The organism is Peptostreptococcus sp. (assembly GCF_036639115.1).
In the GTDB taxonomy this organism is placed as follows: domain Bacteria; phylum Bacillota; class Clostridia; order Peptostreptococcales; family Peptostreptococcaceae; genus Peptostreptococcus.
Window position 1 is genome coordinate 221,513 of the sequence record NZ_JAVWJH010000001.1, and the last position, 115,343, is coordinate 336,855.

At 30.5% G+C, this 115,343-nt stretch carries 98 protein-coding genes and 1 other RNA gene (1 of these 99 cut by a window edge); 86 read left to right on the top strand and 13 right to left on the bottom strand.

All coding sequences use genetic code 11. The annotated features are described in order from the left end of the window. Window positions 1-118 precede the first annotated feature (118 nt). Entirely contained in the window at window positions 119-1,882 is a 1,764-nt protein-coding gene (dhaK, locus tag RR561_RS00850; RefSeq protein ID WP_332505542.1) for a dihydroxyacetone kinase subunit DhaK, read from the bottom strand. 403 nt (window positions 1,883-2,285) lie between these two features. Continuing rightward, window positions 2,286-3,419, bottom strand: a complete 1,134-nt coding sequence (locus tag RR561_RS00855; RefSeq protein ID WP_332505543.1) for a glycerol dehydrogenase — start codon at window positions 3,417-3,419, stop codon at window positions 2,286-2,288. A 511-nt stretch (window positions 3,420-3,930) separates the two neighbouring features. On the opposite strand from RR561_RS00855, the gene RR561_RS00860 reads away from it, so the two are divergent. Further along, window positions 3,931-4,986 (top strand): PocR ligand-binding domain-containing protein, encoded by a 1,056-nt coding sequence (locus RR561_RS00860; protein ID WP_332505544.1) that lies wholly within the window; start codon window positions 3,931-3,933, stop codon window positions 4,984-4,986. Between the two features lie 186 nt (window positions 4,987-5,172). On the opposite strand, the gene aroF is transcribed toward RR561_RS00860, so the two are convergent. Next, the gene (aroF, locus tag RR561_RS00865; protein WP_332505545.1) at window positions 5,173-5,982 is read right to left on the bottom strand and encodes a 3-deoxy-7-phosphoheptulonate synthase; all 810 of its coding nucleotides are present in this window, start codon (window positions 5,980-5,982) and stop codon (window positions 5,173-5,175) included. Between the two features lie 370 nt (window positions 5,983-6,352). Between aroF and RR561_RS00870 the strand changes: the two genes are divergently transcribed. Together RR561_RS00870 and RR561_RS00875 are read left to right on the top strand one after the other, a co-directional pair. Then, the gene (locus tag RR561_RS00870) at window positions 6,353-7,195 is read left to right on the top strand and encodes a DUF5685 family protein (RefSeq protein ID WP_332505546.1); all 843 of its coding nucleotides are present in this window, start codon (window positions 6,353-6,355) and stop codon (window positions 7,193-7,195) included. Window positions 7,196-7,209: 14 nt separating this feature from the next. After that, window positions 7,210-8,589 (top strand): MATE family efflux transporter, encoded by a 1,380-nt coding sequence (locus RR561_RS00875; protein WP_332505547.1) that lies wholly within the window; start codon window positions 7,210-7,212, stop codon window positions 8,587-8,589. A gap of 298 nt (window positions 8,590-8,887) precedes the next feature. Here RR561_RS00875 and RR561_RS00880 read toward each other — a convergent pair whose 3' ends face one another. Next, window positions 8,888-10,435 (bottom strand): hypothetical protein, encoded by a 1,548-nt coding sequence (locus RR561_RS00880; protein WP_332505548.1) that lies wholly within the window; start codon window positions 10,433-10,435, stop codon window positions 8,888-8,890. A 275-nt stretch (window positions 10,436-10,710) separates the two neighbouring features. After that, a complete protein-coding gene (locus RR561_RS00885) occupies window positions 10,711-11,391 on the bottom strand; it encodes a class A sortase (protein WP_332505549.1) in 681 nt (226 codons plus the stop codon). A gap of 782 nt (window positions 11,392-12,173) precedes the next feature. Here RR561_RS00885 and RR561_RS00890 point away from each other — a divergent pair. From RR561_RS00890 to RR561_RS00925, 8 genes are all read left to right on the top strand, one after another. Then, on the top strand, window positions 12,174-13,514 hold the full coding sequence (locus RR561_RS00890; RefSeq protein ID WP_332505550.1) for a prealbumin-like fold domain-containing protein: 1,341 nt from the start codon (window positions 12,174-12,176) through the stop codon (window positions 13,512-13,514). A gap of 545 nt (window positions 13,515-14,059) precedes the next feature. Continuing rightward, a complete protein-coding gene (sufC, locus tag RR561_RS00895) occupies window positions 14,060-14,824 on the top strand; it encodes a Fe-S cluster assembly ATPase SufC (RefSeq protein WP_332505551.1) in 765 nt (254 codons plus the stop codon). Further along, window positions 14,814-16,235 carry a Fe-S cluster assembly protein SufB gene (gene sufB, locus RR561_RS00900; protein WP_332505552.1) on the top strand — a complete coding sequence of 474 codons (1,422 nt, stop codon included), beginning with the start codon at window positions 14,814-14,816 and terminating at the stop codon, window positions 16,233-16,235. Before sufC ends, sufB begins: the two co-directional genes overlap by 11 nt. Window positions 16,236-16,245: 10 nt before the next feature. Then, window positions 16,246-17,076 carry a SufB/SufD family protein gene (locus tag RR561_RS00905; RefSeq protein WP_332505553.1) on the top strand — a complete coding sequence of 277 codons (831 nt, stop codon included), beginning with the start codon at window positions 16,246-16,248 and terminating at the stop codon, window positions 17,074-17,076. A gap of 116 nt (window positions 17,077-17,192) precedes the next feature. Continuing rightward, window positions 17,193-18,428 carry an aminotransferase class V-fold PLP-dependent enzyme gene (locus RR561_RS00910; protein WP_332505554.1) on the top strand — a complete coding sequence of 412 codons (1,236 nt, stop codon included), beginning with the start codon at window positions 17,193-17,195 and terminating at the stop codon, window positions 18,426-18,428. Further along, on the top strand, window positions 18,418-18,861 hold the full coding sequence (sufU, locus tag RR561_RS00915; RefSeq protein ID WP_332505555.1) for a Fe-S cluster assembly sulfur transfer protein SufU: 444 nt from the start codon (window positions 18,418-18,420) through the stop codon (window positions 18,859-18,861). The genes RR561_RS00910 and sufU overlap by 11 nt, the downstream gene beginning before the upstream one ends. A 246-nt stretch (window positions 18,862-19,107) precedes the next feature. Continuing rightward, window positions 19,108-20,010 (top strand): hypothetical protein, encoded by a 903-nt coding sequence (locus tag RR561_RS00920; protein ID WP_332505556.1) that lies wholly within the window; start codon window positions 19,108-19,110, stop codon window positions 20,008-20,010. A 424-nt stretch (window positions 20,011-20,434) separates the two neighbouring features. Next, window positions 20,435-20,584: a hypothetical protein gene (locus RR561_RS00925; RefSeq protein ID WP_332505557.1), complete on the top strand. Its 150-nt coding sequence runs from the start codon at window positions 20,435-20,437 to the stop codon at window positions 20,582-20,584. Here the strand turns inward: RR561_RS00925 and RR561_RS00930 are convergent. Both RR561_RS00930 and RR561_RS00935 read right to left on the bottom strand, forming a co-directional pair. After that, on the bottom strand, window positions 20,568-20,969 hold the full coding sequence (locus RR561_RS00930) for a hypothetical protein (RefSeq protein WP_332505558.1): 402 nt from the start codon (window positions 20,967-20,969) through the stop codon (window positions 20,568-20,570). The two genes, RR561_RS00925 and RR561_RS00930, sit on opposite strands and share 17 nt — an antisense overlap. Window positions 20,970-21,115: 146 nt before the next feature. Beyond that, entirely contained in the window at window positions 21,116-21,853 is a 738-nt protein-coding gene (locus tag RR561_RS00935) for an HAD family hydrolase (protein ID WP_332505559.1), read from the bottom strand. A gap of 200 nt (window positions 21,854-22,053) precedes the next feature. On the opposite strand from RR561_RS00935, the gene RR561_RS00940 reads away from it, so the two are divergent. The 18 genes from RR561_RS00940 to fabZ all read left to right on the top strand — a co-directional run bounded on the left by RR561_RS00940 (window position 22,054) and on the right by fabZ (window position 39,671). Beyond that, a complete protein-coding gene (locus tag RR561_RS00940; RefSeq protein WP_332505560.1) occupies window positions 22,054-23,319 on the top strand; it encodes a hypothetical protein in 1,266 nt (421 codons plus the stop codon). Between the two features lie 471 nt (window positions 23,320-23,790). Beyond that, entirely contained in the window at window positions 23,791-25,578 is a 1,788-nt protein-coding gene (gene iorA / locus RR561_RS00945) for an indolepyruvate ferredoxin oxidoreductase subunit alpha (protein WP_332505561.1), read from the top strand. 1 nt (window position 25,579) lies between these two features. After that, complete coding sequence (locus RR561_RS00950) at window positions 25,580-26,152, top strand: indolepyruvate oxidoreductase subunit beta (protein ID WP_332505562.1); 573 nt, start codon at window positions 25,580-25,582, stop codon at window positions 26,150-26,152. Window positions 26,153-26,393: 241 nt separating this feature from the next. After that, complete coding sequence (locus RR561_RS00955) at window positions 26,394-27,290, top strand: bifunctional enoyl-CoA hydratase/phosphate acetyltransferase (RefSeq protein ID WP_332505563.1); 897 nt, start codon at window positions 26,394-26,396, stop codon at window positions 27,288-27,290. 174 nt (window positions 27,291-27,464) lie between these two features. Further along, window positions 27,465-28,520 (top strand): butyrate kinase, encoded by a 1,056-nt coding sequence (gene buk / locus RR561_RS00960; RefSeq protein ID WP_332505564.1) that lies wholly within the window; start codon window positions 27,465-27,467, stop codon window positions 28,518-28,520. Window positions 28,521-28,711: 191 nt separating this feature from the next. Next, window positions 28,712-29,440, top strand: a complete 729-nt coding sequence (locus RR561_RS00965; RefSeq protein ID WP_332505565.1) for a helix-turn-helix transcriptional regulator — start codon at window positions 28,712-28,714, stop codon at window positions 29,438-29,440. A 420-nt stretch (window positions 29,441-29,860) separates the two neighbouring features. Continuing rightward, the gene (locus RR561_RS00970) at window positions 29,861-30,409 is read left to right on the top strand and encodes an acetyl-CoA carboxylase biotin carboxyl carrier protein (protein WP_332505566.1); all 549 of its coding nucleotides are present in this window, start codon (window positions 29,861-29,863) and stop codon (window positions 30,407-30,409) included. After that, complete coding sequence (accC, locus tag RR561_RS00975) at window positions 30,402-31,772, top strand: acetyl-CoA carboxylase biotin carboxylase subunit (protein WP_332505567.1); 1,371 nt, start codon at window positions 30,402-30,404, stop codon at window positions 31,770-31,772. The genes RR561_RS00970 and accC overlap by 8 nt, the downstream gene beginning before the upstream one ends. Before the next feature lie 22 nt (window positions 31,773-31,794). Continuing rightward, window positions 31,795-32,640, top strand: a complete 846-nt coding sequence (accD, locus tag RR561_RS00980) for an acetyl-CoA carboxylase, carboxyltransferase subunit beta (protein ID WP_332505568.1) — start codon at window positions 31,795-31,797, stop codon at window positions 32,638-32,640. A gap of 4 nt (window positions 32,641-32,644) precedes the next feature. Beyond that, window positions 32,645-33,385 (top strand): carboxyl transferase domain-containing protein, encoded by a 741-nt coding sequence (locus RR561_RS00985; RefSeq protein WP_332505569.1) that lies wholly within the window; start codon window positions 32,645-32,647, stop codon window positions 33,383-33,385. A 27-nt stretch (window positions 33,386-33,412) separates the two neighbouring features. Further along, window positions 33,413-33,979, top strand: a complete 567-nt coding sequence (locus RR561_RS00990; protein ID WP_332505570.1) for a MarR family winged helix-turn-helix transcriptional regulator — start codon at window positions 33,413-33,415, stop codon at window positions 33,977-33,979. Continuing rightward, on the top strand, window positions 33,969-35,021 hold the full coding sequence (locus RR561_RS00995; RefSeq protein WP_332505571.1) for a beta-ketoacyl-ACP synthase III: 1,053 nt from the start codon (window positions 33,969-33,971) through the stop codon (window positions 35,019-35,021). The genes RR561_RS00990 and RR561_RS00995 overlap by 11 nt, the downstream gene beginning before the upstream one ends. A 31-nt stretch (window positions 35,022-35,052) precedes the next feature. Next, window positions 35,053-35,277, top strand: coding sequence for an acyl carrier protein (locus tag RR561_RS01000; RefSeq protein WP_332505572.1), 225 nt, complete (start codon window positions 35,053-35,055; stop codon window positions 35,275-35,277). 69 nt (window positions 35,278-35,346) lie between these two features. Further along, on the top strand, window positions 35,347-36,285 hold the full coding sequence (fabK, locus tag RR561_RS01005; RefSeq protein ID WP_332505573.1) for an enoyl-[acyl-carrier-protein] reductase FabK: 939 nt from the start codon (window positions 35,347-35,349) through the stop codon (window positions 36,283-36,285). Beyond that, entirely contained in the window at window positions 36,278-37,219 is a 942-nt protein-coding gene (locus tag RR561_RS01010) for an ACP S-malonyltransferase (protein WP_332505574.1), read from the top strand. The genes fabK and RR561_RS01010 overlap by 8 nt, the downstream gene beginning before the upstream one ends. A 3-nt stretch (window positions 37,220-37,222) precedes the next feature. Further along, on the top strand, window positions 37,223-37,969 hold the full coding sequence (gene fabG / locus RR561_RS01015) for a 3-oxoacyl-[acyl-carrier-protein] reductase (RefSeq protein WP_332505575.1): 747 nt from the start codon (window positions 37,223-37,225) through the stop codon (window positions 37,967-37,969). A 13-nt stretch (window positions 37,970-37,982) separates the two neighbouring features. Further along, window positions 37,983-39,218 (top strand): beta-ketoacyl-ACP synthase II, encoded by a 1,236-nt coding sequence (fabF, locus tag RR561_RS01020; RefSeq protein WP_332505576.1) that lies wholly within the window; start codon window positions 37,983-37,985, stop codon window positions 39,216-39,218. Between the two features lie 27 nt (window positions 39,219-39,245). Next, a complete protein-coding gene (gene fabZ / locus RR561_RS01025; RefSeq protein WP_332505577.1) occupies window positions 39,246-39,671 on the top strand; it encodes a 3-hydroxyacyl-ACP dehydratase FabZ in 426 nt (141 codons plus the stop codon). A gap of 170 nt (window positions 39,672-39,841) precedes the next feature. On the opposite strand, the gene RR561_RS01030 is transcribed toward fabZ, so the two are convergent. Further along, window positions 39,842-40,096, bottom strand: coding sequence for a hypothetical protein (locus RR561_RS01030; RefSeq protein WP_332505578.1), 255 nt, complete (start codon window positions 40,094-40,096; stop codon window positions 39,842-39,844). 232 nt (window positions 40,097-40,328) lie between these two features. Here RR561_RS01030 and RR561_RS01035 point away from each other — a divergent pair, with 232 nt between their 5' ends. The 8 genes from RR561_RS01035 to RR561_RS01070 all read left to right on the top strand — a co-directional run bounded on the left by RR561_RS01035 (window position 40,329) and on the right by RR561_RS01070 (window position 48,036). Further along, on the top strand, window positions 40,329-41,357 hold the full coding sequence (locus RR561_RS01035) for an MBL fold metallo-hydrolase (RefSeq protein WP_332505579.1): 1,029 nt from the start codon (window positions 40,329-40,331) through the stop codon (window positions 41,355-41,357). 257 nt (window positions 41,358-41,614) lie between these two features. Further along, window positions 41,615-42,430 (top strand): GTP pyrophosphokinase, encoded by an 816-nt coding sequence (locus RR561_RS01040; protein WP_332505580.1) that lies wholly within the window; start codon window positions 41,615-41,617, stop codon window positions 42,428-42,430. 22 nt (window positions 42,431-42,452) lie between these two features. Continuing rightward, a complete protein-coding gene (locus tag RR561_RS01045) occupies window positions 42,453-43,151 on the top strand; it encodes a metallophosphoesterase (RefSeq protein WP_332505581.1) in 699 nt (232 codons plus the stop codon). 114 nt (window positions 43,152-43,265) lie between these two features. After that, window positions 43,266-43,934, top strand: coding sequence for a 5' nucleotidase, NT5C type (locus tag RR561_RS01050; protein WP_332505582.1), 669 nt, complete (start codon window positions 43,266-43,268; stop codon window positions 43,932-43,934). A 170-nt stretch (window positions 43,935-44,104) separates the two neighbouring features. Next, window positions 44,105-45,217 carry a zinc ribbon domain-containing protein gene (locus tag RR561_RS01055; protein ID WP_332505583.1) on the top strand — a complete coding sequence of 371 codons (1,113 nt, stop codon included), beginning with the start codon at window positions 44,105-44,107 and terminating at the stop codon, window positions 45,215-45,217. A gap of 13 nt (window positions 45,218-45,230) precedes the next feature. Continuing rightward, window positions 45,231-46,412, top strand: a complete 1,182-nt coding sequence (locus RR561_RS01060; protein WP_332505584.1) for a hypothetical protein — start codon at window positions 45,231-45,233, stop codon at window positions 46,410-46,412. A 247-nt stretch (window positions 46,413-46,659) separates the two neighbouring features. Then, on the top strand, window positions 46,660-47,277 hold the full coding sequence (locus RR561_RS01065) for a hypothetical protein (protein ID WP_332505585.1): 618 nt from the start codon (window positions 46,660-46,662) through the stop codon (window positions 47,275-47,277). A 255-nt stretch (window positions 47,278-47,532) separates the two neighbouring features. Next, the gene (locus RR561_RS01070; protein ID WP_332505586.1) at window positions 47,533-48,036 is read left to right on the top strand and encodes a GNAT family N-acetyltransferase; all 504 of its coding nucleotides are present in this window, start codon (window positions 47,533-47,535) and stop codon (window positions 48,034-48,036) included. 142 nt (window positions 48,037-48,178) lie between these two features. Here RR561_RS01070 and fba read toward each other — a convergent pair whose 3' ends face one another. Beyond that, the gene (fba, locus tag RR561_RS01075) at window positions 48,179-49,102 is read right to left on the bottom strand and encodes a class II fructose-1,6-bisphosphate aldolase (protein ID WP_332505587.1); all 924 of its coding nucleotides are present in this window, start codon (window positions 49,100-49,102) and stop codon (window positions 48,179-48,181) included. Window positions 49,103-49,712: 610 nt separating this feature from the next. Here fba and RR561_RS01080 point away from each other — a divergent pair. The 22 genes from RR561_RS01080 to RR561_RS01185 all read left to right on the top strand — a co-directional run bounded on the left by RR561_RS01080 (window position 49,713) and on the right by RR561_RS01185 (window position 77,230). Next, window positions 49,713-50,261, top strand: coding sequence for an NfeD family protein (locus RR561_RS01080; protein WP_332505588.1), 549 nt, complete (start codon window positions 49,713-49,715; stop codon window positions 50,259-50,261). Between the two features lie 325 nt (window positions 50,262-50,586). After that, a complete protein-coding gene (locus RR561_RS01085) occupies window positions 50,587-52,593 on the top strand; it encodes a cell wall-binding repeat-containing protein (RefSeq protein WP_332505589.1) in 2,007 nt (668 codons plus the stop codon). A gap of 50 nt (window positions 52,594-52,643) precedes the next feature. Beyond that, complete coding sequence (locus tag RR561_RS01090; RefSeq protein WP_332505590.1) at window positions 52,644-53,507, top strand: CPBP family intramembrane glutamic endopeptidase; 864 nt, start codon at window positions 52,644-52,646, stop codon at window positions 53,505-53,507. A gap of 411 nt (window positions 53,508-53,918) precedes the next feature. Continuing rightward, on the top strand, window positions 53,919-55,073 hold the full coding sequence (locus tag RR561_RS01095) for an MGDG synthase family glycosyltransferase (protein WP_332505591.1): 1,155 nt from the start codon (window positions 53,919-53,921) through the stop codon (window positions 55,071-55,073). A gap of 281 nt (window positions 55,074-55,354) precedes the next feature. Continuing rightward, complete coding sequence (locus RR561_RS01100) at window positions 55,355-56,047, top strand: polysaccharide deacetylase family protein (protein ID WP_332505592.1); 693 nt, start codon at window positions 55,355-55,357, stop codon at window positions 56,045-56,047. Window positions 56,048-56,064: 17 nt separating this feature from the next. Continuing rightward, a complete protein-coding gene (locus RR561_RS01105) occupies window positions 56,065-57,081 on the top strand; it encodes a lysylphosphatidylglycerol synthase transmembrane domain-containing protein (RefSeq protein ID WP_332505593.1) in 1,017 nt (338 codons plus the stop codon). 574 nt (window positions 57,082-57,655) lie between these two features. After that, entirely contained in the window at window positions 57,656-58,999 is a 1,344-nt protein-coding gene (gene rpoN, locus RR561_RS01110; RefSeq protein WP_332505594.1) for an RNA polymerase factor sigma-54, read from the top strand. 337 nt (window positions 59,000-59,336) lie between these two features. Continuing rightward, window positions 59,337-60,386 (top strand): sugar-binding transcriptional regulator, encoded by a 1,050-nt coding sequence (locus RR561_RS01115; protein WP_332505595.1) that lies wholly within the window; start codon window positions 59,337-59,339, stop codon window positions 60,384-60,386. Window positions 60,387-60,442: 56 nt separating this feature from the next. Beyond that, complete coding sequence (gene gap, locus RR561_RS01120) at window positions 60,443-61,450, top strand: type I glyceraldehyde-3-phosphate dehydrogenase (protein ID WP_332505596.1); 1,008 nt, start codon at window positions 60,443-60,445, stop codon at window positions 61,448-61,450. Window positions 61,451-61,759: 309 nt separating this feature from the next. After that, on the top strand, window positions 61,760-62,959 hold the full coding sequence (locus RR561_RS01125) for a phosphoglycerate kinase (RefSeq protein WP_442952292.1): 1,200 nt from the start codon (window positions 61,760-61,762) through the stop codon (window positions 62,957-62,959). A 55-nt stretch (window positions 62,960-63,014) separates the two neighbouring features. Further along, on the top strand, window positions 63,015-63,755 hold the full coding sequence (tpiA, locus tag RR561_RS01130; RefSeq protein ID WP_332505597.1) for a triose-phosphate isomerase: 741 nt from the start codon (window positions 63,015-63,017) through the stop codon (window positions 63,753-63,755). Between the two features lie 23 nt (window positions 63,756-63,778). After that, complete coding sequence (gpmI, locus tag RR561_RS01135; protein WP_332505598.1) at window positions 63,779-65,305, top strand: 2,3-bisphosphoglycerate-independent phosphoglycerate mutase; 1,527 nt, start codon at window positions 63,779-63,781, stop codon at window positions 65,303-65,305. Between the two features lie 244 nt (window positions 65,306-65,549). Further along, window positions 65,550-66,842 (top strand): phosphopyruvate hydratase, encoded by a 1,293-nt coding sequence (gene eno / locus RR561_RS01140; RefSeq protein WP_332505599.1) that lies wholly within the window; start codon window positions 65,550-65,552, stop codon window positions 66,840-66,842. Between the two features lie 363 nt (window positions 66,843-67,205). Continuing rightward, the gene (locus RR561_RS01145; RefSeq protein ID WP_332505600.1) at window positions 67,206-67,427 is read left to right on the top strand and encodes a hypothetical protein; all 222 of its coding nucleotides are present in this window, start codon (window positions 67,206-67,208) and stop codon (window positions 67,425-67,427) included. Between the two features lie 290 nt (window positions 67,428-67,717). Beyond that, window positions 67,718-68,353 (top strand): DUF3841 domain-containing protein, encoded by a 636-nt coding sequence (locus RR561_RS01150; RefSeq protein ID WP_332505601.1) that lies wholly within the window; start codon window positions 67,718-67,720, stop codon window positions 68,351-68,353. 102 nt (window positions 68,354-68,455) lie between these two features. Continuing rightward, entirely contained in the window at window positions 68,456-68,686 is a 231-nt protein-coding gene (gene secG / locus RR561_RS01155) for a preprotein translocase subunit SecG (RefSeq protein ID WP_207654540.1), read from the top strand. A 174-nt stretch (window positions 68,687-68,860) separates the two neighbouring features. Next, window positions 68,861-71,014 (top strand): ribonuclease R, encoded by a 2,154-nt coding sequence (gene rnr / locus RR561_RS01160; protein ID WP_332505602.1) that lies wholly within the window; start codon window positions 68,861-68,863, stop codon window positions 71,012-71,014. Window positions 71,015-71,320: 306 nt separating this feature from the next. Next, the gene (locus RR561_RS01165; RefSeq protein ID WP_332505603.1) at window positions 71,321-73,978 is read left to right on the top strand and encodes a YfhO family protein; all 2,658 of its coding nucleotides are present in this window, start codon (window positions 71,321-71,323) and stop codon (window positions 73,976-73,978) included. Between the two features lie 106 nt (window positions 73,979-74,084). Beyond that, the gene (gene smpB / locus RR561_RS01170) at window positions 74,085-74,540 is read left to right on the top strand and encodes an SsrA-binding protein SmpB (protein WP_332505604.1); all 456 of its coding nucleotides are present in this window, start codon (window positions 74,085-74,087) and stop codon (window positions 74,538-74,540) included. Between the two features lie 78 nt (window positions 74,541-74,618). Continuing rightward, window positions 74,619-74,968: a transfer-messenger RNA gene (gene ssrA, locus RR561_RS01175) on the top strand. 301 nt (window positions 74,969-75,269) lie between these two features. Beyond that, the gene (locus tag RR561_RS01180) at window positions 75,270-76,421 is read left to right on the top strand and encodes an agmatine deiminase family protein (protein WP_332505605.1); all 1,152 of its coding nucleotides are present in this window, start codon (window positions 75,270-75,272) and stop codon (window positions 76,419-76,421) included. Between the two features lie 269 nt (window positions 76,422-76,690). After that, window positions 76,691-77,230 (top strand): hypothetical protein, encoded by a 540-nt coding sequence (locus tag RR561_RS01185; RefSeq protein ID WP_332505606.1) that lies wholly within the window; start codon window positions 76,691-76,693, stop codon window positions 77,228-77,230. Window positions 77,231-77,437: 207 nt separating this feature from the next. On the opposite strand, the gene RR561_RS01190 is transcribed toward RR561_RS01185, so the two are convergent. Further along, window positions 77,438-78,274 carry a hypothetical protein gene (locus tag RR561_RS01190; RefSeq protein WP_332505607.1) on the bottom strand — a complete coding sequence of 279 codons (837 nt, stop codon included), beginning with the start codon at window positions 78,272-78,274 and terminating at the stop codon, window positions 77,438-77,440. Between the two features lie 331 nt (window positions 78,275-78,605). Between RR561_RS01190 and RR561_RS01195 the strand changes: the two genes are divergently transcribed. The 12 genes from RR561_RS01195 (at window position 78,606) to nrdF (ending at window position 94,499) form a co-directional block, all read left to right on the top strand. After that, complete coding sequence (locus RR561_RS01195; protein WP_332505608.1) at window positions 78,606-79,022, top strand: GtrA family protein; 417 nt, start codon at window positions 78,606-78,608, stop codon at window positions 79,020-79,022. Between the two features lie 227 nt (window positions 79,023-79,249). After that, window positions 79,250-80,188, top strand: coding sequence for a glycosyltransferase family 2 protein (locus tag RR561_RS01200; protein WP_332505609.1), 939 nt, complete (start codon window positions 79,250-79,252; stop codon window positions 80,186-80,188). A gap of 143 nt (window positions 80,189-80,331) precedes the next feature. After that, window positions 80,332-80,889 (top strand): hypothetical protein, encoded by a 558-nt coding sequence (locus RR561_RS01205; RefSeq protein ID WP_332505610.1) that lies wholly within the window; start codon window positions 80,332-80,334, stop codon window positions 80,887-80,889. A gap of 100 nt (window positions 80,890-80,989) precedes the next feature. Then, on the top strand, window positions 80,990-81,295 hold the full coding sequence (locus RR561_RS01210; RefSeq protein ID WP_332505611.1) for an MTH1187 family thiamine-binding protein: 306 nt from the start codon (window positions 80,990-80,992) through the stop codon (window positions 81,293-81,295). Window positions 81,296-81,622: 327 nt separating this feature from the next. Further along, window positions 81,623-82,795 carry a class I SAM-dependent methyltransferase gene (locus tag RR561_RS01215; RefSeq protein ID WP_332505612.1) on the top strand — a complete coding sequence of 391 codons (1,173 nt, stop codon included), beginning with the start codon at window positions 81,623-81,625 and terminating at the stop codon, window positions 82,793-82,795. A 398-nt stretch (window positions 82,796-83,193) separates the two neighbouring features. Next, window positions 83,194-84,408 carry a D-alanyl-lipoteichoic acid biosynthesis protein DltD gene (gene dltD, locus RR561_RS01220; protein ID WP_332505613.1) on the top strand — a complete coding sequence of 405 codons (1,215 nt, stop codon included), beginning with the start codon at window positions 83,194-83,196 and terminating at the stop codon, window positions 84,406-84,408. A gap of 143 nt (window positions 84,409-84,551) precedes the next feature. Beyond that, window positions 84,552-86,156 (top strand): D-alanine--poly(phosphoribitol) ligase subunit DltA, encoded by a 1,605-nt coding sequence (gene dltA, locus RR561_RS01225; protein ID WP_332505614.1) that lies wholly within the window; start codon window positions 84,552-84,554, stop codon window positions 86,154-86,156. A gap of 13 nt (window positions 86,157-86,169) precedes the next feature. After that, window positions 86,170-87,336, top strand: coding sequence for a D-alanyl-lipoteichoic acid biosynthesis protein DltB (gene dltB, locus RR561_RS01230; RefSeq protein WP_332505615.1), 1,167 nt, complete (start codon window positions 86,170-86,172; stop codon window positions 87,334-87,336). A 334-nt stretch (window positions 87,337-87,670) separates the two neighbouring features. Beyond that, window positions 87,671-87,910, top strand: coding sequence for a D-alanine--poly(phosphoribitol) ligase subunit DltC (dltC, locus tag RR561_RS01235; RefSeq protein WP_332505616.1), 240 nt, complete (start codon window positions 87,671-87,673; stop codon window positions 87,908-87,910). 468 nt (window positions 87,911-88,378) lie between these two features. Further along, entirely contained in the window at window positions 88,379-90,922 is a 2,544-nt protein-coding gene (locus tag RR561_RS01240) for a L,D-transpeptidase family protein (RefSeq protein ID WP_332505617.1), read from the top strand. A gap of 236 nt (window positions 90,923-91,158) precedes the next feature. Further along, the gene (gene nrdE / locus RR561_RS01245) at window positions 91,159-93,273 is read left to right on the top strand and encodes a class 1b ribonucleoside-diphosphate reductase subunit alpha (RefSeq protein WP_332505618.1); all 2,115 of its coding nucleotides are present in this window, start codon (window positions 91,159-91,161) and stop codon (window positions 93,271-93,273) included. A 221-nt stretch (window positions 93,274-93,494) separates the two neighbouring features. Beyond that, window positions 93,495-94,499 (top strand): class 1b ribonucleoside-diphosphate reductase subunit beta, encoded by a 1,005-nt coding sequence (gene nrdF, locus RR561_RS01250; protein ID WP_332505619.1) that lies wholly within the window; start codon window positions 93,495-93,497, stop codon window positions 94,497-94,499. Window positions 94,500-94,800: 301 nt separating this feature from the next. Here the strand turns inward: nrdF and RR561_RS01255 are convergent, their stop codons facing one another. Then, the gene (locus RR561_RS01255; protein ID WP_332505620.1) at window positions 94,801-95,319 is read right to left on the bottom strand and encodes a Gx transporter family protein; all 519 of its coding nucleotides are present in this window, start codon (window positions 95,317-95,319) and stop codon (window positions 94,801-94,803) included. A gap of 413 nt (window positions 95,320-95,732) precedes the next feature. On the opposite strand from RR561_RS01255, the gene RR561_RS01260 reads away from it, so the two are divergent. The 5 genes from RR561_RS01260 (at window position 95,733) to RR561_RS01280 (ending at window position 102,405) form a co-directional block, all read left to right on the top strand. After that, entirely contained in the window at window positions 95,733-96,497 is a 765-nt protein-coding gene (locus RR561_RS01260; protein ID WP_332505621.1) for a MerR family transcriptional regulator, read from the top strand. 191 nt (window positions 96,498-96,688) lie between these two features. Next, a complete protein-coding gene (pepF, locus tag RR561_RS01265) occupies window positions 96,689-98,473 on the top strand; it encodes an oligoendopeptidase F (protein WP_332505622.1) in 1,785 nt (594 codons plus the stop codon). Window positions 98,474-98,602: 129 nt separating this feature from the next. Further along, a complete protein-coding gene (locus RR561_RS01270; protein WP_332505623.1) occupies window positions 98,603-98,773 on the top strand; it encodes a hypothetical protein in 171 nt (56 codons plus the stop codon). Window positions 98,774-98,824: 51 nt separating this feature from the next. Further along, complete coding sequence (locus tag RR561_RS01275) at window positions 98,825-100,822, top strand: sigma-54-dependent Fis family transcriptional regulator (RefSeq protein ID WP_332505624.1); 1,998 nt, start codon at window positions 98,825-98,827, stop codon at window positions 100,820-100,822. 275 nt (window positions 100,823-101,097) lie between these two features. Beyond that, a complete protein-coding gene (locus tag RR561_RS01280; RefSeq protein ID WP_332505625.1) occupies window positions 101,098-102,405 on the top strand; it encodes an L-cysteine desulfidase family protein in 1,308 nt (435 codons plus the stop codon). Window positions 102,406-102,622: 217 nt separating this feature from the next. On the opposite strand, the gene hpt is transcribed toward RR561_RS01280, so the two are convergent. After that, a complete protein-coding gene (gene hpt / locus RR561_RS01285; RefSeq protein WP_332505626.1) occupies window positions 102,623-103,168 on the bottom strand; it encodes a hypoxanthine phosphoribosyltransferase in 546 nt (181 codons plus the stop codon). Window positions 103,169-103,563: 395 nt separating this feature from the next. On the opposite strand from hpt, the gene RR561_RS01290 reads away from it, so the two are divergent. The 5 genes from RR561_RS01290 to RR561_RS01310 all read left to right on the top strand — a co-directional run bounded on the left by RR561_RS01290 (window position 103,564) and on the right by RR561_RS01310 (window position 108,834). Continuing rightward, window positions 103,564-103,887 carry an ArsR/SmtB family transcription factor gene (locus RR561_RS01290; RefSeq protein ID WP_332505627.1) on the top strand — a complete coding sequence of 108 codons (324 nt, stop codon included), beginning with the start codon at window positions 103,564-103,566 and terminating at the stop codon, window positions 103,885-103,887. 482 nt (window positions 103,888-104,369) lie between these two features. Continuing rightward, window positions 104,370-106,094, top strand: a complete 1,725-nt coding sequence (locus RR561_RS01295) for a CoA-disulfide reductase (protein ID WP_332505628.1) — start codon at window positions 104,370-104,372, stop codon at window positions 106,092-106,094. A gap of 122 nt (window positions 106,095-106,216) precedes the next feature. Further along, the gene (locus tag RR561_RS01300; protein ID WP_334309571.1) at window positions 106,217-106,909 is read left to right on the top strand and encodes a DsrE/DsrF/DrsH-like family protein; all 693 of its coding nucleotides are present in this window, start codon (window positions 106,217-106,219) and stop codon (window positions 106,907-106,909) included. 313 nt (window positions 106,910-107,222) lie between these two features. Beyond that, window positions 107,223-108,488, top strand: a complete 1,266-nt coding sequence (locus tag RR561_RS01305) for a cell wall-binding repeat-containing protein (RefSeq protein ID WP_332505629.1) — start codon at window positions 107,223-107,225, stop codon at window positions 108,486-108,488. A 124-nt stretch (window positions 108,489-108,612) separates the two neighbouring features. Next, on the top strand, window positions 108,613-108,834 hold the full coding sequence (locus RR561_RS01310) for a hypothetical protein (protein ID WP_332505630.1): 222 nt from the start codon (window positions 108,613-108,615) through the stop codon (window positions 108,832-108,834). A 160-nt stretch (window positions 108,835-108,994) separates the two neighbouring features. On the opposite strand, the gene dapA is transcribed toward RR561_RS01310, so the two are convergent. Next, window positions 108,995-109,879, bottom strand: a complete 885-nt coding sequence (gene dapA / locus RR561_RS01315; RefSeq protein WP_332505631.1) for a 4-hydroxy-tetrahydrodipicolinate synthase — start codon at window positions 109,877-109,879, stop codon at window positions 108,995-108,997. 580 nt (window positions 109,880-110,459) lie between these two features. Between dapA and RR561_RS01320 the strand changes: the two genes are divergently transcribed. The 5 genes from RR561_RS01320 to rlmD all read left to right on the top strand — a co-directional run. After that, entirely contained in the window at window positions 110,460-111,653 is a 1,194-nt protein-coding gene (locus RR561_RS01320) for an L-serine ammonia-lyase, iron-sulfur-dependent, subunit alpha (RefSeq protein WP_332505632.1), read from the top strand. A gap of 289 nt (window positions 111,654-111,942) precedes the next feature. Then, on the top strand, window positions 111,943-112,710 hold the full coding sequence (locus RR561_RS01325; protein ID WP_332505633.1) for a class I SAM-dependent DNA methyltransferase: 768 nt from the start codon (window positions 111,943-111,945) through the stop codon (window positions 112,708-112,710). A 134-nt stretch (window positions 112,711-112,844) separates the two neighbouring features. After that, complete coding sequence (gene hslO, locus RR561_RS01330; protein ID WP_332505634.1) at window positions 112,845-113,720, top strand: Hsp33 family molecular chaperone HslO; 876 nt, start codon at window positions 112,845-112,847, stop codon at window positions 113,718-113,720. A gap of 96 nt (window positions 113,721-113,816) precedes the next feature. Further along, window positions 113,817-114,599, top strand: coding sequence for a pseudouridine synthase (locus tag RR561_RS01335; RefSeq protein ID WP_332505635.1), 783 nt, complete (start codon window positions 113,817-113,819; stop codon window positions 114,597-114,599). A gap of 76 nt (window positions 114,600-114,675) precedes the next feature. Continuing rightward, window positions 114,676-115,343, top strand: partial view of a 23S rRNA (uracil(1939)-C(5))-methyltransferase RlmD gene (rlmD, locus tag RR561_RS01340; protein WP_332505636.1) — the beginning only. The gene runs 697 nt beyond the window's last position; 668 of the gene's 1,365 nt are visible here — the first part of the coding sequence; its start codon is at window positions 114,676-114,678; the stop codon falls past the right edge of the window.

Below are 115,343 nucleotides of genomic sequence, written 5' to 3' on the forward strand. Positions count from 1 at the left end.
TAAAAATATATTTAAAAAGCAAGCTAGTAACTAGCTTGCTTTTTTATTATGGTTAAATTAATTAATAATATGAAATGTCTTTTTAATAAATATTTATATCTAAACTATATAAGAGATATTACTTACTTAATGATTCTGAAACATCAGTAAATATTACTCCTAGTCCATAGGCACCTGCATCAGGATATCCTATACTTCTTTCTCCAACTGTTCCAGCTCTACCCATACGAGCAGCTATTTTTTCAGTTTCTTTTGCACCTGCAACAGCAGCCTTTGTACCTTCTTTTAGTGCATCTATTACATCTATAGATGCATCCTTGCTAGCAACTTCTATTATCTTATCAGCACATGGAGCTAAAGCATCTACTAGAGTCTTGTCTCCAACAACAGCACCTCTACCGAAAGAACGTTCACCAGTTTTTTGAACTCCTTCAAGAGCGGCCTTCATCATTTGACCGAACTCTAGAGCAGTTAGTTTATTCTTTGATTTTGTATTTTTTCCTGCTGCACGGAATGCTGATCCCCATATTGGACCAGAAGCACCACCACAGTATTCCATAATTACCATTGAGCATGCACCTAAAAATTCACCAATATCATTGCTTGAATGATCAAGTATTTCATTCCATTCACGCTTTAATTGCTTGAATCCCTTTGCAATACTCATACCAAAATCTCCATCTCCTGCATGAGCATCTAACTCACAGAAAGGAACTTCATTTTTGATTATAGATTCACTCATTTTGTCAACGATAAACTTCATGTTATCAAGAGTTATTTCGTTGTTTTTAATGATTGAATATGAGCTGTTTACAGTCATTTTATGGCTTACTTCTACATTTTGTTGATCGTTAAGTTTCATGTTTACATATGGGATGCTTTCAACAGGACCACTTACCTTAAATGCTGGAGTATCACTTTCAGAGTCTATCAAATCCTTCAACTGATCATCCATCTTAAGTAAAGATACAGATGCACCAGCCATGTCTATACTTGTCATGTAATTTCCTACAAAAGTACGATATACCTTTATATTCTTTTCTGCAAGTACACTATTAACTGAGTTGTTTAATAGATATAATTCTTGTAATGGAGTTGCGCCGAAACCATTTACAAGAAGAGTAGCTTCATCTCCTGATTTTAGGTTTAATTCTTCTATTAGAGAAGTAACCATTCTTTCTGCTAGTTCATCAGCAGGGATTACTTTTTCTCTCTTTATTCCTGGTTCACCATGTATTCCTACACCGTATTCCATTTCATCATCAGCTATTTCAAATGTTGGAGTACCCTTAGCTGGTACAGTACAAGAAGTAAAAGCAAATCCTATACTTCTTACATTTGCTATAGCATTTTCAGCTGCAGATTTTACTTCAGCAAGCTTCATTCCTTTTTCAGCTGCAGCACCTGCTACCTTGTGAACAAGAACAGTACCAGCCACACCACGGCGACCTACTGTATATAAGCTATCTTTTACAGCTATATCGTCATCTACTTTTACATAGTCTACCTTTATGCCATCTTCTTCTGCTAAGTGAGCAGCGTTTTTAAAATTCATTACGTCTCCACTGTAGTTTTTGATTATTAGTAGAGTTCCTTCATCACTTGCAGTTTCTCTGATTGACTTATAAATCTGTATCTGAGAAGGTGAAGCGAATACATCTCCACACACTGCAGCGTCAAGCATTCCTTTACCTACAAACCCTGCATGTGCTGGTTCATGACCACTTCCACCGCCACTGATTAGGCTTACCTTATTTTTGTTCATTTCTTTTCTCTTTATTATTTTGTATTTCTGTAAAAATTCTAATTCTGGATGAGCCATAGCCATTCCGTTACACATTTCTATTACTACCGTTTCAGGCTTGTTAATTATCTTCTTCATATATGTTACCTCCTTGCGAGATCAAGATCTCTTTACCTAAAATAAGATTTTATTAAAATTTATAATTGGTCTTAGATATAGATATTCTATACTTTAGAATACTCAATCAAAACTCTAAGCTATAGAATAACTTTGTCTACATATCAAAATAATACTATTTATTAAATAAAAGCATATTTTAAATAAAGTCATTTCATATAGTTTTGACAATAGCCACTACATTTATACCTAAAACTTGACCAAAAGTATTTATATTAGCCCAATCCGTATTGATTGAGTTGTCAATACAGATCGGGCAATATATTCTATTGCTAAATATATACTAAATTGTTTATGAGATTCTGAGTAAATCTCTTTAAATATTATGTTTTTTTATGTGATGTTTGTTCTATGTATTAATATCTTATAAAAGACCAGCCTTATACTTCTTACCGATTTCATCAGCTGCCTTTATTGAAGCTGCAACAGATTCCACTGTTATTGGGAATGGCATTGCATGTATAGATTCTTCTGGAATACAAGCCTTTTCAGCTACTTCTATAAGTTCTTCATCTGAAACTGTATCAACACCGATATCAGCTAAACACATTGGAAGTCCAACAGAGTCACAGAAGTCTAATACTTCTATTATTTCTTCCATAGGAGCATTTTCAAGAGCTAACTGGCAAAGAGTACCAAAAGCAACTTTTTCTCCGTGGAAATATCCGTGAGACCCTTCTAATATTGTAAGACCATCATGGATTGCATGTGCAGCAGCTAATCCGCCACTTTCAAATCCTAATCCTGATAGGAATATATTAGTTTCTATTATATTTTCAAGAGCTGGAGTAACAACGTTCATGTCACTTGCCATTTTAGCCTTAAGACCATCTTCCATTAATGATTCATAACAAGCCTTAGCTAAAACAAATGCTGCATTTGTTCCTCTTGCTTCTGGGCACTTACCTTCTCTAAATCCACAAGGAAGACCTGCATTTACCTTTGTAAATGATCTAACATTTGCTCTTGCTTCAAAATAAGTAGATAAAGCATCTCCCATACCTGATACTAAGAAACGAGTAGGTGCATTAGCAACAATCTTAGTGTCAATTAGTATAACACTAGGGCTTTGCTTAAAGTATGCATAATCATCAAATGCTCCATCTGGAGTATAAAGTACTGCAGAATGGCTAGTAGGAGCATCAGTAGCTGCTATTGTTGGAACTATTATAAGGTTATCACCTTCAGCAACACACTTAGCAGTGTCTATTGCCTTACCACCACCAAGACCGATTGTACAGTCACAACCCTTAGCCTTTGCTAGCTCTTGTAGACGAGCAACTTCTTCACGTGAACACTGTCCACCGAAACCACTTTCTACAAATGTTATATTAAAATTCTTTTCAGTTGCATCCAATTGTGCTTTAACACGCTTTACATCATCTGGATGTGCTATAAGTAATGCAGACTTTCCATAAGTCTGAACAAAGTAACCTAAGTTTAGTAATTCATCTTCACCCTGAACATATTTTGTTGGGCATATTAACGCTTTTCTCATCTTTCTACCTCCGAAATTTTCGAACCAATTTTATTAACTTTTTTTGAATAATTTTTATTAACGATTAACGATTTAAGGTTGTGTTTTAAGTTGTTCAAAACATTTTCCTTGACTACATAATAGCATAGGAGAAAACGTTAAGCATTAGAGTTAGATGTCATATAATTATACTTTGGTATCGTAATTTATTTCCTAAAACGTAAAAATTGTGTATTTATTACATAAAAATTGTAAAATGTTATTGATTTTACAAAGTTTTATGTATATAATGTAGACATCATAAATAATGAGTATATCTAGTCTATGAAAAACGTTTTTTATAGAGAATAATAGGTCAAAACACTATGACTCAAGGGCTTTAAAAGAAAACGCTTTAATTAAAAGTCCAGTTTTTATATGAGTAATGAGTGAATTATTTTATGCAGTCAGGACAAAATATAACGATAAATGTAGTATTTAAATAATATAAGATTGATATAATCTTATCAGCAGTAAATATGGAGGTAATTATATGTTTCAAATAGAAGATATTTTTGGAAATGAATCTTGGGAAAAATTACAGGATGCTCTTGTAGATGTAACTAAATTAGCTATTACTATAGCCAACTATAGTGGAGAACCTGTAACAAAGCATAGTGGGTGCAGTAGTTTTTGTAATAAAGTAAGGCATAATGAAAAATTAGGTAAATTTTGTGAGAAATGCGATGCAAGGGGAGGTTTTGAGGCCATGAGGATCAATCAACCATTTATTTATAAGTGCCATTTCTCAATTGTTGATATAGCAATACCTGTAGTAGTAGATAATAAATATATAGGTGCAATAATGGCAGGTCAGGTCAGGTTACCAGAAAGTGAGGATGACTTGCTAGAGGTAATCATGTCTCCATCTGGAAGAGAAAAACTAGATGAAGAAAAACAAAAATTAATAGATGATTACAATAAATTGCCCGTGCTGTCTATTACTCAAATACAGATGGTTGCTAATATGTTGTACTTTATGTGTAATTATATGTGCAATGAAAAGCAAAAATCTATAGAAAAAGTACAAGAAATTATAAATGATATGTTGCCTAACAATATAGTAAATGCCTATAAGGTAAAGTCATCAAATGAAAGTACCTTTGATGTAACAATAGAGAAGAGTAATCAAAATTTTTATGACTTAGACGAAATAAATAAGTATACTACAGGTGAGTATACATATTATAGTGAAGTGGTAAAAAAGGTATTTCAGTTTATATTTTCCGGCAAGGTAAATTATCCAAGCCTAAAAGAAGTTGCAGATAACTGTCATGTCAGTGTTGGTTATCTAAGTAGAATTTTCTCAAAGGAAGTTGGAGAAAGTTACTCAGAATTTATATCAAAACTAAAAATTGATAGAGCAAAAAGTATGTTAGAAACCAGTGACATAAGTATATTTGAGCTTGCTGATATGCTCGCATACAAAGACACAGGATACTTCATAAAAGTGTTTAAAAAGCACATAGGGGTAACCCCAGCTGTATATAGAAATTTTATTAGAAAAAAAGAGTTAAATAAAAAGTATTGTCCAGTTCCAGTAAAATAATAAAAAGGTAAAATAAAAAAAGAGACACGAGTATACTTGTGTCTCTTTTTTCTATTAGTCATCAGAGACCGTATTTAATACATACCCTATTGTTTCTGATTTACTACATGATATTTATTTTTAAATATATCAATAAGTTTAAATATACTGATTTATACTTTATACTTATTGCAAGCTTTTACAATATTATTTTAATGCATTTTTTATATTGTTTACTTTTTTTACAATATTATCAAACTCTTCTGGTGTTACAGCCTGCTCACCATCTGAAAGAGCATTTTCTGGTGAGTTATGAACCTCTATCATTAGACCATTTGCTCCACATGCAACAGAAGCCAAAGACATTGGTTCAACAAGAGAACTAATACCTGTTGCATGACTAGGATCAACTATAACGGGTAGGTGTGTTAGTTCCTTAAGTAGAGAAACTGCCGACAAATCAAGTGTATTTCTAGTCATCGGTTCAAAGGTTCTAATACCTCTTTCACATAATATCACCTTGTTATTTCCATTAGACATAATATATTCAGCACTTAATAAAAGTTCTTTAATCGTATTGGAAAAACCTCTTTTTAATAATATAGGTTTATCTGTTTTTCCGAGCTCTTTTAGTAGTTCAAAGTTTTGCATATTTCTAGCTCCCACCTGAAGTATATCTATATCGTCAAATAAATCTAAGTGATTTATGCCAACTATTTCAGATACTATTGGGAGGCCTGTCTCTCTCTTTGCAAGTGATAAAAGCTTTATTCCATCTGCTTTTTTTCCTTGAAAGTCATAAGGTGATGTTCTGGGTTTAAAGGCTCCACCTCTTAAAATATTAGCGCCAGATTCTTTGATTGATCTTGCAATTTGAATGATTTGCTCTTCAGATTCTACAGAGCAAGGGCCAGCTATAATTGTAAGATTATCTCCGCCTATAGTTAGATCTCCTACAGATATTATAGTATCTTCAGGATGAAATCGCCTATCTGACTTGTTTATGTTATCTATCATTATTTCCTCCAAATCTTAAATTCTAATTCAATAAAACTATTTCCATATATCTACATTATGAGATTACATATTAATAAAACTATATACTAGCTATCGAGCAAGAAGATAGATTTCTATAGCCTAGTAATAGGCATATCATACCAAGATTTTATAAGTTGTATTTTGATTTTTATCAAAAATAAGCTACTTTGGATAAAGTATAGAGTTATTATATCATATTTTAAAGATTAATAAAAAAGATTATTGGATTATAAGTAGTAGTAAAAAGTATACAGAATGTATTGAAAACAAAAGCGTAGTTTTGTTTACAAAATCAATAGCTATCATATATACTAGAAAGTATATAGTTAAAGAAAGTTTGAGGTGCTTTATGTTCGGTTACGTAAGAATCAATAAAATGGATTTGACATTTAGAGAGTATGAACACTACAAGGCATATTACTGTGGATTATGTAAAAGTTTAAAAAGAGATCATACAGAAATTTCTAGATTAAGTATTAATTATGACATAACTTTTCTGGTATTGATACTAACTAGCATATATCAACCTAAGTCAGAAATATACTATGAAAGGTGTATAGTAAATCCAATCAAGAAGAAAAAGCATATGTCGAATGAGTTTACGGAATATGCGGCTGCAATGAATATACTTCTTACATATTACAAGTTGGAAGATGATGTAGAGGATAGGGGGAATTTAGGCGATAAATTGGCTAGAGGAGTATTTAATAAAAGCTTTAAAAGTGCCTATGAAAAATACCCTCAAAAGGCCGAAGCTATAAAATCTCACTTAGAAGAACTTTCAAAGCTTGAAAGAAAAAATTCTAATAATATAGATAAAACTTCTAATACATTTGGGGAGTTGATGAAGGATATATTTATATATAGAGAAGATGAGTATTCTGTAAGATTAGGAGAACTTGGCTTTAATATAGGCAAATACATATACATAATGGATGCGTATGAAGATCTAGATAAAGACCTTGAGACAGGAGAGTATAATCCTTTTAAAGAATGTAAAGACGATAGGGAATTTCTCAAAAAAAGAGTAGATAGACTGATAATGATGTGTCTTTCTAGATTAGAAAATGCAATAGTATCTCTGGACATAAAAGTAAATAATGGTATTATCAATAATATTATTTATTCAGGGGTGTATTTGAGGTATAAGGGAGTCATGAATAAGAATACTAATGAAAAAAATATGAAATAATAAGGGGTGATTAATTGGGTATTAATGTTCAGGAAACTGAGAACAAAATGGAAAATATGCCTATAAACAAACTGATCATGAACGTATCAGCTCCGATAATGATTTCTATGTTGGTACAATCTCTATACAATTTAGTAGATAGTATATTTGTATCACAAATTAGTGAAGGAGCAATAACAGCTGTTGCCTTGGCCTTGCCTTTGCAACAGTTTATGATGGCAGTTGGCTTAGGAACTGCAGTAGGTGTCAACTCATATTTATCGAGAAGTTTGGGAGCAAAGGATTATGATGAAGCCAATAAAGCAGCAAACAATGGTATAGTATTAGCTTTTTTAAGTTTTATAGTGTTTTTCTTTGTGGGGGCATTTTTCTCGAAAACTATCATAGGTCTACAGACTACTGATGCGGAAATAATAGCTAGAGGCCCTATATATCAACAAATATGTTGTATGGGATCTTTGGGTATTTTTATGCACCTTATGTTTGAAAGAATATTACAATCTACTGGAAAGACTATGTACACAATGGTGGCACAGTGTATTGGTGCTGTTTTAAATATAATATTAGATCCAATATTGATATTTGGATGGTTTGGAATGCCAGAGATGGGTCTTGCAGGTGCTGCAGTTGCAACAGTTATATCTCAATGGGTAGGAGCCATGAGTGTTATATATTTCTGCCTAAAGTACAATAAAGAAGTTAAAATATCTCCTAAGTTTATGAAGTTAGAAAAGAAAATAGTAAAAAAAATATATGAAGTAGGAATTCCATCAATAGTAATGGTCTCTATAGCATCTGTAACAGTATTTTGTTACAATCGAATATTATCAAAATTTTCCACTACGGCAATTGCACTTTTAGGAATATATTTTAGGTTACAAGGATTTATATATATGCCAATATTTGGATTAAACAATGGTATGGTCGCGATAGTAGCATACAATTATGGAGCTAAGAAAACAGACAGGATGAAAGAGTGTATCTTCACTGGATTAAAGTATGGAACAGTTGTGATGGTCATAGGCACAATTATAATGCAGGTATTTCCGAGACCACTTTTAATGATGTTTAGTGCATCAGAAAATATGATGTCTATGGGAGTAGTATGTTTCAGGGTATTCAGTCTTTCATTTATATTAGCTGGAGTAAGTATTATATGTTCAGGTGTATTTCAGGCGGTTGGAAATGGAGTATTATCAATGGTGATCTCTATTACTAGACAGCTATTTATACTGATACCTTTGGCTTACATATTCTCTTTGTCAGGAAATATTGATATGGTCTGGTGGAGTATGCCAATTGCAGAGGCTTTGGCAGTAGTTCTAAGTATATATTATCTTAGAAAATTGCTTATGAATGTCGATAAAATTGAAGAACAAAATAAGGCCATATAAAAGCTAGATATTTTAGAAGCTATAAATTGGGATGTATGAATTGAAATTATAGAAATTATAAACACAAAGATATCTATCTTTAGTAGGAAAGCGTATTATTAAATCAAATTTAATAATAAAGTATATTTTAAAATCAAAAATGAGTTAAAAGTAAAAAATATATAAAAATATGACTATAAAAAAAGAACCGATAATTATCGGTTCTTTTTTTATGTTTTAGACTAAATTATTCTGTCAAAACCTTTTCATATTGGTCAGTAAATTTTAACGTAATGTTGACATATTATTAAAATAAAGATCAATATCCAGTTCCAGCTATTCTATAGCCTTTATTATCACCTAACTTTACCACGGTTACAATAGGAGAGTCTTGACCATTTAAAGTAGATATTTCCCTTTTGAATTTTACATCTATGTCGGTTATATAGCTTTCCATATGATCAGCAGGAGTAACCATTTCTAGGGAATCCACACCTATATCTGATTTTTTGATGTCACCGATTAATAGATAGTCTATGTTATCTTTGTACTCATCCACTTCTTGAACTATCTGCTGACTCACCTTTCCACTAACAGCAGAGAGCTTTGGCAACCATAATTTGTTGGCATTATTATCTCCAGAATCTAGCATAGTATAGTATTTTTTTATTAAATCCACACTAGATAATTTCGATAATTCCTGGGAGTTTTCATCATTTTTCATTACAGAAGAAATCCAATTTGAATAACTTTTATTTGTTAGCTCCATAAGATTTTTACCATCTAATCTTGTGATATCTTGTGGATATGAAATACTATACATGAATTTACCAATTAATTTATCATCGACTCTAATAGCTACAACTGCTGCAGGATCATTAATCTTATCATATGATTTCTTTTCATTATTATAATTAAAACTAGAAAAATCTGCTTTACTAACATAATATTTTTCTAGGGTAACCTTTTGATTTTTATATTTTTCTAGTCCATCTTTACTATCATTTTCTGTTTTTATGAGGTCATTAACATATGCCCAGAATAAATTATATCGATCTCCATATGTATCTTCTTTAAATTCCTTAGGAAGCTTTACCTCCACATTTTCTCCTCGAAAACTTATTTTTAACTTATTTTGTTTAGCCATTTTATAAATATCGCTAGAAAAATTTGTATTTATATCATCTTGGTCTATTAGATTTTCAAAATATGCTATGGCATCTCTTGACAGTGCCACGGAATTCTTGTCTATAATAACTATGGATTCAGTGCTATCTAATAAAAATGGAATATCAACTTTTTCACCATCTGAACTTTTAAGAGTAATAAGTGGTTCAAATTTTTTGGGTGTGATTTTTTTACTACCATTGTATATAGGATATCCTTGATATTTTTTAAGTTTCTCTTTATTAGGAAGCATATCTCCCTCTTCTATTTTTTTAAGATCAGAATTTAGCTTATTAATTTCTTCATTATATTTTTTATCACTTTCAACCTTGTGTGTATAGTTTAAATAATATAGAATTTGATTGATAACGTATGGATCATTAATTTTCAACTCCTTACCCCAGAGTATATAATCTGATATAGGTTTTGAATTTGTATTGTTGGAGCTTCCATTCGAGCCACCAACGGAAGCGTATCCTTGGTAGTCTATTTTGATAGATTTAACATCTTTTAATCCAAATGTTTTGGAAAGGCTGATTGTATCTCTAGTAAGTTTTGAATCATCTTTAAAGTTCACAGTTTCTATTTTTGAATTAGAAGTCTTGCCATTAGATTGTCCTGTTTTTAGGTTACAAGCAGACAATATTATACAAATTGATAGAAACAATGAAAAAAAACGAAATTTTTTGCGTAAATTCATATTATTACACCTCCGAGTATATATTTTTATAAAGACTTTTAAGCTTATGAATAAAACTTAATTATATAAAATGATTAGTACGCTTAAGAAAAAGTAATAAAAAATTTAATAAAGCAAACACTGCTTTTTTAAATATATTCATTATTGAAATTTAAAAATTCTAACTATTAAGATATAATTTATTATACCATTTATAAGATTTAATATCATCTTTAAATAAAAAAATAAAGAACAAAACTTTTTTTAAAAGTTTGTCCCCTATTTATTATAAGCAGTTATTCAGTTATACCTTCAAGCATCTTTGATTCACTATATGGATAAAGTTTTTTAAATTTACCCAGTACAAAATATCTATAGCCATCTTCATCACGGTAGCAAGTCATAAGAGAAACTATAGCTTTTCCATCGCCCTCATTAATCAAGCCATCATTTATAAGATCAACTCTTGAATCATCTACCTTCAAAGTCTTATAAGTTTCATATTCATAGATGTTTTTTTTGTTTGTAAGCTTTATAATGTCACCATTTTTGATATTGAAAAGTCCACCAAATAAAATTTTTTCATTTTTATGATAGTGTCCTGCAAGAGCATAATTACCAAGGCCCATTTTTTGATTTGCTTTCATAGTACATGCACCATACATAAGACTGTTGTTTTCTAGTCCGTCAAATATAGCAATATTTTTGTTTATAGATGGAATAACCAATTGTCCTACAAGCATGCTCATATCAGCCTTATCTCTGTTTAGAATTACTCCATTTACATCCATAGGTTCAATTTTTGATTGATCATATGATTTTTCACCACTGTCTGCATTTTTCTCTAGCTGTTGAGTTGGAATTTCTTCAACATTAACGGATTCATTGTTTCTTTTTAGAAGTAGTGAAGAAATAGCTGGTAAGGAAAAAATCAAAATACCAGCTAATATAAGTACAATAGCCAACTTTTTTTTCATATATTTTAGGCAGAATACTTATAAATAAATATTAGCCATATCCTCCTTTTTAATTATCATTTTAACTATCAATTTTATTATACCATTAGTCATTGAGAATTGACTATCAAATATTTTGGGAAAATATACTTTAAATAATGAATTGCTTTTATAATACTGGAAAATAATTTATGATTATTGAATTTTTGGATGCTTCTGTAAAACTATCAATAAAAAATAGAGCATGATTTGAATATTTTCGCTTTGATTATAAATTGATTAGATTTTAAATATATGTGACATATATTTATGTAATTATACTGAATGAAGCAACATAACTTTGCTTTTTTATAAATAAAAGATATGTATAGGATGTATTTTCTTGAAATTTTAATGGATAAAAGAAACTGTTAATAAGAATTTTTAATGTTAAGTAAAATAATATTAGTTAATTATAATTAATTAAATAAAGTAATTCCTTTGATTAAAAATACATTTAGCTTATAATAGCAGCTTTAAATAGGTAAATCAGATATAAACATCAAATATAATTCTATAATAATATATTTTAAAAATTCTAATTTTATGGTATTATGTTAGTAGGTAGAAGTATACATAGTTGGTGCTTTATCTGTATTTATATTTGAGCTTGTAACAAGGAAATTATATCATTGATGCTATAGAATAAGGCTCTCAAAATATTGATAAAACATTTACTAGTATCAATTTTATCATTAACACTAAATGATAAACTAAGGATTTATGATAGATTATTTTATTTGTTTTGGAAGGAGATGTAAGAAATGAAACACAAGAAAATTTTAAGTTTATTGGCGGCACTTGCCATTGCGATACCTATGACGATCCCAATGAATATGACAAGCTCAGTATTTGCGGAAAGCGTTGAGTTTGTAAAACAGGATGAGGAAAACTCTGGAAATGGAGTAAAAGGTGCGGTATATGATTTTTATGAGATAAAAAAAGATGGAACATCGAGTAGTAAGATTTTTACAGCCACTACTAATGAAAACGGGAAGTTGGACTCTAATACTGTAGTCGTAAAAAATAATAATTATTCAAAAAGTGTTGTTGATACAGATGGAAATCTGAATCTTCCAGCAGGATCATATTATTTAGTTGAGACAAAGGCTCCAGCTAATTTCATGATTAATACATCAACAGAGTCATTTACTGTTACTGAGGGTGGAATGTGGAGTATAAATACTTCTGATAGAAAGTTCCCAACAGGAAATGGACAATTAATCATTAGATCATCAGACAAGAGGACTGGATCAGCAGTACCAAATGTAAAAATACAGCTTTTAAAAAAAATAAATGGAAAATACACTAATATAGCAATTTTCTCAGCAGATAATGATGGGTATATGATGACTGACGATAATATTGAGATGTACAATGGAACAGTCGTACTTCCAGCTGGAGAATATATGGTTAAGGAAAATGAGGTTAGTGGAAACTATAAAAAAATAACAAAAGATTATTTTGTTAAAGTTCAAAAGGGAACAACATATAGAGTCGACTTTGTACATGGTGTAAAGGGAACAGGATCAGGAAGTGGTGGAACTCAAACTCCAGGTGTCGGTGATAACGATAACTCAACAATTAAAGATAAAAATACAGGCGTTAAAATAAGGGTAATAAATAAAAATACATCTAAACCAATCTCTAAAAGAGGTATCGCGGTATACTTAATTGGTTCAGATAAGCAGGTTTATAATGGTAAAACCAATAGTGACGGATATCTTAGTCCAAACGATGCAACAGTAGGTAAGGATATAACAGAAAGTGATATACTTTATTTAGCACCAGGGAAATATTACTATAAATTAAGTGAATACTCTGCAGCTAAACATCATGAATTTACAGTGGAAAAAGGTAAGATAGGAGATCAAGTGTTAAAGTTAGATATAAACTCAGATGGTTCTCTTGGAAAATCTTCTGTAGGGACTAAAGGTTCTGGCAGTAATGTAAAGAAGGGAACTGGAATTAGTAGTCCTTCATCATCATCTTCAAAGTTAGCTAAGACTGGATTTGTAAATACAAAGGTGTATGCTTTTGCAGGTATTGCTCTTGTATGTGCAGGTATAGCTATCGCAGCTAAGAAGAAAAAAGACAAGAAGTAATTAAATGAATTGACATTGTATAAATTAAAATTTGAAAGATATAAAAATACGGCATCTAACTAGGTGTCGTATTTTATTTAGATTAAAATTTTATTTGCTGCAAAACTATAAATATTTATTGAAAGTATTTAGGGAAATATATAAAAAATATTGTAGAAAATCTATAAAAATGGTTGGAGAAAATATATAAGGTTATAAAAAATATATTTCCATTTATTTTAATCTATATTTGAAGTTGTATTCTAAATTGTTCGCCTTTTTATTTTGTAAATATGTAAAACAATTTCTTGTTAATAAAAAATAGTATTATACATATGAAAATAAAAGTATTAAATAATAGTAGAATGAGTATTCAAAATATTTAGATAAAAAGGGTAAAAAAACGGTTTTTTTGCCCTTTTTTGCCCCTATTAAAAAAAAATAAAATAAATCCTAGTAAATTAGTCGAGATTAATTGATTTTTTTGGGTAATCATAGTAATATAGTCTTGTATAAAAATTAAATTAAAACAAATTTATAATATAAATGAAAGGGATGTGAATTTAGTGAGCGATATTTTATTAGAAATAAAAGACCTTAGCGTAAAGGTAGGGGAAAAAGATATATTAAAAAATGTAAACCTTGTAATAAGAAAAGGGGAGACTCACGTAATAATGGGACCAAATGGTTCTGGTAAGTCTACACTTGTAAATACAATAATGAGCAATCCAAAGTATAAAATAACATCAGGAAAGATAATATTTGAAGGAGAAGACGTAACAGCTCTTGCGGCTGATGAAAGAGCCAAAAGAGGTATCTTTATGTCATTCCAGTCTCCAATAGAAGTACCAGGTATAAGTGTTGAAAACTTTATAAGAACTGCAAAGTCTTCAGTTGATGGAAAGCCAGTATCTGTACTTAGATTTAATATGGATCTATCAAAGAGAATGAATGAGCTTCAGATGAAGCCAGAATATGCTGCTAGATATATGAACTACGGCTTCTCTGGTGGTGAAAAGAAAAAGACTGAAATACTTCAGATGCAGGTTCTTAATCCAAAGCTAGCTATGCTAGATGAAACAGATTCAGGTCTAGATGTAGACGCTGTTAGAGTTGTTTCAGAAGGAATTAAAAACTATAAGAGTGATCAAAATGCTGTACTTATAATCACTCACCATAAGGAAATAATAAGTAATGTCGTACCAGAGTTCGTTCATGTTATTATAGACGGCAAGATTGTGAAAGAAGGAGATGCATCTTTAATAAACAGAATCGAAGAAGAAGGTTATGGTTGGATTAGAGATGAGGTGAATTCATCTAATGGAAACTAAAGATTTAAAAAAGAGAACACAGATTGAGGAACAAGATCGTGGTGTTTATGATATAAAAAATGAATTTAAGTATAAGTCTAAGACAGAAAAGGGACTTACTGAAGAAATTGTTACTCAAATAAGTAAAGAAAAAGATGAGCCAGATTGGATGTTAGAAATTAGACTTGCTTCTCTAAAGAAGTTCTATGAACTATCAAACCCTACTTGGGGTCCAAATCTTGATGAAGTAAATATAGATGATATTACAACATATATTAGACCAGATGCTGAACTAGTTGAAGACTGGAAAGATGTTCCAGAGGACATCAAAAATACATTTGACATGCTAGGTATACCAGAGGCTGAAAGAGAGAAAAATCTATCAGGTGTTGGTGCTCAGTATGATTCAGAAGTTGTATATCATAATATACAGCAAAACCTACTAGACCAAGGTGTAATATATACAGACTTTGAGAGTGCTGTAAGATTATACCCAGAGATAGTGAAAGAGTATTTTATGAAATGTATATCAAATGCAGATCATAAGTATGCTGCACTTCACTATGCAGTATGGTCAGGTGGTTCATTTGTTTATGTTCCAAAGGGAGTCAATGTGGATGTTCCACTACAGTCTTACTTTAGACTAAATGCTCCAGGAGCAGGTCAGTTTGAACATACATTAATAATCGTAGAAGAAGGGGCATATTGCCACTTTATAGAAGGCTGTTCAGCTCCAAAGTACAATGTAGTCAATGTCCATGCAGGAGCAGTTGAGCTATTTGTCAAGGAAGGTGCAACTCTTAGATACTCTACAATAGAAAACTGGTCAAGAAATATGTACAACCTAAACACTAAGAGATGTATAGTAGAAAAAGATGGAAGTATAGAGTGGGTATCAGGATCATTTGGTTCAAAGGTATCTTGCCTATATCCAATGAGCATACTAAAAGGAGAAAATGCAAGATCTGAATTTACAGGAATTACGTTTGCAGGTGCAGGCCAGTATCTAGATACAGGTACAAAGGTTGTTCATGCGGCTCCTAACACATCATCAACAGTAAACTCTAAGTCTATATCAAAGGGTGATGGTGTGGCTATTTACAGAGGACTTGTGAAGGTTACAAAGGATGCTGTAGGATCTAAGTCAACAGTAAGTTGTGAATCATTGATGCTAGATCAGGAATCTAGATCAGATACTATACCAGTAATTGATATAGCAACACAGGACGTAGATCTAGGGCATGAAGCAAAGATTGGTAGAATAGATGATGAAGTGATATTCTATCTAATGAGTAGAGGTATCAGTGAGGCTGAAGCAAAATCAATGGTAGTTAGAGGGTTTGCAGAACCAATAGCTAAGGAATTACCACTAGAATATGCAGTAGAAATGAATAACTTAATAAATCTAGAACTTGAAGGTACAATAGGTTAGGAGGATCAAGATGATAGCAAATACATTACCACTTATTACTTGGAGATGGCTAAAGGTAAATGAATCCCTAATCGAATTACCTGAAGTAAAAGACCAAGTAAGTGAAATAATAGCAAAAGAAAATGATAAGGTATCTACTTTATTTGATATAAACGATGTGGAAGAGGGTTATTCTTCTAGACACACAATAATAAATGTAAAGGCAATGAAAAACTCAACAGTAGATCTATATTATGTAGCGAGATGCCATGAAGAAAAGTCAGCTCTTACAGACATTAATGTAGATGTAGAAGAGGGAGCAGTTGTAAACTTTATTCAGGTAGAGGCTGGAGCGAAGCGTTCAGTAACTAACTATAGAGCTAATCTTAATGGATACAAGGCACAAACTAATGTAGAATCAGTATATTTTGTAGATAATGACAATAACTTGGATATATTCTACCACGTTAACCATATTGGAAAAGAAACTGATTCAAATATACTAGTCAATGGAGCTTTGAAGGATAAGGCTAGAAAAACATTTAAGGGTACGATAGACTTTAAGAGAGGTTCTTCAAAGTCTACTGGAAGTGAAGAAGAATTTGCAACACTTTTAGATGAAGATGTAAGAGCAATTGCAGTGCCAGTACTTTTATGTCAGGAAGATGATGTAGAAGGTATTCATGCAGCAAGTGCTGGTAAGATAGATCAAGACAAGCTATTTTACATAATGAGTAGAGGTCTAGATGAAAATGAAGCTAAGAAGATGATAGTTGAAACTAAATTAGCCCCTACAATACATAAGCTTCCAGATAGTGAACTTAGTAAGGAAGTTTGGGACGATATAGAAAAGAGAATATAAGTTGATAATTTTACGAATTTCTAAGGCTTCTGGTCTTAGAAATTTGTACTAATTAAAAGTATTATATATCAAAAAGATTATATAGTACTTGGAATATTATATGTGAGGTGTAAAAAATGAACAAGGACACAATAATGGAAATAAGAAAAGAATTCCCTTATCTTGATGAAGAAAAGATAGGAAGAAAGATAATTTATTTTGATAATGGTGCAACTTCTCAAAAACCTCAGTGCGTAATAGATTCACTGGCTAACTACTATAGCTACCAGTGTGCTAATCCACATAGAGGAGCACACTATCTAGGAATGTTATCTACTGATCTGTATGAAGGTGCAAGAGAAAAAGTAAGAAAGTTTATGAATGCCAAATCAGTAAATGAAATAATATTCGTAAGAAATACTACAGAAGCTCTAAATCTTATAGCTTATTCATATGCAATAGAAAAGCTAAAAGAAGGAGATGAAATAGTTTTATCAATATATGAACACCATAGTAATCTTGTTACTTGGCAGTATGTTGCTGAAAAGACAGGTGCTGTATTGAGATATGTATATCTTGATGATAAAAATGAACTAGATATGAAACAGTACAAGGAAATTTTAAATGAAAAGACTAAGTTAGTAGCACTAGCAGGAGCGTCAAATACTGTTGGTGGAGTAATGGATGTTAAGGAAGTGACAAGACTAGCTCATGAAGTAGGTGCAGTGGTATCTATTGATGCAGCACAGTTATCACCTCATGTAAGAATGGATGTTCAGGATTGGAACGTTGACTTTATATCTTTCTCAGGACATAAGATGTATGCTCCAATGGGAATAGGTGTACTATATGGAAAGAAAGAACTTCTTGACTCTATGGTTCCATTTATGTACGGTGGAGATATGATAGAATATGTTTATGAGCAAACAACTACATTTGCACCAGCACCAGCAAAATTCGAAGCAGGTACTCAAAATGTCGGCGGTGCAATAGCTTTAGGTGCAGCCATAGACTTTATGGAAAGAGTAGGAATAGAAAATATTCATGAACACGAATTAGAATTAACAGACTATGCATACAAGAAGATGAGTGAGTTGGATTTTGTTGAGATATACTCTACTCCAAGCTATGTTAGATCACCATTGATAGATTTTAATGTGAAGGATATACATTCACATGATGTATCTACTGTACTTGATAGCTTCAACATTGCTATTAGAACAGGTCATCATTGTGCAATGCCTCTACATAGCTTTATACATCAAAACTCTACTTGTAGAGCTAGTTTTGCAATATATAATACATTTGAAGAAATTGACTTTTTTGTTGAAAAGTTAAAGGAAGTTAGAAAGGTGATGGGATATGGATCTTAAGAGTTTATATACAGATATGTTACTTCAGGAAAGTAACAATAAGTCTAATAGAAGAGAATTAGATGATCCAACATTCAAAGAGTTAGGACATAATCCAAGCTGTGGAGATGAAATTACACTTGAGATTGAAATGGATGGAGATATAATCAAAGATGCAAGTTATGTAGGAGAAGGCTGTGCTATATCAAGAGCCTCTGCATCTATGATGATTGACCTTATTAAAGGTAAGGATATACATGAAGCTAAAAAGCTAACTGAGAAGTTTATAGGTATGATTAAAAAAGAAGTCGATGTAGATGATAGCCTAATAGATGAACTAGGTGATGCAGTAGTCTTAGAAAATGTATCAAATATGCCTGCCAGAGTAAAATGTGCAGTGCTTGCTTGGCATACACTATCTAATATTATAGACGGCAACTTTGAAGGAAAATAATTATATCTTGATTATCAACTACTAATATTATAAAATAATAAACTGAAAATTTATTGTTTTTTGTTTTATGAAGTATAATTAGTAATTCGATAAGAAATATTTAGAAAAAATAGTAAAGAAAGCGGACATCAATTGTTTATATGGATGCCCGCTTTTCTATATTGTGGATTTTTTTTAGAAATTAGGGTATAATATACTTGAGATATTGTATGATGGAGGGGTTTATTATTTCTAAGAGGTGGTATTATGGTTTATAAAAAAGACAAAAGATTACTAGAATTTGATGAAGAAATAGATTCTGTTGACAAAAAAATAGAAGAAAATAATGATGAAGAGATAACTTATGATAGAAATGATTTAGAGCTACTTGATGAAGATAACGAAGACGGTGACTTGGAATTATTTGATGAAGCTAGCGAAGATGATGACTTAGATTTATTTACTGAGGATGAGAAGGATGATTTAGATTTAGACTCAGTAGATGAGAATAGTGATGAAGATGCTGGATTTGAGCTAGATGATTCAGGTATGATACCTATGCTAGAAGAGTTAAAGGCTCTAGGTAAGGATGAAGAAGATGAAGGAAAGTTTCTTGATGGCGAAGAGATATTTTTAGAAGAAAAACCTGCTTTGAATATAGCTTATGAAGACGAAGATTATGAAGTCACAAGAGAACTTGAGAAAATATCAGATGATAACAATGATGAACTATTAGAAGATGATGATGTTTTGATGGAAGATTTTAAAAGAAGTGAGATAATAGAAAAAGATAAGCTTGATGAAAAAAAGCTAGATGATTATGAGAGTATGTATGATTTTAATTATCTAGATCAGTTAGATGACAGCTCAGATATTGATAAACAAACAATTTTTGCTGAAGATGATTTTTTGACGGATACATCAGATGTCAAAGTTAAATTTTATGACGATGCAAATAGAAGTGACAGCACAAATCTTTTAGAAGCGTTGGACAAAATTGCTGATAAGTCTGAGTTATTAGATGAGTTAGAAAGATTGGCTGACAATACAGAGGTATTAGATGTAGTAGAAGAAGGAATGGATGATTTTCAGGACTATCTAAAGACAATGAAAAGAATAGCTGATTCTCTAGAAAGAATAGCTGATTCTCTGGAAAAAGAAGATAAGTAAATATTAAATATATAGAAAAAGTAGGAATGTATCTTCCTACTTTTTTATTATTCTATTTCTTATTTTTTGATTATAATATTTGATAAATAGCGTGAAAATATAATCGTAAAGAAAAAATCCAGCTATAAATAGTAATATATAAATTCCAAAGGCAAAATTATTAGGAAGTATTAGCTTGTAGTTTATAAAAACACTAGAAACGTAATACAACAAAAGTGATACGATGGCTGTATACAATAATTTAAAAAGCAATTGGATTGGTATTTTTTTAATGTATTTTTCTATTAGAGCCTTTACAAGTGGATAGGCTGAAAATAAAAAGAGATAACTTAAAAAATGTATTTTATTTGAAATTATAAAAAAACTCAAAAAAATTGATGACAGAGTATATATAGACGCATATCTTAAACCGAGCTCAATTACAATGATTGATGAAAATAATGATGCGATTGCTAGCAGAGAAATTGTATTTGTAGGTATAATATTGATTAAAACAAATACTAATGAATTAAAGGCAAGTACGACTCCAGAAAATGAAATCGCCCTTGCCTTGTTATTTAGCAACATGGAATAAGATCTCCACCCATACATTCGCAGCATGAGTCACAGCACCATAGTGTACAACAAGTGTTGCAGCAGTCACCACAGCAACAGCAACCACCATTATCTAGGTTATTTCTGCTTCTATTGTAATAATCTGCTCTATCATTATATCCGTTTCTATATTCTATGTAATTATTAAAAGCTCTTTCATACTCTTGGTTTTCAGGATCCATAAACTTAGCTCTTTTGATGAAGTCTTCTCCTTCTTCATAGTAACCAAGATTCATAGCTGATACACCTCTTAGGAAGTACCATTCTGCACCTCTATAGTCAAAACTATTTAGGTTATCATAACATCCTTTAAAGTTGCCCTTACTAAATAAATCTCTTGCGTAAGAATAGTCTGCATAGCTCATATTATCACTCCTTTAAACGTAATTATATGCATTTTATATAATATAGAAATTAATAGACCTTATTTGTATAAGATGTATTAAAGACTATATTAAAATTAAAAATTTATGTTTGTTTAATGTATAGATATATTATATTGTTTTTTATTTTATTTGCAACAATCTTCTATATGGTTGACCTTTGAAGAAAGCTGATATATAACATCTTTTCTTTCAACAACGACTTTTGCATTTTCTCTTAGGAAAGGATCACTATTCATGTAGGAAAGAAGCTCTCTTGTAGGATTAATTGCAACCGGATTTCCAACTCTTTTAAGCATTGAAATATCACCGTTTGTATCTCCATAGGCAAATGATTTTGTCATGTCTATGTCATATTTCTTGATAAAAATGTCCATGGCCATATCTTTGCTGTCAGAATCCCACATAGGGATTACTTCTCCTGTCATTTTTCCGTCTTCTACAATATACATACTACCCATATTATCATCTACATCATATTTTTCTGCCATTCTCTGAACTAAATAATCGGGTGATCCAGATATAAAAATTACTTTATGACCTTGTTCTTTGTGCCACTTAATTCTAGAGCGAGTATATTTATAGACTCTATCAGCCTTTAGTTTAATAACCTGTCTACTAGCAAAATCTATATCAGATTTTTTGAGACCTATAATTGCGCCTACATATTGATCTGAGATTTCATACATATAATCATCATAGTTTCCCTGTCTTTTATCCCAGTTATTATATGTAGTTTGAAGGTGTTCTGACCATTCTCTTTCATCAATTAATTCATATTTAATTAACTTTCTAAAATGTTCTATTAATAATGAATCTCTATAAAGAGTTCCATCAATATCAAAAAATGCTGCTGTATTGTTCATATTTCACCGCCTTTTGTAATATTAGATTCATTATATCAGAAAAAAGAGTCATATTCATTAACTTTAAGTAAAAAAATAAGATAATTAACCTAAATTAATACGGATTTATATATTTACGTGACAAGATATGAAACTATGGTATAATAATATGTTGAGAAAATAAATTCCAATTAATAGTTGGTTTAAATTAAGGAGGGTATATGAATTTTAAAAAATCTTTTTGTACTAATACTAGATTAATGGGTACTATGATGCTTTTAATAGAGTGGGTAATAGACAATAAGATAATTTCACATATTTTTATGTTAGACGCGGAAGGTCTTGGAATATCAGACTTTTATAGAATGGAAGATGCATCTGAGCACGAAAGAGAAAGCTTTTATAGACAGAAATATGGCGGTTTAGGTGGTGTCAATATTTCTATGAATGAAGAAGAAGCTTGTTTTTTGGTGTATGAATATATGAACAAAAATATAAGATATGAAAAGTCGCTTCCAGATAGTTTTAGTGAAGACATTAAAAATAAATATAGTGAGTTATACAATAAGTTGAATATTTTACAAGATGACCAAGATAATGAAGAACTTGAATCAGATCTAGAGTACAAAAACAAGAATATAGATAAAAAACATTCAGATGAAGATAAAGAATCTTCTGGCAGAATTTTATATAGAGATATAAAAAAGACTGTTTTTAAAAAGATATGCAAGAGGGTAGAAACAGATAACGAATTTGTAAACTATATGATTATGAGGTTGGTAGCTAGGGATAGAGAGTCTTTGCTGTATTATTCTGGCAATGAAGATGTTGCAGATTTACACATTACCAACATTAATGGAGCTCTATTATATAATGAAATAGAAAAAAAGAAAGATGATAAGTTTGTTTGCAATTGTGTGTATGAAGATAGTGATGGCTATTATGAGGCAAAGGTAGTAGTCATGATTGATAAAGAGATTGATGACGATGAAGAAGATATAATACACGAAAATGAAAAAATGAAATACTCTCTTAGGTCTTTTATGATAATGCATACAAATGCTATATATGATTTTGAGGTATTTGATATTATATCTAAGGAAGAAACAATAGATATCTATAATATAAAGGATACATCAAAAGAAAATAAAGAGATAATTGAAAATAAAATATATAATGCATACCCAGCAATTCAAGGTATTCAATTTGATTGTGGAAGCTTATATATACAGTATTACTTTGATAATACTCATTTGGATAGTGATATATACGTTATAAACAATGATATAATGTTTATAATATACCTAAATAAGGATAGATTATTTCTTGCGACTTACAATGAAAGGTCGAGGGAATTAATAGAAGAGTCTTTATCAAATGAGTTAAATAAACTAGTAGATAAAGAAAATATATATAAATTTGAACAAAATGTTTTGTTTGATTTTGTTGAATCTGGAAATGACGATTTCTACGATTTTATCGATTAAAACTAGCCTTTGTGTTTAATTAAACAAGACAAGACTAGTTATATATGAAGGTAAGATTATCGCAATATTTGATATGAAAATAAAGAATGTTCTTGTTTAGTGATTTAAAATAAGATTATATAGTCAGCATACAGTTCAAACTGTATGCTGTTTTTATTGTAGATAAAATTGAGAGAAAAAATACTTATTGCTGTTAAAATATTATCATCAATTTTTTTATTTAAAAGTTTTTTGAGATCTTTCTTCAAAAAGTAGGTACATACAAGATAAAGTATTCTAAAATAATAGAAAATTGAGAAAATTAATATATTGATAAACTGTGTAAAAATATAACAAAATAAACAATGTGTTGACATAAAATCATGAGAATGGTATAACTATGGTATGGATGCGTATTTATTAACGGCGTATCATTTGGAAACGTTTTAAAATAAATTTATGTTTTTTATTAAATACTTAGGAGGTAGTATTATGAAGAAATTAATGACAGGCGATGAAGCCATCGCTAGAGGTGTATTTGAGTCCGGCGTAAGATTTGCCGCAGCATACCCAGGTACTCCGAGTACTGAAATTTTAGAAAATCTATCAAATTACGACAGAAAATACTTATTTGCAGAATGGGCTCCTAACGAGAAGGTTGCCTTAGAATCTGCTATTGGTGCAAGTGTTGCAGGTGCAAGATCTTTTGCATCTATGAAGCACGTTGGTTTAAACGTTGCAGCTGACCCATTTTTTACAGCAGCTTATTCTGGTGTAAGTGGTGGTCTTGTAATTGTGTCTGCAGATGAGCCAGGACAGTTCTCTTCACAGAATGAACAGGATAATAGACACTTAGCAAGAGCAGCTTTTGTTCCTATGTTTGAACCTTCTGATAGTGAAGACTGTAAGCTTATGGTAAAAGAAGCATATGAATTAAGTGAAAAACATGATACTCCAATAATGTTAAGAATGACTACTCGTGTCTGTCATTCAAAGGGACTTGTTGAGATTGAAGATAGACAGGAAGTCGCTATTAAAAAGTGGAAAAAAGAACCACAAAAATATGTAATGGTACCTGCAAACGCAAAGGTAAGAAAACAACATGTATTTAAGAGAATGGACGATCTATATGAGTACTCAAATAATTGTAAGTGGAACTTTACAGAGTACAATGATACAAAGATAGGCGTAGTAGCGTCTGGAGATTGTTACCTATATGCTAAGGAAGTATTTGGTGACAATGCGTCTTATCTTAAGGTAGGATTTTCTAATCCACTACCAGACAAATTGTTTAAAGAATTTGCTGAAAAGGTAGATAAGATATACGTAATAGAAGAAAATGATCCAATAATGGAAGAACATATAAAGGCACTAGGAATTGCATGTCATGGTAAGGATATATTCCCAAGATATGGTGAAATGATTCCAGAAGTAATTAGAAAGTCAGTTTATGGTAAGGATGTAGAAATATTTGAAGAAGCTAAGGAAGTAATGATAAATCGTGCACCTACTTTCTGTGCAGGATGTCCACATAGAGGATTCTTCTATACTTTAGGTAAGAGAAAAAATGTTATGATTTCTGGAGATATAGGATGTTATACTCTAGGATACGGAGCTCCTTATAATGCAATGGATATGACTCTATGTATGGGTGCGAGTGTAAGTATGGGTCATGGTGCAGCACAGGTATTTGGAATGGATGATGATCAGGACGTAAGAGTTGTATCAATAATTGGTGATTCAACATTCTTCCATTCAGGAATAACTTCTTTAATAGATGCAGTATATAACAACAGTAGTGCTGTTACTTGTATATTAGATAATAGAATCACTGGTATGACTGGTCAGCAGCAAAATCCTGGTACTGGATTTACAGCTCAAGGAGATGCAACTAGTGAAATAGATATAGAAACACTTGTTAGAGCTATCGGTGTTAAAAATATTAAGAGAGTAAACCCTAATAACTTAGATGAAGTGAATGCTGCATTTGACTGGGCTTTAGCTCTTAATGAACCATCAGTAATACTTACTTGGTGGCCATGTGCTCTTAAGGTACAGTCTGAAGAAGACAAGCAAAACTTCCCAGGATCATTCCAGGATAGATATGAAGTAGATGAAGAAAAATGTATAGGATGTAAGAAGTGTACAAAGACTGGATGTCCAGCAATATCATTTAAGACTGAAATCAAGAAATCTTCAATAGACATCAACAAGTGTGTAGGCTGTAGTGTATGTGCACAGGTATGTCCTGTAGGTGCAATAGGAAAGGTGGTAAAATAATATGACTAAAAATGTATTATTAACTGGAATAGGTGGTCAGGGAACAATAACTGCGAGTAAACTATTGACAATTGGACTAATGAGCGCAGGATATGACGTTAAGATGAGTGAAGTTCACGGAATGAGCCAGAGAGAAGGTCAGGTTCTTACTCACTTAAGATATGGAGATAAGGTTTATTCACCAGTTGTTCCACTAGGTGAAGCTGATATAATAATGGGATTTGAAGAACTAGAAGTTCTTAGAAATATAGATTATTTAAAGCCAAACGGCGTAGTAGTACTGAATACAGTAAGATTTAACCCTATAGGAGTTCTTAGTGGTAAGGATAAATATCCAGATAACACTGTTGAACTTATAAAGGAAAAGGCAGGAACACTTCATGCTTTTGATGCAACTGCAGAGGCAGAAAAGCTAGGAAACCCTAAAGTTATGAATATAATTTTACTAGGTACTATAGTAAAGAGTATGAAGCTAGAAGATATCAACTGGGACAAGATAATAGAAGAAAATGTTAAGCCTAAATTTATTGATGTAAATAAGAAGGCTTTTAGAGTTGGTATGGGATTAGTATAATAATATAACTCCTTAAGTAATTAAATAATATTATGCTAGCTATATGGAAAATCGTGTGTGCTAGTCTTCACAGATAGAGGTACGGGCGAAGATTTGTATAGCTAGCTATTATTAAAATTATTTATAAACTAAAGCATGTTATTTAAAATAGTATATAATGTATTTAGAGATTACCGAGTTTAACTTTGGTAAAATTTATAAAATGAATATACAAGCAAAATACTTGTATTGGGGGTATGGTATGTTAAGAAATTTTGATGAAGTAATAGAAAAGGTAAAGGCCTTTCATGAAATGAAGCGTTGCGGTGTCTGTATGGCAGATGAAGCAGCTATAGGTGGTGCACTTGCTGGTGAAGAGCTAGAGCTTGCAAAGCCTATATTTGTAGGTCATGAGGACGAGATACGCAAGATCTTAAAAGAAAAGGGTGCCAATAAGGACTATGAAATAATAAATGTAGAATCTGATTCAGAAGGTGCTGAGAAGGTAGTAGAGCTTGTTAGAGAAGGCAAAATTGACTTTATATTAAAGGGACATATAGAAACTGCAGTACTTATGAAGGCAGTTGTAGATAAGGATAAGGGCTTGAGAACAGACAGACTAATGAGTCATATGTCATTTGAACAAGTTCCAACATATCATAAATTAATCACTATTACAGATGGTGGTATGTGTATGTATCCAGACGTTGAACAAAAACAAAAGATTATAGAAAATGCGGTTGAGATATACCATAAATTGGGATATGAACGTCCTAAGGTAGCTTGCTTATCTGCTATAGAAAAGGTTAATCCTAAGATGCCTTCTACAGTTGATGCAGGTGAATTAAAGGCAAGAAACCTAAGAGGTGAGATTAAGGATTGTATAGTAGAAGGTCCTATATCTTTTGACCTTGCATATTCAAAGAAAGCAAAAGAAATTAAGGAATATGATAGTGAAGTCGCTGGGGATCCAGATATATTATTGGCTCCAGATATTCAGGCAGGAAATATCTTAGATAAGACATTTAATTTTGCTGCACAGGGTAAAATGGCAGGATTTATAGTTGGAGCTAAGTGTTTGATTCTACTTACATCAAGAAGTGCTTCAGCTGAGGAGAAATATCTGTCAATAGCTATGGCAGCACTTGTCAACAAATAAAAAGTAATTTAGCCATGAAAATTCTTTGTTGAGAAATTTATTGAAAATAGAAACTATATAGATTTAAAAAGCAAATTGTTAAGATAAAGAAAATTATAAACCTAATAAAGGCAGCTTTTAGATCCCTTATTTGAGAGGGGTCTGAAACTGCCTAATTTTGAAAGGTGGTATTTTATGAAAATACTAATTATTAATCCAGGTTCAACCTCTACAAAAGTTGGAATATATGAAGATTTAGAGGAAAAAATCATAGAAAATATTACGATTGATGCAAATGTATTGAAACAATTTAATGATTTATATGATCAAACTGATATGAGATACAAGCAAGTAGTTAAATTCTTAGACGATAACAAGATAAAGGTTTCAGACTTAGATGTTATAGTATCAAGAGGTGGAATGCTTCCACCGCTACACACAGGGGCATATGTAGTTGATGATGAATTATGTGATATTATGAGAAATCATCCAGCTCAGATACATGCATCAAACTTGGGTGCTTTAGTAGCTAGAATGATATCTAAGGAGGCTGATATACCAGCATATATATATGATGCGGTATCAGTAGATGAACTTACTGACCTAGCGAGACTATCAGGTGTAAAAGAGTATCCTAGAAGAAGTTTCTCACATGCTCTTAATACTAGAGCAGTTGCAATGAGATATTGCAAGGATAAAGGGCTAGATTATTACAACTCTTCTATAATAGTTGCACATTTAGGTGGAGGGATATCTATGAACTTCCAAAAAAATGGTCATTTGGTAGATATATCATCATCTGATGAAGGTCCATTCTCTACAAATAGAGCAGGATTCTTACCTATATATAGCTGCATTACAATAGCTGATAAGGGTGGTGCACAGGCTCTACAGAGATATGAAGACAGTACAGGTGGACTTATATCCTATCTAGGTACAAATGACGCTAGAGAGGTAGAGAAGATGATTGAAGAGGGCAATGAAGAGGCTCTTTTGGTATACAAGGGTATGGCCTATCAGATAGCAAAAACTATTGGTTCATTGGCAGTAGTAGATGATGGAAAAATAGATGGAATACTGCTAACTGGTGGTATGGCACATTCAAAAATGCTTACTCAGTGGGTTATAGATAAGGTATCCTTTATAGCTCCAGTTACTCTTTATCCAGGTGAATTTGAGATGAAGGCTCTTGCAGCTGGAGGCTACAGAGTGATGAAGGGTGAAGAAAAGGCAGATTATTTAAGATTATAATAAAAATACCCCACACAGAAAGAATGTGCTGGGGTATTTTGTCAACTTATTTATAATGACGTGGATTTGAAATCAATATTGTTTTAAATAGTTAGAAAACAATTCTTTATTTAATAATTGTATATCAAAAAGTGATTTATTGCTTGAAAAAAAGATAAAAGTTAGTTATTATAAGAATTGGTGAAAACGTTTTGGAAGGAGGAAGGGCAATTCCTCCCCAACTATGTAATAGATTGGGTATACTTGCCCTAATTAAGATGCAGCTTGGAGAATATAAAGGAACAGTAAACGATTACGATACTTTTATGGTGTTTTTAAACACTTTAGCCGTTATCATTTCAGAGATGTTTGGAAATAATTGTGAAGTGGTAATTTCGGATTTAGATAGTCCTGACAATTCCGTTCTTTCTATATATAACGGACATGTTACGGATAGAAAAGTAGGGGATCCTCTAAATACTAGATCTGGAGAACTGATAGAAAGAAGTAAGGGTGGCTACAATATTAATTACAAGAAGGCAAATAAAAAAATAAGGAAAGAGATAAAATCATCTACAATAGTAACTAGAGCTTTTGGAAGAAATATATCTTTCTGTATAAACTATGATTGTGATGATTTGACAGCTATTCAAAAAACATTGAAGAAATTTTTATCAATGGGGGATGAAATATATGATGAGTATGATGCTTTTGACAACGGGGAATTAGTAGAGCATAAATTTATGATAGAGCTTGAAAAGATGGATAAACCAATAGTGAATATGAATAAAAAAGACAGAATATGTCTTATTAAAAATTTGAAGGACTCAGGGGTATTTAAGATACAAAAGAGCGTTCCATACATAGCTGAACAGCTGGGTTTGTCTAGGTATACTATATATAATTACCTCAATGAAATAGAAAATAGTGAGTCTGAATAAAAAAATTTTTAAAAAATGTTTAAAAAGTTTTTTATTGGGCAAATATATAATACAAACATAATAAATTAAAATACTCAATCTCCCCAAACAAGAACCTTACCCCCTAAGGTTCTTGTTTACTTTTGAGAAAAAACAGCATCATATATTTTTAATCGGCGATTTTCTGTCGATTTTTTTATTTCTATATATAAAAGGTAAAATTAAATTTATCTGAAAAAAATAAATCTAAAATACTATCGATATAGTAAACCTTAAACAAACTTCATTTATAAATAAATTTAAATAGACTTATAAAAGTTATATAATCTAACTTTATTTTGTTATACAAACTAAAATAAGATGTTGACATATAAAAAACACTGGACTATAATATAAAAAGATACTTTGACAATCAAAATAATAAATTGAAGAGGTAAAAAAATGGAGATTGAATTTATAAAAGAATTGGCTTTAACGATGAAGGAAATAGATATAAAAGAGCTAGAATATAGCGAAAAAAATGGAGAAAGAATAAAACTTAAAAGGAATAATCTATCTGAAGAGATTTTTAAAGGTGAAAAAAAATCAGGAAAGCATAATAAATTAGATAAGTGTCAAAGTATTTATGAAAAAAAGGTTTATACTGATTATGATGGAAAATATATTGATAATCAAAATAATATTGATTTAGAAACAATTGAGAATAGAAATATAGAAGATATCAAAAAATTAGAGGATAAGAAAAAAACTAGTATTAAATCAAATATGATAGGAACTTTTTACAGTAAGGCCTCACCAGATGAAGAAAGTTTTGTAAAAGAACAAAGCAAAGTTAAAAAGGGAGAAGTTATATGTATTATTGAATCCATGAAACTGATGAATGAGATAAAGGCACCTTTTGATTGTGAAGTTCTTAAATGTCTAATTCAAGATGAAGAAATAGTAGAATTTGGTCAGGATTTATTCGAAGTGAGGGGATTTGATGACTAGAAATATAAATAAGGTTCTAATAGCAAACAGAGGAGAAATAGCTGTAAGAATAATTAGAACTTTAAAGGATATGAAAATTAAGAGTGTAGCCATATTTTCAGATGTTGATAGAGACTCTTTACACACTAAAATGGCAGATGAATCTATATGTGTTGGACCAAGAAATGTGAATGATAGCTATTTAAATAAAATGCAAATAATAAATGCAGCAATAGTTACAGGTGCAGATGCAATACATCCTGGATTTGGATTTTTGTCTGAAAACCCTAGCTTTGCAAAGATGTGTGAAATCTATAATATCAAATTAATTGGACCAAGTAGTAAAGTGATGGAATTAATGGGTAATAAAGATGCTTCAAAGAAAATCATGAAATCAAAGGGTATACCTGTGGTCCCAGGATCTGATGGGATAATAGAAAATATTGATTTGGCAAAAAAATTGGCAAGTGATATAGGATACCCAGTCATAATTAAGGCGAAATCAGGCGGTGGTGGAAAAGGTATGAGAGTTGTACGATCTGAAGATGAACTCGAAGTATCAGTTAAATCGGCACAAAAAGAAGCAGAAAATGCCTTTGCTGACAGAGATGTATATATGGAAAAATATATAGAATCTCCAAGGCATATAGAAGTTCAAATTATTGCAGATGAATTTGGAAATGTGATACATTTAGGAGCTAGAGATTGCTCTATGCAGATGAATCATCAAAAAATAATTGAAGAAGCACCAGCGAAATATATAGATAAAGAAACACTGGATAGATTATATGAAATGTCTGTAGATGTGGTAAATGAGATAGGGTACACAAATGCAGGAACTATAGAATATCTAGTGTCATCTGACAATCAGTTATACTTTATGGAAATGAATACTAGAATTCAGGTAGAGCATCCAGTAACTGAAATGACAACTGGAATTGATATTGTAAGAGAACAAATAAATATAGCGGCTCAAAATAAATTAAGTTACGGGCAAGAAGATATACTAATAACAGGTCATTCGATTGAATGCAGAATAAATGCTTATGATTCAGAAAATAATTTTCTTCCAAGCGTAGGTAAAATAGAAGGACTCAACATTCCAGGAGGATATGGAGTTAGAGTAGATAGTGCTATATACCAAGGATATGAAGTATTACCATTTTATGACTCTATGTTGGCAAAGATAGTAACATTTGGTAAGAATCGTGATGAAGCGATTAGTATAATGCTGAGAGCCTTGAGTGAACTGGCAATAGATGGAATAAAAACAAATATAGAATTTAATAAAAATATTATTGGAGGGAATGATTTTTTATCTGGAAACTTTTCGACATCATACTTGGAAGATATGCTTAAAGCTAGTATTGATAAAAAAAGTTAAGCAGATTATAGGAGAATTATGGATGATATTACAACATTTTAAAAGGAAAAAATATAAGGCTGCACACTCTATAAATATACAGGCAGATTTTGCTGTAAAGTGTCCAGAATGTGAGGGCTTGTTTTTTAAAAGTGAAATAGATAAGAAAAATAAAATATGCCCACTATGCGAAAAATATATGAAAATGAGCGCAAGAGAAAGAATCGAAAGTATAGTGGACAAGGACAGCTTTACAGAGTATTTCAAGGAAAGAAAGATAAGAGATCCTCTGGAATTTCCAGAATATAAAGAAAAGCAAGTGAATTTAAGAAAAAAAATAAAAGAAGATGAAGCGGTAGTATGTGGTGTGGCAAAGATAGATGATATAAAACTAGTTATAGCGGTGATGGATACTAGATTTATGATGGGGAGCATGGGTTCTACTGTAGGAGAAAAAATAACGAAAAGCATAGAACTATCTATTAAGAAGAGATACCCCCTTATAATATTCACTGCATCAGGAGGAGCTAGGATGCAAGAAGGTATGTTTTCTTTGATGCAGATGGCAAAGACATCACAGGCAATAGCAAAACACAATGAAAAGGGGCTTTTATATATTTCTGTATTGACGGATCCAACTACTGGAGGTGTGAGTGCAAGTTTTGCAAACTTAGGAGATATAATAATTGCAGAAAAAGGTGCTTTAATAGGTTTTGCAGGTCCAAGAGTTATACAACAGGTAACGGGAAGTAGGCTACCTGAAGGTTTTCAAAAGGCAGAATTTTTATTAGAGCATGGTTTGGTAGATATGGTGGTGAAAAGAGAGCTTATAAGAGATACTCTAGCAGATGTATTGAATATACACTCTAAAATAAAAAGGAGGGGCTAATACATTGGAAGCAATCGATATAGTTAGAAAGGCAAGAAATCCAAATAGGCTTAAGTCCAAAGATTACATAAAATACTTATGCAAACCATTTGTAGAGTTCCATGGAGACAGATTATATTCAGATGATAAGGCAATAGTTGCTGGTATAGGGATGATAGATGAGCACTCTGTAGTGATAATAGGGCAACAAAAAGATTGCAACTTCGGAATGTCAAATCCTGAAGGCTATAGAAAAGTTTTAAGATTGATTGACTACGCTCAAAAATATAAAATGCCAGTAATTACTTTAATAGATACTCCAGGAGCGGATTGTGGTATTGAAGCAGAGCAAAGAGGACAATCGGGCGCAATAGCAAATTGTATATATAAATTTTCCCAATTAAAGATACCTACTTTATCAATAGTAATAGGAGAAGGTGGAAGTGGTGGAGCATTGGCGCTTGGAGTAACAGATGAATTGTGGATGCTAGAAAACAGTGTATACTCTATTTTATCTCCTGAGGGATTCGCAAGTATATTGTGGAGAGACACGAATAAAAAAGATGAAGCAGCAAAACTTATGAGATTGACAAGTCAGGAGCTTATGGAAGATGGTTTTGTAGACAATATAATAAGGGAAGATGGTGGGGAACTTTATCATCTTAAAAACGAAATATTAAAGTTCTTAGAGAAAAATTATTTGATTTCAACAGATAAAATATTGAAAAAAAGACATAGCAAGTATAGAAAAATACTTGGAGGATAGTATAAAAGAATTGAGTGCATGAAAACTATGGAAGAGACAAACAAAAAAACAATCACAGAAAACTCTATAGAAAAAAAGGAAAATAATAAACTTGAAAAAAACAAAGAAACTCTAAATTCTGTAGAGGAATTGGATTACAAGGATACAAGAAAAGTTATAAATGATATTATAGTTGATTTATTTAAAAATATATTGATGATTGAAGAGATATCATTAAAATCAAGAGGGATAAAAGATTTATCTCTTACAGAAGTACATGCAATAGAGGCAATAGGGAGTGGTATAGGAAAGAGAATGTCAAAAGTAGCAAGTGATCTGGATATATCGCTAGGCACTTTGACCAGTACAATGGATAAGTTGGAAAAGAAAAGCTACGCCCAAAGAATTAGAAGTAAAAATGATAAAAGAGTAGTAATTGCAAGGCTAACAGCAAAAGGAGAGCTAGCGTATAAAATACATAGAAATTTTCACGATGAAATGATTGAAAATTTGATGATAGATTTAAAATTAAAAGAAGATAAGGATTTGATACAAGTATTAAAAAATATAAATAAATTCTTATTAAAGGAATATGGAGGTAACAATGTCTATTAATATAATTTCGACAGGAAGTTACGCCACAGATGAAATTCTTGATAATGAATCACTTTCAAAAATGGTAGACACAAATGACAAATGGATATTGGAAAGAACAGGAATAAAGACAAGACATATAGCAAAGTATAATACAACAGAAGAACTTGCTAGTAAGGCTTGTGAGAGAGCTCTTAAAGATGTAAATATAGATAAAGATGAAATAGGGCTATTGTTATTTGCAACAATATCATCAGACACAAAGGTACCATCTTCATCATATACTACAGCAGGTCACCTTGGTATAGAAAATGCAGTTTGTTTCGATGTAAATGCAGCGTGCAGTGGTTTTATATACTCAATGACAATAGCAAAGTCAATGATGAAGGATATGAACTATAAGTATGCCTTGGTAGTGGGATCAGAAAGATTATCAAAATTTATTGATTGGACAGATAGATCTAGTTGTATATTATTTGGAGATGGTGCAGGATGTGCATTATTAGAAAACAGTGAGTACAAAAATGAACTGTTAAAAGGAAAAAATAATTCAAAAGTCTATGAAAAGCAAGATGAGTACTTGGAAAATGAAGTCTCAAATAACTTAATAAAGCTTGAGATAAAAGATGCTATATTGGGTGGAATATATGACAAGAAAAAGTATCTGACTGTGGATTCAAAAGATAAAGTGTCAGATGAAGTTTCACCATTTATAGAAATGAATGGAAGACAAATATATAAGTTTGCTACGGATATAGGAGTTAAAGTAATAGATAAACTTTTGAAAAAAAATAATATAAAAAATGAAGATATTGCGATGATAGTGCCACATCAGGCAAACAAAAGAATAATACAGACTCTTGCAGAAAAGAGCAATCTAGGAATTGAGAAATGGTTTATAAACTTGGATAAATATGGAAACACATCATCAGCAAGTGTTCCTATAGCACTAGATGAGGCACTAAAGAATACATACCTCAAAGAAAGTAGAGGAAAGTATCTTTTATCCCTAGCATTTGGCGGGGGACTGAGCTATGGTGGAATTCTATTTAAAATAAAATAATAAAATTAAGGTAAAAAAAGGAGAATAAAAAATGTTATCAAAAGTAAAGGAAATATTAGCAGAACAGTTGGATATAGAATTAAAATTAATAAAGGATGATAGTGATATACAGGAAGATTTGGAAGCAGATTCACTAGATGTAATGGATATAATGACAGAAATAGAAGAAGAGTTTGATATAGAGGTAGAAGATGAGGCTATAGAAACTCTTAGAACTCCCAAAAAAATTGAAGAGTATATATCTAAGAAAATGTAGTAGAGAAATCTTTTATAAACTAAATTTTATATATCAAATTATTAAAAATTAAAATAGAAGGATAAGATTATGAAAAAAAATGAAATTTGTGATTTATTAGAAATACAATATCCTATCTTTCAGGGAGGTATGGCTTGGATAGCGGATGCTGATTTAGCATCTGCAGTATCCAATGCAGGAGGTCTTGGAATTATAGCGGCTGGAAACGCTCCAAAGGAATGGGTAATAGAACAAATTAGAAAAGTAAAAACAATGACAAATAAGCCTTTCGCCCTAAATATAATGCTATTAAGTCCATTTATAGAAGATATTATAGATGCAGTGATAGAAGAAAATGTCAAAATAGTAGTGACAGGAGCAGGAAATCCAGGAAAATATTTTAAGAAATTAAATGAAAATAATGTCAAAATAATACCAGTGGTTCCATCTGTTTCACAGGCAATTCGAATGCAGAGAAATGATGGAGTAGTAGCTGTGATAGCGGAAGGTGCAGAGGCAGGAGGTCATGTAGGAGTCATAAACACTATGTCACTAATACCTCAGATTGTAGATTCAGTAGATATACCAGTAATAGCAGCAGGTGGAATAGCTGACGGCAGAGGAATGTCTGCAGCATTTTGTTTAGGAGCATCAGGAGTACAGCTTGGTACTAGGTTTTTGCTGGCTGAAGAATGTAATGTTTCTGATGAGTATAAGGAAAAAGTAATAAAGGCTAAGGATACATCAAGTATTGTAACTGGTCAGTCTACAGGGCATCCCGTAAGAGTATTAAAAAATAAATTCGCAAAAAACTTTAGAAAGCTTGAAGAAAAAAATGCAAGTATAGAAGAGTTGGAAAAATTTGGATCAGGGAGCCTAAGATCTGCAGTGGTAGATGGAGATGTAGAAAATGGATCAGTTATGGCAGGTCAAATAGCAGGTCTTATAAATAAGAAAGAAAGTTGCAGAGAAATAATAGATGATTTAATGAAAGGATATGAAAGGACGGTAAAGTCTATATATGAGTAGAAAAATAGCAATATTATTTCCTGGTCAAGGATCTCAGTATGGAGGTATGGGAAAAGAAATAATAGAAAAAAAATCATGTGAAAACATATATAAGATATTTGAAAAAATAGTAGATAAAAATACCTTTGATATAGTAATGAAAGCTTCTTCTAAAGATCTATCTCACACTAGATATGCTCAACTAGCTATTTTTTTGAATAGTTTATCTTTATACTCTATACTAAAAGAAGATATATTGGATAAAAATGATATAGAAGTTACATCAATGGCAGGACTCAGTCTAGGAGAATACAGTGCCTTATGTGCATCAGGTATATTTGATATAGAGTCTGCAGTAGAATTACTTTACAATAGGGGAGTTATTATGGAGAAGGGTGCAGCTAATAAGGGTTCTATGATAGCTATTTCAAGGTCTGATGAAGAGACTGTTAGCTCTCTTATTGAACAAGCAAAAGAAAATGAAATACTTTCTATATGTAATTTGAACTCCCCCTCTCAAATAGTGGTAGGTGGTCAGTATTCTGCTTTGGATAGACTTGAGAGCCTATGTAAAGAAAACAAAATAAAAAGAACAGTAAGGTTGGATGTAGAAGGACCTTTTCATACGGATATTCTAAAAGAATCCTCGAATCAATTTGAAAAATATCTCAAAAAAATTTCTTATAGAAATACTGATATCAATGTATTTTCAAATCTAGATGGAGAAGTGTATACATCAGAAACAAATATTGTAGATAAACTTAAGAAGCAAATGTATTCAACAGTTTTGTTTGAGAGATGTGTTTTAAATATGATAGAGCGAGGATGTAATAGCTTTATAGAGGTTGGTCCTGGAAAAACTTTGACGGGATTTGTCAAAAAAATAGACAAAACTGTGCAAGTCTTAAATATAGAAAAATTATCTGATATAAAAAAAATAAATGATGAGGTGTAGAAAATGAGTATTGATAATAATGTTGCCTTTGTAACAGGAGGTTCGAGGGGAATAGGAAGAGCTATAGTTGAGAAGTTGGCAAAAGATGGATACATAGTAGGATTTAGTTATGTAAGCTCTGATGATAAGGCAAATTCTCTAGTTGAAGAGTTAGAAAATAAAGGGATAAAGGCATTTTGTGTAAAATTTGATGTGAAAAATTTTTCTGAAACGGAACATGCCTTATCAGAAATACAGGATAGATATGGTGACATTGATGTGTTGGTCAATAATGCAGGCATAACTAAGGATAAAATGTTTGTAAGGATGAAAGAATCTGATTTTGATGATGTTATTGATACAAACTTAAAAGGAGTATTTAACTGCACTAAGCAAGTAGCAAGAAAAATGACTAAACAGAAACATGGAAGAATAATAAACCTTTCTTCACTGGCGGGAGTTGTAGGAAATGTAGGTCAGACTAATTATTCAGCATCTAAGGCAGGAGTAATAGGTATTACAAGAACTTTGGCAGCAGAGTTGGGATCTTATGGTGTAACTGTAAATGCGATTGCACCAGGATTTATAAAGACAGATATGACAGATGCCGTTCCAGACAATATTAAAGAAAATATAATTAACATGATTCCTTTAAAGACAATTGGACACCCAGAAGATATTGCAAATCTAGTATCATTTCTTGCAAGTGATTCAGGAAGATATATTACGGGTCAAGTAATCAGTGTAGATGGAGGTCTCTCAGCAATATAGAGGAGGATAATATATGAAAAAAAGAGTTGTAATTACTGGAGCAGGCGTGATAAGCCCAGTTGGAAATAATGTATTGGATTTCATATCAAATATAAAAGGATGTGTAAATGGAATTGGAGAAATAAGTGCATTCGATAATTCTCTGTACAAGACTAAGCTAGCAGCTGAGGTGAAAAATTTCGATCCTAAGGAATTTAATATAGAGGGAAGTAGAAAAAAGGATAGATTCTTGCAGTTTGCTTTAGTAGCAGCCAAAGAGGCATCTAAAAATAGTGCTTACATAATTACTGAAGAAAATTCGTTTAGAACAGGTGTGGTAGTTGGAAGTGGTATAGGTGGAATAATTAGTATAGAAGAAGAACATAAAAAATACTTAAGTAAAGGTCCAAAGAGAGTGTCATCTCACTTTATACCAAAATCAATTATTAATATGGCAGCGGGGCATGTGTCTATTGAGCTAGGAACAAGAGGTGTCTGTATATCTGATGTATCAGCTTGCGCAACAGGAACTGACTGCATAGGACATGCCTATAGACTAATAAAAGATGGGTACCAAGATGCTGTATTTGCAGGAGGATGTGAAGCATCTATATGTGAGCTTGCTGTTTCTGGTTTTGAAGCTATGTCGGCACTTTCATTTTCAGATGATATAAATAGAGCATCGATTCCATTTGACAAAGAAAGAAATGGGTTTGTGATGGGAGAAGGAGCTGCGATACTTCTTTTAGAGTCTTTGGACTCAGCTATAAAAAGAGATGCAAATATCATCTGTGAAATCGTGGGATATGGACAAGCAAGTGATGCCTATCATATCACTGCGCCTAATCCAGATGGTAAGGGAGTGATTCAGTCTATGAAAGATTCAATAAAAGAGGCAGAAATAGATATTACAGAAGTTGACTATATAAATGCCCATGGAACAAGTACTCCGTTAAATGATGAAATAGAAACAAATGCAATTAAAAAATTATTCAAAAATCACAGTGAAAATATAGCAGTTTCATCAAGTAAATCTATGACTGGTCATATGCTAGGAGCAGCTGGATCTGCAGAAGCAGTAGTATGTGCATATGCTTTAAAAGAGGAATTTATTCCATCAACTATCAATTATAAATGCAAGGACGAAAGTTGTGATCTTGACTATGTGACAGATGGGACAAGATATGAAGAAATAGAATATGCAATGAGTAATTCATTAGGATTTGGTGGTCATAACTCAACAATACTTTTAAAAAGGTATAATAAATAAAAATTCATACCCTCAGAAAGGTAAAATATGTTAAATATAGAAGAAATTAAAGAAATAATACCTCACAGATATCCGTTCTTATTAATAGATAAGATATGTGATATGGAGATAGGAAAAAGTGCTCATTCAGTAAAATGTGTGACGGCAACAGAGCCGTGGTTTCAGGGACACTTTCCAGAGCACAATGTAATGCCAGGAGTTTTATTAGTTGAGGCTATAGCTCAAACAGGAGCAGTATCTATACTGTCCATGGAAGAGAATAAAGGCAAGCTTGCATTTTTTTCATCTATAAAAAATGCGAAATTTAGAAGAGAAGTCAGACCAGGGGACAAATTAGATATTTTTGTAGAAATTTCTAAGATGAGAAGAAATTATGGTGTCGGTTTGGGAAAAATATTATGTGATGGAGAAATTTGTGCAGAGGCAGAGATAGGTTTTTTTATTGGTAAATAGTAAAGTCATTATATAAGCCCTTGCATATTATGCAAGGGCTTATATAATGACTTTAAATGAACTTGTTAACTTTGAAATGTTACAATTAATTCAAATAAAAAATTAGAAATATTTAGGAAATATCTATCTCATAATATCAATAAATATTTCTTAAATATACTCAAATATTACTATCTTCTGTTTTTTGCGACAAATGATGCACCAAGATATTTTTTAATTTCATCTACTGGAGAGAAATCATCTATTAAAAATTCTTTTTTTGTATCCTCAAATATTACTAAAACCTCACAATCACCTTGTAAAAAGGATTTTTTGACAGTTTCTTCTCGAACTTCTCTCACCTTTATAACATCTTTTTTCTCTTTTTCAAAATCTCTTGTATAATAGCTTCCCATCATGTTTATTATTTTTGTATAACGATTCATATTTCCTCCTTTTGAAACTAAGTTTTATATAAATATATTTCAGAATTTACTGAAACATACACGATACAATCTCATATCTTTGTTATTATATAATACCAAGAAAATTGATTATAGTAAATAATAAATTAATATAAAGAAAAAAATCGTAAAATTAAATAGTCTAATCGTGAAATCTATATTTATTTTGTTATTTACGGGCAAACTATGGTAAAATAAAGGTGGTGATGTAACTATGAATAGATTGAAAAAGGTTAGTGACGATGTAACTATTAGAAGGTTAAAAAATACAATTGGTGGTATAATTATGATGAAGTTGAAGAACATTAAAGGTAATACTTTCTGGATTAGAGGAGGTACTAATACAGGAGTGTATATTTTCGAGGACAGATCTGCTTTATTAATAGACACAGGTCTGGGCGGAAAAAGACAAGAAAGAATGATCGAAATATTAGATGATAACAATATCACAGTTAAGTATATTATCAGTACTCATGAGCATGAAGATCACAGTGGTGGAAATCATCAAATAAAGGAAAGATACAAGGATGTGAAGATATTTTCTTCATATAAATCCAAGTTATATATTGAAAATCCTGATATATACATGGATTTCTTAACTGGGGGGAGAAGAACCCAGATCTTAGAAAAAGAATTAAGTAAATATATACTTCATCCCAAAAAAATTGATGAAGTAATTTATCCAGGTCAAACACTGAGGCTAAATGGACATGATTTTGAAATAGTGGATTGTTCAGGACACACAGAGGGCTGTATTGGTGTTATTACAGATGATAAAGTTGCTTTTTTTGCAGATTTAATGATTTCAAAAAATTCCTTAGAAAAGTTTGAATTTTTATTTATGAGCGATTATTCAAGTCAAATAAAGTCTTTGGATAGAGTAAGAATTTTGGATTTTGAGTTAGGAGTGTTAGGTCATTCTAGTAAAGTATATTCAAAAGAAGAAATGATGGAAGTAGCAAATTATAATTATGAAGCCTTAATGGGTCTAGTAGAATTTGTGCTTGATTTCTTGGAACGTCCAAGAACATTTGATGAGCTTATCAAAGAATTTTTAGATAGAAGGAAGTTGATGTGTAACTATATAGCCTATTTAGAATATAGAAATTCTCTTAATGCTACTATATCATATTTACTAGATACTGATGTTATTGAGTATAGACTAGATAATAATATACTAAAATATGTTATTAATAAGGATGTTTTAAAAGGCGAAGGTGGCTTATTGTATTGTGATGTATAGGAGATTCTATGATATTTTATATTCATAGAAATTAAGCGATATTTTAGAGTAATCTACATGAGAAGTTATAGAACAATAAGTAGATCAATTTAGAAAAACTATATAAATTTTATAAAAGCTCAAGTTGGGCTTTTATAAAGTTTTTTAAAATAAAAAATTATATCTCAAAAGCTGAGATATGTTAAATAATGCGAAAATATTTACTACTTTAAAAGCAGTTATTTAAAAGTTAAAAGAAAGTGAAAGTGGGTGAAACTATGGATTATCGGAGTTGGACGAGAATTATAGCTCCATATTCAAATGCTGTTGAAGAATTAAAAATAAAATTCAAAAATATCAGAAAAGATTACCTTGAACAAGGGCAACACTCTCCAATAGAGTTTGTAACAGGTCGTACAAAGAAGATATCTTCTATTATGGCTAAAATGCAAAAATTAAACACTACAAATATTGAAGAGGACATAGAAGATATAGCCGGCATTAGAATAATGTGTCAGTTTGTAGAGGACATATATGCTATAGTTGAAATTATTAAGAAAAGAACGGATATGAGAATAGTAAATGAAAAAGACTATATAAATGATGTTAAGAAAAGTGGTTATAGAAGTTATCATTTAATAATAATGTATCCGATAGAAACTATAGATGGTCCAAAAGAATTGCAGTGTGAAGTTCAAATAAGAACTCTAGCAATGAATTTTTGGGCAACAATTGAACACTCTTTGAAGTACAAATACGACCACTATATTCCTGATGAATTGGCAAAAAGATTAAAAAGAGCTGCTGATGCTGCCTTTAGGTTAGATCAGGAAATGGGAGAGATAAGAGAAGATATAATAAAGGCTCAAGAAATGTTTACAGAAAAAGAGTATGCAACTACGGATGTATATGCAAGAATTAACAAATTAAAAGAGCTAGGGGACAATGAAAATTATTTTTACTATAAACACCAAATGGATAAAATGTCTCAGACAAACGATATCGCTGGTCTTATAGATCTAAAAGCGGAGATAGATCATGTATTAAAGGATGTTAAAATGGGCAGAATACTTGATGGGAATGAAATAAAATAGAAAAATAATATGGAGGAAATAGATGAAAATATTTGCAATAGGGGACTTGCATCTTTCTACTGCAGTAAATAAGCCAATGAATGTCTTTGGTATGAATTGGGATAATCATGAAGAAAAGATTTTTAGTGATTGGGAAGATAGGGTATCAGATGATGATATAGTATTTATTGTAGGTGATATATCTTGGGCTAGCAAGGTAAAAGAAGCAAAAGCAGATTTGGATATAATAGCATCTATGCCTGGGAGTAAATATATGATCCGTGGTAATCACGACTATTGGTGGAGTACAGCATCTGCTTTGAATAAGATATTTAAAGAAGATGATAAGATGAACTTTATGAATGTCAACTATCAGGTGGTAGGTGATTATGCAGTATGCGGAACTAGAGGTTGGATATGTCCAAATGATATAAGATTTGAAGAAAAAGATGAAACAATATATAAAAGAGAAGCAAATAGATTAAAAATGTCTTTGCAAGAAGCTGAAAAGGCGGGATACAAGAAAAAAATAGTATTATTACACTATCCACCTACTAATGAAACTATGGAAAAGACTATGTTTTTAGATGTAATCAAGGAGTATAGACCTGAACATGTAATATATGGTCATTTGCATGGTGAAGAAAGCTTTGGACTGGGTATAAAAGGTGAGGTAGATGGAATAAACTATCACCTAGTATCATGTGATTATTTAGATTTTAAGCTTAAAGAAATAAAATAGTAGATAGCAATTATTTTAAGCTTGTAATAAACTGTAAAATATATTACAATCGTTAATAATGCGAAGGTAATAAAAACCTTCATCTAATGATTAATATTGATATGAGGTGATATTTTGAGCAAAAAAAGTAGAAATATTTGTATAGATATAGATGGAACTATGATAGACCCTTATTTTTTTATACCGTATCTCAATGAGCTAACGGGTGAAAACGTTAAGAAGGATGAATATACTTCAATAGATTGGAATGACACATATGGACCACAATATCAAAATATATATGAAAATTTTGATATGGAGTATTCACATATATATAAGGAAGCCAGTCTATTAGATGGTGCAAAAGAAGTGGTAGACAAGCTCCTGAAAAATGGTGATGAAGTATACTATGTGACAGCTAGAAGTAAGGATATCGATGAAATAACTAAAAGTTGGATAGAAAGTCAAGGGCTTGATTCATCGAGAGTTTACTCTTTGAGTGGTAATTCTGGTAAGGTAAAAATGGCTGAAAAACTTAACTGTGACTATTTCATAGAAGATGACCCTAATAATGTGAAAAGTCTTCTAAAGGCTGGGTATAAAGTAGTTCTTATGGATACTAACTATAATAAAGAAGTATTGGAAGAAATAGAAGATAATTTCGAAAGCACTTATAAATCAGCAGATTATAGTAATAAATTATGTTATTCGGATAAAAATATAAAAAATATGCTTAATAATATAAAAAATAATTTAATAAGGGTAAATAACTGGAAAGAGATAGGGTTTAAATTAAAAGTTTAAATTTTAAGTTATATATGAGAAGAATCTGTTTATTAACAGATTCTTTTTTATTTATAATTTATATAAAATTTATAAATTATAATAAAAAAAAATTAAAAAGTTAAAATATATTAACAAGATATGAAAAAGATGTTAGAATATATGAAGACTTTAAAAATGGAGGTAATTTGATGAAAGTATGTTGTAAATGTAAAAATGATGTGGATGGTGATGCTAAATTTTGCCCAAAATGTGGAAATAATTTATCCGAACAAAGAAAAGTATCAGATGAAAATGATAAAAGATATTTTCAAAAAGAATCTTTGGGAAATAAAGTAAAAAAGGAAGTATCTGAAAGAGGATCTTTAGAGGAAACTGCAGAAGAAATACCAGAAAAAAGCTTAAAAGAAGAACCATCAGAAGAAGAATTATCAGAAGAAGAATTATCAGAAGAAGAATTATCAGAAGAAGAATTGTTAGAAGAAGAACTATCGAAAGAAGAATTATCTGATGAAGAACTGTCAGAAGAATATAAAAAAAATTCAATTGAAAGATTAAAAAAACAATTTATATATTTAAAAAATAATAAAAAAGAAATTTTTTCAGATAAAAAAAATAAAATTATTTCAATTTTAGCTATTATAATAGTAATATCTTTTGGAACGATAGTTTCATTAGGGAATGAAAATGGTAAAATAAAAGAAAAATCAGATCAAAATACAAATAATCATGATATGAAAATCGAAGAATTAGAAAATCAATTGCTAGAAATTAAAGATACAGTGCTTTCTAAAGATGAAAAAATTAAAAGTTTAGAAGGAAAAATAGAAGAAGCTAGACCTTGGTTTGATATGAAGGCAGAAGAGAGAAAGAAGCAAGAAGAAGAGCAGGCTCAAAAGAAAAAAGAAGAGCAAGAAAAACAGGAAAGAGAAAGAAAAGAGCAAGAAAGGAAAGAAAAAGAAGCACAAGAGAGAAAAGAAAAGGAAGGTTATGATACAGGTATTACATATAATCAATTAGCTAGAACACCAGATGATCTAAAGTATAAAAAGGTTAAATTTAGTGGGAAGATAGTACAGGTTATGGAAGGTGAAGACGATATGTCTTATCGTTTAGCAGTAGGAGGAAATTCTAACAATGTATTATACTTAAATGTTCCTAGTGAACTAGTTAGCAATAATAGAATATTAGAAGATGATTATATTACTATATTTGGGATGAGTGCAGGAACTATAACATATGAATCGTCATTTAGTGGAAATATAACGATACCATCTGTAATGGTTGAAAAAATTTCTAGATAGGAGAAAATAATAAATGAAGATTTGTAAAAAATGTAAAAAAGAGTTTACAGATGAGAACTATTTTTGTATGGATTGTGGAGATAGACTAGATGCAATAAAAGATGAAAGAAGTAATTTATTAGATAGTGTAAGTTTATCAGAAAAAGAAAATAAAGAAGAAGTAGAAAATCTAAGAAAAATAATATCTGATAAAAAATCAATAATCAATGAAAAAGATAATTTGTTGAGGACTCTTGAATTGTCAGATGGAAAAAATAAGTTAGAGAAAGATAAGTTGTATAAAGAATTAAAATCTCTTAAAGAAGATAGCAATAAAGAAATAAATAGTCTTAAAAAGATAATAAAAAGTAAAGAATCAGTTTTAGAAGAAGTAATAAATTTAAATAAAGAATTAGATATAAAAAAATATGAAATAAAAAAATTAAATAAAAAAATTGAAATAGATAAACTATTTTTAAAAGAGAAAGAAGAGTTAAATAAAGAATTAGAGAAAATAAATCGAGATTATAAGAAAATATTAGAAAAAAAAGATGATTGTAAAGGAAATGATAAATCAGAAAAAAAAATTAAGAAAAACAAACTGTTTTTAGGGATAATATCAGTACTATCTTTAGTTACAATTGTTTTGATTACAAAAATATATGTGATGGAAGATTTTTCAGAAGCAAAAACTAAAATAGAATCAGAATATATAAGTGAAGATAGTGAAAATAGTGAAAGTAGTGAAGATACTAAGACAGAAGATAGTAGTATAATAGAGAATAGTACACAAGAAAAATATGGATTTGGAAATTTAACAAATTCAAAGGATAAAAAAATGGCTTTATCTGTTGAATCAGTAAAGGACATTACAAAAGAGTTGGATGAAGAAACCAAAAAAAATCTTCAAAGTGATAACGAACATAAAATTGAACAATATTTATTAATAACTTATGGGTACAAAAATATTAATATTACTGAAAAAATAATGGAGTATCCAGAATCTATATCAGATAGTAAAGGAAATGTATATTCAGGGTTTGTTGATGTTAGTGACTTTAAGTCACCTATTGATGTTGGTAAAGGTAAACAACAATTAGATGCTCAAATAATAATAGCTCTAGAGAAAAAGATAGAAGGAAATGTAGGGGTGGAATTTTCATCATACTATGATGAAACAAACTATGAATTTTCCTTTGAAGGTAAAGTAAGTTAATACAGAAACAGCTGTTAATTTTGGCAGCTGTTTTTTATTTGAAAATAGCAATGTATAATATTTTATTTAAATACTTAGAAATATTTAAATAGTAATTCTTGATTAAAATCAAAGTGAGATCATTACCCTATTACAAAGTAAGTTAATTTTGTTTGAAATTGTATAGATGTGTTATTATAAACATGGAGTATAATAATTTATTAAAAATGATAAATAGATTAATACAGGAAAAAGGAGGAATAATTTAGTGCAAGAAAGAGTAGAAAGTGTGAGTTTATACAAAGTATTTATATATCTTTTAGGTTTGAGTGGTACTTGTTTGGGAGTAGCACTGATAATAGAGAGTAAATTAGGTTTAGATGCTTGGAACGCAGTGATGGCAGGACTAGATGTGCAGACAAGTATATCTTTGGGGCTATGGTCAGTTATAGTACAGAGTAGTTTTTGGATTATAGCATCTATTTTGGACAAGAAAATGAATTTATTATGTATTTTTCCAATCCTTTGGAAGGGATTAATGCTTGATGTATCAAAGGCATTTGTAAGTTATTTACCACTTGCTAGTGGATTAGGATTTAATATATTGTTATTTTTTGTAGGTTATATCATAGTTGGAATGAGTACAGGTGTGTATGTATCAACGGGATATCCTAAGATGCCAATAGACGGTCTAATGGTTGCAATTTCCAATTTTTTCTCATGGAAGATGAAATGGGCAAGATTGTTGATTGAAATAACGGGATTTATTGTTATGATATTGGTTTCTGGACCATTTGGAATAGGAACTATAATAATAACATTTACAATTGGATACTTTATATCTGCCAGCAAAAAAATATCTGAAAAATATATATTATCAATATAATGTAGATTTAGATATAATGTGGATTTAAATGATAATCCTAGCGCTGTTAAGAAAGTTATCTGAAATTGTATTTCTTTTACATATTTTATTAAAAGTAATTTGATTATTTTGTTTTAGATATTTTTTAAGTTTTATGAAAGTTTTTTGAGTAAGATATGATTATATTTTATTAAATTTTTATATTTACTTGTATATAAGCTTAAAATAGTTTATCGTTTATATTACTATTTGTAAATCATAAAAAGGAGAAATAAAATGCTTGAATTAAAAAGGGTCGATTTATCAGAAATAGATATGGCGATAGCTATAATAGAGGGTGCAAAGACGCATTTGAAGGAGCAAGGAGTAAATCAATGGCAAAATGGATATCCAAATAATAATTCTATTAAAGAAGATATTTTGAATAATAGGGGATATTTTATTATAGAAGAAGGAAATATTTTAGGATATGTATGTATTGATTATGCTGGTGAGAAAGCATATGATGATCTAAAAGGAAATTGGAGCCTAGATAAAGACTATGTGCTTGTTCACAGGATGGCATTTGCAGGAGAATCTCGTGGGAAAAAATTAAGTACGGAAGCTTTTCAGCTAGTAGAAAATTTAAGTAAAGAAAAAAATATAAACTACTTTAGAATTGATACAGCTGTTGATAATTTAAAAATGAGACATATTTTAGAAAAGAATAACTTTAAATACTGTGGAGTAATATCTTATGATGATGGAGAAAGACTGGCATACGATAAAAGTTTTGAATAATAGATTATTAAAATGGAAATACCTTAAAATGAAAAAAAGAAATATCTAGAAAAAAATATCTAAAAAGAGAGAACAGAAATATTCAAATAAAAATAGGGCCGTTATAATAACAGCCCTATTTTGTGAATTTATATCTTATTTATTAAAGAGAATCCTTAGATCCTAAAACATTGTCTATTTTTCCTTCTACAACATTCTTTATAGAATCTCTACCAGCACCAATGTACTTTCTTGGGTCGAACTGCTTTGGATTTTCTGCTAAATACTTTCTTACAGCAGCAGTCATAGATAATCTTAGGTCAGTATCCATGTTTATCTTACAAACTGCCATTGAAGATGCCTTTCTTAGCATTTCAACTGGAATACCCTTTGCACCTGCAATATCACCACCGAATTCATTACAAGTAGCAACAACATCCTGGTCAACTGCAGAAGCACCGTGAAGTACTATTGGGAAGTTTGGAAGCTTCTTCTGTATATCTTCAAGTATATCAAATCTTAACTTAGCCTCTCCCTTGAACTTGAATGCACCATGTGAAGTACCTATAGCTATTGCTAGTGAATCAACACCAGTTCTATTTACAAAGTCAACAGCCTGTTCTGGATCAGTATATTTATGTACATCTGAAGTTACATCATCTTCAGTACCAGCTAGAACACCTAGTTCAGCCTCTACTGAAACATCAAACTTATGAGCATACTCAGCAACCTGCTTAGTTAAAGCTACATTTTCTTCATAATCTAGATGAGATCCATCTATCATAACTGAAGTAAATCCAGCATCTATACATATCTTAGCCATATCAAAGTTTGGACCGTGATCTAAATGAAGAGCACAATCTACACCTATTTCATCAGAAGCAGCCTTTACTAGAGCTACTAAAGTATCTATACCTGCATACTCGATAGCAGACTTAGAAGCCTGTATTATAACTGCAGAGTTTCTTTCCTTACAACCCTGAAGAACGCCCTGAAGCTGTTCTAAGTTACTTATGTTGAAAGCTCCTATAGAATAACCACCTTTGTATGCCTTCTTAAACATTTCATTAGTATTAATTAATGCCATAATATCCTCCTTATAAACTTTTAAAACTTACCCATCAACCTTATTATACCAAAAAAAATAGAAATATCTACTATTTCAGTGTAATTTTGACTATTATTTTGTTGATATTTTAAATTTTCAAGCATAAAAATTGATTATTTGCTATGAAAACGATACTAAATAATTATCTAGATTTAGCATTAAAATAAAAAGATCAAAATCTGAATGGCTCAGGTAATTTCTGATTGTTAAAAACTAAGCATTTATATATTGACTAATACAATAGAACGTTGTATATTTTAATTAAGTTTGAATTAAGAAAATAAGTGATTTATTTCATAATGAATTTAAGGTGAGCATATCTATTTTGATGATATATAATAGTTTTATAATTTTAAAAATTAATATAAAAACAAATAATAAAAGATTTTTGATTCTATCACTTAATTATGAAAGCTTAAAATGAGTATATAAAAGTTGAATAGTTATATAGATGATTTAGCGAGCTGTAATGTAAATATTATAATAAAGTATAATGAAATGTTTAGTGTTACAATTATAAAAATTAGAATTTTGATATATAATACAAATTCAAGTAAATAAAGTTATTATTTTTATTTAGGAGGTTATGATGAATCTAACTGAATTGAGAAGAAAAGATATTATATCATTATTGTTGATGACAGTTATTTCATCTGGTATTTATTTATTGCTTAAAAATAATATTGATGATAAGTCTCTTATTGCATTGTTTTCTTATATTTCAATGGTAGGTGGAGTTATAGTTTTAATTTTTGCTTTTTTAGAAAGTTATAACGGAGATCCATTTGTAACAGGAAAAACACAGACTATAGGAGTGGTTAATAGTTTTGTTGGTGCAGGATTGGTTATTTTTTTAGCTGCCTTTAAATATGGTTTAATACAAAGTATAGTAATCGTAAATATTTTTATGATAATTAGTAGAGAATATGGCAGACGTTCAAGAAAAAAATATTTAAAAAAGTATTTATATCAAACGGCCAGCATCATAAAAAACATAAATAATAATGCATATATAGTGTTAATTGATGATGAGGAAAAAAGGGTATATTCAAGAAAAGATCAAAAAAATATCTCAATAGGTGATATGGTTAAAATAGTTGAAATAAAAGGTAAGTATCTATATATAGAAAAAGTGTAGAGATCTTATTTTAAGAGTATATTGGTAAAACTAAAAAATAATAAAGTTATATCTTATAAAAGTTTTGTGTTTTATGAAAATCAAATAAAGGTTTAATGAGCATAAAGGTTTACAAGAGTATGTATATAAAATATAGACAATATTATTACTGACTTAGTCAAGATAAATTGATTATGTATTCACTGGTTGTTAAAATATAATATCAAAATTAAGTAATATGAAAGTATGAATCAATTAAGTAATATGAAAAATAAATCTATTGAGTAGCATGAATAATAAATATAAATATATTTGAAAATTATATAAGTATAAGGAGGTAATCAAATTGAACAAAAAGAAGCTATCAATAATAATGTCAATTTTTATGATATCTCAATCACTAGCAATTTCATCTGCACTAGACACTGATATAGTGTCAGAAAGCTCTGATGAAAATTCAGTTGAAATTGAAAAGATAGTAAATGAAAATGACAAAAATAATGTAGATAAAAATAATGTAGATAAAAAAGTTGATGGATCTGAAATTACAAAAAAAGAGAAAGTAACAAATTTTAAAAAAGAAGATATTCATAAAAGTATTGATTCCGATCTAAAGAAATTTCAGAATAATGATACTATAGTAAAGCGTATATCAAGTAGCGAAAGGGTCAAGACTTCTGTAGAAATAAGTAAGTTTCAAAACGTCACTTCAAAAAAAGTAATTATAGCAGATTCAAGAAATTATCCTGATGCACTTGCTGCGGCAGGTATTACAGATGGAAAATATCCTGTTTTATTGGTTGGAAATGAAATAACAGAAGAGTTAGAAAATGAAATCAGGCGTCTAGGAACGGAAGAAGTAATCATCCTAGGAGGAAAGAATTCAGTTTCCGAATATATAGAGAATCAACTAAATTCAATAGGAAAACTCAATGTGAGAAGAATCGGTGGAGTAAATAGATATGAAACAAGCAAAAAAATATTTGAGGAGAGTAAAAAAGAAGGTGTAGTACTTGCATCTGGACAAAACTTCCCTGATGCTCTTTCTGCATCACCTTTACTTACAAACTCAGCACTATTACTTACGGATAAATACTCACTAAGTCCTGAGCTAAGGGAAACAGTGAAAAATATAAAGGATAAAAACATGCAAATTGTAGGAGGATACGGAAGTATTTCCAACTCTCTAGAAAAACAATTAATGAATATATATGATATTGCAAGTACAGATAGAATCTCTGGAGTAGATCGCTATGCAACAAGTGTTCAAGTAGCCAATAGATTGCAATCGGATATGGCAATAATAGCATCCGGTGAGTCTTTTCCAGATGCCCTTGCAGCATCTACGCTTGCTCAGATGACAAAATCACCAGTACTGTTGGTATCTAAAAATAGAATTGATGAATCAGTAGCGAATTATATAAAAGACAAAAATATTAAAAAAGCTATAATAGTTGGTGGTGATAAGACTATTCAAGGGGATGTCGAGAAAAATATTGAAAGATTAATAGAAGGTAAGGAAATGCTGCAACCAGACACTCCTGAACCTGTAGAATCAACTTATAAAAATGCAGTTACAAAGTCTAGTGTAAATATTTATTCAGATACAAATATGACTAGCTCAGTTGGTATTATAGAAGCTAAAAAAATTGTAGACGTACTTGAAAAAAATGATTCTTTTACGAAGATAAGATATGACAGACGTGAGGGTTGGGTAGACAATGAAAATCTTGATGAATATGATCCAGTTTCATTTGGAAAAGTAGTAACAAGTGTACCATATATTTCTCAACTTTCTCCAGTATATGCTCCAAATGGTTGTGAAGCGACTTCGATGTTGATGGGACTTCAGGGCAAAGGATATACCAATATAGGATTAAAAGACTTCCTCAATGTAATGCCAAAAACTGACAGTAATCCAGCAAATGGCTATGTGGGAAGCCCCTATGGAAATGAAAATTTCCGTTTTCTTACAATAGATCCAGAGCCACTGGCAAAGTACGGTCAAAAGTACGGAAATGTAGTTAATATTCAAGGTCAGCCCATAGATCAAATTATAAAAGAAATACAAAATGGAAATACCGTAGTAGCATATATGACACTTTATTGGAACAAGCCACAATATAAAATTTTACCTATAGATGGAGTGCCTACAAGAAGAATATTTAATAATCATGTTTTGTTACTTACTGGATATGATCCTGTGAAAAAAAGCTTTTATATAGCAGATCCATACAATCATGAAAAGGCGGGAGGAAACAGGAAGAAAGCATTTTATTATTGGAAATCTCAAGCTGATGTCGATAGATGCTATAACTATGATAATAGAAGATTTGCTGTTTCGATAAGATAGTCTAATATGATTAACTAAAAAAATATTAATTCATTTAGTTAGGAGTAAAAATGGAAAAAGAAAATTTGAAAAGGGTAAGCCTGTTGAGAATTATTTTAATTTTATTTATTTCAATTATTTTTTTAATTCTTTCTCAGTTAATCTCCATTTCAACTAAAGATTTATTAATAAAAATTGGTGTAGGAGAATGGTTTGGGCTAATTTTATCAGGGATACTATATGCTCTCATAACATTCATAGCAACAAAATTTTATATCAAAAAATATGTGAAATTAGATTTATTTAAAGATAGAATAACAAGTGTGAAAATAAAAGCAATTTGGGTTATTTTTGCAATAGCTATGCCAGTGATAGTCGTTTTTGTAATGATGCAGTTTCCAGGAAAACTAGTTAAATTAAATAATTTAAGTAAAGACGGAATTAATAATATTATTGCTGGAATTTTTTTCATAGGTATTGGTGCGGGCTTTGCAGAAGAATTTGTTTTTAGAGGACTTATCTTCAGTGCTTTTGAAGCTAAATGGAATAAGTATATTGCCATTTTTATTCCATCAATAGTGTTTGGAATGATACATCTTATAGGAAGTGATTATAATTTAGTTAATGCAGTTCAAATAATAGTGTCAGGCAGTTTAGTAGGTATATTTTTCTCTGTAGTAGCTTATGTAAGTGATAGTGTTTGGAATAGTGCAATTATACATTCTGTTTGGAATATATTTATGATTGGTGGTTTAATAAATATAGCCAATAAATCTGATAATATGTCTGTATACAATTATATTCTAGATACTAAATCATTTTTGATTACAGGGGGAGAATTTGGTATTGAAGCTTCAGTGATATCTATATTTGCATATATAATAGCAATATTATTAGCTTGCCTTACTTATCGCTTTAAAGCTAAGAATATATAAAAATAAAGGTGTGTAAGTAGTATATGATATGATGTATTATAAGATGTTAATACTTAAAATTATTAATTTACTTCTAAAAAGTAACGTTAAAGCAAAAAAGAAAATATAAAAATTATGAAAGGGGAGCTATTAGCTTCCCTTTTTTATTTATTTAGCAATCAATTAATATATTCTAATAAAATTCATAATATTTATAGTCTATTTTTATATTGCAAATTGATTTAAATAAGAGATTTTAATACTTGTAGTTAACTTTATATCAAATGTCAAAATTAGTATATAGACTTTCAAAATTAAATTCTTTATAAAAACTTAAGAAATTTATACGCTATATATTTAGTTTTACAGGGTATAATGATGTTAAGTTAGAAGATGAGATAAAAAATATTTTGATTAGAGAGGAGTGGCATTATGAAAGTATTGATTTTGACAGCCAAGTTTGGCATGGGTCATTTATCTGCATCAAATTCTATAAAGGAAGATATATTAAAATTTGATAAAAATGCTGACATAAAGATTATTGATTTATTTGAGTACTCTATGCCAGTTCTATCAGAATATATATATAAAGGATTTAATTTGGTGGTAAAGTATGCTAAAGATATTTATGGGGCGTATTATTCAGTAAATGATAAGAAAATAGAAAACAAAGATTTGATGACAAGAAAGTTTGCATCTGATTGTGAACGACTTTTTGAAGAAGAAAATCCAGATGTAGTGGTTTCTACATTTCCTGTAGTATCTCAAGGCGTGAGTTATTATAAGAAAAAAACTGGATCTAAGGTTGGATTAATTACCTGTATAACAGATGTTAGTAGTCATTATGAATGGATTACAGATTATACCGATAAGTACATGGTACCTTGTATGGAAAGTAAAAAGGGATTGATTGAAAAAGGTGTATCAGAGGATAGAATAGTTGTTTATGGTATACCTGTATCAGGAAAATTTAAAGAAAATTACTATAAATTATCGCAGCCAACAGTAATAGAAAAAAGATCTAAAATAGTAGAGATGTCTAGCTATAGAAAGAGAAAAGAGCTGTTGATAATGGGTGGTGGTCTTGGAATGTTACCTGATAATAAAGAATTTTACGAGAAATTAAATGATGTGTATAGTATTCATACGACAATCGTAGCAGGAAACAATAAGGAATTATATGATATGTTATATAATAGTTATGAAAATATAACTGTGTTAGGCTATACTGATAGGGTAAGTGAATTGATGGAAGATGCAGATTGTGTAGTAACTAAACCTGGTGGAATAACAATGTTTGAAGCGATTTATTCATTAACACCAATAGTATCCTTCTTTACAAAGCTTCCGAATGAATTGAAAAATGTAGATTTTATACAGGATAATAATTTTGGTATAGTATTAAATGAAAGTGCAGAAAAAAGTATAGATAGAATAGTCAGATTTGTAAACAATGAATCTAGAACAGAGGAAGTAAAGAGATCTATGAATAATTTTGTAGCTAGCTTGGATTCTAGGTATTTTGATAAATATACAATGGATTTACAAGTAATCAATAGCGAGGGTAAAAAGATAGATAATTTATAGAATAAATAATTGCTTAGATGGTCATTGATGAGAAAATCTTTAATAGAATATAAAAAGGTTGCCGATGTATCAGGCAACCTTTTTTGTTTGAAATACAGTTTAGTAGAGTATAAAAAAGTAATTATTTTAAAATTATGAAAGTAAGCTTATAAGAACTGTTTTCTTCTGTGTATATGTAGTACACTATATATTGCAGGAAGTTGTAATAAAAATATTATATGATGGCAAATAAGACAGTAGAGAGATAATTGATTAAAAGTCTAGTCAAGGAGATGTTATATATGGCTATTTTGAAAATTACGTTAGGGTTAGGTGTAGTATTTATATTACACTCAGTAGTGCCAACGTATTATAATAAGAAATTTAATAAAAAAGCGATTAGAAAAACAAAAAATAAAAATGAAATTATGCTTACTTTTGATGATGGTCCAGACAAAAGATATATCTATCAGCTTGCAAAAGTATTGGAAGAAAATAATGTGCACGCAACATTTTTCATGGTAGCTCAAAACGCTCAGAAAAATCCAGAGATAGTAAATTTTCTTAAGAGCAAAGGACATAAGATAGGACTTCATTCTTGGCAACATAAAAATGCTATGCTTTATAGCTATTTGTATACAAAGAAAGACTTTGAAAATAGTACAGCTATAATGAAAAAACTAGGTGTAAATGATCTATTTTATAGACCACCTTGGGGGCATACCAATATATTTTCTTTGATGTTTGTCAAAAAATATAATATGAAACTAGTATACTGGGATGTTATGGCAGAAGATTGGAGTGCAAAGAGTACTCCAGATATGATCTATGAAAAACTGATGCAAAGAACAACTTCAAACAGCATAATATGTCTACATGATGCTGGAGAGAATTCAGGTGGAGCAAAAGGCGCACCTTTGAACACAATAGAAGCTCTAAAAAAAGCAATACCAAGTTTAAAAGAAAAGGGATATAAATTTATTTTACCGGAATAATGTTATAAGGAGATTATATGGAAGGATTACAAAATAAAAAAAGTCAGCTATTAGGTTTAGGATTCATGGTAATTCTAATGGTGGGAGCTATAATATATGTCCTAAAAGATGAATCAATAGACAGCGTAATGGCAGCAATTCATACAGTAAAGCCTATATATATATTAGTAGGTATAACTTTAATGCTAGGATATGTAATTTGTGAGGGGCTCAATGTTTGGATTACTATGAAGGCCCTAAACAAAAAAACAAGCTTAAAAGATTGTATTGAGTATGGATTTGTTGGATTTTATTTTAGTTCAATTACACCATCGTCTTCTGGTGGACAGCCAGCACAGGTTTATTTTATGAACAGAAAAGGGATATCTATCACATCATCATCTTTAGGGTTGATGATAATTCTTTTTGCTCACCAATTGGTAATTATGGCTTATGGGCTAGTAGCGCTGTTCGTAAAACCAGAATTTATGGTTTCACATAAGGCTGGTTTTCATATATTATTGGCTTATGGATTGATATCCAATGCCATAATATTATTTGGAATCTTATTTTTAATATTTTCGCCAAAAACGATATTTAAAATATTAAATATTGCAGGCAAGTTATTGTACAAAATGAGGTTAATAAAAAATAAAGATAAATTAAGAGAAAAAATTTCATCCTCAGTTGAAGAATATGAACGTGGGGCAATATATATGAAAAAACATCCTAAAGTTTTATTCTATGTAATATTGGTGACTATTATTCAGGTAACTATGTTATTTGCGATACCGTATGTTATATATATAGGATTTGGTCTTAGCAAGTTTAGCATTTGGGATTTAATATTGACTCAAGCAATATTAAATATAGCAGTTTCATCACTTCCGCTTCCAGGTGCAGTAGGAGCAAGTGAATCTGTATTTGTAGACATGTTTAGAAATTTCTTTGGTAGTCTTGTAGTTCCAGGGATGCTTTTGACTAGAATTGCGAATTTCTACGTAGTTTTGATTATAAGTGGTATAGTATCACTTATTTCATATGTGAGAAAATAAAGAGTTTTTAAATATAAATGAAAATATAAATGAATAAAAATATGCAATAAGGTGAAAAAATAAAAAAATACTGAGCAAAGATAAATTAAATAATCTAAAAATTTAATAAGCTATTGTAACATCCAAACAATATTAGTATAATATTGTTTGGATGTAAATAATAGCGTTAATAAAAATAAATTTTAATATAGCTTCATCACTAAATAAGAGTGTAGGAGCTATTTTTATATGTATGCACTAGCCCAATGGATTATATTCTTAATAAAGTAATGAAAAGATTCTAATATCAAATATATATTCCTAAAATTGCTTATTTGTAAAATATATAGTGCTCATTATTATTATAAATATTGATTAGTTATGTTATAATAATATATAGATACAAAAATTGAAAAACAGTGAAAGTAATGATTTACAAGAGAAGAATGAAGAAGAGAATTGTTTATAATTAAAAAAAAATAATAAAATAAATGTAAAAAAATGTTAATAAGTAATAAAAAAAAGTTAAAAATAGAAATGAGTTTGTTTAAATGATAATTAACGATAATTTCTTTGGTAGAAGGAGAGTGATTAAATGGCGTTAGAAAATAGAATTGGCCAGACATTAGCACAGAAAATAACAATTTCAAATAATTTGGTGCAATCATTAAAGGTGCTAAACATGGGGCGTCATGAATTAGAAGAAGCCGTAGAATTAGAATCTGAGTCAAATCCTCTACTGGATGTAAGTATAGACAAAAATGAGATAGACTGGGAGAAATATTTTAAGGACGAAAGAAGTTCTTTTAGATTTGATAAAAATGAAGTTGCATATAATGAAGATGATGAGTTTGACTTTGAAAATATGACAATGAGTGTAGATACTCTTTATGATAGTTTATATGCTCAGATTAGTATGATGAAGATTCCTTTTTATCAGAAAAATATTTGTAAGTATCTTATTGATAGCTTAGATAGAGATGGATACCTAAGAGAAAACGAAGAAATGATAAGAAAAAAGCTTCATATTAGTATCGATTTTTTTAAAGAGTGCTTAGAGATAATACAGTCACTGGAACCAGCTGGAATAGGTGCTAGAAATCTTCAGGAATGTATAATACTTCAGATAAGACGAAATGGAATATATAGTGAAGTTTTTGAAGAGATGATAGTAAAAGATCTCAATTTGATTGCAAATATGAATATACAGCAGCTTTCATCTAGATATAGACTAAAAAAAGAAGAGGTAATTGACTTTATAAAATTTATTAAAAGCTTGGAACCCAAGCCAACTGAAGATTACTATGATGATACTACAGTGTATGTTTACCCAGATGTAATTGTAAAAAAGATTGATGGAAAGTCGGTTGCTGTTGCATATAATGAAAAGAGGATGAGGTTGAGTGTCAATCCTTACTATAAAGATTTATTGATGAATACTGATGATAAAGAAGCAAAACAATATATAAAAGAAAAACTTAATTCAGCGAAAAAAATGATGAATGATGTTTCTGAAAGAAATACTACTGTAGTAAATATTGCCAACATGATAATAGATGCTCAGAGAGGATTTTTTGATAACGATGAAGACTTAAAGCCGCTTATGATGACAGAACTTGCAGAAGTTTTAGATTGTCATGTATCTACAATCAGTAGAGGTGTAAGTGACAAGTATATGATTACAGAAAAAGGAATGTATGAATTAAGGTACTTCTTTACGAATGCTTATGTCAAAGAGGATGGAAATGCAGTGTCTTCAAATTCAATAAAAGATAAAATCAAAGTTATAATAGAGAATGAGGATAAAAAGAAACCACTTAGTGATAAAAAAATAGAAGATTTACTAAAGGAAAAGGGTGTTGATATAGCGAGAAGAACAGTGGCAAAGTATAGAGAAGAGCTAGGATACCTTGGATCTTCCAAAAGAAAAGAACTATAATTAATAGTAATGATATAAAATAATAGCTAATAGCAGGTATATGATTAAATATACTTGCTATTTTTTTGTTGAGAGTGTATTATTTATAGATAGGGTCAATATATGTCCCTGTAATAAAAATAAAAATATTAAAAATGAAAAAAGAGTGAAAACATTGAAATAACGGGTATACATATAGTACAGTGGATAAAAATAGCTTTTATTTTACAAAAAAATGAAAAAAATACCAAAAAGGTATTGAAGTTTTTGTCCCACAAGTATATAATCATAAATGTGGGACGGATAATGAAAGTCTGGGACACATAACAACCCGTATTTTTTAGAAAAGAGGGCGTAAATGAATAGTTTGATAGAGGTTCAGAAAAAAATTATTCCTCAGGCGATAGAATTGATGGAAAAGAGATATGCAATACTAAGGCAAATCTCAATAAGTCAACCTATTGGAAGAAGAATGTTATCCAATATACTTGATTTGAGTGAAAGGACTACTAGAACAGAGATTGATTTTCTTAAAGAAAAGAAACTTATAGATATAGCGGTATCTGGTATGACTATTACTGATGAAGGAAAAGAAATATTGGAAAAGTTGGATTCAGTGATGGGAGAAATCATGGGAATATCTGACTTAGAAATAAAGTTGAGGGATAAATTAGGAATAAACTATGTTGTTATATCCAAGAATGTAAATGAGTCTAAGGATATGATTACAGATGGAGTTGCAAAATCTGCAGCAAAGTATATTTTGAAAAATCTCAACCCTCATGACAAAATAGCTATAGCGGGTGGTACAACAATGAGGCAAGTTGCTTATAACCTTAAAAATGATAAAGGTTATGAGGAAGATTATAGCGATGTAATAGTGATGCCTACTAGAGGAAGTGTTGGATCAGATATAGAGATTCAAGCGAACAGTATAGCAGCATCATTTGCTAAGAACTTAGGAGCACAAGTTGAATTTTTGTATGTACCAGATGAATTAGATGGAAGCGCTAGAGAAACATTGATGTCTATACCTGATGTAAGAAGAACTCTTGATCATTTGAGAGTATCTGACAAAGTAATATTTAGTATAGGTAGAGCAGATGTCATGGGAAAGAGAAGAGGAATGTCTTATGAAGACATTGAAAAGCTAAAAGCCAAGGGAGCAATAGGAGAGGCCTTTGGATACTATTTCGATAAAAATGGCGAAATAGTGATGAAGCTGAATACAGTTGGAATTGATATAGATATGTATAAAAACGCAAAAGATTCAATAGTAGTCTTTGCAGGTAGTGATAAAGTCGATTCTTTCTTAGCATTGTATAAACTTAATAAAAATCTAACTTTAATAACAGATGAAAACAGTGCAAAGGAAATATTAAATAAGCTATCAGAAGAAACAATATAAGTAAGCAAACAATATTTTAAATTTTAAATAAAAACAATTTTTTGGAGGTATTAGTTATGGTAAAGGTTGCAATCAATGGATTTGGTAGAATAGGTAGATTAGCATTAAGAAAGATGATGGAACAAAGTGATAAGTTTGAAGTTGTTGCTATAAACGACTTGACAGATTCACATACATTAGCACATTTATTTAAGTATGATACTGCACAGGGTAGATTTAATGGTGAAATAACTGTTGAAGACGGTGCTTTCATAGTAAATGGAAAAGAAATAAAGGTTGTTTCAGAAAGAAACCCTGAAAATCTTCCTTGGGGAGAATTAGATGTTGATATAGTATTAGAATGTACTGGTCTATTTGCTTCAAAGGAAAAGGCAGAAGCTCATATAAAGGCTGGATCTAAGAAAGTTCTTATATCTGCACCAGCAACAGGAGATCTTAAGACTATAGTATATAATGTAAACTCTGATATAATAGATGGAAGTGAAACAGTAGTTTCAGGTGCTTCTTGTACTACAAACTGCCTAGCTCCAATGGTTAAGGTATTAAATGACAAGTTTGGTATAGTTGAAGGTCTTATGACTACAATACATGCCTATACAAATGATCAGAATACTCTAGATGGCCCTCATGCAAAGGGTGATCTAAGAAGAGGTAGAGCAGCTGCAGAAAATATAGTTCCTAATACAACAGGTGCTGCAAAGGCAATAGGTCTTGTTATACCAGAATTAGCAGGTAAGCTTGATGGTGCTGCACAGAGAGTTCCAGTTCCAACAGGTTCAATAACTGAATTAGTTTGTGTATTAGACAAGAATACTTCAGTAGAAGAAGTAAATGCTCTAATGAAGGAAGCTTCAAATGAATCTTTCGGATACACAGAAGAACAGTTAGTATCAAGTGATATAGTAGGTATCAGCTACGGATCATTATTTGATGCTACACTAACAAAGGTTTTAGAAGTAGGCGGAAAGCAGTTAGTTAAGACTGTTGCTTGGTATGACAATGAAATGTCTTACACTTCTCAGTTAATAAGAACATTAGGATTATTAGGAAGCTTAGCTAAGTAATAATAAGCAAAATTAAAATTAATCTGGCTGAAAGATTGTCTTTAAAAAGATATTATCTAATAAGCGCCAGTGATTAAAAGTCCGAGAATATAGATTTCTATTGCCTCGGACTTTTTTTAAAAGGTGAATTTAAAAATTATTTTTAAACATAACTTATTTTATATGTGCTATGCTAATATCGTATAAATATGATATAATTACTCATATATACGTTTTAGTATATCTAAGAGGCTTTTAAAAGGTTTTTAAAAATATATAGTATGTAATATAATAAATAATATGTTTAACATAATGCGAAGGAGATTTTTTATGACAATGCTTAACAAAAAAACTATTGAAGATATCGATGTAAAGGGTAGAAAGTGCCTAGTAAGATGCGACTTTAATGTACCACTAAAAGATGGAGAAATAACAGATGAAAATAGATTAGTAGGTGCAATGCCAACAATTAAGTACTTAATTGACAAGGGTGCAAAAGTAATTCTTTGCTCACATCTTGGAAAACCAAAGGGAGAAGCTAAGCCTGAACTTACTCTTGCTCCAGTAGCAAAGAGATTATCTGAAATGCTTGGCAAGGAAGTGTTATTTGCAGCTGACGATAATGTTGTAGGAGAAAATGCAAAGAAGGCTGTCTCTGAAATGAAAGATGGAGATGTAGTACTTCTACAAAATACGAGATATAGAATAGAAGAAACTAAGAATGAAGAAAACTTCTCAAAAGAACTTGCTTCTTTGGCAGATGTATTTGTAAATGATGCATTTGGTACAGCACACAGAGCTCATTGCTCAACTGTAGGTGCGGGTGAATTTTTAGAGGAAAGAGTTTGTGGATATCTAATTCAAAAGGAGATAGATTTCTTAGGTTCAGCTGTGGAAAATCCAAAGAGACCATTCTTAGCAATACTAGGTGGCGCAAAGGTTAGTAGTAAGCTTGGTGTTATTAACAATCTACTTGAAAAGGTGGACACTTTGATAATAGGTGGAGGTATGGCATATACATTCATCAAGGCATTAGGTCATGAAATAGGAACTTCATTATTGGAAGAAGACAAAATAGATTATGCAAAAGAAATGATGGCTAAGGCAGAAGAAAAGGGTGTAAAGCTATTATTACCAGTAGATGTAGTATATGCAGATAAGTATGCTGAAGATGCTACTCCTCATATATCTGAAGGTAGAGATATACCAGCAGATTGTATGGGACTAGATATAGGACCAAAGACAAGAGAAATATTTGCAGAAGCGATAAAATCATCAAAGACAATAGTTTGGAATGGACCTATGGGAGTATTTGAATTTGAAAACTTTGCAAAGGGAACAAAGGCTATAGCAGAAGCTATGGCAAATACAGATGCCACTACTATAATAGGTGGAGGAGATTCTGCAGCAGCTGTAAATCAGATGGGATTTGGAGATAAGATGAGCCACATATCAACAGGTGGTGGAGCATCACTAGAATTCTTAGAAGGAAAAGAACTTCCTGGAATAGCAGCACTAGATAATAAGTAAGGGTAACAAAATAGAAAAATAAAAAGATTAAAGTTAATATATAAGGAGACTTGATATGAGAACACCAATAATTGCAGGAAACTGGAAGATGAATAAAACTATAAAGGAAGGTCTTGAATTTGTAGACGGAATAAAGGGAAAGACAGAAGGCGATGTAGAAGTTTTGATATGTGCACCTTTTACTTTACTAAAAGATTTAAAGGAAGCTACAAAGGGTACTAATATAAAGATAGGGGCTCAGAATATGCACTATGAAAATTCTGGGGCTTTCACAGGTGAAGTAGCACCAGGGAACCTTGTAGAGTTAGAAATGGACTATGTAATTATAGGACACTCAGAAAGAAGACAGTACTTCAATGAAACTGATGAAAGCTGTAACAAGAAGGTTTTAAAGGCTATAGAAGTAGGAATAAATCCAATACTTTGCTGTGGTGAGACTCTTGAAGAAAGAGAAGCTAATAAGACTATAGAAAAGGTAAAGGGACAGATAGAAAAGGGTCTTGCAAATGTAGATTCAAAGGATATAGAAAAGGTAGTAGTTGCTTACGAACCAATATGGGCAATAGGAACAGGTAAGACTGCTACAGCTGAACAGGCTAATGAAGTTATTTCTGAAATAAGAAATATCATAAGAGCTATGTTTGGAGAATTAGCAGACAAGGTAAGAATTCAATATGGTGGAAGTGTTAAGCCAGCAAATGTAGCTGAAATAATGGGACAGTCTGATATAGATGGAGCATTAGTAGGTGGAGCATCATTGAAGGCAGAAGACTTCTTAGGATTATTAAAGTTTTAATTAAATTGTAAAGGAAGATGATTATGAAAAAACCAGTAGTTTTAACAATAATGGATGGTTTTGGATATACTCCAGAAACAGAAGGCAATGCAATAGCACTTGCTGGAACACCTAACTTAGACGCTTTGTGCAAGGAGTATCCTCATACTCTAATAAATGCAAGTGGTCTAGATGTTGGTTTGCCAAATGGGCAGATGGGAAACTCTGAAGTAGGTCATACTAACATAGGTGCTGGTAGGGTTGTATATCAAGAACTAACAAAGATATCAAAGGCAATAGTAGATGGAGATTTCTTTACAAATTCAGTGCTATTATCAGCAATGGAAAATGCTAAGGATAAAAATCTTCATATATTAGGGCTTTTATCAGATGGTGGTGTTCATTCACATATAGACCATCTAAAGGCAGTTTTAGATATGGCAAAGAAGAACAATGTTTCTAATGTATTTGTTCATGCATTTATGGATGGTAGAGATACAGACCCTCAAAGTGGTGAAATATATATAAAAGAACTTCAAGCATATATGGATCAGACAGGTTTAGGTAAGTTTGCCAGCATATCTGGAAGATATTATGCTATGGATAGAGATAAGAGATGGGATAGAGTAGAAAAGGCATACGAAGCTATAGCAGATGCTAAGGGAAATTACTCAACATCAGCACTTCAGTGTATGGAAGATTCATACAAAGCAGGTGTAAATGATGAGTTTGTAGTTCCTACAGTTATTACAGAAGATCAAAAGCCGGTAACAAAGCTTGAAGAAAATGATTCAGTAATATTTTTCAACTTTAGACCAGATAGAGCAAGAGAAATTACTAGAGCAATAACAGATAGAAAATTTGATGGTTTCAAAAGAACTTTGATTCCAACTAAGTTTGTTTGTATGACTACATATGATGCAACAATGGAAGATGTAAGTGTTGCTTTTGGACCAGAAAAGATAGTAAATACTCTAGGAGAGTACTTATCTAACAATGGTAAGAATCAGTTAAGAGCTGCAGAAACAGAAAAATATGCTCATGTTACTTTCTTCTTCAATGGAGGAAAGGAAGAGCCATATAAGGGGGAAGATAGAATATTAGTACCTTCTCCAAAGGTAGCTACATATGATATGCAACCAGAGATGTCTGCATATGAACTTCTTGAAAAGCTACTAGCTGCACTTGATGAAGATAAGTATGATTTCGTGGCTGTAAACTTTGCAAATCCTGATATGGTAGGACATACAGGAGACATAGGAGCAACAGAAAAAGCTATAAGGACAGTAGATGAGTGTGTAGGAAAATTGTTTGAGAAAGTAGTTAGTTTAGGCGGAAGTGGAATAATCACAGCAGACCATGGAAACGCAGAATTAATGATAGATAAAAAGACAAAGAGACCTATTACATCACACTCTACTAATCCAGTTCCATTTATAGTAGTTGGTGAAGAGTTTAAGAATAAAGAACTTTTGAAAGATGGTAGATTATCAGATATAGCTCCAACAGTTTTATCTATGATGAATCTAGAAGAACCAAAAGAAATGACAGGACACAGTTTAATAAAATAATCTGTGCATTATAAAGCTAATAATATTTTAATATATAAATTAGATATAAATCAAACAAAAAAATAATATGGAAAGCTAAAAGTCGACGAAACTTTATATAAAAACAAAATATAATTTTATTACTTTTACAAATTTACCCATCATTTATTTGTATAAAATAAGTTTTATATGGAGTTCGTCTACTTATAGCAATCGTATTTTAAGAGATTTAAATAATATGTATTTGAGTGAGAGGAGAGACTATATGTCAGCTATTGAATTAGTATATGCAAGAGAAGTGTTAGATTCAAGAGGTAACCCAACAGTAGAGGTGGAAGTTATACTTGAAAGTGGCGCTCAGGCGACTGCTATAGTACCATCAGGAGCTTCTACAGGACAGTTTGAAGCAGTAGAATTAAGAGATGGTGATAAGAGTAGATACTTAGGTAAGGGTGTTTTAAATGCAGTAAGCAATGTAAATGAAATAATTGCTCCTGAAGTAGAAGGTACAGATGCTTTTGATCAGCCAGGATTAGATGCCCTAATGTGTGAAATAGACGGAACTCCAAACAAGAGTAAGCTAGGTGCGAATGCTATATTAGGTGTTTCTCTAGCCGTAGCTAGAGCAGCAGCAGATGAGATAGGATTGCCATTATTCCAGTATTTAGGTGGAGTAAATGCAAAGCAGTTACCAGTTCCTATGATGAATATATTAAACGGTGGTGAGCATGCCGACAATAATGTAGACGTTCAGGAATTTATGATCCTTCCAGTAGGTGCAAGTTGTTTCGCAGAAGCTCTAAGAATGGGCGCAGAAGTATTCCATTCACTAAAGAGTGTTCTTGCAGAAAGAGGACTTGCTTGCGGTGTAGGTGATGAAGGTGGATTTGCTCCAAACCTTGATTCAAATAGAGAAGCATTAGAATTAATAGTTGAAGCTATTAAGGGTGCTGGATTAGAACCAGGTAAAGATGTAATGTTAGGTATGGACGTTGCTGCTTCAGAAATGTATAATAGTGAAACTTCTAAGTATGAACTAAAGGGAGAAGGCAAGGTTTTAACATCAGCTGAAATGATAGAATTATTCGAAGGTTGGGTAAATGAATTCCCAATTATAACAATAGAAGACGGTCTTGATGAAGAAGATTGGGATGGTTGGAAGGCTCTTACTGAAAGACTTGGTAAGAAGATTCAGCTAGTTGGTGATGATTTATTTGTTACAAACACAGAAAGACTTGAAAGAGGTATAAAAAGAGGAGTAGCTAACTCAATACTTATAAAGGTAAATCAGATCGGTACTCTTACTGAAACTCTTGACGCTATAGAAATGGCTAAAAGAGCAGGTTATACTGCAGTTATATCTCACAGATCAGGTGAGACAGAAGATACTACAATAGCAGATATTGCAGTTGCAGTAAACGCTGGTCAGATAAAGACAGGTGCTCCATCAAGAACTGATAGAGTAGCTAAATATAACCAATTATTGAGAATAGAAGAAATGATAGGTGAAAGCTCTAGATATGAACAGTTAAATTCATTCTACAATCTAGATAAGTAATCTAAAATATTAAAATATAAATAAGTTGTGTCTAAAACATATTAGGCAACTCTTGAAACAAAGTAGGTTCTTAGAAAATTCTAAGAGCCTACTTTTTATATGAGAATTATATGAGAAATTTAAGAAAATGTTTTTATATTTAAGCTGATTTTAAAAATAAAAAGTGATGTAAAAATTTTAAAAGTTATAAAATAGTTGTATACATTAAGATTAAAATTATAGAAAATATGGATGACTAAAAATTAATGAAGAGCTTTCTATACCTTTATCTCAGAATGTATAGAAAATTCTCACAAATAGTGATATGATGTACTTATAGAGATTTGTAAAAATATATATTAATTTTTTTGGAGGTGGCTAGATATGAAAAAAGAAGTGAAAAAAACTGATTTTTATGGTATTACATTATTTGTGATATTTATCGTCTGGAACATATTCTCTTATTTCATCTTTAAGATTAACCCTTATTATGGAGAAATGTTGGGCGCAATTGGTCTAGTCTCGCTGCTAATAGGAGAAATGTATATAAAATATAGATTTAATGACGGAGAAGTCATAAAGTTTAATAGATTTTTTAAGGGTTAGTCTATTAATTTAATATAAATCTAGATAAAGGGAGATATTAAAATATGTATCTCCTTTTATTGTTTTTGTAATATTATGAAAAAATATTTCTGTAGCTGTTATAAAAATGTAGATATACTGTTATAATGAATATATAAATATAAATATAAATATAAATATAAATACAAAGATGTAGATATAAATTTAAACACAGATATAAACACAGATATAGATATAGATATAAATATAAATATAAAGAATAGATATAAACATAAATATTGATAATATTACACTTAACTGGAGGTAAGCTTATGAATAAAAAATTTAAAAATCCATATTCTAAAAATGGAAAGACTATTTTATTTACAACTCAAGATAAAAAATCTTGGCAAATACTAAATGAAACAGGAAGATTTTTTAATAAGAAACAATATATAAGAAGTCATTTTGAAGATATATCAGAACACTTCATTAAAAGCTATGATTGGTTTGTTGTAGAAGCTTCTAAACGGATACAAAAGCCTAGTGATGTCAAGTATCAGATATGGTGTTCGGTGAGTGCCAGAAACTGTATGAGACCATCTGAGGATGAAGTATCTTATATCATTGAGGTTCCAGATGATGAGATTATGTATTTCAGTGGAATGAAGTGGGATTATGTATTAAACCTTCATTATGTTCCAATAAATAATGAAGATTTAGTCTCTTATCAAAAAAATATAAAAGAAAAGGGATTTAATAACTCATATGAATTTATAGAGGGAAGGTATTCAAGAATGTTTCCGAAAGAAGTGGAAAAGATAAAGGCAAGTTGGCCTAGAATTTTTGAAATAGATGAATGGAATATATTTGATGTCCAAGCTAATATCTGGGAAATAAAAAAAGAGTGGGTTAAATATGTTGTCAATGTCGGGGAAAGAATACCAGACGAATACATAATGGATTAAAAGTGACCTATATAAGTATTGATCTTATTGTATTTTAGATAATTTTATGTTATAATTATGTTTGAATTTTTATGAGAAAGTAATTGTAACGAGGAGGATATTATGTTAGGAAATGTATTGATGGCTATTCAGGTAGCTTTGAGTATAATAATGATTATAGTAGTATTGCCACAAGAGAGCAAACAAACTCAAACGCAGGTATTTATAGAGGATTCATCTTCACAGGCATACTTTAAGCCAAAGGGTAAAGAAGCATTCTTGAATAGAATGACTAAGATAGTGTCTGTTCTGTTTTTTATAAATGCAATTGCGTTGGTAATCGTAATGAAATAATAAATCTAAACATCCTTGCAATCTCTTGATTGTTTGGGTGTTTTTTTATACATTTTTATTAAAAAAATATAAATACATAATAGAAGATTCCTAAATAAGAAATTGAGGCAAAGAAAAGTTGTAAATACCTAAAATAGTAGGTATAATTTAATCATATGGAAGAGGAGGTAAGATATGTTACCGAATGATATTAAAGAAAAAATATTAGGTCTAATAAATGAAGAAGCCTATAAGGCTAGTAAAAAGGAAGACCTATTAAAAATATTTGTAGAAAGTGAAAATGACGAAAATGAATTTTTTGCTATATTAGATGAATTGGCAGAAGATGGAGATATATTTATAAATAAAAGAGGCAAGGTTGGAAGTTTAGAACAATACGGTATGAAAAAGGGTAAGTTTAGAGCCACAAAAAGAGGTTTTGGATTTGTAGAGTCTGAGGGGGATGAAAAAGATGTATTTATTCCAGAAGATGATAGAGAAGGAGCCTTTGAGGGTGATATTGTAATAGCAAAACTGACTAAAGAAGCCACTGAAACAAGAAGACCAGAAGGTGTGGTAGTAAAAATATTAAAAAGAGAAAATGAGACTGTTGTAGGGCTATTTCAAAAAAGCAAGGCATTTGGATTTGTAGTGCCAGATAACAAGAAATTTGATCAAGATATATTTATACCAAGAAACTTCATCAGTGGAGCCAAAAATAATGATAAAGTAGTGTGCGAAATAGTTGTTTGGCCTAAAGAAGGCAAAAAACCTGAAGGAAAGATAATTGAAATCATAGGTCAGTCTGGCGAAAGATATGTAGAGATAGACTCTATAGTGAGGGCTCATGGATTAAAGGAAGAATTTCCAAAGAAGGTAGCCAATCAGACCGCTAAGATACCAGATCATATATTAGAAGATGAAAGAAAGGGAAGATTAAATCTTGTAGAAGAAACTGTTTATACAATAGATGGAGATGATTCGAAAGACTTTGATGATGCTATTGGAGTGGAGCTTTTGGATAATGGACACTACAGATTGGGAGTTCATATAGCGGATGTTACTCATTATGTTACAGAAAACTCTCCGCTTGACAAAGAGGCCTTGGATAGAGCAACTTCAGTATACCTTGTTGATAAGGTAATACCAATGCTTCCTAGAGAGCTATCAAATGGAATATGTTCACTAAATCCTGATGTAGAAAGGTTGACTCTATCTTGTATTATGGACGTTAATCCTAATAACGGAAATGTAGAAAATCATACAATAAAGAAATCAATAATAAAATCAAAAGCAAGAATGACATATACTGAAATAAGTAATCTTTTAGAAAATGATGATTCTCAAATGATGGATAAATATGCTGATTTTGTAGAAAATCTAAAAAATGCAGAAAAGTTGGCTGAAATTCTTAGAGATAGACGAGAAAAAAGAGGGGCAATTGATTTTGATTTCCCTGAATCAAAGATTGTTTTAGATTCTAAGGGATATCCGATGAAGATTGAAGAGTATGAAAGAAGAACTTCAAACAAGATGATAGAAGAGTTCATGCTTTTGGCAAATGAAACAATAGCAGAGCATTTTTATTGGTTAAAGTTCCCATTTGTTTATAGAGTCCATGAAGATCCTGAGGAAGAGAAGGTTCAAAGATTAAAAAACTTTATCAATGAGTATGGATATAAAATGGCAATGAGCAAAGGGAAGATAAGACCAAAAGATCTTCAAAAGGTATTGGAAAGTATAGAAGATAGAGAGGCAAAGCAGGCTATAGGTACGATTATGTTGAGAACACTGAAGCAGGCGAGGTATTCACCAGAATGTCTTGGTCACTTTGGATTGGCTGCTCAGTACTATACACATTTTACGTCACCTATAAGAAGGTACCCAGATCTTCAGATACATAGAATTATAAAAGAACACATCGATGGAAATTTATCTAAGGATAGAATAAAACATTTTTCTGACTTATTGGAAGGCGTATGTAATCAATCATCTACTCAGGAAAGAGAGGCTGAATTGGCTGAAAGAGATGTAGATGATTATTATAAGGCTGTATTTATGAGTGACTATGTGGGTGAAGAGTTTGGAGGACATATATCTGGAGTTACATCTTTTGGAGTATTTGTAGAGCTTCCAAATGGTGTAGAGGGTCTAATTAGACTTCAAGAATTACCTGATTACTTTACTTATTATGAAAATTCAATGATACTTGTAGGTGAACATACTAAGGCAATCCTAAAGTTGGGACAGAGATTAAGAGTAAAAGTATCGAATGTTGATATTCCAACAAGAGAAATAGACTTTGACCTAGTAACAGATATATTTAATAAAAAACAGGAAAATAAATAATTTAATTAAGCATAGAGTTATAAATATATATATTAATATCTAGTATTTAGATTAAAACAGGAAAAGATTTATTTGCTATTGGATATTCACGCAAACTAAATTTTTTTAGAGTATAAAAAATTTAATTATTAGAAAAAATGATATATAATAGGAATGTGAAGTTTTAAATATTAGATGTGATCCTTTGGTGGATTACATAATTATTAAATACTAGATGTGCTCTTTTTAGGGTATATCTAGTATGGTTATTTTAGTGAAAATATGGAGCAAAATAACTATACAATTGAATAAATAAAGGAGTTTTGTATGGAAAGAAAAAAAACAGATAAAATACTTATCTATCTGTATTATACACTGGGGTTTGCAGTGCTTGCTGGTATTATAGTGACTATTTTCTATATGAACAACAAGAGTCTAGTGTACAATTCAGATGCATTAGTACAACATTATCCAACTCAGTTTTATTTGAGTGATTTTTTTGCGAATTTGTTTAGTGGCGCAGAAAAATTCAACTTTAATCTTGGACTAGGACAGGATGTAATGGCTACTTATCATTACTATGGTCTAACAGATCCATTAAATATTTTGCTAGGAATTTTTAGCTGGGTTGATCCTAACTTACTTTATTATATTAGTCTTGGACTTAGAATGTATCTCGCTGGAATTGCTTTTGTATATATGTGTATACATTTTCAAAAAAACAACAAAGCAATAGCCTTAGGTGCGTTGATATATACATTTTCAAACTATTCACTATCAGGTGGACTGATGCATCCGTATTTTGTAAATGCGATGATTTTGATGCCCTTGATGATAGTTGGTGTGGATAAAATGATAAGGTACAACAAAGTTACATTTTTTATAGTTGTATCAACTTTATCTATTTTTATGAATGTATATTTTTCATATATAATAGCGATACTAGCATTTGTATATGCTATAGTAAGTATTCTTTTTCAACTTAAAAAAATTGGTTTTTCAAAAACAATGATTTTATTTGGAAGAGGGATTATAAGTTATATAATTTCGGTTATGATAGCTGGGGCGGTATTGCTTCCAGTTGCATATGGATTTTTAAATAGTTATAGAAATCAATCTTTGGCGTATGATATACCTTTGGTGGTAGGTGGAGAAGATTTTATACACTATTTTATGGATATGTTTAAAGCACCTAATATATCGAGCTTTGTAATGTTAGGAATATCGGTAGTAACTTTATTTGCAATTATAAGTTTGTTTTCAAATAAGGGAAATAAAAAAATAAAGATTTTGTTTTTCCTATTAATATTGTTAATAACAGTTCCAAAGCTTCAAAGCGCTATAACAGGGTTTTCGTATGACAATTATAGATGGTATTTTGTAGTTGAGCTAATGTTTGCATATATATTTGTGGATCAGTTTGAAAACCTCTTAAATATGGATAGTTTTAGGAAAAATATTTTAAGAATTATACTTATTGCATATATGGGAATGTATATATATGTTGAGGTAAATACAGCAAATGCAAGATCTATTGATTTGAAATCAAAGACATTTTTGGCAAATATGTTACCAGTTTTAATAACTATTGCGATAATGTTTATATTATCTAGGAAAAGTGGAAAAATTAAAAGATCAGCTTTTTCTATTATGATATTTGTAGCTTTGGGAATAAATATGGGTGTATATGGCTATGATGCCTTGAAGCAAGATGTATTGATGGACTTTAGCCAAATGGATAAGATACTACAGGATGATACTTTAAAGGCTGTATCTAAAACAACTAAAGGAACTCTAGATCGAGTAGATAATTCAGATCAGAAAAGTATGAATTTTTCAGATATATTTGGATATCCATCTTCTTCAGTATATTATAGTATAGAAAATAAGAATCTCTCAAAGTTTAATATGGTCTATAGAAATGCAAAGGCATCTCCAATAACAAGAGTACATAACTTTGACAGTAGAGCAATACTAGATGATATAATGTCAGTAAAATATTATGTAAAAGGAAATGATGATAGAGTACCTTATGGTTTTGTTAATGTAGGACACGAAAATCTTTATATAAATAAAAACTATATTCCTTTTGGTTTTACATATGAAAACTATATAAAACCATATGAAGTTGCCTCTTTGAGTACTTTAGACATGCAAGAAGCAATGATGAGAGCATGTCTAATAGAAGACAATATAGGTGATGTAAAGCATCTAAATTCTGGCGTTTTGAGTGATATTAAACTAAAGGGAAGGGATTTAGAAGTAAAGAGTGATTTAAATGGAAAAGTAACGGCTGGTTCAGGATATAATGTAGATATAGAGTGTGATGTTCCAAATGACGGTGAACTCTATATTAAACTTCCAGACGTAGATTCTATAAAAGGAGTCGAAAGAATATATCTTACAAATGGTAAGAGTTATTCTACTATAGATCTTACAAAGCCAAGCTCTAAATGGTACACAGGCGAAAAAGATGTAATTATAAATGCTGGGTTTGTAAAAAAGGGACATAGAAAACTTACATTAAACTTACCAACTGAATCTGAATTTATAATGGAAGATATATCATTGGAACTTAGAGAGATGAATGTAGTAGATGAATATTCAAAAGAATTAGGAAAAGAACATCTTGAAGACCTTGAACTATTAAATAATGGTTTTACGGGTAATATATCTAATGAAGGCAATAAGCTTATGTTTATATCTATTCCTTATGACAAGGGGTGGAGCGCAAAGATTGATGGAGTGGAGTCCAAAATCTATAAGGCTAACGTAGGGTTTATGGCAGTTAAGTTAGAGCCAGGTGAACACACAGTAGAATTTAAGTATGATAGGCCGTATCAAAGTATGGGATATATTGTATCAATATTGGGTATAATACTTTTTATACTTTATAAAATAAAAAGAGTAAGTATAAAGGAAGAGGAAGAATACACAGGAAAGCATTCAAGGGCCGAGGGTTGGTCAAATAATGATGAAGAATAATATTAAAATTGTATTCTAAAAAAATAAAAACATAATATATTGCTGGCCTTTAAAAATTGTCAGCAGTATATTGTGTATATACTTTTGCTAAAGGAAGGTGAATAAGATGGCAGGAATAAAGGTATTGGCTACAAATAAAAAAGCAAGACATGACTATTTCATAGATGAGGTATATGAGTGTGGAATAGAGCTAAAAGGAACAGAAGTAAAATCTATAAGAAACGGAAAAATAAACCTTAAAGAAGGATATGCTTCAGTTGATAATGGAGAAGTATTTTTGAAGCAAGTACACATAAGTCCTTATGAACAGGGAAATATAAATAACGTTGATCCATTAAGGGTAAGAAAGTTGCTTTTACATAAGTATGAAATTAAAAAATTGATAGGGGCAATTACCATTAAAGGATATTCTTTGGTTCCACTAAGAGTATATTTAAAAAATAGTAGAGTAAAGATAGAGATTGGTCTAGCTAGGGGTAAAAAATTATATGACAAGAGACAAGATCTTGCAAAAAAGGATGCCCAGAGAAGAATTCAGAGGGAATTAAGTCCAAAGTATTGATTTTAGGATTGTTTTATAGTAAAATAGTATTACTAGATAGCCTTAGTATTGATGCGTTTGATACTGAAGGTTTTATCCGGGGATGCACCGGTTTCGACGTGGGTTTTGAAGTTGGGGCTGCATGTCGTGTTACTCTGGGTCACGTAAAAACTGGGGAAATTTAAAACAAACGCAAACGAAGAAAATTTATTAGCTGCCTAGTGTAGCTTGTCCCTCTTAGTCTACCTGCCGATTAAGAGCTGACACCATTTATGCAGGAAACTGCTCTTGGGGTGCCTTGACCTAGAGTAGAACAATTAAGGCCGGACAAATTTGACACCTGTCACTCGGTATCAAAGGAGTCGAGAACATTGAAGAGCTGACTAAACATGTAGATGCAACGATGAATTGGCTTACGGACAGGGGTTCGACTCCCCTCATCTCCACCAAATTATGGTGAAGCTTATGGAAATACTAAACTAAAGTTTGGTATTTCCTTTTTTATTACAAAAATATACAGCAATAGATAAAATGTTAAAGAATCATAAAAAACTAATATAAGTTAATATATATAAATAATTATAGAGAGATTCTATGTAAAAAATAGGTGAAACTTTAAATATAGATTTATCAATGATTTCTTCGGATAGTGAGTTTGTAACAGAGATAATTGTAAAAGTTTTGAAATTATAGTTGACTATGATATTGTGATAAGCTTTATAATTAACTTATAGACAAGAGGAGGTTTTGATGAATAAAAAAATAAAAGTTCTTTTTTTACTATTAGCAGTATTGATTTTGTTTGGAGGGGTTATGAATAAATATTATACAAATAATTATAAAGCTATAAACGAGGATTCTTACTATATGCCTGCAGAAGATGATAAACATGAAGGAACTTGGTTACAATGGCCACATAAGTATACATATGGAGCTAGCTATCAAAAAAGTATAGAAGATATTTGGATTACAATGACAAGGCACTTATCTAAGGGTGAAAATGTACATATAATTGCATATAATAATAAAGAAAAAAATAGAATAGACGGACTTTTAAAAAAAGAAAAAATTAATATGGAAAAAATAGATTTTTTTGTGGAAAAAAATGATGATGTTTGGGTAAGAGATAATGGCCCAATATTTGTCTATGATAGGGATAATGAATTGAAAATTTTAGATTGGGGATTTAATGGTTGGGGCAAGAAAGAACCTTATAAAAAATCTAATGCAGTAGTGAAAAATTTAAGTGAAAAGTTAGAAATTGAAAGAATAGATTTAAAGGATCTTGTCTTGGAAGGTGGAGCAGTTGAGCTAGATGGGAATGGAACTTTTTTAGCAACAAAGAGCTCAATATTAAATAAAAATAGAAATAAAAAATTCACTCAAAAGGAACTAGAAGACTATGTAGGAAAAATTTATGGAGTGGAAAATTTCATATGGTTAGATGGTGAACCTGGGATAGATATAACAGATTTTCACATTGATGGATTTGCAAAATTTTACAACAACTCAACAATTATAGCTCTAGATAAGAGTGACTTAAAAGAGTGGGGAGTAAGTGAACATGATATTGAAATTTTATTGGGTGCCAAAAATATAGATAAAGAAAAATATAAATATAAATATTTACCTTTGACAAAAGAAAATGTTAAATTAAAAGGTGGTAAAGATCTAGGTTATAAAGGCAGTTATATAAACTTCTATATAGCAAATAAAGTCATACTTGTTCCTAATTACAATGATTCAAATGACAATATTGCTAATAATATAATAGAAAATTTGTATCCAAATAAAGAAGTAGTAGGGATCGATGTTAGAGAGTTATATAAAGAAGGTGGGATGATTCACTGTGTTACTCAGCAACAAGCAGTAAATTTAAAAAATAAAGTGGAAAAATTTTGATCGCACAAAAATCATTTCGATTATAAATCAATACAAACTACTTCAAAAATGGTATAATCTTATCAAGAGCTTGAGAATAAATTTTAATATATTATAAATTCTAAAATATTTTGTAATTGAGAACAAATACAAGATTGTTTTTATTTAAGTAATAAAAATATATTTTTCTCTAGATGAATTTTATAAGTAGATATATAATTAAATATTTTTATGGGATGTAGCAATATTTTAGTTGATAAAAGTAATATACTATTTGAAGGAGGTATTTTATGAAGTATAAAAAATTTTTAGCTACAATTTGTTTGATGTCAATATTTTTGACTTCATGTGCTAGTAATACGCAAACTGCTACTAGCTCTGAAAATCTATGGAAGAAAAACCCTGTTGATGTGGTGTCAAGATACGTTGAAAATCTTGGAAATGAAAAAAGAGTTGAATGCGTTTATACCGATATTGATATCGACGCTAGTAAAAAATCCACGAAAGTTAATTTTATCGATACTAAAAAGGATGATGAATCAAAGAAGTTGGATGAAGATTACAATAAAGCTATAGAAAGCAGTGAGCTTATATCTGTTAAAACGGACGATCATCAAAAAGAGAATGAAAATCCAATAGAGATAAAGGATAAAAAAGGAAAAACGGTTAAACTGTATGATCCGATTACACTAGATGTTTCATTTAAAACTAATTACAAGAAAAATGCATCACTAGCATTGCCTTTTGAAAAAGATTATCCAAATGAAAGCATATTTATGTTAGCTAGGGATGCTAATGGTGATTATAAGATTCTTTCTATTTTTAAATAATATTTATAAATATAGAGTTTACGACTGAGATATTTTAAATCGAAGATATTTTAAATCGAAGATATTTTAAATCGAAGATATTTTAAATCGAAGATATTTGATTAGTAGATCATATACATATACATAAAATATATTTTATGAAAAAGAGTGTATTTATTTTAAATACACTCTTTTTATTTGATATAGTATTTTTTCGAGATGGCAATTTTAATTATCATTATTTTTATCTGTTTCTTTAAGATCACTAGTTTCTATAATATTGCTAGGTATTTTTGGCTTTTTCACGTTGTCATAATCAATTTTAGAAGTCATAGTGATCTTTACAGGAGGATTAGTTCCACCCTTATGATCTAAATAGTATGATAATTTGTTTTCTAAAGTTGTGTCCACTTGGTATTTAACAATTTTAGAAGTTTGTTGGTCAATCCAATAATATGATTTTGTACCTCGTTTAAGAATTTTTATTGTATCTTTTATTTCTTTGTTTTTTTCAAGATCTGGACGAGAAGAAATATTTTTAATGATTGCATTGAGATAATCAAGTTTTCTATTGGAAGAAATCTTAATAGTTCTATGACCATCTACTATTTCTTCTTTTATTACTTCATAGTCAGAGATGTTTCCTTCTAAGCTTAAAAGATCTAAAATATAAGGAACTTCACTACTTGAAAGTGAAAGATCTCTCTGAACGTTAAAGGCTTCTTTATCATTAATTCCATTATATACATCAACTTTATTATTGTTTATAACATAATAGATAATTGCATCTCCTAGACTACCCTTATTAGCAATCTTTATGATATTTGGTTTGTTTTTAAGGTCAATGGTATGGACAGTTTTTCCATATACCTTGTCTTTATTTTTATATTCCTGATAGACATCTGTAGAAATTGTCCTGCTTCTAGTCTTCATATTGCTCGAACTATTTACAGAAATAGCTTTTTCTAAGAAGTTTTCTTGCTTATTATTTGCAATATTCTGTCTGTTACAGGCAACGAGGCTCAAACAGACAATACTCATAGCTATAATGGTTAATTTTTTCATGGTACAACCTCCTTTTTATATATTAATTTGATTATATCATATTGCTGTTAATAAGTGTTTACAAATGTTATGTGTAAATAGAGCAGCTTTTAATAGGTAGCGTTAATATGATTATTAACTATAAAATAATTTTATTTTATTTGTAAAATATTGGCAAATGCCTATAAAAATAAATTGTATTATAGTAGATAGGATTCAATTGTAAGTGCTAGCGATTGATTTTATAAATCGTTTAGATATATAATAGGAATACTTAAGCCCGATTTCGGTTGTATAATAGAGTGTTTTATAGTAAAATTGTATTGTATATAAGGTAGAAAATGGAGATTTTATGAGAAAAATATTGGATTTATATGATAAATACAAAGAAATAATCAATTATATAATATTTGGAGGCTTAACAACTCTGGTTAACTTTGTTGTATATTTTGCATGTATAGGTATGTTTTCAATACACTATTTACTAGCAAATGTTATAGCATGGTTTTTATCAGTTGTATTTGCCTATGTAACCAATAGACTGTTTGTTTTTGAGAAAGTTAATTTTTCTATCCACTCTATATTTAGAGAGATAGTCCTATTCTTTGGAGCAAGATTACTTTCGGGAGCAATAGAAACGGGATCACTATTTGTTATGGTAGGATTGATTGGCGTAAGTGATAAGATATCAAAGCTGATAGTAGCGGTAATAGTAGTAATATTAAACTATATATTTAGTAAGCTGATAGTATTTAAGAAATACAGATAAGTTTTTATAATATCTGTAATTTATAATGTAGTATATATAGTCTAATATAGGTATATAAGTAATAAATTGTATTAACATTACTAAATACTAGATTGGACATGGGGGAGAACTGTTACAGACAAACAAATGTTAGTCTAGGGAAGTTTAGTAGTTTGATGAAAAGAAATATTCAAATACGATATGTGTTTAGATACAATACTTATATTTAGTTTAGTGGGGGATAATATATGTTTTTATCGGTGATAGTTCCTTGTTATAATGAGGAAGAAATGGTAGAACAATTTTATACAGAAGTATTAGAACACATCAAAAAAAATGAAAATTTCTCTAGTTATGAATTTATATTCATAGATGATGGATCTAGGGACAAAACTTTATCGAAAGTAAAAAAACTAAGAGAAAAGGATGACTCTGTAAGGTATGTTTCTTTTTCTAGAAACTTTGGTAAGGAAGCAGGCATATATGCTGGCTTAAAGTCTAGCAAGGGAGACTTGATAGTTCTTATGGATGCAGACCTTCAACATCCTCCTAGCTTATTTAGAAAGATGAGTGAGCTTATAATCAATGAAGGGTATGATAGTGTAGGTGCAATAAGAGAAGACAGAAAAGGTGAAGGCAAGATTAAAAGCTTTTTGAGTCGTCAATTTTATAAGTTTATAAATAAGATATCAGATACATATATAGAGGAAAATTCAACTGACTATAGAATGATGACAAGGTCATTTGTTGATTCGGTATTGGAGTTATCAGAATATAACAGGTTCACAAAAGGTATCTTTAGTTGGGTAGGATATAAAAATACCAAAATAAAGTACGAAAATGTAGAAAGAGAAAATGGAACAAGTAAGTGGAGTTTGTTGAGTTTATTTAAGTATTCATTAGAAGGAATTATTTCGTTTTCAACAATGCCACTTATATTTTCTAGTCTTCTTGGAATAATATGTTTTCTGGTATCCATTGTTATGCTTTTGATATTCTTTATTAAAGCAGTGGCATTTGGGGACCCTGTTCAGGGATTTCCAACAATAATATGTGCAATATTCTTTTTAGGAGGTATTCAACTTCTAAGTATAGGCGTATTGGGACAGTATCTTGCTAAGAGCTACCTAGAAGTCAAAAATAGACCAATCTATATAGCTAAAGAAACATCCGAAAAGAAAAAATAAAGTAAAAATAAGTGTAATTAAATTATAATTGCATGGTAAGTAAAAAAATATACTGAAAATATATTTGGATAAGCTATTCATATAAACTTAAAAAATATGGATAAGCATTTGAAACTATTCAAATACAAGTAGTAGGAGGAAATATGACAGCAAAGAAGGATTTAAAAAAGAAAAAATCCAAAAAAAAGGCGAACAAGACTAATTCTAAACCAAACAGAAATCTAGGTGCAGATAAAGTTGAAAAACAAAAGCCGATAGCAGAAGTAGTATCAAAGGATAAAAGTATAGCAATTATATCGCTAATTCAGACATCCTTGGTAATGGCACTTTCGATAGCTATGATTTTGGCAAAACCTGGCAAAGGAATCGGACAGAAAATTATAGATCAAAATATTTTCTTGAGTGAAAAAATATTGACGAACAGTGTTTTGATAGCATTTGAAATAATAATAGTAGTATTTGCAGTATTTTTTGTATATAAGAGTCTTAAAAATGCAAAGCTCAAGAAGTTTTATTATACAGGAATAGTGCTTTTGACTATAGCATTTGCTTACTGTGTGACACAAAGTGTTGATAATTTTGCTGTATATTCTTATGGAGTAATAGTTGCATTGCTTGTAGCAATTCTTCAGATGGTTAAATTACGTTTTATATCAAGAATTGAAGTAACTTACAAAGATGAGGAAGTAACGGAAGCTTAGTAAGTTATTTAGTATTAATATTTTGATATAATAAAGAATAACATTAAGTAAATAGGGTAAATTAATTATAGGAAATATTATTTAAGAAAGGGTGATTTAAATGGCAGTAGTAGAGTTAACTGTTTGTCCACTGGGAACTGGAACAACAAGTGCAAGTAAGTATGTTGCAGGGGCTCAGCAAGTATTAGAAGAGCAGAATAAAGTGAAGTACCTTCTAAACCCAATGGGAACAGTGATGGAAGGAAATATAGATGATATATTTGCACTTATAAGAAAGATACAAGAAGACGTATTTGATAAGGGTGTTGATAGAGTGTATTCTATAATCAAAGTGGATGATAGACGTGACAAAATAGCAACTATGGAACAGAAGCTAGAGTCAGTTAAATCAAAACTAGAAAAATAAGTTTACTTATTAATTGGTTTGTCTATAAAAGTTAATAATTAGAGAAGTTATAATAAGGGGCATTGAAATTTCAATGTCTCTTTTAAATTTCAAACAAAAGATTGAAGATAGTGATATAATTCTTATAGGTGTACAATAGAATTTATATAAAAACTTATAAAATTAATTAGAGAATGCTTAAAAATAATCAAAAAATAAATTGGAGAAGAAAAGATTTATTAAGTCAATCAAAAACCAAACAAACTTTAATAAATCTTAATAAATGCATTTGTTTTTTTTAAGGATTTTGTGATATTATTAGAATCTAAATATATAATGGAGGTTGTTATGGAATTACATGACAGTATAGCAAAAATTGTTTTAGAAAATCCTATTAGGATAGTCTTTAGTAATAAAAAAAATAAAGATAGTGAATATGAAAAGATAAAGATAAATCTAACAAATTTGAAAAATAAAGAAATATATCAAGTTGAAAAATTTACTGATAAGCAAGTTTTTCATAAAAATATTGAGAAAGAAGATCTTGAAGAAACAATGATATCTTTGATGGAGAACTTTAAGCAGATGTCTGCTATATCAAATGAGTATAACTTTGATATTAGAATTTCTAAAAAAGGAAAAGTATTTTTCTCAAAACATGAGCAAAAAAACAAAGTGAATATTAGCTCAAGTCATAATAAAAAGAAAAATTATATATTACAAGAGGGAATGATCATTCCTCCTTTGATAGACCTTGGTGTATTTACTAAAGAAGGTAAGGTAGTAAATTCTAAATACGACAAATTTAAACAGATAAATAGATTCGTAGAGATAATTGATCATGAAGTAAAAAATATTGAAAAAGATTACTCAAAAGAAAGTGAAAATGTGTTACATATACTTGATTTTGGTTGTGGAAAATCGTATTTAACATTTATTATATATTATTATTTTACAGAAATAAAAGAAATGAATGTCAAAATTACAGGATTGGATCTTAAGAGGGATGTTATCCAAAATTGTAATGAAGTGGCAGAAAAATATAACTACGAAAATTTAAAATTTGAGTTAGGTGATATTAATGGATTCAAGTATGAGAACAATGTGGATATGGTAATTACATTGCATGCTTGTGATACAGCAACTGACTATGCCTTATTTAATGCAATAAATTGGAATGCAAAGATGATATTTTCAGTTCCTTGTTGTCAGCATGAAATAAACTCTACAATTAAGCCAAATAGTCTGGATATTATAACAAAATATGGAATTATTCAAGAAAGAGTATCAGCACTCTTTACTGATGCAATAAGAGCAAATTTATTGGAGGCTATGGGATATAAAACGCAGCTATTAGAGTTTATAGATATAGAACACTCTCCTAAAAACATACTTATAAGGGCGGTGAAATCGAATATAAGTAATGAAAAAAAGAAAAGGGCTATTGATGAAGTGGAAAAAATTAGAGCAGAATTTAACTTTGAACAAACTCTATATTCTCTATTAAAGGAAAGGTTGTAGAATATATTAAAGTTTTGTAAATACGCTTCTTTATATAAAACAAGAAATTTATAAGCGAAAACTTCAAATTTTAAATTAGAATTTGCAAATAAGTGTATTAGCTAGCAATTTGTGGTATTAAATAAATGATGGTTAATATAAAAATAAATTTCATTATAAAAACTAGTCAAAACCTAAACTCTAGCAAAAAATAAGGTTTATATATAAATATATAACTAAATTGGATAAAAATAAAAAAAATATATAGAGAAGTTACAAAAATGAAAAAAAAACGAATAAATAACTTGGAATTATTACAATAAAGAAAAAAATGATAAAAATTAATATTCACAAGAAAAATAGTGATATAATAGAGTACAAACTTAAAAAATAATATGGAATAATATGAGGTATGGAGAATGAAGAAACTAAAGTATATAATCCTCCCTATTCTTATTGGTGTGGCTTTTGCTTTTGGTCTTAATCAGTATTTGAATAAAAAAAACACAGAAATGTTGCAAACAAAGGACCTATACATGATGTTGCACGATACAAAGAGTCTAGTGAAGGATAAAGGGGTTTTTGCCAATAACCACTTGATGAAAAATGGCGATATTATGATGCTTGGATCATCTGAGCTAAGTCATTCAACAAAACAACATCCAGACTACTATTTTAATACTGGAAGAACAAAAAACAAGGTAATTACAGTTGGAAGAGCATATACTCAAACATTGCAAGATGCAAGTATAGTTGGAAGCTTGGACAATAATATACCAGAAAAAAAGGTGGTATTATTGCTTTCAATGCAGTGGTTTATGGATAAAGAGGGTGTGTCATCACATCATTTCCAGACTAGATTTTCGCCAATACAATTTTATAGATTTTTAGATAATCCGAAGATATCTGATGATGTAAAGTATAGGTATGCAAAAAGAGTTGATGAGCTATTGAAAAATCCTGGAGAGTATAGAGATGAAGCTCTATATGCAAAGATGTATCTAGATGAATCAGCAAAAGGTAATGTGATGAGGACAATGTTTAATCCTTATTATTCTGTAAGAGAATCGATGGTAGCTCTAAAAGACAAGGGTATTACCTATAAAAAATTAGATTCTATGTATGATAAAACAGAAGTGAACTACAATATTAAGGGTAAAATTAACTGGGAAGAAGAAATGAAAAAAGCGCAAAGCGATGCAGAAAAAAGAGTCGGCAAAAAAGCTGAAGTTTTGGGTGGAAATAGACTTTATATAGATAAGGGATACTATAGACAGTATATACATAATAAGGATGATTATTTCAAGGATGTTTACGACTATGTAGATTTAACAAGTTCTAGAGAATTTGAAGATTTATCAATATTTTTAGATACTTGTAGAGATTTAGGTGTTAAACCTACAATAGTATTAATACCTGGAATGAATGAATTTTATGATTACACAGGAATAGATAAAAAAGATAGAACAGAATTTTTTGATAAAGTTAGAAAAACAATCAAACCATATGATTACAACTTGGTAGATTTGACAAAAAATGAGACAAGAAGATATTACTTAAGAGATGTAATGCATATTGGTACAGTTGGTTGGGTAGACCTTTGTGGTCAATTGTATAATATTTATGAAAGATAGGTGATTTAAGTGGATAATAAAAAATATATTTATATGTCTATACTAATAGCAGCAGCTATAATAATGTGTATATTGGTATTTACTTTTCTTCCATTTAAAGAACTTCCATTTATTTATAATGAATTTTAGTCGGAGGTGAAAATATGAATAATATTGTTAGAGGAGTAAAAAAATATTCTAAAACTGATAGAATTGCAGTTATATGCGAAGGTGATACTTTGACATATAAGGATTTGGATAAGTATTCAGATTTGATAGCAAATTATATCCTAAATAAGTATGATGAAAAAATCCCAGTGGCGATTTATGCCAACAAAGAAAGATTGATTCTTCCTTGTATGATAGGAGCGTTAAAGTCAGGTAGAGCATATGTTCCTATGGATGTAAGTTTTCCAGAGCAAAGAGTTAAAGATGTATTGTCTTCAGTAAAACCAAATATTTTATTTAATTTTTCCGATGAAGAGTTCTTTTTTGATGAAGATGGAAGTATTAAAGAAGAATTTAAAGATATAGAAATAATAGATAGAAAAAAACTTGAAGAATTTATAATAGAAAATTTAGATGGAGAACTATCAAAAGAAGTTCCTGAAGATATGTGGGTGGATAGAGATGAAGACTCCTATATTTTATTTACATCGGGGTCTACTGGTAAGCCAAAGGGCGTAGAAATTAGCACATATAATTTGGATAGCTTTATCAGCTGGATGAGTCCTATATTGGGTCTCGATGGAAGCGAAAAGGTAGTAATGGACCAACCTGCTTACTCATTTGATTTGAGTGTATCACAGCTTTATCCAGGCATTACAAATGGAGCATGCTTATACTCATTATCAAAAAAAATAGTTGCGGATTTTAGGTCATTATTTACAGAAATGAAAAAGTCAAATATGGAAGTTTGGGTGTCAACACCTTCTTTTGCTGGTATGTGTTTAGCTGATAAAGATTTTGATGAAAATCTTCTCCCAAATCTTAGAAAGATGCTATTTATAGGAGAGGTACTTCCAGTTGAAGTAGCAAAAAAATTATATGAGAGATTCCCAAAGATTGAGGTAATTAATGGGTATGGACCTACAGAGGCAACAGTAGGAATCAGCCACGTGGTAATTGAGGATAAGCATATAAATTCAGGAGATAGTCTTCCAGTTGGTGTTCCTATGCCAAACTGTACAATAAAGATATTAGATGAAGATGGAAATGAAGTAAAACAGGGAGAAAAGGGTGAAATATCCATAATAGGGCCATCAGTATCCAAAGGTTATTATAAAAATGAAGAAAAAACGAAAAAAAGTTTTTATATAGACAATAGTGCAAATATGGATAAGAAAGGTGATAGTCTTGATGAGGAGTTAAACGAGCTTAGATTTAGAGCCTATAGAACTGGTGATATGGGAATGATGTTAGCAGATGGAAATATTAAGTATAGTGGAAGAAAAGATTTCCAAATAAAGTTACATGGTTATAGAATTGAAATAGAAGATATAGAAAATAATTTGAGAAAATTAAAAAATATAAAAAATGCAGTTGTATTGCCTATTTATAAAAATGAAAAAATAGCTTATTTAAAGGCATTTGTTGAGTTAGAAGAGGAAAATGATAAAAGCAATCTTAAAAATCAGATAGCTATAAAAAAACAATTATCTGAATTAATACCTGAGTATATGATTCCTAGAAATATAACTGTAATAAGCTCATTTCCAATGAATACAAATGGAAAAATAGATAGAAAAAAACTTTCTGAAGAAGTTTAAGTAGGGGGGAGACATGAAGTTTTCACAATATGAAGGATATCTATATATGTATATTCTGCTTCTTACTATGATTCCAGCAGTTGCTCTTGGTATATTTGAGAAAAAAATCAAGTACTATGGAATGTTAGCTACAGCCTTAATGATATATTTAATTGTAGGCTTGGATGTGCAGTTTAGATATTTGGCGATATTTATGCTATGGGAGATGGCCCTGATATTTATATATAAGGCTATTAGGAAGAATAAAAAATCTAAATGGACCTTTAGAATATTTTTATTTGCAACCATGCTTCCATTAATAATCAATAAGATTTCTCCAATGACATCATTTGGCGTGATTGGATTTATAGGTATATCATACCTAAGTTTTAGAACTATACAAATAGTTATAGAAATATATGATGGGGCTATAGAAGAATTGGGATTTTTGGACACTCTTTACTTTGTTTTGTTTTTTCCTACATTAAGTTCTGGCCCTATAGATAGATCAAGAAGATTTGACGAAGAAATAAATAAGCTTATAACTAGAAAAGAATATATAGATGGATATTTAATACCTGGTATTAAAAAAATATTTCAAGGAGTTTTGTATAAGTTTGCGATAGCGACTTTGATACACTTGTTTTGGGTCAGTAAAGTCCATCCAACGCCACATGCAATTTCTATAATATCCTATATGTATGCATATACGCTTTATCTGTTCTTTGATTTTGCGGGCTACAGTTTGATCGCAGTTGGAACAAGCTATATATTCGGAGTGCATGCTCCAGACAACTTTAATAAACCATTTTTAAGTAAAGATATGAAAGAATTCTGGACTAGATGGCACATTAGTTTGTCTAGATGGTTCGGTGATTATATATTTTCAAGATATGTATTAAATGCTATGAGAAAGAAAAAGTTCAAAAAAAGAGCCACAGCATCACATGTAGCACAGATGATTACAATGACGACTATGGGATTTTGGCATGGATTTACTTGGTACTATGTAGCATATGGTGTATATCAGGGATTAGCTCTAGTTTTGACTGATGAATTTACAAAGAAATCAAAGATATATAAAAAGTATAAAAAAGAAAAATGGTTCCAATATTTACAGATTGTAGTAACTTTCCATATAGTTTGTTTTGGTATGTTGATATTTTCTGGATTTTTAAATCATTATATTAAATTTATATAGAAAAAGTAATAAAAAAATATTGCATGTAAAAAATAATAATATAATAAGCAAAACTATAAAGATATGATATAATATTAAAAATAATAGCTGAAACTGATTTGAAAAATCATACAGAAGTTTTAGGAAGAAGATTAAAAAGTTTTAGAATAGATATCCTATACTTAAGAAAAAAAGATATCCTAACTAAGGGAAAATAAGTTAATTCTAATTTATTTGAGTTGTAAAATTTTCTTATCGATTATGGAATAGCTAAGCTTTTTATAATATAATATTAGTCTATAAATAGAAAGAATGAACGGTAGAACAAAGGAATTTGAAGGAGGTAGAATATTTAATGGATTTACAAGAAAAAGTAATAGAAATATTTGAAGAAGTATTGGGAACAGATGAAATTAAAGATGATCTTGATTTGGACATGTTTGAAAACGAGTTATTAGACTCTTTGGCAATTATAGAAGTTTTGTTGGGGATTGAAGAAAAGTTAGGCTTATCGCTTCAACCAACTGATTTAGAGAGAAAAGATATGGCTACAGTGAATAATTTGGTAGCTTTTCTAAAGCCAAGATTACAATAATTTCATAGTATAATGCTAAAAATAAATAAAAAGAGAGAATCTGAAAACTGGTACTCTCTTTTTTATTATAGAAATTCACGATTTTAATTATTATTTTCATCTATTTGGGGTATTATAAAAAGATGGAAAAAATATTTGAAATATTATTTTTCAATAAAAATTCATTAAAAAATACAAGGATTTTGTATTTTTAATCTAGAAAATGAAAATACATATAAAGTACAAGTAAAAAAACATTGATACGAAAAAGTAATGATAATTATCATATATTACATAAATTGACATCTAATCACAAACTGTACAAAAATAAGTAACAATCTGGTAAATAAGTGTTGAATAGAGATTTATTTATGATAAACTATAGTATGGTAAGTTTTATATATTATAATACTTATGGCAATTTCACTGCGCAAATTCTATGGTTGTGTAGTTTAAAATAATGATAATTGTTATTGAAAGGGAGTAGAAATGTCAAGAGTTGCTAGGAAGAGACTTGAGAAGGAAGCTAGAAAAAATAATAGAAGATTTCCTTTTGGAAGGAAAAAAGCTCGCTCTACTGACTTTAATATAGATATGGAAGATATAGATAATATATCTGAGGGCTCACGTTCAAATGATGAAAATCTGGATGTGAATCAAACTATAAAAAATGGAGATAGGGTAAGTGATAACTTAAATGATGGTAATGTTGCTATGAATTTGCCATCAACTAAGAAACAAAAATCAGGCATTTTAGATAAAAATATTGAAAGAATGAAAAATGAAACTAGTTCAGGATCAATTTTTTCGTCGGGTGATACTATGGTCGCGGTTCCCAAAAAAATGAAAACAGCGGACAATATAATTTCTGTAGAAGATGAGAGAATGTACTTTGAAAGAAAACAAAGACGGATGAAAAAGGGCCTATCATATGATGATGATGTATTAACAGTAAATGATATACATACTGCAGAAGATGATAAATACAATAGAAATTTTGATTCTCAAGATATGGATGATTTAAACGATAAGCCAGAAGAAAATATTAATGAGATCAAGAAAATAGATATAAAAGAAGCTCCTTTTGAAGATGTTGTAAGAGTGGCGGAGTCGAGACTTGCAGCAGAGAAGGAAAATCAAAAGAAAATAGCTCTAGAAAAAAAGAAAGAGTTGGAAAAACAGCAAATATTATATAATCAAAAGAAGGTAGAATTAGCGGAAAAAGAGGGAATAGAAGTGGCAGACAAGGACAAGAAAACATTAAAGGGACCAGAGCTATCTGATTCAAATAATAATTCAGATAAGGCTAATCTAGATAAGGGTTCAAACAGCAATAATAATTTAAATAATAATGAAAAAGAAGAACATGATAGAAAAGAAAAAGGATTAAGAGAACAAATAAAAAAAGAACAAGAATTGAAATTAGCAGAACTTAAGTCAGAAACAGAAAAAGAAAAGAAAAAATCATCAAAAGAAAAACAAGAAGATAAAAAATCAGAAGAAAAGTTAGAAGATAAAAATCAAGAAGAAAAGAAAACAAAAGAAGAAGTAGATCAGGATCAAGAGACAGAAGATCAGGAAATAGAAGAAATATATGAAGAAAATGAATCAGTAAATGATTTTGATCAAGATCCTGAAAATGGTGGAAAGTTCAAAAAGTTTATGAAGAAGTTCTTAAAGGTAGCTGCTATTGCACTGGTTGCTGTATATGCGATTGGATGTGTGGTATTTAATAATAGATTCTTTATAAATACAAAAGTAAATGGAATGGATGTATCATTTAAGACTCCAGCTCAGTTAGATAGTATGGCAGAGGAAAGAGTAAATGGTTATAAGATACAAATTGATGGAAGAAACAATGTAAAAGATGAGCTTCAAGGAACAGATGTAGACATGAAGTATGTTAAAGATGGAAGTTCAAAAAAAGTCAAGGCAGAGCAAGGATTCTTTGGATGGCCTGTTGCTTTATTTAGTGGAGAAGAAATCGATGGAAAACTAAATGTAGAGATCGATGAAGCAAAATTAAATAATGCTGTTGAGGACTTCAATGTATTTAAGAAGGAATATGTAAAAGAACCTGTAAGTGCATATCCAAGATATTCTGAAAAAGAAAAGAAAATGATAGTAGATAAAGGTGAATTAGGAAGTATGCCTATTGAATCTAAGGTTGTAAAGTTTGTAGATGATTCTGTAAAAGCTCAGGCTGAAACTACAAAATATCCAAATGAAGTATACAAACCTCAAAAGAATAAGGCAGATGATCCAAGAATACCAAAAGCAATAGCTGAGATGGAAAAGTACACTGGTATGACTGTAGAATATGATTTTGGATATGAAAAGTATATACTTGATGGAAAAGAAATCAGTAAAATGTTTAATGTTGATTCTGAAAATGACTACAAGGTAACATTTAGTAAGGAAAATGTTAGAGAGTTTGTAAGAAATCTAAGCAGAAAATATTCTACTTATGGAGATACAAGAGAAATACCTTCAGCATCCACTGGTGGAAAACTAAAGGTAAGTGGTGGAGTATATGGTTGGTTGATAGATAGAGATGGCGAAACAGACGAGCTAGTAAAGATTATTCAGGCTGGTAAGGATGTAAAGGGAAGAGAACCTCTATACCAGCAAAAGGCAATAACAAAAGACAAAAATGATATGGGTAATGAATTTATAGAAATAGATCTATCAAAGCAGCATATGTGGTTTGTAAAAGATGGAGAACCGATAGTGTCTACTCCTATAGTAACTGGAAATCCAAATCAGGGAGATGCAACACCTCCAGGGATATATCCTATTACATATAAGACAAGAAATGCAGTTCTTAGAGGACCAGGATATGCATCACCAGTTTCATTCTGGATACCATTTAATGGAAATATAGGTATACATGACGCAAGTTGGCAGCCAATATATGGTGGAAGTAGATATCTATATGCTGGATCACATGGTTGTATAAATACTCCTTATGATAAGGTAGCACAGATATATGAATATGCAAAAGAAGGTATGCCAGTAGCAGTACATTATTAATTTAAAAATAAGATGCCGAAATAGTATTAAAATATTGAAAATATAAATACTAAATATAGTATCTAATCAGATAAAATACACGGTAAAAATCAGTATGTTGATTTTTACCGTGTATTTTTTATTTAATGGGGTATAATATAGTATGTCGGTTTTTTTATTGGATTCGATAATATGAAATTTTTGTAGAGTGACTTTGAGTAGTTATTTTATAAAAATATGTAAAGGAGATAGATTTAATGGGAGAGACTAGCTATATTGAATTAAACAATGAAGTAATAGTAAGAGATAGACACGGAAAGTACCAACTTCATAAAGATGAAGAAGCATTAAGTGCGTATCTATCTGACTCTATTGATAAGAGAACTAAGAAATTCAGTTCTGAAAGTGAAAAAATAAAATATTTAATTGATAATAAATACTATGAAAGAGAAATCATCGAAAAATACTCAAAAGAATTTATATTTGAATTATATGACTATATAAATTCCTTTGGATTTAACTTTCAATCATATATGAGTGCAAGTAAGTTTTATGAAAATTATGCACTTAAAACGGATGATGGAAAATACATACTTGAAAATTATGAAGATAAGATTTTAATTTGTTCTCTAGCAATTGCCAATGGTGACGAAAAAGTTGCAAGAAAGGTAGCTGAAAAACTTATAAGGCAGGAATTTCAGCCAGCGACACCAACATTTTTGAATCTTGGAAGGGAAAGAGCAGGTCAACTGGTGAGTTGCTTTTTGCTGACTGTAGAGGATAGCTGTGAAGGTATTAGCTATGCAGTATCTTCTGCAAATCATCTATCCAAAATAGGTGGAGGAGTAGCTCTAAACCTGACAAGATTAAGAGCAAGAGGAGAATCAATCAAAGGTATAGAAGGGGCAAGTGGCGGCGTTGTAGGAGTTGCTAAGATGCTTGAACAGAGCTTTAGTTACTTCAATCAGATGGGAGCAAGACAAGGTGCTGGAGCGGTCTATTTAAATATTTTACATGCGGACTTTGAAAACTTAATGGATACCAAAAAAATAAATGCTGATGAAAGAGTAAGATTGACAACTTTATCAATAGGTGCGATCATACCCGACATATTTATGAAATTGGCTGAAAAAAATGAAAAGGCATATGCTTTTTATCCACACTCTATATATAAAAAATATGGCTTGCATCTTGATGATTTAAATATGGATGAGTGGTATGAAAAGTTGCTTGCAGATCCAGACATAAAGAAAAAAGAAATAAATCCTAGAAAAATGCTTACTAGTATTGCGGCAACTCAGATGGAGAGTGGATATCCCTATATAGTATTTATAGATACGGCTAATAAAAATCATACACTAAAGGATCTTGGTATGGTGAGAATGTCAAACTTATGCTGCGAAATATTTCAGTATCAAGTACCATCTCATATAGAAAGCTATGGTTCAAGTGCAAGTGTATGGGGGCAAGACGTTAGTTGTAATCTAGGATCATTAAACATTGCAAATGTAATGGAGCATAAAGATATTTCAGGATCTATTGATACTGCAATAAGATTTTTAACAGATGTAAGTGATAAAACAGACATTTATCAAGTTCCGACAGTGAAAAATGGCAATGATAAAAGTCATTCTATAGGGCTAGGAGCTATGAATTTACATGGGTTTTTGATGAAAAATAACATAGTATATGGATCAAAGGAAGCCGTTGAATTTTGCAATGTATTTTTTGCTATGATGAGATACTTTGCTATTAAGACATCTATGAATATAGCAAAAGAAAGAGGAAAGAGCTTTGAAGGCTTTGAAAAGTCAGAATATGCCAAGGGTTCATCAAGTGATGTACTTGGAAAATACTATATGATAGACTTTATTCCTAATAGTGACAAGGTAAAAAAACTATTTGAAGGTATCTATATACCAACAAAAGAAGATTGGGCAAAACTTTTAGACGAGGTCAAAGAAGTGGGAATATACAATGCTTACTTAATGGCAATAGCTCCTACTCAAAGTATAAGCTATGTTCAAAATTCTACATCTTCAATAATGCCGATTACAGAACAAATAGAAGTAAGAATTTATGGGGATTCAACAACCATATACCCTATGCCTTTCTTAACTAATGAAAATATGCTGTTTTATAAAAGTGCGTATAATACAGATATGTTAAAGGTAATAGATGTAGTGGCAGCTGTTCAGGATCATGTTGATCAAGGCATTTCTACGACACTATTTGTTACAGATGACAAAACGACAAGAGATATAGCAAGATATTATATATATGCATATAAAAAAGGTTTGAAGAGCCTTTACTATACTAGAACAAAAATGCTTAGAGAATTGAATAATGAGTGTATATCTTGTTCAGTGTAGAAGAATATAAAATTTACAATATATTTTGTTAAAAATCGAGTTATAGGATAAAATATATGATAAAAACTGTATAAAAGCAAGATATATATGGCTGATTTAAAGAATTAATATATATAAATAGAAAAAAAGTATATAAGTTATTTACTATATGTATTAATATTTGTTAAAATAAGAGTACATAAAAAGTTTGGATATGTGTAATGAAGTGGAGGAAGAAGAGTATGAAAGACAAAGAGAAAGATAGAATAGATACAGTTCATAAGGCAGTCAATTGGGATACTGAGGATGATGATTTTACACAGGCATTTTGGGAACAAAATGTAAAGCAGTTTTGGCTACCTGAAGAGGTCCCCGTATCAAAGGATATTCCAAGCTGGAATGAACTATCGGAAAAAGAAAGAGTTCTATACAAGAGGGTGCTAGCTGGTCTTACTCTTTTGGATACAAAACAGGGAAATGATGGAATACCGTCTATGATGGAATTAACAGATAATTTTCAGAGAAAAGCAGTGCTTTCCTTTATGGGGACGATGGAGGAAATACATGCAAAGAGCTATTCAAATATATTTACAACTCTTCTATCTAAAAGAGAAATAAATGACTTGTTTGATTGGATAGAAGAAGAACCTCTTCTTCAGAATAAGGCTAATATAGTGCTAAGACAGTATAAAAATACAGACAGCGAAAAAAACTTATATTTGTCAATGGCTACAAGTGTATTTTTGGAAAGCTTTTTATTTTATAGTGGATTTTTCTATCCATTATTTTTGGCAGGTCAGGGAAAAATGATATCTAGTGGAGAAATTATTTCACTTATATTGAGAGATGAATCGCTCCATGGTAAGTACATAGGGCTTCTTGCCCAAGAAAAATTCAATTCATTTCAATATGATGATAAAAATGAATTGAAAGATAAAGTATATGATCTATTAAAAGAATTAATGGAAAATGAAGAAAAATATACTAAGATGTTGTACGAAGGGACAGGGCTAGAGGAACAGGTAATAAATTTCTTGAAGTATAATGCAAACTCAGCACTTACTAATTTAGGATTTGAAGAATTTTACAAAGTTGAACCAGTAAATGCTATAGTTTTAAATGGTTTAAGCACTGAAACCAAAACTCATGATTTCTTTTCTACAAAAGGGAATGGATATCAAAAAGGTATTTATGAAGATTTGGAAGATGATGATTTCTTTTTTCCAGAAAACAATCTTTTAAATTAGGAATCCTATAAATTTTTATAACTTTAAAGAAAATAAAACTTATGATATTTTATATGGATTGGAAATGATATTAATTTTATTTTGAATAATTATAAAAAATATAGATACAATACAAAATATAGAATGAAAGAATATTTAGATGTATATAATATGTAACTAATTTATAAAAAGCATTAATTAAAAATTGGAATTTTTTGGATTATATTAGTAATAATAAGAAATTTAAAACTGAATTTTGATAAATTATATAAATAAATTATATAAAAATACAGTAAAAGGGATGGCCTGCAGGCCATCCCTTTTACTGTATTTTTAGTTTTGAAAAGACTTTACTATTATCGGCGAATTTTACAACTATTCCTATAAATATTCCGCTTACTATAGATGCTCCTAACATGAAAGGTAAATAAGTAATCATGGACAGATTTTCTATTATCAACCCAGCCATCAAAAGCTGACCTATATTGTGCATAATAGCACCTATCAGACTTATTCCTATAATTGAAAAGCCCTTAACCTTACTTGCCAAGTACATTGCGCCCAGACTAAGATAGCCTCCAGCAATACTAAATAGTAGGTAAGATACTGGTCCTGCAAACATGGAAGAAAGTATAATTCTAACAGAAAGTATGCTAAAAGTATCTTTAAATCCAAAATTTAAAAGGCATATAAGTGTGATGATATTACTCAATCCGAGCTTTGCACCTGGAAAAAGGGCAACTAGTGGATTAGGTATTAGAGTTTCTAATATATACAGAGCCAAACTATATGCGACCATTAAGCTTAGAAGTATTAATTTTTTTGTATTATTTTTTTTCATAAAATATTAAAATTCCTCCTAAAAAATAAAGATAAATAATCTCAATTATAATAATAATATTAAAGATAGAATATAGCAAGAAGTTTGTAGGGAAAGTGTTCAAATATTTGAGCTTTTTAAGAAAAAAATCATAACTTAGATATTGGATATGGATATAGGTGATATAATAAGTAACAAATAAAAAGCAATAAAAAGAACTAATAGCAAGTAAGCGATAAAAAAATCTAATGACAAGTAAGAAATAAAGAAAGTAATAAAAAATAAAAATACGAGTAAAAAAAAATACTACAAGTAAATAAAAATACTACAAGTAAATAAAAATACCAAAAAAAATAGTAAGGCTTAAAAGTTTTAAATCAAGGCTTGACCTTAACCTTACGTAATACTTTAATATAGTTTGTGGAGGTGATGATATGGAGTATACAGTAAGTCAATTGGCCAAAATATCTGGAGTAAGCGGCCGTACTCTTAGATATTATGATGAGATAGATTTGCTCAAGCCAAAAAGAATAGACTCAAATGGATATAGGATCTATACTGAGTCAGAAATAGATATGTTGCAACAGATATTATTTTATAGAGAGCTAGATTTTAGCCTGGAGGATATAAAAAAAATAGTAAGGTCTCCAGAATTTGAGATTAAGTATGCTCTAAAAAATCAACTGATAAATCTCCAAGAAAAAAGAAATCGACTTGATAAGTTGATTAAAAATGTTAACAAGACAATATTATCTATGGAAGGGGATATTACTATGAGTGATATAGAAAAATTTGAAGGATTCAAAAAAAAGATTATTGAAAAAAACGAAAAAAAATATGGCAAAGAAATCAGATCTTTGTATGGGGACTTAGATATTGATAGGTCCAACTCGAAAATTATGCAAATGTCTGAAAATGATTGGTCAAGGCAAGAAAAACTATCAAAAGAAATAAATGAAAAATTGAAGCTTGCGATGCAGTCTGGAGATCCAAGCTCTGATATGGCTCAAGAAGTATGTGAGTTACATAAAAAATGGCTTTGTATGTTTTGGTCTGAAAATAAATATTCAAAAGAAGCTCACAAATCAATGGGGCAAATGTATGTAATTGATGAACGATTTAGAAATTATTATGACAAGGTAAGTAAAGGTGCAGCACAATTTTTAAAAGATTCATTGGATATATACTGTGAAAAATAGAAAAATAATTTATAAGTATAGTTTTAATTTGGATCATAAAAAATAATTATATATGAAAAAATTGAAGTTAAATTGGATGAAAAAAGAGGCAAAGCTTTACTTTGTCTCTTTTTATTGTATATAGATATTGGACTATATTAAGAAAATTATGCTAAAATATAGATAATACAGAGAAAGGTAGGAGAGTTATTATGACTAAAAATAGAAATGAAATAGATAATAGATATAAATGGGACTTAGAAAAAATGTATACTGATGCTTCTAAAATAGAAGAAGATATTAAGTTTATAGAAAAATCGTACAAAGAAATAAAAAATTACAAGGGTAAAATGTCTGACTCAGCAGATAATTTTTATAATACCTTGAAAATTATGGAGGATTCATCAAGAAAATTATCATATCTTTATGCTTATACACATATGAAGCATCATGAAGATACAAGAATAAATGAAAACCTTGCAGATGCAACGAAAAGCGAGATGGTAGCAGCTGAGCTTGGTAAGGCAACAGCATTTGTTGTACCTGAAATCATAGCAATGGAAAGTTCTTTATTGAATAGTTTCTTGGAAGATGAAAAAATAGCTCATTACAAGAAAATGATTGATGAAATACTTAGAGACAAGCCTTACACACTTAGTGAAAAAGAAGAAGAAATAATGGCAGCTGTAGCAGATCTTACAGGCGTGGCAGAAAGTACATATGAAATGCTATCTTATGCAGATATGAAATTTCCAGAGATTGAAGATGAGGATGGTAAAAAGGTAAGACTTGATCATTTCAATTACTCTACATATATTAAAAGTAAGAATCAAAGAGTAAGAAAGGACGCTTTTGAAGCAGAATTTGGAACATATAAAAAATACTCTAATACAATGGCATCGACACTATTCGGAGCAATTAAATCTGAAATATTCAATGCTAATACTAGACACTATCCATCAGCCTTGTTTGCATCACTATATGAGGATAATATAAGTGTAGATGTATATAATAATTTAATTGACTCAATACATGAAAATATAGACACACTTGATAAGTATCTAGAAATTAAGAAAAAATATCTAGGTTTGAAAAATTTACATATGTATGACCTTTATGTTCCAATGGCAAGAGATTTCAATATGGAAATTTCTTTTGAAAGAGCAAAAGAAATTATTCTTGAAGCACTTAAGCCAATGGGAGAAGATTATACTTCTTTAATTCAAAAAGCTTTTGATGAAAGATGGATCGATGTTTATGAAAATGAAGGTAAAAAGGGAGGAGCATATTCTTGGGGTAGCTATGATTCTCATCCTTATATTTTGATGAGCTATAATAACGATTTAAACTCTATGTTTACTCTAATACATGAGTTGGGACATTCGATACATAGCTACTTGTCACATAGTTCTCAGCCATACATATATTCTAGCTATAAGATATTTGTTGCAGAGGTTGCATCTACTGTTAACGAAACTTTGCTTATTAAGTATCTATTAAATAGTTCAAAAGATAAGACAGAACAGATATATCTTTTGAACTATTACTTGGAACAGTTTAGAACAACTGTATATAGACAGACTTTGTTTGCAGAGTTTGAAAAAATAACACACGAAAAAGTAGCAGCAGGAAATCCTATGACTGCAGATGATTTTACTGAAGTATTTTACAATTTAAATAAGCTTTACTATGGTGGAGCTTGCGAAGTAGATGAAATAAGCGGTGTGGAATGGGCTAGAATTCCTCATTTTTATTCAAATTTCTACGTTTATAAATATGCCACAGGATTTGCAGCAGCATCCGTACTTAGTGACAAGATACTAAATGAAGAAGGTGCTGTAGATAAATATATTGAATTTCTAAAAAGTGGTGGTTCAGAATATCCTCTAGATCAGTTAAGAAGTGCAGGGGTTGATATGGAAAATAAAGAATCAGTAGAGGATTCATTAAAGATATTTGGAGAGCTAGTGGACAAATTGGAAGAGTTAGTGAAGTAAATTATAAAAAATATTGTTTCATTTAAACTCAAAAGTTGAATTAAATATGCTTATAAGCAAGAACTGTACTTAATAGAATTTTAGAGTTTTTATAAAAAACTTATATGTTTAAAGATGAAGGTGATATATATGGAAATATTTAATTTTCAAATAATAGCAGGTGTAATGTTATTTGTAATATTGGTTTCAATACAGATTACTCTCAATAAAATTCTTGTGATTCTAAGGGATATAAAAAGAGATATAAGATTAAAAAATGATGAAGTATTTGACATTGAAAACCATAGAAAGAGATACTAGTTATATATGCTGGAGGTGAACAATGAGTAGGGCACTAGCCCTACTCAGATTATGAAATTAGACGTTATAAAAAAAGAAATTCAAAAGGTCGCTGAAGCAATTTCTCTAGTTATAAACATAGATGTTACTATAGTAAATGAAGATATGAAAAGAATTGCTGGAACAGGTATATATAAAGATAAAATCGATGAAATAATACCTGGAACATCAGCTTTTAATAAATGTTATGAAGAAAAGAAAACTCTAGTTATAGATGATCCAAGAAACTCTGTGCTTTGCAAACATTGCTACAAGTTGGAAAACTGTAGGGAAGAGGCAGAGGTTTGTTGCCCAATAGTATTTGAGGGTAAGTGTTTTGGAGTTATAGGTTTGATAGCATTTGATGGTGTTCAAAAAAATAAGATAACCGACAATCAAAAAGAGCTCGTTATGTTTATTGAGAAGATGGCTAGCTTAATATCTGGAAATTTAAAGGCTGAAATTAAGTCTTATCAATATAATATTGAAAAAGAAAAAATATTAAAAGTTGTCGATAGTATGGACAGACCCTTGGTGTCTACTGATGAAAATGGAACGATAGATTCATGCAACAGCAAGTTTAAAAAAACATTCAAAATAGAAGAAAATCCAATAGGGAAAGAAATTTCTTTGGTCTTAGATTTCATCAATGCTGATGTATTTGCAAGTCTTAAGAATAATAAAAAGCACAGTGCAACCTTTTATTCTGAAAGGTCAAATGTTAGAGGTATTTACAATATTAATAAAATTTATTATAAAAAAGATTTAAAAGGTTTTGTAATAGACTTTGTAGATAAAAAAGATGCCATAAGAAACTATAATAAGATGAATATAGACTACAAAATGACTATGGATGATATAATTGGTGAATCAAAAATTATGAAAAAAGTAAAAGAAACTGCTCTCAAAGCATCTCAAAGCACCTCTACAATTTTAATTACAGGGGAGAGTGGAACGGGCAAAGAGTTGTTTGCAAGAGCAATACATTTTCATAGTGATAGAGGAGATAAACCCTTTATAGCGCTTAATTGTGCGGCTATCCCAGAGGAACTTCTAGAAAGTGAACTCTTTGGTTATGAAGAAGGTGCATTTACAGGAGCTAAAAAGGGTGGCAAGCTTGGTATGTTTGAAAGAGCCAATAAAGGGACTATATTTTTGGATGAAATTGGAGATATGAGTATACATCTCCAAGCAAAGCTACTCAGAGTGTTGCAAGAAAAAGAAATACAAAAGGTTGGTGGAAAGTCTGGAATAAAAATAGACGTAAGAATTATATCCGCAACTAATAAAAATTTGTTAGAGATGGTAGAAAAAGGAATGTTTAGAGAAGATCTATATTATAGATTAAATGTATTGCCAATTAATATTCCAAATCTTAGTGAGAGAAAAGAGGATATACCGCTTTTAGTAAATCATATGGTCAAAGTATACTCTCAAAAACTTGGTAAAAATGTATGTGGTGTATCAAATCATATAATGAAAATATTAGAAATGTACAATTGGCCAGGTAATATAAGAGAGCTACAAAATGTTATAGAATTTTGTATAAATATGACTAATGAAAAAATTATATCTGATGTAGAAATTCTAAAAAATAGATTTTCTATGGATGAGCAAAATGAGTTTATTGAGTATCTTGAAGATAAAGGCTACCTAGAAGAAGGAGAAGCTCAGGAGTTAAACAGATATGACATTGATATAAGAGGGTATGACAAAAGGGAAAGGAATATAAAAAATGTAAAGCCAGATTTAGCTGATTTGAGAAAAGATGGCTATGACGACTTAAATAAAATTAATAAAGTGGAAAATATAAAAATGATTGAAAATCCAGGTGTGTCGGCTAGAAAAAACATAAAGGAAAAAGAATCAATTAATTTTAAGACAATAGAAGAACTAGAAGTAGAAGAAATATCAAGGGCTCTTGAATATTATAAACCATATAAAAATGATAAAGATATGGTGGCGGATGTATTGGGAATATCAAGAGCGACCCTGTATAGAAAAATTAAAAAATATAATTTAGATATATAAATTTACTAAGCGATATGCAAAATAAGTGTTAATTAAATCCTAAAATGATATAATAGCGTTTCAAAATGAGAAAATATAAAATCAAATTGATAATTATATTTTCTCATTTTTTATAAAAACTTTTTTATTAAAATATATATAATTTTAAGTCTTGTAAATTCAAGCCTTTAAGAACTGTTTGATTAATAAAAACCTCTTTATTGAAAAGTTGGCATTGAATTTGCAATGTATATAAGTATAAAAGATAGCTTATTATTTTGAAACGGAGGATTACAATGAGAAACTTAAATAATGAATTTATAGAAATGCTTAGAAATGAGGTAAAACCAGCAGTTGGTTGTACGGAGCCAGTAGCCCTAGCACTAGCATGTGCTAAGTGTAAGGAATTGTTGGGAGAAGAAGTAATTGAAAATAAAATGTTTGTAAGCCCAAGTATATATAAAAATGGTATGTGCGTAGGAATACCAGGAACAGAAAGGTTGGGACTTAAGATAGCTGCAGCAATCGGCATAGTGGCTGGAAACTCAGAAAACGGATTGAGCGTGCTAGAAGGCACTAGTCAAGAACAGATTAAAGAAGCGGAAGAGCTAATGGATGCTGGCAGACTATCTATTAGTCCAGCGGATACAACTGAAAAGGTATTTATAGAAATAGAATTTAAGGGACAAAATTCCACTGCCAAAGTAAGAATTAGAGAAAAACACGATAACTTTACATTCTTAGAAAAAGATGGAAATATTATTTTAAATAAGGAAAATAAGTCTAAATCAGTACAAAAAGATACTGAAGCTACAAAGACTTTGATGGACGATGCAACTTTAGAAGAGATAATAAAAAATGTTGAAGCCCTAAATTATGAAGACATAAAGTTTTTAAAGAATGGTGTAGACATGAATCTAAATATGGCAAAAGAAGGATTAAATCATAAGCTAGGTATCGGAGTAGGATATGGTATCAAGGAAAATATGGAAGAAGGAATAATTGGAAATGATATTATAAATTCTGCAATGATGTTAACAGCAGGTGCTTCAGATGCTAGAATGGCAGGGGTAGACATGCCTGTTATGAGCTCAAATGGAAGTGGAAATCATGGTTTAACAGCTATATTACCGTTAGTAGCCTATGTAGAAAAGTTCCCTCAGAGCGATGAAAGACTTTGTAAAGCATTGGCATTATCTCATCTTACTACAGCCTATATAAAAAATTTCACGGGTAGGCTATCAGCAATGTGTGGATGTGGAGTAGCTGCTGCAACGGGTGCTACAGCAGGTATAGCTTGGCTGATGGATGAAGATGTAGAACATATCAGTGGAGCTGTTAGAAATGCAGTGGCAGATCTTAGCGGTATGATATGCGATGGAGCAAAGTCTGGATGTGCGATTAAGCTTTCATCAGCAGCAGCATCAGCAGTTAGAAATGCCCTACTTGCCAAAAATGGAAATTATGCCAAAACAGTAAATGGTATAGTTGCAGAAGATGTAGATACTACTATTAGAAATCTAGGAAGAGTAAGTGACAGAGGTATGACTATAACAGATACAGTAATACTAGATGTAATGAATGATATGAATAAAGCTAATTAATATAGACTATAAGTATGAAAAGCAAATGCATGATATTTTCATAGATCATTATAATAAAATAATGTTAATAATAATATATAAAAGCTGACTAAGTGTAGTTAAGTAGCTTAAAAATAAGAAAAACTACAATTAAAATGTTAAACTCTATTAAATTAAATAATATAAAAAAGGGATGCACTGAAAATTTTCAGTGCATCCCTTTATTTATAGTGAGATATTAACGCAATTTATTTGTTACGTTAAATATGTAAGGAACATTTCTAAATCTATCTTCGAAATCAAATCCATATCCTACCACAAACTTATCTTCTATTGAAAAACCACAGTAATCAGGAACAAAAGCAACCTGTCTTCTGCTTGGCTTATCTAAAAGCACACAAGTTTTTAAGCTTTTTGGATTCTTTGCTTTGATATGATTTATAGCGAAGTCCATAGTATTAGCAGTATCAGCGATGTCGTCCACAATCAATACATCATATGAAGTAATGTCGCTTAGAGTAATATCTGACTGAACCTTCACTCTACCTGCAGGTGACAATGAATCACCATAGCTAGAAGTAGTCATAAAGTTGACTTTTAATTGATGTAAATCTATTTTTCTAACCAAATCAGCACAGAAGATAAAACTTCCTTTTAAAAGTGCAATAACAAGAAGATTTTTGTCTTTGAAATCATCTTTTATTTGCTCGCCCAACTCAGAGATTCTTTTGTCTAGATCACTTTCACTAAACATGATCTCCCATTCTCTTTCTTCTATATTCATTTATTCCTCCAAGAAAATACCTAATTATTAATTATTTTATTTAAGTATTCTTTATTATACCATAAATTCAGATATAATATACAATAAATATAGTTAAATGCCGAAAAATACAATATTTGAGCAATATTTATTATTTGTTCATCTAAAAAAATGCATTTTATACGAGATTAATTACTTGACAAAATACATCACTATATCGTAATATATAAATATACAGAATATCAAATAACTAGAAAATATGTTGAAAATTGTTAAAAATATAATATCTTGGTAAAATTCTTGTAAGAAATAGTACTAATTAGTTGAAGAATCTACTTGAATAGGTTAATATGTTAGAAGTAAAATACCAACTTAGGAATAAATTATAGCAATTTTTAAAAGGAGAGATTTGATAAATGATGAATAATGTAGACTCAGAAAATTATATAAGCATGGATCAGCTAGAGAGTTATGCTCGTATCTTAAAGGTAATAGCACATCCAGTAAGGTTGTGTATTGTAAAAGGACTAATAGAAAACGGTGGATGTAATGTTTCAAATATCTACTCTTGTCTAGGTGTTCCGCAATCTACAATATCACAACATTTAGCAAAGTTAAAGTCAGAAGGTCTTGTAACTGGAGAAAGAAATGGAAATGAAATAATATATTCAGTTCAAAGTAGTGAAGCGAGAAAGCTTATTAAGTGTATGATAGAGAGCACTAAATGTGAAGATCTGTAGGATTAGTAATTCTGTATATATAGCTGATATAGAATCAGCTTATAATATTGTTTCTATTAAAAGTTTTATAAAGAGGATTTAAAATATGCAAAATAAAAATATTATTGCAGATAAAATAATGTAAAAAAATTAAATATACTTAAATATTATGTTTTTGAAAAATAAAATTTGTAGTTAAAAAAACTAAACATTTGAATATTCAAAAACACAGTTATACCATGACTTATTAAACATACATTTAAAAGGAATATTACCCTCTTGTTCATGTAATAAGAGTATTTTAAAAGCAAGCATGTGAAATATATTTATAGATGTTTATATAAGAATAATAGATATATGTTTAAGTAACTAAAGCATATTTTGTGTCAAGAATTTAGAAGATTTGAAATAAAGGGTAACTAAGGAAAAGCTACAACTTTATGTTCTAATGAAATTATGAAAAATAAAATAAAATTAGGTAAGAAATGAGAGGAGAATATGCTATGAAGAAAATTCTTATTGTTGGTGGCGTAGCTGGTGGAGCAACTGCAGCAGCTCGTTTAAGAAGGCTAGATGAAACAGCAGAAATAATAATGTTTGAAAGAGGAGAGTATATATCCTTTGCAAACTGTGGACTTCCTTATTATATTGGGGGAGTTATAGAAAATAGAGAATCCCTACTAGTGCAAACTGTGGAGGGAATGAGTAAAAGATTTAATCTTGATATAAGAAATTTCAGCGAAGTTGTATCTATAAATCCAGATAAAAAAGAGTTATTGATAAAGAACTTAAAAACTGATGAAAATTATACCGAAAATTATGATGAATTAATACTATCACCTGGAGCAAGTCCAATTAAGCCTCCAATACCTGGTCTAGATGAAACAGATAATGTTTTTACCTTGAGAAATATACCAGACACAGATAGAATTAAGTCCTTTGTAGATAATCAAAATCCACAAGAAGCTGTAGTAATAGGTGGAGGGTTCATCGGTGTAGAAATGGCTGAAAATTTGGTAGAAAGAGGAATAAAAGTTCATCTAGTAGAGATGTTAGATCAAGTAATGGCTCCATTTGATTTTGAGATGGCTCAAATGCTTCATGAACATATGATAGACAATGGAATTGACCTAGTACTGGGAGATGGTGTTAGCTCTTTTAAAGATAATGGAAAAACAATCGTACTAAATAGTGGTAGAGAAATTTCAACTGATCTTACTATATTGTCAATAGGTGTTAGACCTGAAAATGCACTTGCAAAATCAGCGGGATTAGAATTAGGTGATAGAGGACATATCAAGGTAAATGAAAATCTTGAAACTTCAAAGCCACATATATACGCTGTAGGAGATGCTATAGAAACACAGGATCTAATCTATGGCAAGCCAGCAACAATAGCATTGGCTTCTCCAGCAAATAGACAGGCAAGAATAGTAGCAGATAGAATAAATGGAATAGATGTAAAGTATAAAGGAGTATTGGGAACTTCTGTTGCCAAGGTGTTTGACCTTGTAGCTTCTTCTACTGGACATAGTGAAAAGAAATTAAAATCTATGGGAATTGAAAACTATGAAGTAGTTCATATACATCCACTTTCAAATGCTGGATACTATCCAACAGCACAGCCTCTTCACCTAAAATTAATATTTGAAGTTCCTTCAGGGAGAATATTAGGTGCTCAGGCTATAGGTCAAAATGGTGTCGAAAAAAGAATAGATGTTATAGCTACAGCTATTGCATCTAAGATAACTGTAAGAGAACTTGAAGATTTAGAATTATCTTATGCACCACCATTTTCTTCAGCAAAGGATCCAGTAGATATGGCAGGATACGTTGCGACAAATCTTTTGGATGGACTGTATAGCTCAGTTCAGGCAAATGAAATAGATGATTTGATAGAAAAGGGTGGATATTTAATTGATGTAAGAAATCCAGAAGAACGTATGCTAGGCTATATTGAGGGATCAGTAAGTATTCCTTTAGATGAGCTAAGAGATAGACTGGATGAAATTCCTAAGGATAAAGATATATATGTGAATTGTCAGGTAGGATTAAGAGGATATCTAGCAGGTAGAGTTCTTGCTCAAAATGGAATAAATTGTAAAAATGTCGATGGTGGCTATACTACTTATAAGTATTTAAATCTTGATAATCAAAAGTATAATCAAGAAGTAGACTTAAAGGGGATAGCTTGTACTGACAATACTGAAGTATTAAAAAAAAAATAAATAATAAAAAGTCTGAAAATTCAACTAAAGATAAAGCGGATTTAAATTCAGATTGTGAAATCATAAAAATTGATGCTAGAGGTCTTCAGTGCCCAGGTCCAATTGCCAGAGTGTTTGCTGCTATGAATGATGCCAAAGATGGTCAGCTGCTAGAAGTCTTAGCAAGTGATCCTGGCTTTAGCAAAGATATATCAGCATGGTGTTCAAGAATGAACTATCCAATGATCGAACTGACAAGGGAAAATGGAGTTACAAGAGCCTTAATAGAAAAATCAAGTATGAATGAAAGCTCTTGTTCTATGCTTGAAGGATCTAGTAAGCTTGGAGTTCAAAACACAATAAACTCAAAAAATGGAGCAACTATGGTTGTATTCAGTGGTGATTTAGATAAGGCAATAGCATCATTTATCATAGCCACAGGAGCAGCATCTATGGGAAAAGAAGTAACTATGTTTTTTACCTTCTGGGGATTAAATATACTTAGAAAAGCTGATGTATCAGTTAAAAAAGAGGGTATAGAAAAAATGTTTGGCAAGATGATGCCAAAAGGAGTAGATGAACTAAAGATTTCCAAAATGAATATGGCTGGAATGGGAACAAAGATGATTAAAGAGGTTATGGAAAAGAAAAATGTAGATAGCCTTGAATTATTGATGAACCGTGCCAAAGAAATGGGTGTTCATTTTGTTGCTTGTGCAATGAGTATGGATATTATGGGAATTAAAGAGGAAGAATTAGTAGATGGTGTAGAAATAGCAGGTGTTGCAAGCTATTTATCAAATACTGATGATTCTAATCTAAACTTATTTATTTAAAGAAAAAAAGACCGTAATTTAAAATTCAATTGCGGTCTTTTTATTGTGTGGAAAATTATAAAAAAGAGATAAAAGATATGGATTTAAATAAGAGTTTAGTTTATTGACTAACATATGGAAATTGTATATAATTGTATATTATGTAGAAATCTAAAAGTATTTTTTCTAACTAATTGTTTGCATTTTTTTAAAAATAGATAATTATTCTAATACATAAAATTTTAGAATTCTAAGAGTTTTATTTATAAAATGAAATATGATATAGGAATTATATGACAAAAGAAATAAAAATATATGAGGGGAAGGTAGTATTATGAACAAAAAAATAGGATCATTAATTATGGCAAGTGTTATTTCAGTGGCCACTGTAGCTCAAACTTTTTCTGTTTCATCCTTTGCATATTCAAGCTATGAAAGAATAGCAGGGGTAAATAGATATGAAACTTCTAAGCTAGTGTCTAATAGAAATCAAAGTGATACCGTGGTAATAGCTAGTGGAGAAAATTTTGCAGATGCATTAAGTTCTGTCAATATATCAAACAAGTATGGAGCTAGTACAATGTTGACAAATGGAAATACAGAAATAATAAATACTCTAAAATCTAGAAATGTAAAGAAAATTTTCTTAGTAGGTGGAGTGAATTCTATACCACAAAATTTAGAAAATAAATTAAGAGAATCTTTTGATGACATAGAAAGAATAGCAGGAGTAGATAGATATGAAACTTCAAGAAAAACAATTAAAAGAACTGGCTATACAAATCTTGGTGTAGCAAGTGGAAAGACATTTCCAGATGCGCTTTCAGCATCAGCACTTTTAAAGCAAGAAAACTGTGGCTTATTATTAGTAGATGGTGAACATAGCTATAGCAAACCAGTAGGAACAACTATTAAATATACATTTGGTGGCTCAAGGACAGTTATACAAAATGGTGGAGAAAGAATAAATGGTACATCTAGATTTGAAACAGCTGTAAAAATATCAAATATGGTAAAGGATCCAAAGTCTATGGCAGTAGTAAGTGGAGATAATTATGCAGATGCTCTTTCAGCAACAAACCTTGTAATATCTGAAGATGCAATTGTAATGCCAGTACAAAAATATCCTTACTATGATGTAATAAGAAAGGCAAGACAAGTAGAAAAAGTATTCTTTGTAGGGGGAGAAAACTCAGTAAGTGATTCTACAGCATCTAGAATTATACAAAAGGGTGTGGGAGACATAGAAAAACCTTCAGCAGGAGATGACTATGACACTGATGATTTAACTAGCGATCAGCAAAAACTATTAGATGACATCGAAGAACGTGGTAAGCGCATAATAGATGACATTGAAAAAGTAGAAGATGCGATAGATACTCTTAGAAGTATTGATTGGCCAAGTGCACAGGACTTTGCAGATAGGGTAGAAGAAATACAAGATATGATACAAAAGATAAGAGATGACATTAAGGATTTGGGAGATATAGATATTGGATCTCCAAATGATATAATAAATGAAATTAAAGATAGTCTAATCGATAAATTAACTAGCAGACTTTTAGATGCAGTAGGAAAGTTGATTGGAATACGTAGATAAATCAACCAAAAAAGAAATAGTCAGTATTTAGCAAAAATAGCTTGCTTTTTTTGATATTCCATATATAATAATGTATAGTGATTTGAAAACAGGTCATGAAAATCCTATCAAAAGGAGAGAAAAAATGGATACTAAAAAAAATGGAAAGTTCAAGATGAATAAATATGCAAGAATTGACAGTCAATCTATATTTGAAGCTAAGCAAAGGATAGCTATAGAAAAATATGGTGATATATTTGAAGACCAAATATTCTTTGAGTTGGAATTGGCGTTGAACGATGAGCTAGCAGATGAGCTAAATAAAGAATATAATGAAAGATTTAACCTAGGACGAATACTAAATTAATACTAATAAAAAAGCGTTGGTGAATTCACCAACGCTTTTTGTTTAAATATTATTTTCTGAAAAATCACTCAAAAAAATTGGATTAATTTGATGTCCTCATGCATTAAATTACTATGAGGAACACTTTAGAAAATAAAATAATAAATTATCTAAAAATATCTTATAAGTCAATTATTCCCATATCCATAAGAAGTGTGGCAATCTGTGCAGCCTTGTCTGGATCCATAGTGCTAAGAGGAAGTCTAAACTCTCCAACATCGTAGCCCAACATATTCATAGTAGTCTTAATTGGAATTGGGTTTGGATCTAAATCAAGTGCTTCCATAAGTGAAAGATAATTGAAGAATACCTCACGAGCAGATGATATATCCCCATCCATAAAGTTTTTATAAATAGCAACTGAGATTTCTGGGCAAATATTTGCAAGTACTGAGATATATCCACTTGCACCTAGAGAAAGAGCAGGTATTGCCATTTTATCATTTCCACAAATTAACTCTATATCATCGGGCAAGACAGCTCTAAGCTTTGCAAATTTATTGATATCCTCTGAAGATTCTATTACTCCTACAATATTTTTAACAACAGTAAGTAACTCAATAATTTCCGTTGAGATATCAAATCCACATCTAATTGGATCGTTTTCTATATAGCATGGCAGTGATGACGCTATAGCCATAGCTCTAAAGTGATTTAAAAGCCCGTGTTTGTTGGTGTGGTTGTAATATGGTGATGATAGTATCAAAGCATCAGCACCACTCATTTTGGCTCTAATAGATAGCCCTACAGACCTAGCCATATCATTGAAACCAGTCTGTACTATTACTGGAATCTTATGTTTAACAGTTTTAACTACTGACTCTAGTACAGAAATAATTTCATCATCATTCATTGCTTGAAATTCTCCAGTGGATCTTCCTAGAACAATTGCACTTACTCCATTGCTTAAGTGTACTTTTACTAATCTTTCTAAGCATTCAAAGTCTATTTCATTAGTATCTGTAAATGGTGTTACTAAATTTATTGCACATCCTTTAAAAATCATAGTTATTCTCCTTATATATATTTAGCATAGATAACAAAGCATCTTTAAAGACATTTAATTAAGTGTATTAAAAACCTTAAAAGCAAGCTTTGATAGTGAAATGCTATAAAATTCTAAACTTTATCATATATTATTATACCCTATTTTTTGAATTTATACACATAAGAATTGATTTTATTTAAGTTTGGTTATCAACATATTAAGTGAAAAGCGAAAAGCAAGAAAAAGATAGTTCTAATAATTTAAAGTTATATAATATAAAAGAAGAGTATTATGGGTATAAAAATATACAGGATAAGTTTAAAGATTGGAGATAAGACAAAATATAATAGAAAAAAACAATTGGACAGTGTTTAATATATTTAAAATAAAAATGGTAGAATTATTTTAATTTTTAGTTAAATAAAGTTTTTTTGATTAATTACTATTTTTTGTGGTATAATTGTATTGTAGAAAAGTGTGTATCTGTTTTAAAATAAACAGCGAACAGCTTTGCTAAGGCTAATTAAATAGAATAACTTTGTGAAAACGATTTGCAAAGTGAATAATATATTTATAAAATTTGATGGAGGAATAAGATATGGATTCTTTAAAAGAGTTGTACAAAATTGGTAGTGGACCATCCAGTTCTCATACTATGGGACCACAGAGAGCTGCAAAGAGATATAAGGGAAAATATCCAGACGCGGCGAGCTATAGATGTACTTTATATGGAAGTTTGGCAGCTACGGGAAAAGGGCATTTAACTGACTATATTATTGAAAAGGAATTTTCACCTAAAAACGTAGAGATTCTTTGGAGATCAGATATTACTCCATCATTCCATCCAAACGGAATGATGATAGAAGCAATAGATAAAGACGGAAACGCATCTGATGCATGGACAGTATACTCTGTTGGTGGAGGAACTCTAGCTGAAGAAGGTAAGAGAAATCAGCCTGATGGAAAAATATACTATGAGCACAAAAAACTTGATGATATAATAGCCTACTGTAAAGAAAATAATAAAAACTTTGTAGAGTATGTTTTGGATAGAGAAGATGATGATTTCTTAGAATATATGGATACCATAGCAGATGCAATGAAAGATGCTATAGACAGGGGTATAAAAAGTAGAGAAGTAATTCCAGGAAAGCTTCACCTAGAGAGAAGAGCATCAAACTTCTACAAGAGATACCTAGCTACAAGAGACTATACTAATCTAAACTATGCATTTGCACTAGCAGCATCAGAAGAAAATGCTTCAGGTGGACGTATAGTTACAGCTCCTACTTGTGGTGCGGCAGGAGTGCTTCCAGGCGTATTTTTCTCATTGATGATACACAATGGATATAGCAAGCAGTTGATAATAGAGGGATTAATAGTTGCAGGATTGATAGGTAATTTAATAAAAGAAAATGCATCTATATCAGGAGCTGAGGCAGGCTGTCAGGCAGAAGTTGGTACAGCATGTTCAATGGCAGCAGCAGGAACTTCTTATCTATTTGGTGGAAATCTACAGCAGATAGAATATGCTGCAGAGATAGGGCTTGAACACCATCTTGGAATGACTTGTGATCCAGTATATGGATACGTTCAGATACCTTGTATTGAAAGAAATGCAATGGCAGCAGACAGAGCGGTTGGAGCTGCAAAGTATGCAAATAATACTGAAGGTGAACACACTATATCGTTTGACCAAGTAACTATAACTATGGGTGAAACTGGTAAGGATCTAATGGACAAGTATAGAGAGACTTCAAAGGGTGGACTAGCTAAGTGGTTTGAATGCTAGAGAAGGCTTTTAATCTCAATAATTATAGTGATATTAAATAAAATATGATGTATAATAAAGAAGGTATATTTTTAATATACCTTCTTTTATGTATTGATGTTTTTATTAAAAATATATAAAAATCAAAAAGTTTGAAAAGTAAAAAATGGAGTATTAATCTTATTAAGGGTATTGTATTTATTAAGAACTGTAATATAAAAGTGCAAAGTTATATTGGACATTTGAGAAAAATATCAGTATAATTTACACTTTAGGAAGAATATAGATTATATTTTGATTGGGAGGAAGCATGGAACAATACGGCAGCTTTGCATATATATATGATGAATTGATGGATGATGTGGACTATGATAGATGGGTAGCTCATATTGAGGAAATAATAGAGGACAATGGAGTAAAAGTAAAAAATATATTAGAACTTGCCTGTGGAACTGGAAATGTAACTCTATTATTAGCACAGAAAAATTATGATATAGCAGGTATAGATATTTCAGAAGAAATGCTAGAAGTAGCCTATATGAAGTCACAGGAAATGAAGACACCGCTAGTTTTACTACAGCAAGATATTGTTGATTTAGACTTTGATCTATATGATTTGGACTGTATATTATGTGCTTGCGATGGGTTTAATTATATTACATCTTTGGAAGATCTAAAGAAAGTATTTGAAAAATCATATAGTCTATTAAAAAAGGATGGAATTTTGTTATTTGATGTAAGTTCATACTACAAAATAAAAAATATATTGGGAAATAATTTTATGGGAGAAACTAGAGAAAATCTAGCATATATGTGGACCAATTACTTTGATGAAGACACTCAACTGATAGATATGGACTTGGACTTCTTTGTAAAGCTAGATGTTGATGAAGATGAAGAGGATAACTTGTTTGAAAGATATAGAGAAGATCATCAGCAAAGAGCACATACGCAAAAAGAGTTGGAGAGCTTGCTAAGAGATGTTGGATTTGAAGATATAAAAATGTATGGAGATTTTGACATGGATGAGCCAAGGGAAGATTCAGAGAGAATATTTGTAAGTGCTATAAAAAGATAATATAATAAAAACAGTATAAGATTGAATATTAAACTAAAGAAAACTATTAACTAATAATAAAACTGTGAAAATTTAAAATATATATCGAGATTTGATATTTTCGATGTATTAGGTATGAAAGAAGAGGTATAAAAATGAAGGATTATTGTTTAAGAGTAACAACTGGAAATAAAGAGGCAAGAGCATTATTTGCAACTACAAGAAATATGGTAGAAGCAGCTAGAGGATACCATCACACAACAAAGGTAGCAACAGCAGCATTAGGTAGAACCTTAACTGCAACATCTATGATGGGTCTAATGATGAAGAATAAATCAGACAAATTATCTATAATAATAAAGGGTGGTGGGCCAATAGGTTCTATCATAACAACTGCTGATTCTAGCGGTATCGCAAAGGGATATGTAACAAATCCTGATGTAGAAGTAGAAAACTATGAAAATGGAAAATTGAATGTTGCTGGTGCAGTTGGAAACGACGGAACTATCAAGGTCATAAAGGACCTAGGACTAAAAGAACCATATAATGGTGAATATGAAATGGTCAGTGGCGAAATAGCACAGGACTTTACATATTACTTTACTGTTTCAGAGCAGACTCCTTCAGCAGTAGCATTAGGTGTACTTACTAAGGCAGAGGAAGTTCAAGAGGCTGGTGGATTTATTATACAAATGATGCCAGATGCATCTGAAGAAACTATTTCCACTATAGAAAAAAATCTAGCAAATATTAAGTCTGTTACAGACATGTTAAAAGAAGGTCTTACTCCAGAAGATATGGTAGAGATAGTTCTAGCTGGATTAGAGCCTAGAATACTTGACAAGTCAGAAATAGGATTTGAATGTGATTGTTCAAAGGAAAAGGTATCAAAGGTATTCCCAGCAATTGGAAAAGATGAACTAAAGGCTATAATTGATGAAGATAAGGGAGCAGAAGTAGGTTGTCAGTTCTGTAACTCAAAGTATCAATTCAGCGAAGAAGAATTAGAAGAAATCTATAAAGAATTATAAAAAATAAAAACACGAATAAAAGTTATAGAAAAGTATGGCAAGGAGTAATTTTGCTTCTTGCTATATTTTTAGGAAGATTCAAAGAGGTGTATATTAATGAGAATAGATAAACTGCTAGGAAATCTAGGATATGGAACGAGAAGTGAAATAAAAAAGTTATGTAAGCAAGGAGCTGTAATAGTAAATGGAAAAGAAGCTACAAAGGCAGATCAGCATGTCGATCCAGAAAAAGATGAGATATTATTTAATGGTGAAGTAGTTAATTATAGAGAATTTGTGTATTTGATGCTAAACAAACCGGCTGGATATATATCAGCTACATTTGACAGAAATGATGCAACTGTACTTGATTTAATAGATGAGAGATATCATGCATTTGAACCAGCACCTGTGGGAAGACTGGACAAAGATACTGAAGGACTGTTGATTATAACAAATGATGGCAAGCTAACTCATAGAGTCTTGTCACCAAAAAAGCATGTCCCTAAGAAATACTATGCAATAGTAGCAGGAAAGCTAAACTCAAATGATATCAAGGCATTTGAAAAGGGTGTAGATATAGGTGAAGGATATATAACTAAGCCAGCTCTACTAGAAATAATAGGTCAAATTGATTTGGATGATATTTCAGATGAAGAAAATCAAGAAAACAATGAAGAAGTAAACATAAATCTAGAAGGACAAGATGTATATGAAATATATGTCACTATCAGCGAAGGAAAGTTCCATCAGGTCAAGAGAATGTTCCAATCTGTTGGTAAAGAAGTACTATATCTGAAAAGAGTACAGATGGGTGGACTAGAGCTAGATGAAAGCCTTGAGTTAGGTGAATATAGAGAACTGACAGATGATGAAATCAAGAAGTTGGAAGAAAAATAGAGATTTTAAATAAATATAAAGATCAGAAATTATAGAAATACTAAAAAGAACAATATAAATATTGAGAGGAAACTTGATGAAGAGAAAAGATATTATAGAATTTGAAGTTGGAAAAATGGAGTTTGGAGGGATATCACGCTCTATATATGATGAAAAAAGAATCAAGATGAAGGGTGGAATCACAGGGCAGAGAGTGAAGGCAGCTGTAAAAAAAGCTAGAAGTGATAGTGGAGAAGTAAGACTTCTTGAACTAATAGAGCCATCTCCACTAGAAACAGCGGAAACTTGTGTACACTTTAGAGAATGTGGAGGATGTAGCATACTTTCTCTTCCATATGAAAAACAGTTAGAAATAAAAGAAAAACAGGTAATGGAACTATTTGATGGAGCTGAAATATCGGGATTTGAATATCTTGGCATACAGGGAAGTCCATCATCTACTCAGTATAGAAATAAGATGGAATATACTTTTGGTGATGAATTCAAGGGCGGACCTCTATCTTTGGGAATGCATAAAACTGGAAGATTTATTGATATATTGACAGTACATGACTGTAGATTAGTAGATTCTGACTTTGTAGAAATAATGAAAAAGACAAGAGACTTCTTTGATGAAAAAGAAATCCCATATTATAGAAGCTTCAATCACGAAGGATACCTAAGACACCTTGTAGTTAGAAAAGGTGAAAACACTGGAGAAATAATGGTAAACATAGTAACTTCATCTCAGATGGATTTTGATAT

Bases quoted from the DNA above. Each gene is read 5' to 3' on its own strand.
- RR561_RS01055 (WP_332505583.1), top strand. From the start codon at position 44,105: ATGAAAGTATGTTGTAAATGTAAAAATGATGTGGATGGTGATGCTAAA.
- RR561_RS00880 (WP_332505548.1), bottom strand. From the start codon at position 10,435: ATGAATTTACGCAAAAAATTTCGTTTTTTTTCATTGTTTCTATCAATT.
- RR561_RS01100 (WP_332505592.1), top strand. From the start codon at position 55,355: ATGGCTATTTTGAAAATTACGTTAGGGTTAGGTGTAGTATTTATATTA.
- dltB (WP_332505615.1), top strand. From the start codon at position 86,170: ATGAAGTTTTCACAATATGAAGGATATCTATATATGTATATTCTGCTT.
- fabG (WP_332505575.1), top strand. From the start codon at position 37,223: ATGAGTATTGATAATAATGTTGCCTTTGTAACAGGAGGTTCGAGGGGA.
- nrdF (WP_332505619.1), top strand. From the start codon at position 93,495: ATGAAAGACAAAGAGAAAGATAGAATAGATACAGTTCATAAGGCAGTC.
- RR561_RS01180 (WP_332505605.1), top strand. From the start codon at position 75,270: ATGAATAAAAAAATAAAAGTTCTTTTTTTACTATTAGCAGTATTGATT.
- RR561_RS01150 (WP_332505601.1), top strand. From the start codon at position 67,718: ATGAATAAAAAATTTAAAAATCCATATTCTAAAAATGGAAAGACTATT.
- RR561_RS01240 (WP_332505617.1), top strand. From the start codon at position 88,379: ATGTCAAGAGTTGCTAGGAAGAGACTTGAGAAGGAAGCTAGAAAAAAT.
- RR561_RS01145 (WP_332505600.1), top strand. From the start codon at position 67,206: ATGAAAAAAGAAGTGAAAAAAACTGATTTTTATGGTATTACATTATTT.
- RR561_RS01165 (WP_332505603.1), top strand. From the start codon at position 71,321: ATGGAAAGAAAAAAAACAGATAAAATACTTATCTATCTGTATTATACA.
- RR561_RS01325 (WP_332505633.1), top strand. From the start codon at position 111,943: ATGGAACAATACGGCAGCTTTGCATATATATATGATGAATTGATGGAT.
- RR561_RS00955 (WP_332505563.1), top strand. From the start codon at position 26,394: ATGTTAAGAAATTTTGATGAAGTAATAGAAAAGGTAAAGGCCTTTCAT.
- RR561_RS00870 (WP_332505546.1), top strand. From the start codon at position 6,353: ATGTTCGGTTACGTAAGAATCAATAAAATGGATTTGACATTTAGAGAG.
- rnr (WP_332505602.1), top strand. From the start codon at position 68,861: ATGTTACCGAATGATATTAAAGAAAAAATATTAGGTCTAATAAATGAA.
- RR561_RS01070 (WP_332505586.1), top strand. From the start codon at position 47,533: ATGCTTGAATTAAAAAGGGTCGATTTATCAGAAATAGATATGGCGATA.
- RR561_RS01035 (WP_332505579.1), top strand. From the start codon at position 40,329: ATGAATAGATTGAAAAAGGTTAGTGACGATGTAACTATTAGAAGGTTA.
- RR561_RS00940 (WP_332505560.1), top strand. From the start codon at position 22,054: ATGAATTTTAAAAAATCTTTTTGTACTAATACTAGATTAATGGGTACT.
- RR561_RS01255 (WP_332505620.1), bottom strand. From the start codon at position 95,319: ATGAAAAAAAATAATACAAAAAAATTAATACTTCTAAGCTTAATGGTC.
- RR561_RS00995 (WP_332505571.1), top strand. From the start codon at position 33,969: ATGTCTATTAATATAATTTCGACAGGAAGTTACGCCACAGATGAAATT.
- RR561_RS00890 (WP_332505550.1), top strand. From the start codon at position 12,174: ATGAAACACAAGAAAATTTTAAGTTTATTGGCGGCACTTGCCATTGCG.
- RR561_RS01200 (WP_332505609.1), top strand. From the start codon at position 79,250: ATGTTTTTATCGGTGATAGTTCCTTGTTATAATGAGGAAGAAATGGTA.
- RR561_RS00905 (WP_332505553.1), top strand. From the start codon at position 16,246: ATGATAGCAAATACATTACCACTTATTACTTGGAGATGGCTAAAGGTA.
- fabZ (WP_332505577.1), top strand. From the start codon at position 39,246: ATGTTAAATATAGAAGAAATTAAAGAAATAATACCTCACAGATATCCG.
- sufB (WP_332505552.1), top strand. From the start codon at position 14,814: ATGGAAACTAAAGATTTAAAAAAGAGAACACAGATTGAGGAACAAGAT.
- RR561_RS00930 (WP_332505558.1), bottom strand. From the start codon at position 20,969: ATGAGCTATGCAGACTATTCTTACGCAAGAGATTTATTTAGTAAGGGC.
- dltD (WP_332505613.1), top strand. From the start codon at position 83,194: ATGAAGAAACTAAAGTATATAATCCTCCCTATTCTTATTGGTGTGGCT.
- RR561_RS01095 (WP_332505591.1), top strand. From the start codon at position 53,919: ATGAAAGTATTGATTTTGACAGCCAAGTTTGGCATGGGTCATTTATCT.
- gpmI (WP_332505598.1), top strand. From the start codon at position 63,779: ATGAAAAAACCAGTAGTTTTAACAATAATGGATGGTTTTGGATATACT.
- RR561_RS00860 (WP_332505544.1), top strand. From the start codon at position 3,931: ATGTTTCAAATAGAAGATATTTTTGGAAATGAATCTTGGGAAAAATTA.
- RR561_RS01205 (WP_332505610.1), top strand. From the start codon at position 80,332: ATGACAGCAAAGAAGGATTTAAAAAAGAAAAAATCCAAAAAAAAGGCG.
- RR561_RS01125 (WP_442952292.1), top strand. From the start codon at position 61,760: ATGACAATGCTTAACAAAAAAACTATTGAAGATATCGATGTAAAGGGT.
- RR561_RS00990 (WP_332505570.1), top strand. From the start codon at position 33,413: ATGGAAGAGACAAACAAAAAAACAATCACAGAAAACTCTATAGAAAAA.
- RR561_RS01105 (WP_332505593.1), top strand. From the start codon at position 56,065: ATGGAAGGATTACAAAATAAAAAAAGTCAGCTATTAGGTTTAGGATTC.
- RR561_RS01115 (WP_332505595.1), top strand. From the start codon at position 59,337: ATGAATAGTTTGATAGAGGTTCAGAAAAAAATTATTCCTCAGGCGATA.
- RR561_RS01185 (WP_332505606.1), top strand. From the start codon at position 76,691: ATGAAGTATAAAAAATTTTTAGCTACAATTTGTTTGATGTCAATATTT.
- RR561_RS01040 (WP_332505580.1), top strand. From the start codon at position 41,615: ATGGATTATCGGAGTTGGACGAGAATTATAGCTCCATATTCAAATGCT.
- RR561_RS01045 (WP_332505581.1), top strand. From the start codon at position 42,453: ATGAAAATATTTGCAATAGGGGACTTGCATCTTTCTACTGCAGTAAAT.
- dhaK (WP_332505542.1), bottom strand. From the start codon at position 1,882: ATGAAGAAGATAATTAACAAGCCTGAAACGGTAGTAATAGAAATGTGT.
- RR561_RS01080 (WP_332505588.1), top strand. From the start codon at position 49,713: ATGAATCTAACTGAATTGAGAAGAAAAGATATTATATCATTATTGTTG.
- secG (WP_207654540.1), top strand. From the start codon at position 68,456: ATGTTAGGAAATGTATTGATGGCTATTCAGGTAGCTTTGAGTATAATA.
- eno (WP_332505599.1), top strand. From the start codon at position 65,550: ATGTCAGCTATTGAATTAGTATATGCAAGAGAAGTGTTAGATTCAAGA.
- fba (WP_332505587.1), bottom strand. From the start codon at position 49,102: ATGGCATTAATTAATACTAATGAAATGTTTAAGAAGGCATACAAAGGT.
- RR561_RS00920 (WP_332505556.1), top strand. From the start codon at position 19,108: ATGGTTTATAAAAAAGACAAAAGATTACTAGAATTTGATGAAGAAATA.
- smpB (WP_332505604.1), top strand. From the start codon at position 74,085: ATGGCAGGAATAAAGGTATTGGCTACAAATAAAAAAGCAAGACATGAC.
- RR561_RS01090 (WP_332505590.1), top strand. From the start codon at position 52,644: ATGGAAAAAGAAAATTTGAAAAGGGTAAGCCTGTTGAGAATTATTTTA.
- RR561_RS01060 (WP_332505584.1), top strand. From the start codon at position 45,231: ATGAAGATTTGTAAAAAATGTAAAAAAGAGTTTACAGATGAGAACTAT.
- fabF (WP_332505576.1), top strand. From the start codon at position 37,983: ATGAAAAAAAGAGTTGTAATTACTGGAGCAGGCGTGATAAGCCCAGTT.
- RR561_RS01300 (WP_334309571.1), top strand. From the start codon at position 106,217: ATGAATGATGCCAAAGATGGTCAGCTGCTAGAAGTCTTAGCAAGTGAT.
- accC (WP_332505567.1), top strand. From the start codon at position 30,402: ATGACTAGAAATATAAATAAGGTTCTAATAGCAAACAGAGGAGAAATA.
- RR561_RS00950 (WP_332505562.1), top strand. From the start codon at position 25,580: ATGACTAAAAATGTATTATTAACTGGAATAGGTGGTCAGGGAACAATA.
- aroF (WP_332505545.1), bottom strand. From the start codon at position 5,982: ATGATAGATAACATAAACAAGTCAGATAGGCGATTTCATCCTGAAGAT.
- RR561_RS01335 (WP_332505635.1), top strand. From the start codon at position 113,817: ATGAGAATAGATAAACTGCTAGGAAATCTAGGATATGGAACGAGAAGT.
- accD (WP_332505568.1), top strand. From the start codon at position 31,795: ATGATATTACAACATTTTAAAAGGAAAAAATATAAGGCTGCACACTCT.
- RR561_RS01310 (WP_332505630.1), top strand. From the start codon at position 108,613: ATGGATACTAAAAAAAATGGAAAGTTCAAGATGAATAAATATGCAAGA.
- RR561_RS01010 (WP_332505574.1), top strand. From the start codon at position 36,278: ATGAGTAGAAAAATAGCAATATTATTTCCTGGTCAAGGATCTCAGTAT.
- RR561_RS01210 (WP_332505611.1), top strand. From the start codon at position 80,990: ATGGCAGTAGTAGAGTTAACTGTTTGTCCACTGGGAACTGGAACAACA.
- pepF (WP_332505622.1), top strand. From the start codon at position 96,689: ATGACTAAAAATAGAAATGAAATAGATAATAGATATAAATGGGACTTA.
- RR561_RS00935 (WP_332505559.1), bottom strand. From the start codon at position 21,853: ATGAACAATACAGCAGCATTTTTTGATATTGATGGAACTCTTTATAGA.
- RR561_RS01290 (WP_332505627.1), top strand. From the start codon at position 103,564: ATGATGAATAATGTAGACTCAGAAAATTATATAAGCATGGATCAGCTA.
- RR561_RS01275 (WP_332505624.1), top strand. From the start codon at position 98,825: ATGAAATTAGACGTTATAAAAAAAGAAATTCAAAAGGTCGCTGAAGCA.
- RR561_RS01270 (WP_332505623.1), top strand. From the start codon at position 98,603: ATGGAAATATTTAATTTTCAAATAATAGCAGGTGTAATGTTATTTGTA.
- fabK (WP_332505573.1), top strand. From the start codon at position 35,347: ATGAAAAAAAATGAAATTTGTGATTTATTAGAAATACAATATCCTATC.
- RR561_RS01195 (WP_332505608.1), top strand. From the start codon at position 78,606: ATGAGAAAAATATTGGATTTATATGATAAATACAAAGAAATAATCAAT.
- RR561_RS01260 (WP_332505621.1), top strand. From the start codon at position 95,733: ATGGAGTATACAGTAAGTCAATTGGCCAAAATATCTGGAGTAAGCGGC.
- RR561_RS01030 (WP_332505578.1), bottom strand. From the start codon at position 40,096: ATGAATCGTTATACAAAAATAATAAACATGATGGGAAGCTATTATACA.
- RR561_RS01280 (WP_332505625.1), top strand. From the start codon at position 101,098: ATGAGAAACTTAAATAATGAATTTATAGAAATGCTTAGAAATGAGGTA.
- RR561_RS01305 (WP_332505629.1), top strand. From the start codon at position 107,223: ATGAACAAAAAAATAGGATCATTAATTATGGCAAGTGTTATTTCAGTG.
- nrdE (WP_332505618.1), top strand. From the start codon at position 91,159: ATGGGAGAGACTAGCTATATTGAATTAAACAATGAAGTAATAGTAAGA.
- RR561_RS01320 (WP_332505632.1), top strand. From the start codon at position 110,460: ATGGATTCTTTAAAAGAGTTGTACAAAATTGGTAGTGGACCATCCAGT.
- gap (WP_332505596.1), top strand. From the start codon at position 60,443: ATGGTAAAGGTTGCAATCAATGGATTTGGTAGAATAGGTAGATTAGCA.
- iorA (WP_332505561.1), top strand. From the start codon at position 23,791: ATGAAGAAATTAATGACAGGCGATGAAGCCATCGCTAGAGGTGTATTT.
- buk (WP_332505564.1), top strand. From the start codon at position 27,465: ATGAAAATACTAATTATTAATCCAGGTTCAACCTCTACAAAAGTTGGA.
- hslO (WP_332505634.1), top strand. From the start codon at position 112,845: ATGAAGGATTATTGTTTAAGAGTAACAACTGGAAATAAAGAGGCAAGA.
- RR561_RS01215 (WP_332505612.1), top strand. From the start codon at position 81,623: ATGGAATTACATGACAGTATAGCAAAAATTGTTTTAGAAAATCCTATT.
- dltA (WP_332505614.1), top strand. From the start codon at position 84,552: ATGAATAATATTGTTAGAGGAGTAAAAAAATATTCTAAAACTGATAGA.
- RR561_RS01000 (WP_332505572.1), top strand. From the start codon at position 35,053: ATGTTATCAAAAGTAAAGGAAATATTAGCAGAACAGTTGGATATAGAA.
- dapA (WP_332505631.1), bottom strand. From the start codon at position 109,879: ATGATTTTTAAAGGATGTGCAATAAATTTAGTAACACCATTTACAGAT.
- RR561_RS00910 (WP_332505554.1), top strand. From the start codon at position 17,193: ATGAACAAGGACACAATAATGGAAATAAGAAAAGAATTCCCTTATCTT.
- rpoN (WP_332505594.1), top strand. From the start codon at position 57,656: ATGGCGTTAGAAAATAGAATTGGCCAGACATTAGCACAGAAAATAACA.
- dltC (WP_332505616.1), top strand. From the start codon at position 87,671: ATGGATTTACAAGAAAAAGTAATAGAAATATTTGAAGAAGTATTGGGA.
- RR561_RS01190 (WP_332505607.1), bottom strand. From the start codon at position 78,274: ATGAAAAAATTAACCATTATAGCTATGAGTATTGTCTGTTTGAGCCTC.
- sufU (WP_332505555.1), top strand. From the start codon at position 18,418: ATGGATCTTAAGAGTTTATATACAGATATGTTACTTCAGGAAAGTAAC.
- RR561_RS00925 (WP_332505557.1), top strand. From the start codon at position 20,435: ATGATTGATGAAAATAATGATGCGATTGCTAGCAGAGAAATTGTATTT.
- RR561_RS00885 (WP_332505549.1), bottom strand. From the start codon at position 11,391: ATGAAAAAAAAGTTGGCTATTGTACTTATATTAGCTGGTATTTTGATT.
- tpiA (WP_332505597.1), top strand. From the start codon at position 63,015: ATGAGAACACCAATAATTGCAGGAAACTGGAAGATGAATAAAACTATA.
- hpt (WP_332505626.1), bottom strand. From the start codon at position 103,168: ATGAATATAGAAGAAAGAGAATGGGAGATCATGTTTAGTGAAAGTGAT.
- RR561_RS00970 (WP_332505566.1), top strand. From the start codon at position 29,861: ATGGAGATTGAATTTATAAAAGAATTGGCTTTAACGATGAAGGAAATA.
- RR561_RS00855 (WP_332505543.1), bottom strand. From the start codon at position 3,419: ATGAGAAAAGCGTTAATATGCCCAACAAAATATGTTCAGGGTGAAGAT.
- RR561_RS01295 (WP_332505628.1), top strand. From the start codon at position 104,370: ATGAAGAAAATTCTTATTGTTGGTGGCGTAGCTGGTGGAGCAACTGCA.